The following is a 111,408-nucleotide window of genomic DNA, read 5'->3' on the forward strand; positions in this document are numbered from 1 at the left end:
GCGACAGGGCGAGCAGGGGGAGCGGCGGCACGAGCGACATCCACACCATGAACGCGAACCCGTCGACCGGCTCCTCGGTGGACCGGCTCATCGCCCGCATCGCGACGTTCGCCAGCCCCCAGGCGGCCGCGCCGCCGAGGCAGACCAGGAACGCCGCCACCGGGCTTCCGCCCTCGCCCTGCGCCACGCCGAGCAGCGTGATCCCGGCGAACGCGACGACCATCCCGGCGATCTGGCGGCTCCCGACGCGCTCGCCGAGCAGCAGGCCGGCGAACAGCGCGGTGAAGACCGCCTGCACCTGGAGCACGACCGACGCCAGGCCGGCGGGCATGCCCATGCTCATGCCGATGAACAGCAGGCCGAACTGCCCCACGCCGAGCGGGACGCCGACCAGGACGAGCCAGCGCGCGGCGACCGGAGGGCGGCGGACGAGGAAGACCGCGGGCACCGCGGCGGCCGTGAACCGCAGCGCGGCCATCAGCAGCGGCGGGAAGTCGTCCAGGGCCACCTTGATCGGCACGAAGTTGAAGCCCCACAGCGCGGCGATCAGGGTGGCCAGCAGGACGTGGCGCGATGTCATGCCTCGATCGTGAGGAAACAGTCGCTTTAGGACAAGCGAGAACTTCTTGACACCTCGTTTTAGTATTGCTTCATGCTTGATCTGGAACGGCTGCGCGCCCTGCATTCGGTCGCGACGTACGGCTCGGTCAGCGCCGCCGCGGACGTCCTGCACGTCACCACGTCCGCCGTGTCCCAGCAGCTCGCGAAGCTGGAGCGCGAGACGGGGCAGAAGCTCCTGGAGCGCAACGGCCGCGGCGTCCGCCTCACCGACGCCGCCGAGCTGCTCGTCGCGCACGCCGAGCGGATCCTGTCGCTCGTCGAGCAGGCGCAGGCCGACCTGGAGGCGCACCGCGGCTCCGTCGTCGGCCAGCTCACCGTCGCCTCGTTCCCGACCGCGATCCGCGGGCTGATGCCCGCCGCGCTGCGCTCCCTGCGCGCCGACCACCCCGACCTGCGCGTCCTGCTCCGTGAGGAGGACCCCATGCGCAGCATGCCGCTCGTGCTGCGCGGGGACTTCGACATGGCCGTCGTCCAGGACTGGAACAACGAGCCGCTCCCGCTGACCGAGGGCCTGCACAAGGGCGTCATCTGCGAAGACGTCGCGGACGTGGCGCTGCCCGCGGGCCACGACCTGGCCGGGCGCGACACGATCGACCTCAAGGAGCTCGCCGGGGACCCGTGGATCAGCTCCTCGTCCGACAGCATCTGCTGCGACTGGCTGCTGCGCACGCTGCGCGCCATCGACAGCGAACCCAGGATCGACCACCAGGCCTACGAGTTCGCCACCCAGCTCTCGCTGGTCGCCGCCGGGCTCGGCAACATCATCCTGCCCCGCCTCGGCCGCTGCGACGTCCCGCCGGGTGTCGCGATCGTCCCGCTCTCGGCCCCTCTGTCGCGCCGTGTCTACGCCGTCTGGCGCGAGGAGGCGGCCCGCCGCCCCGCGATCCGCGCCGCCGTGACGGCCCTGCGCGCCGCCATCCCGGCCGGTGGCGGGGAGGAGGTGGCGGCGCGGGTAATCTGACGACGCCATGACTGACACGACGATCGTTCACCTCCTGCGGCACGGCGAGGTGCACAACCCCGAGGGCGTCCTCTACGGACGGCTGCCCGGTTACCGCCTCAGCGAGGACGGCGTCCTCATGGCGAAGGCCGCCTCCCGGTGGTTCGCCGACAGGGACGTCACCGCGCTGTTCTCCTCGCCGATGCAGCGGGCGCTGGAGACGGCCGCGCCGCTGGCCGACTCCCTCGGCCTGCCCGTCACCGTGGACGACCGCCTGATCGAGGCCGGCAACCACTTCGAGGGGCTCACGTTCGGGGTGGGGACCGGCTCGCTGCGCCGCCCCGAGCACTGGCGCCACCTCGTCAATCCGTTCCGGCCGTCCTGGGGCGAGCCGTACAAGCTGCTCGCCGCCCGGATGCGCGCCGTCGTCATCCGGGCCAGGGAGACGGCGCGCGGCCACGAGGCCGTCTGCGTCAGCCACCAGCTGCCGATCTGGATCCTGCGGCTGCACGCCGAGCGCCGCCGGCTCTGGCACCACCCGGCGCGCCGGGAGTGCTCGCTCGCCAGCCTCACGAGCCTGACGTTCGAGGGCAGCCGGCTGGTGGAGGTCGCCTACTGCGAGCCCGCCGCCGGGATCGCGCAGGGCCCCAGTGTCGCGGGCGCCTGACCGCACCGCTAAGTTTGTACTACATCCTGTAGTACTCCGCGCCTGGACCGAACGCATCGTCGTACCGAGGAGGGGCCACGTGAACCCCCGCCGCATCGCGCCTTCGCGCGCGCCTTTCCGCGCCGCGGCCGCCGTCGCGCTCTGCGGCCTGCTCGCGGGCTGCGCCGGCACCGGCGCCGCCGACGGCGGGCCCGACGGCGGCGACAACCGCTTCATCTCCGGCGACGGCAACGTGACCGAGTACAAGGCCGCGCAGCGCAAGAGCCTCGCGGACGTCACCGGGGAGCGCCTCGACGGCGGGTCCGTCAAGCTGGCCGACCTCAGGGGCAAGGTCGTCGTCGTCAACTTCTGGGCGTCGTGGTGCGCGCCCTGCCGGGGCGAGGCGCCGTCCCTCCAGCACGTCTACGACGGGAAGAAGGCGCAGGGGGTGGAGTTCCTCGGCGTCAACTTCAAGGACTCCAAGCCCAACGCGCAGGCGTTCGAGCGCAAGTTCAAGGTCACCTACCCCAGCCTCTTCGACGCCGACGGCCGGGTCACGCTGGCGTTCCGGGAGGTCCCGCCGAGCGCGATCCCGAGCACGCTCGTCCTGGACCGGCAGGGCCGCGTCGCCGCCCGCATCATCGGCGCGACCACGTACACCAAGCTGGACCCCCTGGTCGGCAAGGTCCTCGCGGAGAAGTGAGCTCCCTCGGCGAGACGGTCGTGAGCGGGTCGTTGGTGGCGGCGGCGCCGCTGGCGGCCCTCGCCGGGCTCGTCTCGTTCGCCTCGCCGTGCGTGCTGCCGCTCGTGCCGGGCTACCTGTCCTACGTCACGGGCATGACCGGCGCCGACCTCGCCGAGCAGCGGCGGGGGCGGCTGCTCGCCGGGGTCCTGCTGTTCGTCGGCGGCTTCAGCGTCGTCTTCGTCAGCTACGGCGCGGTCTTCGGCGGGCTCGGACGGTGGCTGCTGGAGTACCAGGACACGATCACCCGCGTCCTCGGCGTCATCACGATCGTGTTCGGCCTCGCGTTCATGGGCCTGGTCCCCGGGCTCCAGCGGACGGTCAAGTCGGGGCGCCTCCCGGCGGCCGGGCTCGCCGGGGCGCCGCTCCTCGGCGTCCTGTTCGGACTGGGCTGGACGCCGTGCATCGGGCCGACCCTCGGCGCGGTGCAGGGCCTGGCGATCACCGAGGCCAGCGCCGGGCGGGGCGCGCTGCTGTCGCTGGCGTACTGCGCGGGACTCGGGCTGCCGTTCGTGGCCACCGCGATCGCCTACCGTAGGGCACTCGGCGCGTTCGGCGCCGTGAAGCGCCACTACCCCCTGGTCATGCGGATCGGCGGGGGGATGCTCGTCCTCATCGGGGTGCTGCTCGTGAGCGGCCTGTGGGGTGACCTGACGATCGAGCTGAGGTCGTGGATCAGCGGCTTCGAACCGGTGATTTGAGATGACTGACACCAACACCGACCACGCCGGCACGGACCACACCGAGGACCGGGCCGAGGGCGAGACCGGCACCGAGGCGCCCGCCGCGCGGCAGGCGCCGGCGGAGGTGCCGCGCCCCTCCGGCATCGGCCCGTTCGGCTGGCTGCGGTGGGGCTGGCGGCAGCTCACCACCATGCGGACCGCGCTGATCCTGCTGTTCCTGGTGGCGCTCGGCGCGGTGCCGGGCTCGATCCTGCCGCAGCGGGGCCAAGCGCCCGAGAAGGTCGCCGCCTATCTGGACGAGCACGAGACGCTCGGGCCCTGGCTCGACCGGTTCTCCATGTTCGACGTGTTCGCGGCCCCCTGGTTCGCGGCCATCTACCTGCTGCTGTTCGTCTCGCTCGCCGGCTGCGTGATCCCGCGCGCCGGCAAGCACTACAGGTCGATGCGGGCGCGCCCTCCGGCGGCCCCCCGCAACCTGGCGAGGCTGCCCCGGTCGGCGACGTACGAGACCGACGCCTCCCCGGAGGACGTCATCGCCGAGGCCCGCACGGCGCTGCGCTCCCGCCGCTTCCGCGTGGACGTGGCCGGCGGGGCGGCGTCCGCAGAGAAGGGCTACCTGGGCGAGACGGGCAACCTGCTCTTCCACCTCGCGCTGCTGGCGCTGCTGTTCGCGCTCGGCCTCGGCAACCTTTTCGGCTACCGGGGCAACGTCCTGCTGACCGAGGGCAAGTCGTTCGCCAACTCGCTCGGGCTCTACGACCAGTTCCAGCCCGGCCGCGCGTTCAGCGGCGGCGAGCTCGCCCCCTTCACGATCACGCTGGACGACTTCAAGGCCGAGTACGAGGCCAAGGGCGCCAAGCGGGGCCAGGCCACCGCGTTCAACGCCAAGATCCACTACCGGTCGAGCCCGGACGCCCGGGCCAAGCCCTACGACCTGCGGATCAACCATCCGCTCAAGGTCGGCGGCGCGAAGGTGTACCTGCTGGGGCACGGGTACGCGCCGGTGTTCACCGTCCGGGACGCCAAGGGGAACGTCGCCTTCCAGGACTCGGTGCCGTTCCTGGAGATGGAGCCGCGGAACCTGACGTCCGAGGGCGTCATCAAGGTCCCCGACGCCGAACCCGACCAGCTCGCCTTCTACGCCATCCTGTGGCCGACCGCGGTGGCGAGCGAGGACGGCAAGCAGATCGTCTCGGCGTTCCCCGCGCCGCTGCGCCCGGTCGTCACGATCACCGCCTTCAAGGGCGACCTCGGCCTGGACTCCGGCAGCCCCCAGTCGGTCTACAAGCTGGAGGGCATCGGCCGGACGATCCAGCCGATCAAGGGCGGGCAGAAGCTGCTGGAGCCCGGGGAGTCCTTCAAGCTGCCCGGCGACGCCGGCACGGTCACCTTCGACGGGCTCAAGGAGTGGACGAGCCTGTCGGTCAACCGCGACCCCGGGCGCATCCCCGCGCTGATCGCCGCCGTCCTCGCGGTGCTCGGCGTGGCGACCTCGTTCATGGTCCGCCGGCGCAGGGTGTGGGTCCGTGCGAGCGCCGGAGAGGGCGGGCGTACGGTGGTGGAGGTCGGCGGTCTCACGCTGGGGAACCCGACCTCGGAGTTCGACGACATCGTGACCGCGCTGCGCGGTCCGCAGGACGGGCCCGCATCCGAGCCCGGCGAGACCCCCTCCGCCGACGGCCCCCCGGGTGCGGCGACCGAATCGAAGGAGTGACGAGGTGAGCAACGCCGACCTCGCGAACCTGAGCGACAAGCTCATGCTGACCACCGTCGTGATGTACATCATCGCGCTGGTGGCCTACGCCGCCGACATGGGCTTCGGCCGCCGCCGCGCGGTGGAGGCCGTCCCGGCCGCCGAGGCCGAACTGAAGAGCGGGGCGAAGGTGCTGGTGGGCGCCGCCGGGGCCGAGTCCGCGGCCGACACCTCGGACCCGGCCGGTGCTGCGGGCTCCGCCGGGGCCGCGGGCGAGGGGTCCGAGCGCTCCCGGGTCGACTGGATCCGGCTCGCCGTCCTGCTGAACGTGCTCGGCTGGGGCGCGCAGCTCGGGGTGCTCATCACCCGCGGGCTCGCCGCGAACCGGTGGCCGTGGGGGAACATGTACGAGTTCCTCACCGCCATCTCGTTCGCCGCCGTCACCGCGTTCATGGTCGTCATGTTCCGCTACAAGGCGCGGTTCCTCGGCGCGTTCGTCATGGCCGCCGCGGTCGTCGCCCTCGGCGTCGCCAACATCTGGCTGTACGACTCGGTGGGCCCGGTCAGCCCGGCGCTGAACTCCTACTGGATCGCCATCCACGTGACCGCCGCGATCATCGCGACCGGCGCGTTCACCGTCGCGGGCGCCGCGACGATCCTGTACCTGCTGAAGGAGCGGGCCGAGTCGCGCGGCGGCGTCGCGGCGGGCGGCGTGCTGTCGCGCGTCCCGTCGGTGGAGGCCCTGGACCGCCTCTCGATGCGGGTCACGATGTTCGCCTTCCCGATCTGGACGGCCGCGATCATCATGGGCGCCATCTGGGCCGACCAGGCATGGGGCCGCTACTGGGGCTGGGACCCCAAGGAGATCTGGTCCTTCGTGACCTGGATCATCTACGCCGCCTACCTGCACGCCCGCGCCACCGCCGGGTGGAAGGGCCGCAAGGCCGCGATCCTCTCGCTGGTCGCGTTCGCGGCGCTGCTGTTCAACTTCTTCGGCGTGAACTACATGTTCTCCGGCCTGCACTCTTACGCCTGACGCGCGCCGCGCCGCCGCGCGTCGCGTGACTCCATGGGATGACGGAGAGTCGGCTTCCGGCTTACCCTTCCTCAGGGACCCGGTCTGGCGGCGGACGCCGCTCGACACCCCCGCGGGTCCGGCTGACAGAGGAGCCCGATGCGCTTCAAAGGCGTCCACCGCAAGCCCCGGGAGACGTTCCGCGGCGGGCGGTTCCGCGCGGACGCGGCCGGCGACGAGATCCCCTACGCGCCGTCCCCGCCCGACTCGGGGGCAGGTGCGGCCGCGCAGCAACCAGCCGCGCGACCGGTTCGGCCGGTTCCGCAAGGCGGGCCGCGACGACGACTACGCGCTCGGGCCCGAACGCCCGGAGACCGGCCCCGTCGACACGGCGGGCGGCCTGCGCGGGATGACGGGCCGGCTCGGGCGGCGGGGGCTCGGCCGGCCGCGCGCCGGCGACTACTCCTGGAGCGACTTCGAGCTGGAGGACGACCGGCCGCGCGTGGAGCCCCACCCGCCGGGCACGCCGCACGCCGCCGACGGCCGCCGCGACTGCGGCGTGCTGGAGGCCGTCCTGCACCGGCAGTGGGACGTCCGGGAGGGGCCGCCGCCGGACGCCGTGATCGGGGCTGTGGAGAGCCTGGCGTCGCTGCCGGAGCCGCTGAAGGAGAAGCTGGCGGGCGGTCTCGACGGCATCTACGTCGGCCCCGGCGGCGTCCCCCAGCTCGACGACATGGGCCACCTGCGCGACCGGCCGCTGCCGTCGGGCCGCGCCACCTGGGACATCTGCGCCGGCGCCTACGGCGACCGCAAGATCGTCGTGGGGGACCGGCCGTCCCCGACGCCGGACGTGATGCTGCACGAGGTCGGGCACGCGCTCGACGACATCGACGGCGGCGACGGCGAGTGGACCTCCGACAGCCCCGCCTTCCGGCAGCTCTACGAGGAGTGCCTGCCGTACCTGGCGAGCGAGTTCCACAAGCAGCCGAACGCGCTCGGGCGCCGCGAGTTCTTCGCCGACGCGTTCGCCGCGATCTCTTCCCGGCAGCGCCCGGCCCTGGTGGATATGCTCGCCGGCAACATCCGCACGGCCCTCGAGGTCATGCTCTTCTTCAACCGCAGGTACGGGATCTAGGACACCGAAGTGACAGGCCGCGCGACGACAGACGGCGAAGGTGATCGACGATGTACGTGATCCGGCTTCCCGACGGCACGCTCCGGGTCCCCCACAGCGTCCTCGCCGACGGCGGCGAGCCCGGGCCCGAGGCGAGCGAGGGACGGATCATCGCGGACGCCTACGTCGAGATCGGCCCGGACGATCCCGACTACGACCGGTTGCTGGGCGAGTCGCTCACCGAGGAGGAGCTGGCGGAGCGGCGGCGCCGCTGGCGGGACGAGGACGCGGACCTGCTCCGCCGTTTCGAGGAATGGAAGGCGGGCGGCGCCGAAGACTGATTGCCGAATGGTGAGCGGGGGGCGGGGCGGGGAGCGCCCCGGCCGCCCGGCGAGGACTGCCTTCGGCCAAAGACTGTTTCGGCGGGCGGTCCGGGCGGCTCAGGACCGGGGCGGGTGGCCCGGGTCAGTGGGCCGAGTGCTCGGCGACGGGCTCCTCGCCGCGCAGCAGCGCGTGCACCTCGGACTCGCGGAAGCGCCGGTGGCCTCCCGGAGTGCGGATGCTGCTGATCCGGCCCGCGGCGGCCCACCGGGTGACCGTCTTCGGGTCGACCCGGAAGAGGGCGGCGACCTCTCCTGGAGTCAGCAGGCGCTCGCTCGTGCTTTCCACGTTTTCTCTCCCCCTTTGTCCCGCCTTCGGCGCGGGTGGACTGTTTAACAGTGTGGCGGGTCAAGACCGATTTCTCCCTTGTTTTCGGAAAAGATCACCGACCGTAGTGCCCCGAACAGCGGCGATCACGGACGGTGATTCCGGCATGGGTCACAGTGATCACCCTGACCCCCGCTGACCTGCCATGTCACGCCGCCGAGGCCCCTCCGGCCACCCCGGAGAAGTAGTCTCCGGGCATGTCCGACCTCGTATCGCTGCCGGAGATCGAACGGGCCGCCGAGCGCATCGCGGGCGTCGCCGTCCGGACGCCGCTCGTCCCGTTCTCCCGCGACCCCGCCCCGTCCGCCTCCGGCGCGCCCGCGCTGCTGGTGAAGGCCGAGTCGCTGCAGCCGATCGGCGCCTTCAAGCTGCGCGGCGCCTACTCCGCCATCTCCTCCCTCGACCCGCAGGAGCGCGAGCGCGGCGTCGTCACGCACTCCAGCGGCAACCACGCGCAGGCCGTCGCCTACGCGGCCCCGCGCGCTCGGCACCAGGGCCGTGCTGGTCATGCCGCACACCACCCCGGGCGTGAAGGTCGACGCGTGCATCGCGCTCGGCGCCGAGGTCGTCTACGTCGAGCCGACCTCCCGGGCCCGCGCCGAGACCGCGGGCAAGCTCGCCGCCGCGCACGGCTTCACCCTGGTCCCGCCCTACGACGACGCGCGGATCATCGCCGGTCAGGGCACCGTCGGGCTGGAGATCGTCCAGGATCGCCCGGACGTGGACGTGGTGCTCGTCCCGGTCGGCGGCGGCGGCCTGATCTCCGGCGTGTCCGCCGCGGTCAGGGCGCTGCGCCCGGAGGCGAGGATCGTCGGCGTCGAGCCGGAGCTCGCCGCGGACGCCCGCGACTCGATGGCGGCGGGGCGTCCGGTCGAGTGGGCGGCGGAGGAGACCGGCCGCACCGTCGCCGACGCGCTGCGCGTCCAGCGGGTCGGCGACCTGCCGTACGCGCACATGCGCGCCCACGTGGACGGCGTCATCACGGTCACCGAGGACGAGATCCGGCAGGCGATGCGCCGCCTCGCCCGCGAGACCCGCCTCGTCGCCGAGCCGGGGGGCGCCGTCGCCACCGCCGCCTTCCTCTACCACCGCGCGGAACTGCCCGAAGGCCGCACCTTCGTGTCGATCCTGTCCGGCGGCAATGTCGACCCTGCCCTGTTCCTGGACGTGCTGGGCCCACCCCGGGGGGAGGACGGTCAGGACCGGGGATAACCTCGAAGGGCCATGCGTTCCGTCATCCTCTACACCCTGGCCCGGGCCGCGATCTTCGCGGTCACCGCGGGGGTGCTCGCGCTGTTCGGGGCCCGCGGGTTCCTGCTCCTGCTGCTGGCGCTGCTGATCAGCGGCGTCGTCAGCTACGTCCTGCTGTCCGCGCAGCGCGACCGGATGTCCGCCGTCGTCACGCGGGGCGTGCGCTCGCAGCGCGAGAAGTTCGAGAAGTCGGTCGCCAAGGAGGACGCCCCGCGCGGCCGCGCGGAGTGACCGAGTGCGGCCGCGCGGAGTGACCGAGTGGGGCCGCGCGGAATGACCGTCGCGGAGTGCCCCCCGCCCCCGCGTGCAGGGCCTTGCGCGGCCTAGGCTGGGGTCATGACCCGCGCTTCACTCGACAAGCAGCCCGCCGACGTGGCGGCGATGTTCGACGGCACCGCCGAGCGGTACGACCTGATGAACTCGCTGATGACCGGCGGCCAGGACCGGCGGTGGCGGCGGGAGGTCGTCCGGGCGCTGGAGGCGCGGCCGGGTGAGCGTGTCCTCGACCTCGCGGCCGGCACGGGGACCTCGTCCGTCCCGTTCGCCGAGGCCGGGGCCGACACGGTCGCGTGCGACTTCTCGCTCGGCATGCTGCGCGTCGGGGTGCGCCGCCAGGCGAACGTCACGGGCCTGCGGTTCGTGGCCGGCGACGCGCTGCGGCTGCCCTTCGCGGACGGCTCCTTCGACGCCGTCACGATCTCCTTCGGGCTCCGCAACGTCGCCGACACCGGGCTGGCGCTGCGCGAGCTGCGCCGGGTCGCCAGGCCCGGCGGGCGGCTGGTGATCTGCGAGGTGAGCCACCCCCCGAACGCGCTGCTGGCGCTCGGCCACAAGGCGCACCTGCGCTACGGGCTGCCGCTGCTGGCGCGGGTCAGCTCCAACCCCGACTCCTACCGCTACCTTGCCGAGTCGACGCTCGCCTGGCCCGACCAGGCGGGGCTGGCACGGCTCATCCAGGACGCGGGATGGGGCGAGGTGCGCTGGCGCGACCTCACGTTCGGCGTGGTGGCCCTGCACCATGCCGTCAACCCGTCCGTCAAGCCTGCTTGACAGACCGCGGCCGGTGGTTCGGACCGGTCCAAACTTGGACCGGCCCAGAAGTACCCACCAGTCGTGATAAAGGAATAGACTCCCCACCGGATCCTTGTGAAGTACTTCACAAGCGAACGAGCGAAGAGGACCATCGTGACCGACTCCACCCGACACGCGGATGTCATCGTCGTCGGGGCGGGCCCCGCCGGATCGTCGACCGCCTATTGGCTCGCGCAGGCCGGCCTGGACGTCTTCCTGCTGGAGAAGGCCACCTTCCCGCGCGACAAGATCTGCGGCGACGGCCTCACCCCGCGGGCCGTCCGGGCGCTCATCGGCATGGGCGTCGACATCAACGACCCCGGCTGGGGACGCAACAAGGGCCTGCGCATCTACGGCGGCGGCGTCAAGGTCGAGCTGCCCTGGCCCGAGCTCGCGTCCTTCCCCGACTTCGGCCTCGTCCGCAAGCGCACCGACCTCGACCAGCTCCTCGCCGAGCACGCCGCCAAGGCCGGCGCTCAGCTCCTGCAGGGCTGCAACGTGACGGGCCCGATCGTCGACGAGCGCACCGACCGCATCACCGGGGTCACCGCCGAGTACGAGGGCGAGGAGCTGGAGTTCCACGCGCCCCTGGTCGTCGCCGCCGACGGCAACTCGACCCGGCTGTCGCTCGCCATGGGGCTGCGGCGCCGCGAGGACCGGCCCATGGGCGTCGCGGTCCGCCGCTACTTCCAGACCCCCCGCCACGACGACGACTACATGGAGGCGTGGCTGGAGCTGTGGGACGGCCAGCGCCTCCTGCCCGGCTACGGCTGGGTGTTCGGCGTCGGCGACGGCACCTCCAACGTCGGCCTCGGCCTGCTCAACACCAGCAAGGCGTTCCAGAGCGTCGACTACCGCGGCATGCTCAAGAGCTGGTGCGCGCAGATGCCGGAGGACTGGCAGTTCGACGAGGAGCACGCGACCTCCAAGATCCGCGGCGCGGCGCTGCCGATGGGCTTCAACCGGCAGCCGCACTACACCCGCGGGATGCTGCTCGTCGGCGACGCCGGCGGCATGATCAACCCGTTCAACGGCGAGGGCATCGACTACGCCCTGGAGTCCGGCCGGCTGGCCGCCGACATCATGGTCCAGGCGCTCGCCCGCCGCACCCCCGCGCAGCGCGAGCGGACCCTCTACGAGTACCCGCGCATCCTCAAGGACGACCACGGCGGCTACTTCACCCTCGCCCGCGTGTTCGTCCAGGCGATCGGCGACCCGCGGGTCATGAAGTTCCTGACCGCGCACGGCCTGCCGCACCCGACGCTGATGCGCTTCACGCTGAAGCTCCTCGCGAACCTCACCGACCCCAAGGGAGGGGACGCGATGGACCGCGTCATCAACGCGATGCAGAAGGTGGCGCCGGCGGCATGAACGCGCGCGTGGAATTCAGGCTTCCGCAGGTGAGCGGACTAAAGTGCAGTACCCGACCCCCTGAGGGGAGCGCTATTGATCACCTTGGCTAGGGTGGCGGGTCGCAGGCGGCCCGTCCCGTACAACGTCGTACGTCCCGAGGAGAGGCTGTAGAGATATGGATCTCTATATTCCGATCATCGTGCTGGGGGTGCTCGCCTTCGCCTTCGCCGCCGGCTCGGTGGCGATGGCCGCGCTCACGGGGCCCAAGCGCTGGAACCGCGCCCGCCTGGACGCCTACGAGTGCGGTATCGAGCCGACCCCGCAGCCGGTCGGCGGCGGGCGCTTCCCGATCAAGTACTACCTGACGGCGATGCTGTTCATCGTCTTCGACATTGAGATCATCTTCCTTTACCCCTGGGCGGTCGCGTTCGACCGGATGGGGCTCTTCGGCCTTGTCGAGATGGTTCTTTTCATCGTCACCGTCCTCGTGGCGTACGCCTACATCTGGCGGCGCGGCGGTCTGGAGTGGGACTGACATGGGTCTAGAGGAGAAACTCCCCAGCGGCTTCCTGCTGACCACGGTCGAGCAGGTCGCGGGGTGGGCGCGCAGCAGTTCGATGTGGCCGGCGACGTTCGGCCTCGCGTGCTGCGCGATCGAGATGATGGCGACGGGCGACCCCCGGCACGACTTCTCCCGGTGGGGGATGGAGCGCGCCTCGGCGACGCCGCGCCAGGCCGACCTGATGATCGTCGCGGGCCGGGTGAGCCAGAAGATGGCGCCGGTGCTGCGGCAGATCTACGACCAGATGACCGAGCCGAAGTGGGTCATCGCGATGGGCGTGTGCGCCTCGTCCGGCGGCATGTTCAACAACTACGCGATCGTGCAGGGCGTGGACCACATCGTCCCGGTGGACATCTACCTGCCCGGCTGCCCGCCGCGGCCGGAGATGCTGCTGGACGCGATCCTCAAGCTGCACGACAAGGTCCAGAACAGCAAGCTCGGGCCGCAGCGCGCCAAGCAGATCGCCGAGCTGGAAGAGGCCAAGCGCCGCCGGCTGCCGCTGCTGGGACAGGGGGCCTGACGTGAGTTCGCAGAACCCTGAGCAGCGGGCCGAGCAGGGCGCCGACAAGCTCCCCGCGCAGACCGAGGAGGAGCGCCGCGAGCAGCCGGTCGCCCGCAAGGGCATGTTCGGCGCGCGGACCACCGGCGACACCTCCGGCTACGGCGGGCTCGTCATCCGGCAGAGCCCGAAGGTGTCCGCGCAGCGCCCCTACGGCGGGCCCGGCGGCGCCGCCGAGGCCGGCGAGTTCGACGAGGTCGCCGACGAGCTGGAGCGCGCCTACCCCCACTTCGGCGACGCCGTCGAGCGGGTCGTCGTCGACCGCGGTGAGATCACGTTCTTCGTGCGGCGCGAGCACCTCCTGGAGGTCGCGCGGACCATGCGGGACGAGCCGTCCCTGCGCTTCGAGATGTGCTCGGGCGTGTCGGGCGTGCACTACCCGAAGGACGAGGGCGCCGAGCTGCACTCGGTCGTGCACCTGCTGTCGATCACGCACAACCGGCGCGTCCGGCTGGAAGTGACCTGCCCGGACGCCGACCCGCACGTCCCGTCGCTGGTGCCGGTCTACCCGACGAGCGACTGGCACGAGCGGGAGACCTACGACTTCTTCGGGATCGTCTACGACGGCCACCCGGCGCTCACGCGCATCGAGATGCCCGACGACTGGGTCGGCCATCCGCAGCGCAAGGACTACCCCCTCGGCGGTATTCCCGTCGAGTACCGCGGAGCGGAGATCCCCCCGCCCGACGAGCGGAGGTCGTACGTATGAGTTCCACGAAGTACACCGAGTACGACGCCTACGCCGCGGAAGAGGCGGCATCGGGGGCGGCGGGGCGTAGCCAAGGGGGTGCGACACAGGGCAAGGTCTTCGACGTCAACGGGCAGGACTGGGACCAGGTCGTCGCCGGTGCGGAGGACCTCGGCGACGAGCGGCTCGTCGTCAACATGGGCCCGCAGCACCCGTCCACGCACGGGGTGCTCCGGCTCATCCTGACGCTCGACGGTGAGACGGTGAACGAGGCCCGGGTGGGCATCGGCTACCTGCACACCGGCATCGAGAAGAACATGGAGTTCCGCACCTGGACGCAGGGCACCACGTTCTGCACCCGGATGGACTACCTCGCGCCGATCTTCAACGAGACGGCGTACTGCCTGAGCGTGGAGAAGCTGCTCGGCATCACCGAGCAGGTCCCGGAGCGGGCCCAGATCATCCGCGTGATGATGATGGAGCTGAACCGGATCTCCTCGCACCTGGTCGCGATCGCCACGTTCGGCCTGGAGCTCGGCGCGACGACGGTGATGCTGAACGGCTTCGTCGAGCGCGAGTACACCCTCGACCTGTTCGAGGAGATCACCGGCCTGCGGATGAACATGGCCTACGTCCGCCCGGGCGGGGTCGCGCAGGACCTGCCGAGCGGCGCGACCAGCAAGATCCGCGACTACCTGGACCGGATGCCGAAGCGGATCCAGGCGATGCGCAAGCTGATGGACTCCAACCCGGTCTACCTGGCGCGCACCCAGAACATCGCGTACCTGGACCTGACCGGCTGCATGGCGCTCGGCATCACCGGCCCGGTGCTGCGCTCGACCGGCCTGCCGTGGGACCTGCGCAAGTCGCAGCCCTACTGCGGCTACGAGACCTACGACTTCGAGGTCGCGACGCAGGACACCTGCGACGTCTACGGCCGCTACCTCGTCCGGATGGACGAGATGGAGGAGTCGCTGAAGATCGTCGAGCAGTGCCTGGACCGGCTCCAGTCGGTCAAGGGCCCGGTGATGATCGAGGACAAGAAGATCGGCTGGCCGGCGCAGCTGGCGATCGGCGCGGACGGCATGGGCAACTCGCCCCGGCACATCGCGCACATCATGGGCACCTCGATGGAGGCCCTCATCCATCACTTCAAGCTGGTGACGGAGGGCTTCCGGGTGCCCGCCGGGCAGGCGTACGCGCCCATCGAGTCGCCGCGCGGCGAGCTCGGCGCCCACGTGGTCAGCGACGGCGGAACCCGCCCGTACCGCGTCCACTTCCGCGAGCCGTCCTTCGTCAACCTTCAGGCGGCCCCGGCGATGGCGGAGGGCGGCATGATCGCCGACGTCATCGCGGCAGTGGCCAGCATCGACCCGGTCATGGGGGGAGTGGACCGATGACATACGGACCTGAGGTCCGCGAACGGCTGGAGCGCGACGCCAAGGAGATCATCGGCCGGTACCCCCGGCCGCGCTCGGCGCTGCTGCCGATGCTGCACCTGGTGCAGTCGGTGGAGGGACACGTCACCGAGGACGGGATCGAGTTCTGCGCGGAGCAGCTCGGCATCACCCCGGCGCAGGTGACGGGAGTCGCGACCTTCTACACGCAGTACAAGCACGCGCCGGTCGGCGAGTACCACGTCGGCGTGTGCATCAACACGCTGTGCGCGGTCATGGGCGGCGACCAGATCTGGAACGAGCTGAGCGAGCACGCCGGGGTCGGGCACGACGAGGCCACCCCGGACGGCAAGGTCAGCCTGGAGCGGATCGAGTGCAACGCGGCCTGCGACTTCGCGCCGGTGATGATGGTCAACTGGGAGTTCTTCGACAACATGACTCCCGAGAAGGCCAAGCAGCTGGTCGACGACCTGCGCTCGGGTAAGCAAGTGCTTCCTTCGCGCGGGCCGGAGGGCCTGGCCACCTGGAAGGAGGCGTCCCGCGTGCTCGCCGGGTTCCCGGACGGGCGCGCCGGCGAGGGCGTCCAGGCCGGGCCCGAGTCGCTGCGCGGCCTGAAGCTGGCGCAGGAGCGCGGCTGGGAGGCGCCCCGCACGGACGTCGACCGCGAGCGTCCGCAGGAGCCGGTGAAGGCCGAGGAGATGGGCTCGCCCCCGCAGGAGCCGGGCAAGCCGGCCGGCGGAGAGGCCAAGCCGGGATCGCAGGAGGGGCGGAACAAGTGACCACGCTGACCCCCATCCTCACCAAGAACTGGGACCGGGCCGACTCGTTCACCCGGGCGGGCTACGAGCGCGACGGCGGCTACGAGGCGCTTCGCGCGGCGTTCCGCATGGAGCCGGACGAGATCGTGCAGGCGGTCAAGGACTCCGGCCTGCGCGGCCGCGGCGGCGCGGGCTTCCCCACCGGGATGAAGTGGGGCTTCCTGCCGCCGAGCAGCCCGAACCCGCGCTACCTCGTCGTCAACGCCGACGAGTCCGAGCCGGGCACGTGCAAGGACATCCCGCTGATGATGGCCAACCCGCACGTGCTCGTCGAGGGCGTGATCATCAGCTCGTACGCGATCAAGTCGAACCTCGCGTTCATCTACGTGCGCGGCGAGGTGCTGCACGTGATCCGCCGCCTGCACCAGGCGGTGGCGGAGGCGTACGAGGCCGGCTACCTCGGCAAGGACATCCTCGGCTCCGGCTACGACCTGGACGTGGTCGTGCACAGCGGCGCCGGGGCCTACATCTGCGGCGAGGAGACGGCGCTGCTGGACTCCCTCGAAGGGTTCCGCGGTCAGCCCAGGCTCAAGCCCCCCTTCCCGGCGGTCGCGGGCCTCTACGGCGGGCCCACCGTCATCAACAACGTCGAGTCGATCGCCTCGGTTCCCTCGATCATCGCCAACGGGCCGGAATGGTTCGCCTCGATGGGCACCGAGAAGTCCCAGGGCTTCGGGATCTTCTCGCTGTCCGGGCACGTCACGCGGCCCGGGCAGTACGAGGCGCCGCTCGGCATCACGCTGCGGGAACTGCTCGACATGGCGGGCGGGATCCGCGAGGGCCACCGGCTGAAGTTCTGGACGCCCGGCGGGTCGTCCACCCCGATCTTCACCGACGAGCACCTCGACGTGCCGCTGGACTTCGAGTCCGTCGGCGCCGCCGGGTCCATGCTCGGCACCCGGGCCCTGCAGATCTTCGACGAGACGACCTGCGTCGTCCGCGCCGTGCTGCGCTGGTCGGAGTTCTACGCGCACGAGTCGTGCGGCAAGTGCACGCCGTGCCGCGAGGGCACCTACTGGTACAAGCAGATGCTCAAGCGGCTGGAGGCGGGCCAGGGCTCCGAGGAGGACCTGGAGACCCTGCTGGACCTGTCCGACAACATCCTGGGCCGATCGTTCTGCGCCCTCGGCGACGGCGCCACGAGCCCGGTCGTCTCGTCCATCAAGCTGTTCCGGGACGAGTACCTCCGGCACTTCGAGCTCGGCGCCTGCCCGTTCGACCCGGCCAAGTCGACCCTCTGGGGAGGTGCCAAGTGACCGTCACCGACGACAAGTCGGCGGTGGAGCGGCCGGTGGAGATGGTCTCCTGCACCATCGACGGCTTCGAGATCGAGGTGCCCAAGGGCACGCTGATCATCCGGGCCGCCGAGCTGCTCGGCATCCAGATCCCCCGGTTCTGCGACCACCCGCTGCTGGACCCGGTCGGGGCCTGCCGGCAGTGCCTGGTGGAGATCCCCGACGCCGGCAACGGCCGGGGCATGCCGAAGCCGCAGGCGTCCTGCACCACCGCGGTGATGCCGGGCATGGTGGTCAAGACCCAGCTCACCTCGCCGGTCGCCGACAAGGCGCAGCACGGCGTGATGGAACTGCTGCTGATCAACCACCCGCTGGACTGCCCGATCTGCGACAAGGGCGGCGAGTGCCCGCTGCAGAACCAGGCGATGTCCAACGGCCGCGGCGAGACCCGGTTCGTGGAGGCCAAGCGGACCTTCCCCAAGCCGATCCCGCTGTCCAGCCAGGTGCTGCTCGACCGGGAGCGCTGCATCCAGTGCGCCCGCTGCACCCGGTTCTCCGACCAGATCGCCGGCGACGCGTTCATCGACCTGTTCGAGCGCGGCGCCAAGGAGCAGGTCGGCGCGGCGGACGGCAAGCCGTTCCAGTCCTACTTCTCCGGCAACACCGTGCAGATCTGCCCGGTGGGCGCGCTGACCGGCGCCGCGTACCGGTTCCGGTCCCGCCCGTTCGACCTGGTCTCGCAGCCGAGCGTCTGCGAGCACTGCGCGTCCGGCTGCGCGCTGCGCACCGACCACCGCCGCGGGAAGATCACGCGGCGGCTGGCCGGGGACGACCCGCAGGTCAACGAGGAGTGGAACTGCGACAAGGGCCGCTGGGCGTTCACCTACGGGACGCGGCCCGAGCGGCTCGCCCAGCCGCTCGTCCGGGGCGAGGACGGCGAGCTGGAGCCCGCGTCCTGGCCCGAGGCGCTCACCATCGCGGCGCGCGGCCTCGCGGCGGCGCGCGGCTCGGCCGGCGTCCTGACCGGCGGCCGCGTCACCCTTGAGGACGCCTACGCCTACGCCAAGTTCGCCCGGATCGCGCTCGGCACCAACGACGTCGACTTCCGGGCCCGGCCGCTGTCGGAGGAGGAGTCGCGGTTCCTCGCCTCGTCCGTCGCGGGCCACCCCATCGAGGTGACCTACGCCGACCTGGAGAAGGCGCCGGTCGTCCTGCTCGCCGGGTTCGAGCCCGAGGAGGAGTCGCCGATCGTCTTCCTGCGGCTCCGCAAGGCGTTCCGCAAGAACCGCCTGAAGGTGTTCGCGGCGGCCCCGTTCGCGACGCGCGGGCTGGCGAAGGTCGGCGGCACGCTGCTGCCGACGCTGCCCGGCGCGGAAGCCGAGGTCCTCGGCTCCCTCATCGGGGATGACGCCAGGTCCGACATCCGCACGCTGCTGGAGACGCCCGGCGCTGTCATCCTCGTCGGCGAGCGGCTCGCCACCAGCCCCGGCGCGCTCACGTCGGCGACCCGGGTGGCGCAGGCCACCGGAGCCCGGCTGGCCTGGGTGCCGCGCCGGGCCGGGGAGCGCGGCGCGATCGAGGCCGGGGCGCTGCCCGGGCTGCTGCCGATCGGCCGTCCGGTCACCGACCCGCAGGCCCGCGCCGACGTCGCCCGTGCCTGGGGCGTCGCCGACCTGCCCGCCGGTCCCGGCGAGGACACGGCCGGCATCATCGCGGAGGCGGCCGCGGGGCGGCGCGGCGCGCTGCTCGTCGGCGGCGTCGACCCCTACGACCTGGCCGACCCCGAGGCGATGCTGCGGGCGCTGGAGGCCACCCCGTTCGTGGTGAGCCTGGAGCAGCGGCCGAGCGCGGTCACCGACCGCGCCGACGTCGTCCTGCCGGTCGCGGCGGTCGCGGAGAAGTCCGGGACGTTCGTCGACTGGGAGGGCCGCGGCCGCCCGTTCGACGTCGTGCTCAAGTCCGCCGGGCGGATGTCCGACCTGCGGGTGCTGGACGCGCTGGCCGACGAGATGGACGTCCACCTGGGCCTGCCGGGCCCCGAGGCCGCCCGCCGCGAGATGGCCGGCCTCGGCGCCTACCGCGGCGAGCGCCCGGACGCGCCGAGCGTCGCGCAGGGACTGGCGCCGCACCCCGAGCGGGGCGAGGCCCTCCTGGCGACCTGGCGGCTGCTGCTCGACCGGGGCCGCCTCCAGGACGGCGAGCCGTTCCTCGCCGGCACCGCCAAGCCCGCCGCCGCCCGGCTGTCGCCCGCGACGGCCGCGGAGATCGGCGCGACCGGCGCGGTGACGGTGTCGGGCCCGCGCGGCGCGGTCACGCTCCCGCTGGAGATCACCCCCGACCTGCCCGACCGGGTGGTGTGGCTGCCGACGAACTCGGCGGGCTGCGCCCTGCACCGGGACGTCGGCGCGGCCGCGGGAGGCGTCGTCAAGATCGCGGGCGCGGTGCCCGCGACCGCGACCGAGAACGCTGGAGGCACCGAATGAGCTCCCTGGCCGCGGCGCCGGCGCCCGACCCGCAGCTGCAGGACTTCGGGTCGGACCCGTGGTGGCTGATCGGCGGCAAGGTCCTCGCCATCTTCGTGTTCCTCGTCGTCACCGTGCTGATGACGATGTGGATCGAGCGGCGCGTCATCGGCCGGATGCAGCTGCGCGTCGGCCCCAACCGCGCCGGGCCCTTCGGCCTGCTGCAGGGCCTCGCCGACGGCGTCAAGCTGGCGCTCAAGGAGGACATCGTCCCCCGCCAGGTCGACAAGATCGTCTTCGTCCTGGCGCCGGTGATGGCGGCGGTGCCCGCGTTCATCTCCTTCGTCATCATCCCGTTCGGCCCGACGGTCTCGATCTTCGGCCACCGGACGGCGCTGCAGGGCACCGACCTTCCGGTCGCGGTGCTGCTCGTCCTCGCGATGTCCTCGATGGCGATCTACGGCATCGTGCTGGCCGGCTGGTCCTCGATGTCGCCGTACTCGCTGCTCGGCGGGCTGCGCTCGTCCGCGCAGATGATCTCCTACGAGATCGCGATGGGCCTGTCGTTCGTGGCCGTGTTCATGTTCGCCGGCTCGATGTCCACCTCGGAGATCGTCGCGGCGCAGCACGACAAGTGGTTCGTGGTGCTGCTCGCGCCGTCGTTCGTCGTCTACGTCATCACGATGATGGGCGAGTCGAACCGCATCCCGTTCGACCTGCCCGAGGGCGAGGGCGAGCTGGTCGGCGGCTTCCACACCGAGTACTCGTCGCTGAAGTTCGCGATGTTCTTCCTCGCGGAGTACATCAACCTCGCGACGCTGTCGGCCCTGGCCACCACCATGTTCCTCGGCGGCTGGCGCGCCCCGGCACCGATCTCCACGGTGTGGGCGGGCGCCAACTCCGGCTGGTGGCCGGTGCTGTGGTTCCTGATCAAGATCTTCCTGTTCATCTTCTTCTTCATCTGGCTGCGCGGCACGCTGCCGCGCGTGCGCTACGACCAGCTGATGAAGCTCGGCTGGAAGGTGCTGATGCCCTTCTCGCTCGGCTGGATCATGCTGGTCGCGACCATCCGCGCGCTGCGCAACGACGGCTACGAGATGCGGCAGCTGTTCATCGCCGCCGCCGTGGTCGCCGCGATCGTGCTGGTCGCCACGGTGATCTGGGAGATGCTCCGCGGCCGCGAGGACGACAAGGAGATCGTCCCGGGGGCGGCGCCGGGGCCGCGCACCGACCCGTCGGCGGGCGGGTTCCCGGTGCCGCCGATGGACGCGCCCCACTACCACGGCCGCGCCCGCGAGCCGGTCCGGCCGGCCACGATCGAAACGCCCTCCGAGGAGGTCACCAGTGGGACTCACTGATTTCCTGAACCCGGTCAAGGGGTTCGGGGTCTCGTTCCACCAGATGTTCATGAAGAGCGAGACCGTCCAGTACCCCGAGGTGAAGAAGCCGACGGCTCCTCGCTTCCACGGGCGGCACCAGCTGAACCGGTGGCCGGACGGCCTGGAGAAGTGCATCGGCTGCGAGCTGTGCGCGTGGGCGTGCCCCGCGGACGCCATCTTCGTCGAGGGCGCCGACAACACGGCCGACGAGCGGTACTCGCCCGGCGAGCGCTTCGGACGCACCTACCAGATCAACTATCTGCGGTGCATCCTGTGCGGCCTGTGCATCGAGGCGTGCCCGACCCGGGCGCTCACGATGACCAACGAGTACGAGCTCGCCGACGACAGCCGCGAGAGCCTCATCTACACCAAGGAGATGCTGCTCGCCCCGCTGCGCGAGGGCATGGAGGCGCCCCCGCACGAGATGCGCCTGGGCGACACCGAGGAGGACTACTACCGCCTCGGCCTCCAGGAGGGCGACGGCCACGTGTCTTCCGAGGGGGGACGACCCCCCACGCCCCCCGGAACGCCTTCGGCTCCGAAGATCCCTTCGGAGGGCGGCGGGCGCGCGAGCGCCGACCAGGCCGTCAAGCGCGAGAAGGCGCGCAAGGGCGGTGAGGGCAAGTGACCGGCTCCGTCGCGAGCGCGCACGTGCTCGCCGCCGAGGTCGCCGACAAGCAGTCCGGCGAGCCGTTCTTCTTCTGGCTGCTGGCGATCGTCTCGGTGCTCGCCGCGCTCGGCATGATCTTCGCACGGAAGGCGGTGCACTCGGCGCTGCTGCTGGCGACCGTGATGCTCTGCCTGGCGGCGCTGTACGCGATCCAGAACGCGCCGTTCCTGGCGTTCGTGCAGGTGATCGTCTACACCGGCGCGGTGCTGATGCTGTTCCTGTTCGTGCTGATGCTCGTCGGGGTCAGTTCCACCGACTCGCTGGTGGAGACGATCCGGGGCCAGCGGTTCTGGGCGGTCATCGCCGCGATCGGCTTCCTCGTCCTGCTGGCCGTCGGGCTCGGCAACGCCGCGCTCGGCGGCTCGGCCGGGCTGACCCAGGCCAACTCCGAGGGCAACATCATCGGGCTGGCCCGGCTGCTGTTCTCCAAGTACGTGTTCGCGTTCGAGGCGACCAGCGCCCTGCTGATCACCGCGGCGCTGGGCGCGATGGTGCTGGCGCACCGGGAGCGCACCGAGCCGAAGCCGACGCAGAAGGACCTGTCGCGGCAGCGGTTCCTGTCCGGCTCCCACCCGGGCCCGCTGCCGGGCCCCGGCACCTACGCCCGGCACAACGCCGTCGACATGCCGGCGCTGCTGCCCGACGGGACGCCCTCCGAGCTGTCGGTCAACCCGGTCATCGCGGCCCGCACCGACACCGCGGAGCGGCACGCCGACCTGTACGGCGGCTCCGAGGAGGAGGCCCTCGAACGGGACGTGGCCGCGGTCAAGGCGGTCACCGAGGACGTCCACGACACCGATGCCGAGGCGCGCTCGGTCAAGTCGGGGACGCCGGCCGCCGGCGGCGGCGCTAGTGAAGGCGAGGCAGGAGAATGAGCCCGGGGCACTACCTGGCGCTCTCGGCGATCCTGTTCACCATCGGAGCGCTCGGCGTCCTCGTGCGCCGCAACGCCATCGTGGTGTTCATGTGCGTCGAGCTGATGCTGAACGCGACGAACCTGGCGTTCGTCTCGTTCTCCCGAATGCACGGCAACCTGGACGGCCAGATCATCGCCTTCTTCGTGATGGTGGTGGCCGCGGCGGAGGTCGTGGTGGGTCTGGCGATCATCATGACCATCTTCCGGACCCGCAGGTCCTCGTCGGTCGACGACGCGAACCTGCTGAAGTACTGAGAGGCCAGGGATGAAAGCGGAAGGCATCCAGGCCGCGTCCTGGCTCCTCGTCGCGCTCCCGCTGGCGGGCGCCGCGATCCTCCTGCTGGGGGGACGGCGCACCGACCGGTGGGGCCACCTGCTCGGCGCCGCGATGTCGGTGGCGTCGTTCGCGGTGGGCGCCGCGATGTTCGCCCAGATGATCGGGTACGACGCCGAGTCCCGGCGCCGCACCCTGCACCTGTGGGACTTCATCGACGTCGGCACGTTCAAGGTCGGCATGGACCTGCTGGTGGACCCGCTGTCCATCACCTTCGTCCTGCTGATCACCGGGGTGGGCTCGCTCATCCACATCTACTCCATCGGCTACATGGCCGAGGACCCCGACCGGCGCCGGTTCTTCGCCTACCTGAACCTGTTCCTGGCGTCGATGCTGGTGCTGGTCCTCGGGGGCAACTTCCTGATCCTGTTCCTGGGCTGGGAGGGCGTCGGCCTCGCCTCCTACCTGCTGATCGGGTTCTGGCAGCACAAGCCGACCGCCGCGACCGCCGCGAAGAAGGCGTTCGTCGTCAACCGCGTCGGCGACATGGGGCTGATCATCGCGATCGCGCTGATCTTCGCCACGTTCGGCAGCATCGACTTCGGCTCGGTGCTCGGCACCGGCGCCGAGCACGTGGGGCTCGCCTCCAAGCTCGGCACCGGCACCGCGACGGCCATCGGGCTGCTGCTCCTGGTCGGCGCGTGCGGCAAGTCGGCGCAGCTGCCGCTGCAGTCCTGGCTGCTGGACGCGATGGAGGGCCCGACCCCCGTGTCGGCCCTCATCCACGCCGCCACGATGGTGACCGCGGGCGTCTACCTGATCGTCCGGTCCGGGCCGATCTTCGAGATGTCGGAGACGGCGCAGCTGGTGGTGACGATCGTCGGCGCGGCCACGCTGCTCGCCGGTGCGATCATCGGTTGCGGCAAGGACGACATCAAGAAGGCCCTCGCCGGGTCGACGATGTCGCAGATCGGCTACATGGTGCTGGCCGCCGGGCTCGGCCCGGCGGGCTACGTGTTCGCCATCGCGCACCTCGTCGCGCACGGCTTCTTCAAGGCGGGCCTGTTCCTCGGCGCCGGCTCCGTCATGCACGGCATGAAGGACGACGTGAACATGCGCCACTACGGCGCGCTGCGCACGGTCATGATGATCACCTACGTGACCTTCGGGCTCGGCTACCTCGCCATCATCGGGTTCCCCGGCCTGTCCGGCTGGTTCACCAAGGACGGCATCATCGAGGCCGCCTACGCCAAGGGCGGCACGTCCGGGATGATCCTCGGCTCCTGCGCGCTGATCGGCGCCGGGATCACCGCGTACTACATGTCGCGGGTCATGTTCATGACGTTCTTCGGCGAGAAGCGCTGGGAGGACGACGTCCACCCGCACGAGTCGCCGGCCGTCATGACCTGGCCGCTGATGCTGCTCGCGGTCGGCTCCGTCTTCGCGGGCGGGTTCCTGATCCTCGGCAGCTTCCCCGGCTTCCTCGAACCGGTCGTCGGGGCGCCCGAGCACGAGCACGAGTTCAAGTGGCTCACCGCGCCGGGCGCCGCCACCTTCGTCCTGATGATCGTCGGCGCCGGGATCGCCTGGATGCAGTACGGCGCCCGCAAGGTGCCGCGCGAGGCGCCCAAGGGCTCGTTCGTCACCGTCGCGGCCCGCAAGGACCTCTACGGCGACGCGCTCAACGAGTCGCTGCTGATGCGTCCCGGCCAGTGGCTGACCCGGCTCGCGGTCTGGTTCGACGGGCGCGGCGTCGACGGCGCCGTCAACGGGACGGCCGCCGGCGTCGGCGGCAGCTCCGGCCGGCTCCGGCGCGTCCAGACCGGCTTCGCCCGCTCCTACGCCCTCTCGATGCTGGGCGGCGCGGCCCTGGTGGTCGCGGCGCTCCTGGTGGTGAACGTGTCATGAGCGACTTTCCCTGGCTGAGCGTCCTCATCGCGCTGCCACTGGTGGGCGCGGTGCTGCTCAGCGCCATTCCCCGCGAGCGGGAGGCGCTGGTCAAGCAGTTCTCGCTCGGCGTCTCCCTGCTCGTCGCGGTCCTCACCGGGGTCATGGCGGCGGGCTTCGACGCGGGCGGCGCGCGGTTCCAGTTCACCGAGAAGTACTGGTGGATCAAGGAGTTCGGGGTCCACTGGGCCCTCGGCGTCGACGGCGTCGCGCTGGTGCTGATCCTGCTGTCGGTGATCCTCGTCCCGCTGGTGATGCTGGCGTCGTGGAGCGAGGCCGACCGGTCCGGCGGCGTGGACGTTCCGGCGAAGCGGTCGGTGAAGACCTACTTCGCGCTGCTGCTCACCATGGAAGCGGCCATGATCGGCGTGTTCGCCGCGACGGACGTGTTCCTGTTCTACGTCTTCTTCGAGGCGATGCTCATCCCGGTGTACTTCATCATCGGGTACTACGGCGGCGCGCAGCGCTCCTACGCCGCGGTGAAGTTCCTGCTGTACTCGCTGTTCGGCGGGCTGCTGATGCTCGTCGCCGTCATCTGGCTGTACCCGCTGTCGAGCCGGTCGGTCGACGAGGGCGGCCTCGGGCACGGCACGTTCATGTTCGACGAGCTGTCGAAGATGAACATCGACCCGACGACGGCCAAGTGGCTGTTCCTCGGCTTCTTCGTCGCGTTCGCGATCAAGGCGCCGATGGTGCCGGTGCACACCTGGCTGCCGGACGCGGCCCAGCAGTCCCCGGCGGGCGCGCTGGTGCTGATCGTCGGCGTCCTGGACAAGGTCGGCACCTACGGGATGCTGCGGTTCTGCCTGGAGCTGTTCCCCGGCGCCGCCAAGTGGGCGACCCCGGTCGTGCTGGGCTTCGCGGTGCTGAGCATCATCTACGGCGCGGTCCTCGCGATCGGCCAGGTCGACATGAAGCGCCTCATCGCCTACACGTCGGTGTCGCACTTCGGGTTCATCGTCCTCGGCATCTTCGCGATGACGTCGCAGGGCCAGTCCGGCGCCGCGCTCTACATGGTGAACCACGGGTTCTCCACCGGCGCGCTGTTCCTCGTCGTCGGCTTCATGATCGTCCGGCGGCGGTCGGCGCGGATCTCCGACTTCGGCGGGGTGCAGAAGGTCGCGCCCGTCCTCGCCGGGATGTTCCTGATCGCCGGCCTGTCCGCGCTGTCGCTGCCCGGCCTGTCCACGTTCGTATCGGAGTTCCTGGTCATCGTCGGGACGTTCAGCCGGTACGAGTGGGCGGGCGCGCTCGCGGTGAGCGGCGTCGTGCTCGCCGCCATCTACGTCCTGTGGATGTACCAGCGGACCATGGGCGGCCCCAAGGCGCCCGCGGTCGAGGGCATGAAGGACCTGTCCGCCCGGGAGAAGTGGGCCCTCGCCCCGATCATCGCGATCATCGTGGCCATGGGCTTCTTCCCGCAGCCGGTGCTGCACGTGATCAACCCGTCGGTGGACCACACGCTGGCGCGGGTCGACCAGCACGACCCGGCGCCGGACATCACCGGTAACGTCGCCGAGAACGGAGCCCGTCCATGAGCACCACCAGTCAGGTGAGCGCGGTCCTCGCGCAGGGGGGTGACATCCCCGCGCCGCACATCGAGTACGGGCAGATCGCCCCGCTGCTCCTGGTGCTCGGCGCCGCCGTCGTGGGCGTGCTCGTCGAGGCGTTCGTCGGCCGGACCGCGCGCTACTACGCGCAGGTGCCGCTCGCGTTCCTCGGCCTCGCGGGCGGGTTCGGCTGGACGATCGCGCTGGCGTGGCGCGACAACCCGCACCACGTCGCCGCCGAGGGCGCCCTCGGCGTGGACGGCCCCACCCTGTTCATCCAGGGCACCATCCTGGTGCTGGCCCTCGTCAGCCTCCTGCTCATCGCCGAGCGGGGCGACAAGGTCGGCGGCCACTTCGCCGCGCAGGCGTCCGCCCTGCCCGGCAGCGAGGCCGAGCAGCGCACCACCGAGGCGGGATTCACCCAGACCGAGGTGTTCCCGCTGATGATGTTCGCCGTCGGCGGCATGATGATGTTCCCGGCGGCCAACGACCTGCTCACCATGTTCGTGGCGCTGGAGGTCATGTCGCTGCCGCTGTACCTGCTGTGCGGGCTCGCCCGCCGGCGGCGCCTCCTCTCGCAGGAGGCGGCGGTCAAGTACTTCCTGCTCGGCGCCTTCTCCTCGGCGTTCTTCCTGTACGGGGCGGCGCTGCTGTACGGGTACGCCGGGTCCGTCCGGCTGTCGGACATCTCCGCGCAGATCGGCAAGGACGCGGGCAGCGAGACCCTGCTCCTCGCGGGCGTCGCGCTGCTGACGGTCGGGCTGCTGTTCAAGCTCGGCGGCGTCCCGTTCCACATGTGGAAGCCGGACGTGTACCAGGGCGCCCCCACCCCGATCACGGCGCTGATGGCGTCCTGCACCGTCGTCGCCGCGTTCGGCGGGATCCTGCGCGTCTACTACGTCGCGTTCGAGACGCTGAAGTGGGACTGGCGGCCCCTCATGTGGGGTGTGGCCATTCTCACCATGGTCGCCGGATCGATCATCGCGATCACCCAGAGCGACATCAAGCGGATGCTGGCCTACTCCTCGATCGCGCACGCGGGCTTCCTGCTCATGGGCGTGATCGCCAGCTCGGCGGACGGCCTGTCCAGCACGATGTTCTACCTGGTCGCCTACGGCTTCACCTCGATCGGCGCGTTCGCCGTCGTGACGATGGTGCGGGACGCGGGCGGCGAGGCCGGCCACCTGTCGCGGTGGGCGGGCCTCGGCAAGCGGTCCCCGGTGGTCGCGGGCGTGTTCGCCTTCTTCCTCCTGGGCTTCGCGGGCATCCCGCTGACGAGCGGTTTCACCGGGAAGTTCGCGGTGTTCAAGGCGGCCGTCGAGGGCGGCGCGACGCCCCTGGTGATCGTCGCCGTGATCTCCTCCGCGGTCGCCGCGTTCTTCTACGTCCGTGTGATCGTCGTCATGTTCTTCAGCGAGCCGGACGCGGAGGGCCCGGTCGTGGTGGCCGGCCCGGCCACCGCGGTCGCGGTCGCGCTCGGAGTGACGGCTACTGTGGTACTCGGCGTGATCCCGCAGCCCGTACTGGACCTCGCGGGGCAGGCCACGACCCACATGTTCGTCCGGTAGGGAGTCTTGGGTGAGCAACCCATTCGCTGAGAAGTCCGGCGGGCCGGCCATCCAGGAGACCGGCCCGTTCGGGCTTCCCGTCGACGCCGCGCTCGCGTCCGACGCCAAGGAGCGCCTCGCCGCCGTCGAGTCCCTTCTGCTCGACTGCGTCCGGGGCGAGGACCCGCTGCTCACCGAGGCCTCGCGGCACCTCGTCGAGGCGGGCGGCAAGCGGTTCCGGGCGATGCTGGTACTGCTGGCCTCCCACTTCGGCGACCCGGCCGCGACCGGCGTCGTCCCCGCGGCCGTGGTCGTCGAGCTCACCCACCTCGGCACCCTCTACCACGACGACGTCATGGACGAGGCCACCGTGCGCCGCGGCCAGCAGTCCGCCAACTCGCGCTGGACGAACACCGTCGCCATCCTCACCGGCGACTACCTGTTCGCCCGCGCGTCCGACCTGCTCGCCGACCTCGGCCCCGAGGCCGTCCGCATCCAGGCCCGCGCGTTCGCCCGCCTCGTCCGCGGCCAGATCCAGGAGACCGTCGGCCCCGGCGAGGACGCCGACCCCCTCAAGCACTACCTCCAGGTCGTCGCCGACAAGACCGCGTCGCTGATCGCCGTCTCCGGCCAGTTCGGCGCCCTGCTCTCGGGCGCCCCCTCCCACGTCGTCGACACGGTCACCTCCGCCTGTGAGAAGATCGGCATCGCCTTCCAGCTGTCCGACGACATCCTCGACATCGACTCCGAGACCGAGGAGTCCGGCAAGACCCCCGGCACCGACCTGCGCGAAGGCATCCGCACCCTCCCGATGCACCACGTCCTCGCCGGCATCGGCTCGGGCCCCGACGACGCGCGCCTCCGCGAGCTCCTCACCCAGGACCTCACCGACGACGCCCTCCACACCGAGGCCCTCGCCCTCCTGCGCGCCCACCCCGCCATGGACCGCGCCCGCGCCGACCTCCGCCGCTGGGCCGAGGACGCCCGCACCGAACTCCTCACCCTCCCCGAGATCCCCGCCCGCGACGCCTTCACCAACCTCTGCGACTATGTAGTTAGCCGTACCGGCTAGCGGTACTTACTGCCTTTCTCTCCTCCTTCGGGCCTTGAAGGCCCTCCATCGTCGAGAAACGCGGCGATCGCTGGCATCGCTTCGACTCGCCTGGCGGCTCGCTTCGCGATCAGGTTCTTGCTGCGCTCGAACCTGCCTTCGGACGCGATCGCGACCAGTCAGGTTGTTGCGTGGTTGCGGTGATTGCTGGGGTCGGCGGTTACGGCCTCTCTCCGTTGGGCCTTGAGGGCCTTCATCGTCGGGTGTTCCGGTGATCGATGCTCTCTGCGGGGTCGGGTTCGCTTGGGCTCGCCTTTGGACGTGGTCGCGGCCATTGGGGTCGTCGTGTGGTCGCGGCGGTGGCCAGGGCTAGTGCGGCCAGGGTTCCGCCCAGCCACATGACGCTCGTCTCGCCGGCGGTGTCGGTCATCTGGCCGCCTGCCAGCGCTCCCAGGGAGATGGCGATGTTGAACACGGCGACCAAGAGCGCCGACGCCGGCTCGGCGGCCTGCGGCGGTACCGCCTGCAGTAGCCAGTTCTGCAGCGTGACCGATACGCCGCCGTAGGCGGCGCCCCACAGGACCAGCAGCACGACCGCCGGAAGCGGCGACCTGCCGACGACCGGGAACAGCAGGACGGCCGGCGCGAGCAGAAGTGAGATCCGCACCAGGGTGCGGCGCGGGTCGCGGGCGGCGGCCGTGCCCGCGACGAAAGTGCCGGCGATGCCCGCCACGCCGTACACCAGCAGCAGCGTGCTGATCAGGTCCGGGTTCACGCCGGACACCCGCTCCAGCACGGGACGCACGTAGGTGTACGCCGCGAAATGCCCGGTGACCAGGAGGAACGTCACCATGAGGCCGGCCCGCGCGCGGGGTGCGCGAAGCACCTGCGGCATGGCGGCCAGACCCGCCGTGCCCGTTCCGGGCAGCGCCGGGAGCAGTACGGCGAGCGCGGCGCAGGCGACCAGCGACAACGCTCCGGCCACGGCGAACGCGGCCCGCCAGCCCGCGAGGTCGCCGATCAGCGTGCCGGCCGGGACCCCCGCGACCGACGCCACCGCGATCCCGGCGAAGACCACCGAAGTGGCGGTCCCGGCGGAACGCTCCGGCACCAGCCGGGCCGCCATTCCGCCGGCGATCGCCCACACGCCGCCGATCGCCACGCCGACCAGGACCCGGGCTGCCAGCAGCGCTGGCAGCCCGGGCGCCGCCGCCGATCCGAGGTTGGCCGCGGCCAGCAGCCCCGCCAGCACAGCCAGCACCGCCCGGCGGTCCAGCCGGGCGGTGGCCGCGGAGACCGCGGGCGCGGACAGCGCGGCGACGAGGCCGGGAACGGTCATCGCCAGCCCGGCCGTGCCCGCGGACACTCCGAGGTCAGGGCCGATCGAGGTCAGCAGGCCGACCGGGAGCATCTCGCTGGTGACGACGAGGAACGTGGCCGCGGCGACCGCGAGCACCGCCGGCCACCCCCGCCGCGGCAGGGGAGTAGAAGGAACCGTCATGGCTTCGACCCTGGCGCGCCGGGCCCCCGGGGAACAACGGCGAAGATCGCATCCTTGTATGAGCTGGACTCATCGATCGCGGACCTGGGGAGCGACGTGGCGGAACTGGAGGCCCGGGAGCTGGAATGCTTCCTCGTCCTCAGCGAGGAGCTGCACTTCGGCCGGACGGCGGAGCGCCTCTACCTCTCCCAGAGCCGCGTCAGTCAGCTGGTGCGCGCCCTGGAGCTGCGGATCGGGGCCCGGTTGGTGGAGCGCACCAGCCGCCGCGTCCGGCTGACCCCGCTCGGCGCGTCCCTCCGGGACGAGCTGCGGCCCGCCTACACCGCGCTCCTCGACGTCGTAGAAGGGGCCAGGAGCAGGGCGCGCGGTGCCGGCGGGGTGCTCCGGGTCGGTTTCGTCGGCTCCCTGGACGAGGATCTGGCGGGCCTGGTCCGCGCGTTCCAGCGCGACCATCCCGGCTGCGAGGTCCACACCGTCGAGATCCCGCTGGCCGACCCGTTCGGGCCGGTGCTGGGCGGGGACGTGGACGCCGCGATCGTCCTGACCCCCGTGCGGGAGTCCGTCCTCGCCGTCGGCCCGGTCTTCTCCGAGGCGCCGCTGAGTCTGGCCGTCCCGGCGCGCCATCCGCTCGCGGACCGTCCGTCGGTCCGCGCCGAGGACCTGGCCGGGCACGCGCTGGTCAGGATCGCAGGCCCGGCGCCGCGGTACTGGCGCGACGCGCAGTCCCCGCGGCTGACGCCCGGCGGGCGCGCGATCCCGCCCGGACCGGCCGTCAGCACGGTCCAGGAGGGCCTCGCGATGGTCGCCGCGGGGCGCGGCGCGATGCCGCTGTGCGGTCCGACCGCCCGCCGCCACGTTCGGGGCGACGTCGTCATCGTCCCGCTCACCGGCCTGCCCGACTCGGCGCTCGCGCTCGTCTGGCACCGGGACCGCGCCACAGCCGTCGTCCGCGCCTTCGCCGGCACCGTCGCCGCGGGCGTCCGCGGCTAGGGCCTGTCTCGAAGTGGCCTCGGCAGTCCGCGCGAACGCGTGACCTGGCCGGTGGAGCGAGGCCGGAGGTGAGCGGAGCCGGGCAGATCGCGAAGCGATGCCGCGTTCGCCCAGGCCAGGTCACGTAGCGAGCCGCCAGGCGAGCGAAGTGGGCCGGGACTTCGAAAACACAGCCGCCAGGCGAGCGAAGTGGGCCGGGACTGTGAAAACACAGCCTAGGCGTTCTGGGGTTCGGGCTCCTCCGTGAGGCCGCGGGTCTTCATGGCGTGCAGGACGAGGTCGATGAGGACCTCCTTGCAGGAGCCGAGGTTGCGGGCGTCGCAGAGCATGACGGGGACCTTGGGGCCCAGGTTGAGGGCCATCTGGATCTCCGCGAGGTCGTAGCGCTGGGCGCCCTCGAAGCAGTTCACGGCGACGATGAACGGGGTGCCGCGGCGCTCGAAGTAGTCCACGGACGGGAAGCAGTCCGACAGGCGGCGGGTGTCGGCGAGGACGACGGCGCCGAGCGCGCCGAGCGACACCTCGTCCCACATGAACCAGAACCGCTCCTGTCCGGGGGTGCCGAACAGGTAGAGGACGTACTCGTTGCGCATCGTGATGCGGCCGAAGTCCATCGCGACCGTGGTGGTCTGCTTGCGCTCCACCCCGGAGATGTCGTCGACGCCGACGCTCTCGTCGGTGAGCAGCTCCTCGGTGCGCAGGGGGCGGGTCTCCGAGACCGTGCCCACCATCGTGGTCTTGCCGACCCCGAAGCCGCCCGCGATCACGATCTTGACCGCGGTGGGGAGCCGGCGGGCGCGCATGTCGCGTCGCCCGCCACCGGCGTTAGAGGGCCCGGAGTCCATCGATCACCGCCTTGTAGAGCCTGATGTCGTGCATGTCCGCCTCCGGTTCGGGTTCCTGCAGGGAGACGAACCCCTTGTCGAGGAGGTCGCCGAGCATCACCCGCACGGTCGCCACGGGCAGGTCGAGATGGCCGGTGATCTCGGCCACCGACATCACCGACTGGCAGAGCCGGATGATGGACAGGTGTTCGGGGCCGAGGCCGATCGCGCCCTCCGGCTCGGCTCCGGCCGCCACCACCAGGGTGATGAGGTCGAACCGGCCGCGGGTCGGCTCGATGCGGCCGCTGGTCATCACGTACGGCCGCACCATCGGTCCCGCGTGCTCGTCCAGGAAGCGGTCGCTGACGGGCGGGCGCGTCGCGGCCTCGTCCACCCAGGGCTCCTGGGTGGGATCCTCGGGGGGCATCATGCCGGGCGCCCCTCCTGCGCGGACTCCGAACGCGACGGGGAGGTGAGGTGGTGGCCCATGGCCGTGACGAGCATCGCCATCTCGTAGGCGGTGAGGCCGACGTCGACCTCCTCGGTGGCCAGGACGGCGAGGCAGGCACCCTTGCCGGCGACCGTGACCAGCAGGAACGCCGACGCCATCTCGACGATCGTCTGCCGGACGGGGCCGCCGCCGAAGCGGGTGCCGGCGCCCTTGGCGAGGCTCTGGATGCCGGCGGCGACGGCGGCGAGGTGCTCGCCGTCGTCCTGCGTCATGCCCTCGGACGACGCCATGAGCAGGCCGTCCGCCGACAGCACGACCGCGCTGCGGGCGTGCGGCAGCCGGTGGACGAGGTCGTCCAGCAGCCAGCCCAGATCGGAGGAGGGACCGGTCTTCTGCGTCACTGATCTGCCTCGCCTTCCGCTGCGTTGTTACCGAGGGCCTCCGCCGCCTCAGAGCGGCCCCGCTGGGTGCCGCGCTGGTAGGAACCCATGATCCGCTGGATCTCCTCGGGGGAGCGGCCCGGGTCCTCCTGCTCGTCCTGCTCGTCGGAGGCGACGGGCTCATCGGTGCGCAGGGGTTCGGCCAGGTTCGCCTGCGGCACTCGGACGGGGAGACCGGACGGTGTGGTGGAGATGTCGGGCACGGGTGGCAGGTCCTCCGGCTCGATGGGGTCGGGACGTGCGCCGTCCGCGGGGTCGTCGTGCCACGCGGGCGTGGGGGCCTCGGGCTCCGGCTCGGGGGCGGTGCCGCCGACGGGCCGGATGGGCAGCGGGTCCGCAGCCGGCGGGGGGACCGCCACGAGGGCGGGTCCGACGGACTGCGGGCCGGTGCCAGACGGGGGGAGCGTCGTCGTGGGGGAGGCGGTGCGGACGTCGGCGACGGACGCGGCGCCGACCGCGGCGGGGCGGCGGACCTCCAGCCCGTTCTGGGTGATGGTGCCGGCCGGGACCTGCGCCGGGCCCTGCTCGACGATCAGGTCCCTGGGGATCACGACGACGGCGGTCGTGCCGCCGTAGGCGGACCGCTTCAGCGAGACCTGGATGTTGTAGCGCTCGGCGAGCTTGCTGACCACGAACAGGCCGAGCTGGACCGAGCTCTGGAGGTTGAAGTCGGGCGGGTCGGCGATCCGCGCGTTGATCTCGGTGAGCTTCTCGTCGGTCATGCCGAGCCCGCGGTCCTCGATGTCGATCGCGAAGCCGCTGGCGACCAGGTGCCCGCCGACCTGCACGATGGTGTCGGGCGGGGAGAACGACACCGCGTTCTCGATCAGCTCGGCGAGCAGGTGGGTGACGTCGCCGACCGAGCGTCCGGCCAGCTCGACCGGGCCGAACGGCAGGACGGTGACGCGGGTGTAGTCCTCGACCTCGCCGACGGCGGCGCGGACGACGTCGACCATCGGCACGGAGTTGCGCCATCCGCGGGCCGGGAGGGCGCCGGACAGCACGATGAGGTTCTCGGCGTTGCGCCGCATGCGGGTCGCGAGGTGGTCGAGCCGGAACAGCTCCTCCAGCTCCTTGGTCTCGATGTCGCGGCGGCGCTCCATCGTGTCCAGCATGGTGAGCTGCCGGTGCACCAGCGTCTGGGTGCGGCGGGCGAGGCTCAGCAGGACGTCCCGGATGCCGCGGCGCAGTTCCGCCTGCTCGACGGCGGTGCGGATCGCGGTCTCCTGGACGGCGTTGAACGCGCGGCCCACCTGCCCGATCTCGTCGTTGCCGAACCGCAGCGGCGGCGCCTCGACCTCGACGTCCACCTTCTCCCCGTGCCCGAGCCGCTCGACGACGCCGGGGAGTCGCTGCTCGGCCAGCTCCCACGCGGCGCCGCGCAGCCGTTCCAGCTGCCGGACGAGGGCGCGCGCCGTGGTGATCGACACGACGATGGAGGCGATGACCGCGAGGAGGCCGAGTCCACCGGCGAGCAGCAGCCGGATGACGACCCAGGTGGCGATGGGTGTGGCGCGCTCCACGAGCCGGTCACCGGCGTCCTGGATGGACTTGCGCATCTGGGCGAGCGCGGGATCGGTCGCGCCGCGCCACTGTTCGGCGGTCATGCGGGGGCCGCGCCCCTTCGTCCGCTGGAGGAGCGCGTCCTCCAGGGCGCCGACGGTGGTGAGGCGCTTGTTGGCGTTCAGCTCGTTCCAGGCCTGCCGGTCGGCGCCCTCCAGGTCGACCAGGGCGCGCTCGTAGTTGAGGCGCCGCGCGCCGACGGCCTTGGCGATGTCGATCTGGTCGATCGGGGTGATCCGGCCGGACGCGAGGACGCCGGCGACGAGCGCGTCCTCCTGGGACAGCAGCTCCCAGGACCGGTTGACGGCGATCTCCGCGCGCAGGTCGGTGGTGAAGCCCTTGTCGTCGAGCGTCGTCGTCCCGTCGTACATGTGGAAGATCGACTCGATGGTGTCGGAGTAGGCGTCGATGATGTGCCGGCGGTCGAAGGCGCCGGCGTCGATCGACCGGCGGTCGCCGTCGAGCCGGCCGAGCAGCCGGACCATCGCGTCGAGCCGCTGGTCCATCTCGTCGTCGGCGGCGCGGCGGACCGAGCCGCTGCGGGCCTTCTCGATGACGATGGCCCGCTCCTTGTCGGTGCGGGCGCGCTGGGCGTCGAGCAGGTCGGGACGCCGCTGGCCGGACGCGAGCATGGTGACGGTGAGGCGGCGCTCGTGCTGCAGCTCGACGAGCAGCGGGTCACTCGGGGCCACGACGCTGTCCAGGGTGCTCACGAAGAGCAGGTTCACGCCTTCGCGCAACGTCACCCAGGCGGCGAAGGCCCACAGCGCGGTCAGCGAGACCAGCAGGGCCGCAATCTTGGTCCGCAGCCGTGAGTTGCGGAAACGCATTATGATCGCCCCAACAATTGTCAAGGTGCCTGCAATGCGAGGTCTTGGGGCCAGGCTGCGAGACACTGGTGGCGGTGAGTGCGGGTAGCGCTATGCCGGGTGATCGGCAAGGCACCGGTGAACCTTACCAACGCCACCAAACCCACTCAAGGTGAATGGTTTCCGGCTCAGGCGTACAAGCAGGTCACCCTCTGACAGGGTGGTGAAATTCACCGCACTGAAACACTCGTGTCACGCCGTGCCAGACGAAGGGCTCCCAGGACCGCCGCCCGCACGATCGTCGTTGGGCGATATAGGTCTTTGTCGTGCCATAGCGGCGGCTTGCCGGAGTCAACGTCCCCCAGACCTTCGGTCAGGGCGCCGGGCGTGCTCCGCAGGGCCGCTCTGAGGTAGGCGTCGCCCCGCCGGACCGCGCGCTCCGCCGCCTCCCGCACCGCCGGGTCGGGCGCGGCATCGCCGGACGGGCGGGCGAGGGTCAGGACGTGCACGGCGTAGGCCGTCTCCTCGGCGGTCCCGCACCAGCGACCCCAGGAACCGTCCGGGCGCTGTTCCCGCAGCACCCACTCGACGGACCGATTCACGGCGTCCGCCGATTCCGGGCCCCCGAACTCGTCCAGCGCCAGCGCGGCGCAAGCGGTCGCGTAGAGCGGCGAGGCGTGCCACCGATCCTCCCAGCGGCCGTCGTTCAACTGCTCGCCGATGAGCCAGGACGCCGCTTTTCGCGCGCTCGCCGCGTAACGGCCGGCCGGTCCCTCGCCGCCGCACTCCAGGTAATGGCCGAACGCCTCAAGCACGTGCGCGTTGGTCGTGACGGACCGTCCGTTCTCACCGGGCCAGCTACAGAAATGCGTGCTCGTTTCGTACTTCCACAGCAGGTCGGGCGGGTGCGGTTCGCCGAGAAGCGACAGCGCGTACAGCACGCCGGAACTGGTGTCGGCGTCCGGGGGCAGGCCGGTGCCGCCCGGCGCGCCGTCCTCGCCGAGCGACGCCCGCATCTGGGCGATCAGCTCCGGCGGGACGGCCGGCGCGAGCCCGGCGCGGGCCAGCCAGCCCAGCACCCACCCGCGCTCGAAGTTGGTCACCGGGACGGCGACGGGAACGGGACCGCCGTGCTGCTCGGCGGCCGCCTCCAGGTAGCGCCGCGCGGCGCGTTCACCGGCTCCGCCGTCGGGGGCGCCGTCGGGGGCGCCGAGCCACGCGGCGGTGGCGGCGGTGGACGCGCCGACGGTCGCGAACCGTCCCGGCCCCGTTCGCCGCGGACGGGCGCACCGGTTCCGGCAACGGCACGGGACGGACCGAACCGGCCCGGCGCGCCGACGCCCCCGCGATCTCCAGGGCGTGCTGGACCTTCAGCGGCACGGCGCCGCCGTTCTCCAGATGGGCCTTGGCAGCGGCGACGAACGCCCCGTCCATTCCTGCGGGCGGGGACAGCCGTCCGCCCGTCCACCAGGCGGCGAGGGCGGGGTCGTCGCGGAGCCGGTCGAGGTGCCCGTTGATCGCCTCGATCAGGGCCGGGGTGATGTGCTCGATGGCCGGCATGTCCGGGAAGCCGGCCGCCGTCGAGCCGTCGAGCCGCCGGGCGAGGGCCCGCAGCGCGCGCCCGGCGCCGCGGACCACTTCGGCGACGTAGAGGCCGGCCGGCCAGCGGCGCCCCTCCGAGGCCAGCGCGGACAGCAGCGCCTCGGTCGCGCTCAGGGTCGGGACGAGCGCGTATCCCGGGTCCGGCGCCCCCCAGCCGCCGTCGGGCCGCTGCGTGTCCAGCAGGAAGCGGATCCTCCCGGAATGCCCGGTCAGCCAGGGGGCCAGGCTCACCAGCCGCCCGGTCTCGTAGACGGACGGGGACGACCGCCCCCACGGGTGGTGCACGAGATCGGCCACCAGCGCGCCGGCGGCCGCGTAGAGATCGTCGGGGTCGGGATCGGCGGCCTCGGCCGCCTCCGGACCCGCCTCCTCGACGGTCACAGCGACCCCCAGTAGTCGCTCAGCCCGTAGAAGCCCGTACTGAAGCCGATCTGCCGTTCGAGATAGGCCACCGCCTCGGGGCAGTCGCCCCGCAGCGGCCGGACGCGGTCGCGGCAGCGCGCCACGATCGCGTCGATCCGCGCCGTGATCTGGGCACGTTCCACCCCGAGCATCTGAGCGTTCAGGTCGCCCCAGGTGACGTCCCGCTCGTAGGTGGCGAGGTCGTTCAGCAGCCGCAGCACCTGCTGCACGTCCCGGCTCGCGGCCTGCAGCTCGCCGATGTGGTCGAGGACGCCCTGGTCGGCGTGCACGATCCAGTGCGAGATGTTGACCCAGGCCGAGCCGTAGTTGTCGGCGTTGTCCAGGTATTCATCGAAGGTGGGCCATGAGGCCTCGTCGACGAACTTCCACGTCAGCTCGCGGGCACCGGCGTGCAGCAGCCGCGCGAGCTGCTCCAGCCAGTCGTCGCGCAGCGCCGCGAAGGCCGGCGACCCTGCGGCCTCGTCCCGGATGTCGGCGAGGAACCGGGTGAGCCCGTCCCCCGGCTCCGGCGGTGCCCCCTCCGCGACGGCGAGGCAGCGCCGGTTGATGTCGTCCACCTCGTCCCGGGTCGTCGCGACGTGGTCCACCAGCCAGTCCAGACCGAAGATCCACAGCGAGGTGCGCGCCGCCATCCGGATCCCGGACGCCGTCAGCCACGGCGACCCGAACGCGTTCGCGCAGGCCACGGCGGTGAACAGGGTCTCGTCGATCGGCTTGGCGTCGAACAGGTCGGGATAGGTCTCGGCGCATCTCGCCAGGTCGCGGGCGCACTTCACGGCCTGCGCCATGACGGCCCCGTCGTGCCGCGCCGCCAGGAGGGCGTCGGGAGCGGCGGGGCCGCCGGGATGTGGAGGCGCCCCTTCCGGCGCCGTCACGCGTCCCGCCCGACCGGGGTCAGCGTCATCTCCATCGACTCCCGCGGCCGCAGCGTCGCGCCGATGCGCGGCATGGCCGGGATCGCGTCGGACAGGGCGGGACGGAACCGGCTCAGGATGCTCGTCAGGATCATCCGCGCCTCGACGTCGAACACGTGGCGGCCGATGCACTGGTGCGGTCCGCCGCCGAACGGGAAGTAGGCGTAGCGGTGCCGCTTGCGGGAGTTCTCCTCCGTGAACCGCTCCGGGTCGAACTCCAGCGGACGGTCCCACACCGACTCCAGCCGGTGCGTGAGGAACGGGCTGATGAGCACCGGATCGCCCGGCTCGATGTGCACGCCGCCGAGGATCGTCGGTGCGGTCGCCATCCGCGGGAACATCCAGCCCACCGGGTACAGGCGCAGCAGTTCCTGGACGACCTGCGACACGTACGGCAGCCTCGGAAGATGGTCGGGGCGGACCGGCTCGTCGCCGACCACGTCCTCGATCTCCCCGACCAGCCTGTCCAGGACGTCCGGGTGGTCGTGCAGCAGCGGCCACAGCCAGGTCAGCGCCAGCGTCGTTGTCTCGGTGCTGGTCGCGAACATCGCGAGCAGGTTGTCGCGGATCCACTTGTCGTCCGGCGGGGCGCCGTCCTCGGTCCGGGCCTGGCAGAGCGCGGTGAAGATGTCGCTGCCGTCGCCCGGGTTCTCCCGGTAGCGCGCCACCAGCTCGAACAGGACCTCGTCCATCACCTGCACGGCGTCCTTGAACGCCCGGTCGCCCGGCATCGGGAGCACGCGCGGCAGGAACGGCAGCAGGAACCGGACCGAGATCGAGGTGGCGATCTGGTCGAACGTCGGGATCAGCTTGTTGGCCTCGACCGGGGAGATCTTGTCGCCGAACAGGACCTTGATCACGGTCTCGTTGACGATCCGGCTCATTTCCGGCAGCACGTCGATCGGCCGTCCCGCGCGGGCGGGCTCCTCCAGCTTGCCGACGGCGTCGTTGATCGCCTCGGCCATCAGCCCGGTGAGCCGGTTGACGTTGCGGGTGGTGAACACCGGCTGCAGCACCCGCTTGCTGTGCTCCCACTCGGCGCCCTCGGACAGGATGCTGTCGCCCATCAGCTCGCGCAGAGGCCGCCAGAACACCCCGTCCCGCTGGAAGATCTCCGACTCGCGCCGCAGGACCTGCTGGATGTGGTCGGGATGGGTGACCAGGTAGGGATGGGACGCACCGAGGTCGAGCCGGATGAGCCGGCCGTCCCCCTCCGTGCTGATCCGTTCCAGCTGGCGAAGCGGGTCGCGGACGAAGCCGGCGACCGTGCGGTAAAGGGGGAAGTTCTTCGCCTTCTGGACTGGGACGGCGCCGACGTCAACGGACATTACCGACTGCCCCTCGATGTTGAGTTGGAGTGCCAGTGCCTGGCCGCCCCGGGGCGCGGTCCCGCCCGGGACGCACGGCGTCCCTCGCGGCGGGATGCCGTGAATGAGTGATACGGGCTTTGTGGGAAGGTTGCGGTGTTATGTAGCTTTCTGTGGGAGTATCACATGATCAATTAACATCGGCAAGGCTTCGCCCGGTAGAAATCTCAACCTTTCCGACGTGACCCTTATCACTTGCCGGTTGTGTTGTCTCGTTGTGCGGTTCGCCCTTACAGGCATGCCGAAGTGGCCCGCGAAAAGGACATTCGCAAGGCGAGAGAGAACACGGAGAGTGACGCTCGCTAAATGGAGCTCTCTTCCGGTTTGTACCGAATTACTTTGCAGCGCGGTCGATCGGGACCAGCGCGGGCCACGCCCCGCGTCCCGCCACACGCACCTCGCCGGTCACTTTCCGTGATCCGCAGCGCACCGCCACGGGGTAGGTGCCGGGCGCGGCGTCCCGCCTCACGACGGCCGCGCCGCCCACGGCCCGTCCGGTGAACGCCTCGGAACCCGCGGCCACCCTGCCCGCGCATCCCGGCACCGAGAGCCGGACCCGCTCACCGGGCCGCGCGGCCCGGGGCTCCACCGAGACCGGCCCGTCCCCGCTCGCCTGCCCCGTCGCCGGAGCCAGCATGCCCGCCGCAACGAGCGCTGTTCCCAACACGGTGACGCTGAGCAGACGCAACGACGACTCCCTCAATCGGATGTGACGTCCGGCACTTTAGCCCCTTAGTACGGTTTCGGGCACCGCTTCCCTGCGTCCGGCCGTCAACCCGTCCCACGTGAGCGTCACCAGGGCGAGCCAGACCAGCAGGAACCCCGCCCACCGGCTCGGCGGCATCTCCTCATGCTGCACGAACAGCCCGATGACGAACTGCAGCACCGGCGCCAGGTACTGGAGCATGCCGATGACGCTCAGCGGCAGCCGCACGGCAGCCGAGTTGAACAGCATCAACGGCACGGCGGTCACGATCCCGGCCCCGGCCAGCAGCACCGCGTGCCCCGCACCGTGGTGCCCGAAGGCCGCCTCGCCCCGTCCTTCCAGCAGCAGCACGAAGCCCAGCGCCGGCAGGAACGTCACGGCCGTCTCGACCGCCAGGCTCTCCGCCGAGGGCATGCCGGCGAACTTCTTCAGCAGGCCGTACACCGCGAACGCGCCCGCCAGCACCAGCGCGATCCAGGGAGGCCGCCCGTAGCCGACGGTCAGCGCGACCACCGCGGCCGCCCCCAACCCGACCGCCGCCCACTGCCACGGCCGCAGCCGCTCCCGGAAGATCACCACACCGAACACCACGCTGATCAGCGGGTTGATGAAGTACCCCAGCGCGGACTCGATCGTGTGCCCGCTGTTGACGGCGTAGATGTACGTCCCCCAGTTGACGCTGATCACCAGCGCCGCCAGCGCCAGCAGCACGCCCCGCCGCCACCCCAGCGTCCGCAGCCACCCCCGGCTCCGCCGCACGGCCAGCACCGCGACCACCGCGACCAGCGACCACATGATCCGGTGCGCCAGGATCTCGCCCGCCCCCGCCGGCTTCAGCAGCGGCCAGTACAGCGGAAACAGCCCCCACATCACATACGCCGCGACCCCGCACACCACACCCCGCTTCACAAACGCAACATACCAGCAGGTAATCAACCAAAAGGAGAACAGTCCTGACGCCCGCCCACCCACCCTGAACAGACGTCCCGCTTGCCGAAGCCCCCCGAACCTCACCTACGAAGAGATCCGACCGACTTCTAGCGGAAGGCCGCCGAACCTCCCGCAACACCAACCAGCAGCCCCTCTCACCACGCCGGCGGGGTGTGGAGTACGGCCTTCGTTGGGCCGTTGGCGTTGGCGGTGGTGGCCTGTAGTGGTCATATGAACGAGGGTGTTTGTTTGGCGGGGCGATCTTGGGGATAGGTTTCCAGGTGTCTGCCAGTGGATGGCGGCAAGATCGTTGCGGGGTGCCGCCGGATCGTCTCGGGAGTCTTCATGGCTGGACATCGGGTTCTTCGCGTCACCGCTTGGGCCGCCGGCCTCGCTGGGGTGGTGCTCACACCCTCCGCTGCCATTGCGGCGTCCCCGGAGTGGGAGAAGGTGCCCACGCCGCCTTTCGAGGGGCTCGGGGTGGTGACTGAGATCGCCGCGGCCGGGCCGTGGGCCGCGTGGGCAGGCGGGGTCGAGGACGCGACGTCGAGTGGGAAGCCCGTCATGATGGCCTGGAATGGTCGGCAGTGGCGGCGCCAAGCGCTGCCGCCGGGCACTGGGCAGGTCGTCGACCTCGCTGCCGCCGGACCGCGGAATGCCTGGGGCATCTACCTCAACGAGAGCGGCTCACCGGCGCTGCATTGGAACGGCGTCGCTTGGCGCAGGGTCGGTTACCCGGCCGGAGTCCGGCCCACCATGCCTTCTCCTCTGCCGACGTATCTGCAGATCGTTTCGGCGGCGCGCGGCGGACCGGCCTGGTCACTCGGGTACGACTCACAGGCGAAGAAGGCCGTTGCCCTGCGCTTCCAGAACGGACGATGGGTGCGCCAGAAGACTCCGGTGCCGATGGTCAGTGCCTCTACCGTCGCCGTCCGGTCGGCGAAGGACATCTGGATCGCCTGCACCTGCGATATTCCGGGGGCCGGTCCGACTGAGGCCATGCTGCATTGGAACGGCGGCGAATGGAGCACGATCCGGTACCCGTCCAAAGAGCAGACCTACATCGCGAAGATCGCGCCGGTTTCGGGCACGAGCGTCTGGGCCTACCGTGCCAGCACCAGCTATGCGACCCCCGAGCTCATGCACTGGGACGGGAAGAGCTGGACGTCGACGACGATCCCCGCGTCCCCATTTGCCTACCACTTTCCGACGCTCGCCGATGACGGCGACCAAGGCGCCTGGGTCTCGGTGAGCACGGTCGACGACGACAAGAGCTACCTGCACTACAGCGGCGGACGCTGGAACGCCGAGAGCGGCGAGGGGCGTCCGGGCACCGCCGTCTGGGTGCGTGACCTGGCGCGAGTGCCGGGAACGCGCTCGGTCTGGTCGGTCGGCCTGCCCAGTTCCCTCGCCGGCCTGCCCTTCATCGAGCGCAGACGCTGACCGCGCGGCCGCCCCAGGTCCTTCAGTATGATCGCGCGATGTCGCTCGCAGCGCGGTGGATCCGGCCGCTGATGGTGGTCACGGCGGTCGGTTTCGCGGGCGCGGCCTACGCGATCCGGGCCGCGCTGGACGGGCCCGTCGAGCAGTACTCGGGCGCCGCACTGTCCGCCGCCATCGTCTACACGATAGTGATCTTCATAAGGCCGCCGCTCTCTTCGCTGGCTGCCGGCGCTGCTGCGATCGCGTATTGCTGGTTCATCGAGTTCGCACAGCTCACGCCTGTACCGGAGGCTCTTTCCCAACGCGGCTGGATCGTGCGCCAGCTGCTGGGAGCCCGGTTCGACCCCGTTGATGTCGCCTGGTATCCCGTCGGCGTTGTCCCTTTGGTCGCCGCGCACTGGTTTTTTCGGGCCCGCGCACGTTCTCAAGCAGAGCCGACGCCCGTCGAGCTTTAGCCGAGCCTTTCGTTTCGGTGAGGTGATTGCGGAAATTCCGTGCCGCCTGGCGCTCGGTCGCTAGACGGTCCTTGCTGCTGCGTTGTCACAGGAGCGCGCGCTCGGACGGTCGCAAGAGAAAGAGCGTTTTAGAGCGCGTGCAAAGGAGACACCCTTATGAGCCCCGTCACTGACCAGCAGCGCGCCCGCAGGGCAGGTATCGCGGCTTTCTGCCTCGGGCTGTTGTGCTTCGCGGGCGGCCTCTCCAGCCTGATCGTCAACGGCGTCAACGGCCTCAACTCGATGAACGTCACCCTCGGCGCCCTCGACATGGTCGTCTGCGGTGTGATCATCTTCAATGCCGGGCATCGGTGACAGCGGAAGCCCGGCCCCAGCCGAAGCGGCTCCTCACCTTGAGGGGTCGCTTCACTCTTGAACGAGCCTTTCAAACCCTCGCGTAGGACGCGCATTCGCGCGTGATCCAGGCCGGATGCCATGCTCATTGCTGGTCCGCGGAGAACACGCGTAGGGGGAGGCAGGTCGATGACCTCGGCGAAGGTGCTCTACGTGGTCGTGTGCGGGGCTGGTGCGGCGTCCGATCTGGAGGCCTTCGTGCGGCTGGCCCAGGGCGCGGGCTGGCATGTCCGGGTGATCGCGACCCCCATGGGGGCCAAGTTCCTGGACTTGGACCGGCTCGCGGCCTCGACCGGCGGGCCGGTGCGGACCGACTTCCGGCAGCCGCACGAGACGTCGAACGGGCTGCCTCCCGCCGACGCGATCGTGGTGGCTCCGGCCACGTTCAACACGATCAACAAGTGGGCGCTGGGCATCACGGACACGGTCGCCGTCGGCATGCTGTGCGAACACCTCGGCATGGGCGTGCCGATACTCGCGGTCCCGCAGGTCAAGGCGGAACTGGCCACCCACGTGGCCTTCGGGCGGAACCTGGACGCCCTCCGCTCGATGGGCGCCCGCATCCTTTTCGACCCGGCCGCCCCTCCACATGCGCGCATGCCGAGTTGGCAGGACATCCTCACAGAGTTGAACGGCATCCTCGACGGCTGAGGTGCCCGTGTCCGCAGGGCGTTGGTCAGTGGTCAGTGGGGGCGTCGATCACGATGGCCTCGCCATCGCGCAGCGTGCGGTGGGCGATGCCCTGGGAGCGGTAGTGGTCGGCGACCGTTCCCAGGATCTCGGTCTCGGGATGCCCGGGGGAGTCGATGTGCGGCACCACGACGTAGTCGAGGAGGGCCAGGCCGTCGAAGCGGGCCTGCGCGCCATATGCGCTGTGCACAGCCTGGGGATTGTCGCATCGCTCCAGCCCATGTAGGTCTGGGGCCAGGACGCAGGCGCCGGCGCTGTAGCCCGCATAGACGACGGCGTCCTGTTGCAGGAGCTCGGTTATGGCGCGGTCGGCGCCACTCTTCGCCAGAGCGTGACGGAGGACGAACACGTTGCCTCCGCGGACCCAGAGCAGACGGAATCCGCGGAGCGCGGCCGCGACGCCGCTTGGGTCCTGGTCGAAGTACGTCCGCAGATCGACTTCGACAGGTCGGAGGCCGAGGGCGGTGAGCGCCTGGATCTCGTGCTCGACCGCGGCTCGGCGCTCGGTGACGGGCAGGGCGTCGACGGCGTTTGCGATCACTGCCGTTCGGGCCCCGGTGGGACTCACCAGCAGTCGCAGCATCCGTTCCGGATGCTGTCCGGTCCGCCAGGAGGACAGATACATGCGCACTCGAGAACCCTAGGACGCCCATGCCCAGGCGAGAGACTCCAGCGTCCTGCGCGTCTTCTCTCTTAGGGGGAGATGCCTGGCCGAGGTTGGGTGAGAATGTCCAGCCGGACCTCTGGAGGGATGATGGCGGAAGACTTGCCGGCATGGGTCCGGCTCTCCGATTCGGATCAGGATGGGGCCTGGAGTGCCTTCGAGGAGTTGACGTCGTTTCGTCCCTCTGGTCGGCCGGATCCGCGGAGGGGCATCCTGGAGCCTTCCCCGTCGGTGACGTGGGACCTTGCCCGGGAACGTCCTACTTTCTCAGAGTGGCTCTGGCACTTCGCCGTAGATCCTGGCGACGGCACCCTTGCTGCCGCTTCTGGCCGCACCGCCTGAGCAGGCCGGAGGACTACGAGTCCTGGGTCGTCCCCGTCTTTCCTGACGACGACTACTACATCTTCCTGTCGCAGGATCTCTCATTCGGGACGTTCGGACATCCGTGGGAGGCCAGCCTCTGCGCCTACGGCGAACGACTCTTGGAGGCTGTCGAGCGCGCAACACTGGCGTCTTGAGCAGCGTCCTCCGTCGCAATGGGCTCTGAGGCGCTGGCGGCGAGGTCAGCCCAGTTGCTTGAAGGTGGCTGCGGCCTGAGCCCAGAGGGTGTGGTCGCCCAGGGGGCACTCGGGGAAGGCGCCTTGGAATAGGTGGGTGAGGAACTTCGCCATTCCGCGCTGGTAGTCAAGGGGGAACGGCCTGCCCCACGACTGCGCCATCCCGTCCCAGTCGACGGCCCTGCCACCGCTCTCCGGCGACGGCATCATGCGCCGCAAGGCGTCCACGTCGGTTGCCGTGCTCATCGGCTTCTTTCTCTGAAGACGACAGAGCGTCGCCTGGACTGTGACCCTGCGGTGGGTGCTTTCGCACCCTATAGCGAGGTACCCGGTACCCGGCGGGTCACGACAGCGGGTCAGGGATGCTGGTGAGTCACTGGAGTCTGGATTGAGGCTCCTTGGCAGTGTGGGTATTGGACAGGTCGTGTGTGGCGGTTTGTGTTCTTTTGGGGACGCTGAGTCGTCGAGGTTGGGCAAATCCTCGGGGTGAACCGACCACATGCGGTTGGTGGTGCACTAGTCTTTGCGACCTAGGCGCTTTGAAAGGTTGCACTCTGCCTTCTGGCAGAGAAGTGGAAGGTGTAGGGCATGCCGGACAGTCCGACTGTTCACCAGCGACGCCTTCGGGTAGAGCTCCGCAGGGCCCGTGAGGCCGCCGAGCTGACGCAGGAGCAGGCGGCGAAGGCCCTGGAATGGTCGCTTTCGAAAATCATCCGCATTGAAGGCGGGATGGTCAGGGTCGCGGTGAGCGACGTCCGCGTCATGTTGCAGCAGTATGGGGTGCCGTCGGAGCGGTACGACGAGTTTCTGGGGCTGGCGCGCGCGGCCCGTGAAACGGCCTGGTGGAGCGCTTATCGCAGGGTCCTCAGCCCGCAGATGGCGGAGCTCATCGGCTTCGAGTCGGCCGCCGGCGCCTGCCGCGAGTTCGATCCCCTGCTCGTTCCGGGCCTGCTGCAGATCAGCGCCTATGCCAAGGAAATCCTCTCGAACCTGCGCGGCGAGGACGCTCCCGAGCAGATCAGCGAACTGGTCGAGGTGCGCCTGCGCAGGCAGGAGATTTTCGAGGGGGACGCTCCCCCCAGGTTCTACTTCGTCATCGACGAGGCGGCGATCCGTCGGCTGGTCGGAGGCGCCGCGGTGATGCGCGCCCAGTTGTCGCACCTGCTGGAGATGGCGAAGCGGCCCAACGTGACCATCGAGATCGTTCCGCTCGACCGGGGGGCCCATCCTGGGCTGAGCGGACCGTTCAAGCTCCTTGAGTTCGTTGAAGCCGAAGACGACGACGTGCTGTATCTGGAAGGCGCGCAGGGTGAACTGATCGGGCGCGACTATCGCGAGGACATCGTCCGCTATCGCGAGAAGTTCGAGGTGCTGCGCCGTATTTCGCTTGGTCCGGAAGGCTCGGCCGTGCTGCTCAACACGGTCGCGGAATCGCTCTGAGGCCCCTCGACGCCGACAGCGGCGCGGGGCGAGTGATCCACCTATGGCTTGATCTTCGGTGAACACTTACACTCTCACATTGACAGAGCACGACACAGGACTGTGGTGTGCCTGGGATCGTGCGCCGAAGGGCATGGCCGAGCGTGAGGACGTTCGCCCGAACAGAAGGTCGCCGTTCGCATCCTGATTGGCCTGCGAGGACGCCTCCAAGGTTGTGCCCCGAAATTCTGACAGCCGCGCCGTGAAGGCCGGCGGTTGGAAGGGGCCAGTGTGGACAGGACGAAACGATCGCGGGTGGTCTGGAGAAAGAGCAGTCGCAGCGGTGGAGGCAACTGCGTCGAGATCGCTTGTGACGGGGGATCCGTTCTGATGCGGGATTCCACGGATCGCCTGAGCGCCGTCCTGACGATTTCGAGCGTGGAGTGGCTGCTTCTGCGGCGCTCCATACGCAGACGGTACGGAGACGGGGCGGACTGATGGTCATGCGGCGGGCGCCGGGAGGGGGAGCTCTCGTGGCGGCAGCCGGTCGTGGTGGATGTAGCCGCTGTACGGCTTCTCTTTGATCACTACTTCCAGCCGGGAGAAGTCCGTGGGCTTCAGGGCGCAGAAGCCGCTGCCCACGACGTCCTTGTACAGGGTGTCGGACACCACCAGGGCGAGGTCGCGGTCCTGGTGCTCGGTGAGGTGGTCGCGCAGCGGCGCGGAGTCCAGTAACCGGGCGACCACGACGGGGGCGTCGCCGGCCGGGCCGAGCGGCCCGTCGATCACGGTGCCGTGGTGGAGGGCGAGCCGCATGCGCAGGCGGGTGGCCCGCTCCCTGTTGAGCTCGGCGAGCGCGCATTCGAGGTCGGACGTGAAGGCCCCCACGACGTGGGGGATGTCGACGTCGGCGGGCATGACGACGAGTTCCCCGTCGCCGCCGGGCTGGCGGTACCAGTCGTTGGTGCGCAGGCCGGTCCGTCTCGCACAGCCGTTGAGCAGCCTGCGGAGGTCCTTCTGGGCGGCGAGTTGCCGCTGCGCGTCCAGGTGACTGTACTTCTCCAGGTCCACGGCGAGGAGCAGGCGGTACACGAGCCGCGTTCCACCGGTGGACCAGGGTCGTCGAAGCATCATCTGCCGTCCTCGAAACCGCCGTCGGTTCGATTCTGCCCGATGCGTGATGCTCTGTGCAGAGAAACATAGGTCGGTTAGCAACATGGCACTTTGCCGGTAGCTTCCTGTCCGGACCGCCTCTCCGGGCACTCGACCGCTGACCTGCGTTGATGTGGATGCCGTGCAGCATGGTGATCTGGCTACTGGCGTAAAGTAACCTCTCGGTCTGCCAGGTGGCAGTCTGCCGACCGCTTTGGGCGACCAAGGCGCGCGTGACGGCCGCGCACGAGACGTACGCGATGCGCGCGTGGGGTCGGTGGGACGTGGCGGCGGCGCTCAGGCCGCTCGCGCCGGACGGGGCCGCCACGGCGAGGGCGTGGCGGCCTCGAACGGACCGTCGTCCAGCGGGAGAGGCTCCTGCGAGGCTCTCCCGGTGAGGGTCAGTACGGCAGGAGGCGGCCCGAAGGGGTCCGCAGGTCGGGCGGGCTCGGTTGACGTGGGGGCCTGGGGCGCTTGATGAGCTGCTGCCGTGCCATGGTGATCATCTCCCCCCGCCGGGCTGCCTTTAAAACCCGAGGATCGAGCCGTTACCTCGTATGACGCGGCCGGGCCGGACGAGGTTCGCTGAGCTTATGTCACCGACACTGCCCGTTCGACCGGTTTTCGGGGAGTCCTGATCGACGGCGCGCGTCCGGGGGACCGCGGAACGTGCCCGGGGGTCAGGAGACGATGTCGCGTGTCCGGAAGCGGCGGAAGGCCAGGGCGAACAGGACGGCGGCGTAGGAGACGGAGATCGCGGCGCCCTTGGCCATGCCCGCCCACTGGATCTCGGGTTGCAGGGCGTCCATCCAGGAGTACATCCAGTGCGTCGGGAGGAAGTCGCGCCAGGAGCCGAGCGCGGTGACGGCGTCCAGGATGTTGCTGACGATGACCAGGCCCACCGCGCCGCCGACGGCGCCGAGGGGGGAGTCGGTCGTCACCGAGAGCAGGAAGGCCAGGGCGGCGACGACGAGCTGCGCGACGAGGGAGTAGCCGATGATGATCGCCATGCGGCCGAGCGCGGTGCTCACCGGGACGGTGCCGCCGGTCGGGAGCTCGACGTCGCCCCAGCCGAACCCGGCCGTCCCCGCGACGAGCGACATCAGCGGCAGGCTGACGACGGCGACGACCGCGTAGGAGAGGGCGACGATCAGCTTCTGGCGCAGCAGCCGGGCGCGCGGCACGGGCGCGGCGAGCAGGTAGCGCAGGGACGACCAGCCCGCCTCGCTCGCCACCGTGTCACCGCAGAACAGCGCGACCGCGACGACCAGCAGGAACCCCGTCGAGACGAACAGGGCGAAGAGGGCGAAGTTCAGCGCGGACGACGTGGCGACGTCGACCAGGCTGGGAACGCCGTCCGGCCCCGGATCGCCGCCGATCTTGAACGCCGCGACGAGCACCCAGGGCAGCACGAGCAGGAACGCGAAGGCGACCAGCGTGCGGCGGCGCCGAAACTGCCGGACGGCCTCGACCCGCAGCGGAAGGGTGCGCCGGACGTGGTAGGCGGTCATGAGCCCTCCCCGATGATCTCCAGGAACGCGTCCTCCAGGCGGCGGCCGGACCCGGTGATCTCGGCGACCGGGCCGGCGGCGACGCGGCGGCCGCCCGCCATGACGACGGCGTGCGTGCAGGTCTGCTCGACCTCGGCGAGCAGGTGGCTGGAGACGATGACCGTCCGCCCGGCGGCCGCGTACCGGACGAGCACCTCACGCATCTCGCGGATCTGGGGCGGGTCGAGGCCGTTGGTGGGTTCGTCCAGGACGAGGAGGTCGGGCAGCCCGAGCATGGCCTGCGCTATGGCGAGACGCTGCCGCATCCCCTGCGAGTAGGTGCGGACGGCCCGGTCCAGGGCCGACCCCAGGTTGGCTATCTGGAGCGCCTCGTCCAGGTGGGCCTCGTCCAAGGGACGTCCTGTGGCGCGCCAGTAGAGGTCCAGGTTGTCGCGACCGGACAGGTGGGGCAGGAACCCAGGCCCCTCTACGAAGGAGCCAAGACGGGAAAGTACAGGGGCGCCCGGGTACACGCGATGCCCGAAGATGCGGATCGAGCCGGAGTCCGGATGAATCAGGCCCATCAGCATGCGCAGCGTCGTCGTCTTCCCTGCACCGTTCGGACCCAGGAGCCCCAGCACCTGACCCTTCTCCACCCGGAACGACAGGTCCGAGACGGCGAGGTGCCCGTTCTTGTACGCCTTTGTTAGCCCCGTTATCTCCAGGGGCACGTCGCTGTCCGTTTCGGCGCCGCGCCTGAGTCGCCCAGGGAGAAGGATGGCGAGCGCCAATGCGACGGCGCCGGCAGGCAGAGCCCACACCCAGGCGGGCAGAGGCGCCGGCGCGGCCTTCAACGCCGGGACGGACGGGACGGTCAGCGGCGACACCACCTGCACCTTGTACGACGACGGCTTGGCGGGTGTCGCGAATCCCATGTCGGTGGTGGCGATGACCAGCCGAAGCCGGTGCCCGCGGTCGAAGCGGTAGTCCATCGCCGGGAGCGTCACCTCGACCTCCCCGCCGGACACCCGGAAGGGCGCCGCCAGCCGCCTCGCCGGGGCGGCCGGCCCGCCCGGCGAGACGTCGTAGAGCTTCGCGAACAGCGGCCCGTCGCCGCTGACCTTGAGCCGGACGGTCGCGGCGCCCGTCAGCCGCAGCGGGCGGCCCAGCGGACGCGTGTCGAAAGTGGCGGTCTGCCCTGGCATGTCCGAAGGAAGTTGCCCGCCCAGGGAGCCGCCCAGCGACCCGCCCAGGGAACCGAGCGCCCCGAGACCCGGCAGCGCGGAGATCGACGTGGGCGATCCGCCCGCCGGATTGAAGATCGTCTGCTCGCTCCCGGTCAGCGGCAGCGCCGACGTGTCCCCGGAAAGCCCCGGATACCGCCGCGTCGACGCCTCGTCCACGACGACCGCCTGGGTCGAGGAGTCGAGGCCGCCCGCCCGCGTCACGGTGAACCCGTCCGAGGAAGGCGCCGACGACCGCATGAGCCGGGCGTCGAAGAAGTCGCGCACGAGCCCCTCGACCCGCGCGGTCTCGGGGTCGCCGCCGTCGTGCCCGCCCTGGAACCACACCACCGACACCGGGGCGCCGTTTCGCGCGATCGCCTGGGCGTTGGCGTCGGCCTGGTCGAGCGGGAACAGCGAGTCGGTCTGCCCCTGGACGAGCAGCGTCGGCACCCTGATCCGGTCGGCGACGGATGCGGGGCTCGACCGATGCAGCATCGCGATCGCCGATTCGGTGGGGCGGCCCTTCTCCGCCACCTCCTGGTACATCTCGCACACGGAGGGCAGGAAACGCCCGCACGCCGACCGGGTCGCGCTGCCCGTGAAGAACAGCCCCGCCCACAGCTTCTTGAAGACGCCGTCCGTGGGCTTCGCGCCGGAGGCGGCATCGGGGAAGAGCGCGCCGGCCAGGCTGTTCCAGGTGATCTGCGGGGCGATGGCGTCCACCCGCCGGTCGTAGGCGGCGGTCATCAGCGCGATCGCGCCGCCGTAGGACTGTCCCGCCATCCCGACGCGCGGGTCGCCGGGCCCGTCGAGCCGGACCTCCGGCCGCCGCGCCAGCCAGTCGATCAGCTGCCGGGTGTCCTTCACCTCGTAGTCGGGGGAGTTGAGGGCGATCTCGCCGGTCGAGCGCCCGAATCCGCGCGCCGACCAGGCCAGCACCGCGTAGCCGTCGCGGGCGAGGTCGCGGGCCTCGGCCGCGACGTCCCGCTTGTCGCCGCCGAAGCCGTGCCCGAGCAGGACCGCCGGGCCCTTCGACCGTCCGACCGGCTTGTAGAACGTCGTGTCGAGCGTGACGCGCTGGTCGTTCTTGGGCCCGTCGACGACGGTGATGCGCTGTTCGGACGTCCGGACGCGGGCCTCTCCGCCCGCCGCCGCGCCCCAGGCCGCGGCCCCGCCCGCGAGCACTACGGCGACCGCCGCCGACGCCCAGCGTGCGGGCCGTCCCGTCCTGTCCCACCGCGCCCTGAAAGCGCCCGCCCGCCCCATGACCAGAACCCTATGCGCGCCTCGTGCCCGCCCGCTCCGCCTCGAAGCCGATCCCGCCTGCTCCCGCCGGGGTACGCGGCCCCGTGTCGCTACGTCCCGCGGTGGACGGGGGTGGCGAGGGCGGCGCTGAACATCGCGGTGAGGCGGTCGGTGAGGTCGGCGGGGTCGGCGGCGCGCAGGTCGCCGAGGCCGACCAGGCGCCGCACCGGACCGCCGCCCATGATGATCGTGGACGCGAGCAGCGCCCGGGCCCGCGCGTCGGGCCCGTCCAGCTGCGCCACCATCGGCTCGACGATCACGTCCTCCAGGTAGCGGAGCAGGATCTCCTTGACCTCGGGGTGGCCGGCCGACCGGTCGAGCATCCGGGACATGGCGGTGACCGAGCGCTGGTCGACCTGCCGGACGAAGTGCTCGGCGAGCCGGCGCGGCAGCCCCTCGGGGGCGCCCGCGATGACGCCGCGGATCACCGACTCCCCGGCCAGCACCTCGCCGAACAGCGCCGCCTTGGAGCCGAAGTAGCGGTGGACCAGCGCCGTGTTCGCCTCGGCGCGCCCGGCGATCATGCGGACGGTGACGCCGTCGTAGCCGTGCTCGCCGAACAGGTCGCGGGCGGCGTCCAGGATGCGGCGCCGGGTCGCCTCCCGGTCGCGCTTGCGCCGCCGCGCCACCGCGGCCTCGGTCTGTTCCTCGAACCGCATTCCGCCAGCCCCCGGTCAACGTTACAGTCCGTGTCTATTATGTACCGAGTTGCAAGTAAACAAGCGTCTACATAAGGTATATGCAAAACACAGGTAATTCATCTGAGTTGTGGGGGCAATGTGGCTCAGGCGAGCGTGGCGTCGCACGGCCCGGCGGCGCCAGAGCAAGCGAGACCGCACTACACGCACCGACAGATCCTGGAGATCCTCGCCGGTCTGATGATGGCGATGCTGACGTCGATGATCTCGACGTCGGTGGTCGCCACCGCGCTGCCGACGATCGTCGGTGACCTCGGCGGCCAGGACAAGCTCTCCTGGGTCGCGAGCGCGTCGCTGCTGACCATGACGGCGTCCACGCCGCTGTGGGGCAAGCTGTCGGACATCGCCGGCCGCAAGCTCATGTTCCAGACCGCCCTGATCATCTTCGTGGCGGCCTCGGTGGGCGCGGGGCTGTCGCAGAACATCGGCCAGCTCATCGCGGCCCGCGCGTTCCAGGGCCTCGGCGTCGGCGGCCTGTCGGCGCTGGCCCAGGTCATCCTCGGCGACGTCGTGGAGCCCCGGCAGCGCGGCCGCTACGCCGGGTTCATGGGCGCGGTGTTCGGCGTCTCGACCGTCGCCGGCCCGCTGCTCGGCGGGTTCATCGTGGACGCCGACAGCCTCGGCTGGCGCTGGTGCTTCTACGTGTGCGTGCCGCTCGCGGTCGTCGCGTTCCTCGTCATCCAGAAGGTGCTCAAGCTGCCGAAGGTGCGCCGCGACACCCGCATCGACGTCTTCGGCGCGTTCACCATCACCGGCAGCGCCGCCGTGCTGATGCTGGTGCTGTCCATGGGCGGGGCGGAGTTCGAGTGGAACTCCCAGTGGACCTACATCCTGCTCGGCGCCGCCGCGGTGCTGCTCGTCCTGGCGATCGTCGCCGAGCGCATCGCGCGCGACCCGATCCTGCCGCCCCGGCTGTTCCGCAACCCCACGTTCCTGCTGACCTCGTTCGTCTCCGTCTGCGTCGGCATGGCGATGTTCGGCGTGATGATCTACATGCCGCAGTACCTGCAGATCGTCAAGGGGATGAGCCCGACGGCGTCCGGCCTGATGACGCTGCCGCTGGTCGTCGGGATGCTCGTCACCTCCACCGGCTCGGGCCAGTTCGTCACCCGGACGGGCCGCTACAAGATCTTCCCGGTGGTCGGGCTGCTGTGCGTCGCCGGCGGGCTGTACCTGCTGTCGCTGCTGCACACCGACTCGCCCAAGATCATCGTTGGTGCGGACCTCGCCGTCCTCGGCGTCGGGATGGGCCTCAGCCTGCAGATCCTCATCCTCGCCGCGCAGAACGCCGCCGCTCCCGCCGACCTCGCCTCCACCACGTCCGGCGTCTCCTTCTTCCGCAACCTCGGCGGCGCGATGGGCGTGGCCGCGTTCGGCGCGATCCTCACCAACCGGGTCGCGGACGAGATCATCAGCGGCTTCCGCTCGGCGGGCATCCCCGTGCCGGCCGGCGGCGGCGCGACCAACCTCGGCTCCCCGGAGGAGATCAGCAAGCTCGACCCGCAGGTCAGGGGCATCATCCAGGACGCCTTCACCGACTCGCTGCAGACCGTCTTCCTCGTCGGCATCCCCGTCGCCCTGGTGGGCTTCCTCGCGATGCTGGCGCTGAAGGAGCTCCCGCTGCGCGGCTCGGCGCACCGCGGCAAGGGCGCGCCGCCACCCGCGCCCGCGACCGACGTCCCCGCGGAGAGCGGCGTCGTGCGCCCGCCGTCCGCGGGGGTGCGGACGGGCGCGGTCGGTGCGGTCGGCGCGGGCAGGCACGCGCGCGGCAACGGCCATCTGGACGACGGCCGCTACGCCACCGTCGCCGCGCCGCCGGCCCCGCCCGCCCACACGGCGGAGACCCCGGCCGCCGCTGAGCTGGCGGCCCAGGCGAAGCTCCTCGCCCAGCAGATCGAGCAGAACGCCCACGGCGGCGGCGTCCAGGTGCGCGGCGTCGTCCGGACGCGCGACGGGGAGCCCGTCCCGTCCGCCGCCCTCACCCTCATCGGCGTGGACGGCCACCAGCTCGCCCGCGCCATCACCGGCGAGGACGGGCGGTACGCGCTGCCGACGCCCGGCCCCGGCAGCTACGTGCTGATCGCCGCGACCGGCGGGCACGAGCCGCAGGCCGCGACGCTCGTCGTCGGGGACCGGCCGGTCGAGTTCGACCTGCTGCTGGCCGGCAGCGGCGGCCTCGTCGGCACGGTCCGCAGCGCCGACGGCACCCCCATCGTGAACGCGATGGTCGTCGTCACCGACGTGCGCGGCGACGTCGTCGGCACGGGCCGCACCGACGCCGACGGCCGCTACACGTTCAAGGACATCGTGGCCGGCGGCTACACGCTCGCCGTCAGCGCCGCCGCGCACCGCCCGGTCGCGATGCCGGTGGAGGTGACCGGGAACGGCCAGACGCGGCTGGACGTCGAGATGCCGCCCGGCGCCCGGATCCGCGGAACGGTCCGCAACGAGTCGGGCGAGGCGGTCGGGGACGCGCGCGTCACGCTCGTCGACGCCGCCGGCAACGTCGTCGCGATGGTCATCACCGGCCCGGACGGCGAGTACGCCTTCACCGACCTCACCGGCGGCCAGTACACGGTGATCGCGTCCGGATATCCTCCGGTCGCAACGGGTCTGTCGCTTTCCGGCGGCGGGCTGGACGACCACGACCTCAAGCTCGGCTACCCGGACGAGTGACGGACGCGAGCGAGCCGGGCCGCCCGCACGACGGCGGCCACGAGACACGGAACCTGGAGTGCGGGTCGTTGATGGATGCGAACCGAGGTCTGCGCGGGACGGTGCGGACGAAGGACGGCTGGGCGGTGCGGCACGCCATCGTCACGGTCACGAACCTGGCGGGCGACCAGGTCGCGCGGGAGCAGACCGGGGAGGACGGCGTGCTCGCCGCCGGTCCGCTGCCCCCCGGCACCTACACGGTGATCGTGACGGCCATGGGGTTCCAGCCGGCCGCCTCGACGATGATCGTGTCCAGCGCGGGCACCGCCGACATCGGGAAGATGATCCTCGGCCGGGCGGGCGGCACCGAGCTCCCGCCGCCCGGCGTCTGGACGATCGACCCGGCGCACTCCAACATCGGCGCCGTCGCGCAGCACCTCGGCCTGTCGAGCGTCCGCGGCCGGTTCGCCGCCTTCGAGGGACGCATCGAGATCGCCGAGCCGGTCGAGGAGTCCCGCGTCACGGCGCGCATCGAGGCGGCGTCCATCGAGACCGGCAACAAGACGCGCGACGACCACCTGCGCTCGGCCGACTTCCTGAACGCCGACGTCCACCCCGTCCTCACCTACGAGGGCGACGGGCTGACCGGCGCCGGCCCCGACCGCTGGACGGTGCACGGCCGTCTCACCCTCAACGGCATCACCCAGCCGGTCGACCTCGACATGATCTATCTCGGCATGGGCTCCGACCCCTGGGGCGGCCTCCGCGCCGCGTTCCGCGCGACCGCCGAGCTCCCCCGTACCGACTTCGGCATCCGCTTCAACCAGATCCTGGAAGCGGGCATCTCCCTGGTCGGCGAAAGCCTGAAGGTCGAACTGGAGATCCAGGCAGTCCAGGGAGAAGACCTCCCAGCGACCTGACGACCCGCTCCCTGGGCCACTACCGCGGCCACACGACGGTTGCGATCGCGTCCGAAGGCAGATTCGAGCGAAGCAAGAATCTGATCGCGCAGCGAGCCGCAAGGCGAGCCGGAGCGATGCCAGCGATCGCCCGCTTTTTCGACGATGGAGGGCCGCCAGGCCCGAAGGAGGAGAGAAAGCAATTAATACCGGAGCTGGCGGACCAGGGCGTTCGCTGAGGGGCGGTCGGGGGAGCCGGTGACGATGACTTTTCCGTCGGTGATGGCCATGTCGACGCGGGGCAGGGTGACCAGGCGGTCGCGGACGACGAAGGCGAGGTCGCGGCCGACCGTCGCGCGGGTCAGTTGGGCGAACGCGCGGCGGTCGGCGGGGCGCAGCGTCACCGCCACGTCGTAGCCGCCCGGCTTCACCCGCGACTTCTGGACGCGCAGGTCGGCGACCTTGTGGATCGCGATCCCCTGGGTGAGCCGGTAGCAGGTCGCCCCGGTGGCGGCCTGCCCGGTGATGCCCTGCGTCCCGGCGGGGCACTGGCCCGGCAGCACCTGCGCGACGGGGTAGATGTGCAGCGGCGCGGCCAGCGCGACGGGCCGCGTCCGCATCGAGGACGCGATCATCCCGCCGGTCACCGCGACGGCCGCGATCAGCAGGCCCAGCGTGAGCACCATGACCAGCAGCGCCGACCGGTGCTGGTCGGCGGCCCTCGCGGGCGCGGCCTCCCGGTACGCGCGGCCCTGCCGCCGCGCCGCCCGGCTCCGCTTCATCTCCGCGGCCTCCCGCTGCCGCTGGGCCGCTCGCGCCCGGCGCCGCTCGGCCTCCGTGCCGGGCGGCCGCGTGGCCGCGGGCAGGACCGCCGTCGTGGCCTCGGGGCGCCGGCCGCCGTCGCGCAGGCTCTCCTGGCCCAGCGCCTCCGCGGGGTCGCGTCCCGGCTCGGGCCCGGCCTTCATGGGACGGGTCCGTCCGGGCGCGGTCTCGCCGGGCGGGACGGGGACGGGGGGCCGGGGCGGCGCCGCCGGTTGTGGCGCTGTCGTCGCGGTGGAGTCTTCGGGGATGAGCGGGGTGGGCGGGGGCGGCGACTTCAGGGCCGGTCCGGGGGTCGCCGGTTCGGCGGACGGGGCGGGAGGCGCCGGGGCGGGTGCGGGCTCCTCGTCCCGCTGACGGCCTTTGTTACGGCGCGGTACGACCCGCATCGCCACCTCCCGGTCCATGATCTCCTCAGTCTGTCAGGCGGGGACGCCGCCGCGCACGACGTCCCGCCCGGAAGACCACCGCGGATCGCCGGACTCCCGGCACGTGAGAACCGTGCCCCGTTCGCGGGGCCTCCAAGCGCGCGCAGGCCCGGCCCCCGGTGACGCGGGGCCGGGCCTGCGGAGACGCCGGGAAAACCGCCGTCAGTCGATGCGCCAGGTGTCGCCGCTGCCGAGCAGGGCCGCGAGGTCGCCCTCGCCCTGCGCCTGGACGGCGTCGTCGAGCTGGGCCCGCATCAGCTCGTCGTAGGACGGGCGGTCGACGTCGCGGAAGATGCCGATCGGGGTGTGCTCGAACGCCGGCTGGTCCAGCCGCGACAGCGCGAACGCCTGCGACGGGTCCGGGTTGTGGGCGTCGTGCACGGCGATCTCGGCCGGGTCCACGTCGGCGACGTTCACGACCTCGAACGACCCGGACGGGGCGCGGCGCAGCGCCTTGGCACGGTCGGCCCCGAACACGATGGGCTCGCCGTGCTCCAGCCGGACGGTGACGTCGTCGCGCACCGCCGCGTCCTTCAGCGGGTCGAACGCGCCGTCGTTGAAGATGTTGCAGTTCTGGTAGATCTCGACGAGCGCGGTGCCGCGGTGCTGCGCGGCGGCCCGCAGCACCGACTGCAGGTGCTTGCGGTCGGAGTCGATGGTGCGGGCGACGAACGTGCCCTCCGCGCCGATCGCGAGCGACAGCGGGTTGAAGGGGGCGTCGAGCGAGCCCATCGGCGTCGACTTGGTGATCTTGCCGAGCTCCGAGGTCGGCGAGTACTGGCCCTTCGTCAGCCCGTAGATCCGGTTGTTGAACAGCAGGATCTTGAGGTTGACGTTGCGGCGCAGCGCGTGGATCAGGTGGTTGCCGCCGATGGACAGCGAGTCGCCGTCCCCGGTCACCACCCACACCGACAGGTCGGGGCGGGACGTGGCGAGGCCCGTCGCGATCGCGGGAGCGCGGCCGTGGATCGAGTGGAACCCGTAGGTGTTCATGTAGTACGGGAACCGCGACGAGCAGCCGATGCCGGAGACGAACGTGATGTTCTCGCGGCGCAGCCCGAGCTCGGGAAGGAACGACTGGACGGCCGCGAGGATCGCGTAGTCACCGCACCCGGGGCACCAGCGCACCTCCTGGTCGGTCTTGAAGTCCTTCATCGTCTGCTTCCCGTCCGCCTTGGGGACGAGGGAGAGCAGGCCGCGGCCGTCGGCGACGCCGTTGCCGGCGCCGTTGCCGTTGCCGTGCGCGGCGCCGTTGGCTCCGTTGTCACTCACTGTCGATCACATCCTGGATGACGCCCTGGAGCTCCTCGGCCTTGAACGGCAGGCCGCGGACCTGGTTGTAGCCGATCACGTCGATGAGCAGCCGGCCGCGCAGCAGCAGCGCGAGCTGGCCGAGGTTGATCTCAGGGACGATCACCTTGTCGTAGGAGCGCAGCACCTCGGGCAGGTTCGCCGGGAACGGGTTGAGGTGCCGCAGGTGGGCCTGCGCGATGGGGCGCCCGGACGCCCGGACCCGCCGGACGGCCGCGGAGATGGCCCCGTACGTCCCTCCCCAGCCCATCACCAGGACGCGGGCCGCGCCGGACGGGTCGTCCACGGCGAGCGGCTCGATGTCGTTCGCGATCCCGTCGACCTTGGCCTGGCGCAGCCGGACCATGCGGTCGTGGTTGGCGGGGTCGTAGGAGATGTTGCCGGTGACGTCGGCCTTCTCCAGGCCGCCGATCCGGTGCTCCAGCCCGGCCGTGCCGGGGACCGCCCACGGGCGGGCGAGGGTGGCCGGGTCGCGCTCGAACGGCTGGAACCCCTCCTGCGACGGCTCGGCGAAGTTCGGCTCGATCTTCGGCAGCGTCGCCACGTCCGGCAGCCGCCACGGCTCGGAGCCGTTGGCGAGGTAGCCGTCCGACAGCAGGATCACCGGCGTGCGGTACTTCACCGCGATCCGCGCCGCCTCGATCGTCGCGTCGAAGCAGTCCGACGGGGACTGCGGCGCGATCACCGGGACGGGCGCCTCGCCGTTGCGGCCGAACATGGCCTGCAGCAGGTCGGCCTGCTCGGTCTTGGTCGGCAGCCCGGTGGACGGGCCGGCCCGCTGCACGTCGATGACCAGCAGCGGGAGTTCGGTCGAGACGCCGAGCCCGATCGTCTCGCTCTTCAGCGCGATGCCGGGCCCCGACGTGGTGGTGACGCCGAGCGACCCGCCGAACGAGGCGCCGAGCGCCGCGCCGACCGCGGCGATCTCGTCCTCGGCCTGGAAGGTGCGGACGCCGAACCGCTTGTGCTTGGAGATCTCGTGCAGGATGTCGGACGCCGGCGTGATCGGGTAGGAGCCGAGGAAGATCGGCAGCCCGCTCTGCACGCCCGCCGCGACCAGCCCGTACGCCAGCGCGAGGTTCCCGGTGATGTTGCGGTAGAGCCCCGGCTCGTGCTCGGCCGGCTTGATCTCGTACTGCACCGAGAACGCCTCGGTGGTCTCGCCGTAGGACCAGCCCGCCTGGAAGGCCGCGATGTTGGCCTTCATGATCTCGGGCTTGCTGGCGAACTTGCGCTCCAGGAAGGCCAGTGTCCCCTCGGTGGGACGGTGGTACAGCCACGACAGGAGGCCGAGCGCGAACATGTTCTTCGCGCGCTCGGCGTCCTTCTTGGAGATGTCGAAGTCTTCGAGTGCCTTCACCGTCATGGAGGTCAGCGGCAGGGCGTGGACCCGGAACTCCGACAGCGAGCCGTCCTCGACGGGGCTGGCCGCGTAGCCGACCTTGGCGAGGTTGCGCTTGCTGAACTCGTCGGTGTTGACGATGAGGTCGGCGCCGTGCGGAAGATCCCCGAGGTTCGCCTTGAGGGCGGCGGGGTTCATCGCGACCAGGACGTTCGGCGCGTCGCCCGGCGTCAGGATGTCGTGGTCGGCGAAGTGCAACTGGAAACTGGACACGCCGGGGAGGGTCCCGGCGGGGGCGCGGATTTCGGCCGGGAAGTTCGGCAACGTGGAGAGGTCGTTGCCGAACGCCGCGGTCTCCTGGGTGAAGCGGTCGCCGGTCAGCTGCATGCCGTCGCCGGAGTCTCCGGCGAAGCGGATGATGACGCGGTCGAGCTGCTGGACCTGTTTGGTCACAGAGGAAGACCTCCTCGACGCGCAGCATCCGTCCTGGGGGAGGCACCCAGGATCGTGATGCTACTAAGGCTTACCTTCATGGTATGTCCGGGACGGGATGGGTTGGCGGTGACGGGCCGCACACAGGGATGACCGCGCAAGGAGAGCGCGCTGTCCTCGTCCGGTGCCGGTGGCCGCGCGTCATGGAGGCGTGCGACGGGCGGCGAACGCTCCGCAGGTCCTATCGGGCGATACGACCTGGACGGGTCCCCGGGTTCATCCCGAACACAGGCAGCTGCGCTGGCGGCACAGGTCGACATGCAGACGCCGGACCAGCAACCGCGCGGGACTCGTCGAGGAGCATCCGCTCCCCAGAGGCGTGGAGTTCACGACCCGAAGTGTAGACAGCCGGAATCCCGTTCGATCGCACCGCCCCTGAACGTGGGGTTCACGGTGTCCCTGGTGTCTGGGATGTGGCGATTTCCGGCCGCTCCGAGCGCTTGACGGACGGCTCGCCCGACACGGTCGGGCCCGGCGTGCCCTGAGCCGCCTTCATCACCGCCTTGCGCTCGCGGTCGACGCGGGCGAGGAGTTTCGGCACGTCGGCGACGTCGACGGCCTCGCCGACGACGCGCGCCTTCGCCTCGTAGGGGTAGGAGCCGGGGTTGTCGAGCGCGGCGCGCATCCAGTGCCGCCACAGCTTGCTGGTCACGGTGCAGCGCAGGACGAGCGACCGGTTGGCCGGGACCGGTCCCGACCCCGTGCACGTCCCGAGCGGCTCGCCCTTGGACGAGATCGCCGCCCGCAGCGCCGCGCGCGCGCCGTCCGGCACCGTCGCGGGTTCGGTGAGCGTGGCGGGCATGTTCACCGTGCATCCGCTGGTGTTCTGCTCGCAGTTGCTGAACGCCAGCTTCCCCGGAGTGAAGCGCAGGCCGGGATCGGCCGCCCCGCCGAGCCGGGCCACCCGCGGACGCAACTCGGCGAACAGCGGCGCCGGGGTCGCCACGGGCGCGACGGTGAAGCGCTGCGCCGCCCGCCCGTCCGGCCGCACCGCCAGCAGCCGGTACGGGGCCTCCGCCGTGAGCACGTACTCCGCGCCGGACGCCTTGACCTTGAAGGCGCGGACGCCGTTCACGTTCTCCGTGGGCGGATTCGCCGGGGCCTTTCTCAGCGCCTTGGCGATCGCCTTGGGGCCGAGGACGTCCGGGACGTCGAAACCGGGCATCGACGCCGGCGCCTTGGCCCAGCGTCCCGCGTAGTACTCCGGATGCGCGACGCCGCTCGCGTAGGTCTGCCAGAACGCCGTCCCGGCCCTGACGTAGGTGACGCCGCTGATCGCGACGACCTCCGCCGTCAGCATGCCCGCGGCGAGGGTGCCGCTCGCCGCGCCCGCCGGCGTCACGCGCAACCGGGCCTGGACGGGCCGGCCGTTGATCGTCAGGGTGCCGTCGTAGCGCAGGCCCGTCCCGGAGGTGAGGGCCTGGCCCGCCGCGACCGTCCACGCCGGGGGCGGGGCCGCCGCGGCCGCCTTCGGCTCCTTCTTCGGGGGCTCCTCGCCACCGGTGAGCGCCACGGCCGCCACCGCGCCGACCACGAGCACGACGGCCGCCGCCCCGGCGACGGCCACCACGCGCCGGCTCCGAGGCCCGCGCTGCCGTCCCGGGGCGCCCGGCGGGACCGGACCACTCGGCGAGAACGCCGCTCCCGGCTCGCCCTGGAAACCCGCGCCGGGCGGAGCGGCGGAGTCGGGCCCCGGGGGGACGAAGGAGGGCGTGCCACGCGGATCGGTGGGGGTCGCGCCCGGGTCGGCCGCGTGAGCCGCGTCAGGACCGGCGGGGGAGTCCGCCCCGGGCGGGGCTTGGCCGCCGGCGACGCGGACGTCCCCGGGGTGGGGACCCTGCGGGACGGGGGCGCCCTGCTGCGGGCGGCCGTCCGGGGACGGGGGGCGGGAAGAGGCCGTCGGTGACGGCTCGTCCTGTTCAGCGCTCACTCGGGGCTCACTCTGCTCACTTCCGGGGCCAGGTACCGGCCCGACCGTCAGACACAAAGCAAGGGATCATGGAGGCGTCCCCCGGTGGGTGCCGACGGGCTCGAAAACGTTCCGGGGGGAAGGGCGGCCGCCGGGCCCTGGAGGGGCCGTCCACCAAGAGCATAAGGGTGCCCGGCGGCGCCCCTCCCCGGAAAGGAGGGGCGCCGCCGGGCACCCTTGCGGTCGCGGATCAGCGCGCGAGGCGCCTCACCTGCGGCGTCATTCGCTGTCGAGGCCGCTCTGCAGGCCGGACACCTCTTCGGAGGTGGCGCCGATCACCTTGTACTCCGCGTGCTTGTAGAAGGTGCCGCCGGTGGCCTTGGCCCAGCTCGTCCACGCGCTGCTGACGACCCGGCAGCTCGTCCACTGGGAGAGGCTGCTGGTGAGCGTGACGTGCGCGGTGCAGTTGCCGAGGTCACGGCCGGTCAGCGTGCCGGCGGTGAGCCGGAACCGGACGTCGATCGTGACGGGCTTCTCCACGTCGTACGGCGGCCGGATCTTGGCCTCGACCGTGCAGCCGGAGTTGCCGTTGCAGTTGCCCTTCTTCCACTCGTCGACCGTCGGCTTCGACGTGGCGTTGAAGGAGTCCTTCAGCTCGCCCATGCTGGTGCGCATGTCCGAGATGAGGGAGGAGGCGTCGCCGGAGTCCTTCGGGGTGACGTCCAGCGTGACCCGCGGCGTGGTCGCCTCGTAGCGGATCAGCTCGGCGTCGTCGTCGTCGGTGATGTAGAGCGTGGAGGAGAAGGTGCTGAACTTGAGCGCCTTCTTGCCCATCCACGTCGTCTCGATCGGCTTGACCCGCGACAGCCGGGCCGAGCGGATCTTGCTCGCCAGCGCCGTCGGCGACAGCTGCTCCTTGAAGTCGAGGTCGAGCTCGTCGGCGCTCAGCCGGCCCCACTGCTCACCCGAGGTGAGGTAGTAGGGGGTCTCGGTGGAGGAGATCTGCCGCGTCCAGTAGGACTTGTCGCCCTTCACGAAGAGCTTGCCGTCGGCCGACAGCACGGTGACCTGGTCGGTGTTCCAGGTGACGGGCCCCATCGCGCGGCCGCCCTTGGTGACGTTCAGCTCGCCGCGCAGCGTCTCGCTGCCGCCGAAGGTGCCCTTCAGCGTGACCGCCTTGGCCGCGTCCATGTTGGTCGCGGCCGCGGTCAGCTTCTCCTCGGGGGACTTGCCGCCGCCCTTGGCCACCACGAACACGACGACCGCGATGATCACAAGGAGCAGGACGCCGCCGCCGACGAGGCCGATCACCAGGCCGCCGCCACCGCCGCGCCTCGGCGGCGGCATCGGCGGGCCCATCGGGCCGCCGGGGGGCGGGGGGAAGAAGGGGGGTGGTGTTCCGGGGCCTCCGAAGCCGCCGGGCGGGGGCGGCCCGCCCGGGCCGCCGGGTCCGCCGGGACCGGGCCCGCCCGGGCCCGCTGGCGGCGGCGGAGGCGGCCAGGAGGCCCCACCCGGGGATTCCCAGCCCGGGGGAGGCGGGGGGTTGCTCATCCGGTCACGTCCTTCCAGGTCAAAACCGACCCATGCGAACCTAGTGTGCAGCAAGAGCATGACATTGTGATCCTCCAGGGTGGAGGTAGGACGTCACACTCCTCGCCGCTGCTTCGCGAGATACTGGATGTGACGCACGCGAGGAGGATCTGGTGCATAACTATTTCGACACATATGTCGTTCTGGTCGTGTTGCTCCTCGTGGGCGCCGGGATCGTCGGGGGAGCGCTCGCGGCGAACCGGCTGCTGCGCCCCCATCGTCCCACGGTCGAGAAACTGACGACGTACGAGTGCGGCGTCGACCCGGTCGGCGAGGGCTGGGCCCACTCCTACGTGCGCTATTACGTCTTCGCCTACCTCTACGTGGTGTTCGCCGTGGACGCGGTGTTCCTCTTCCCCTGGGCGACCGTCTTCTCCGCCCCCGGCTACGGGGCGACGACGCTCGGCGAGATGTTCGTCTTCCTGGCGTTCCTGGCCGCGGGGCTCGCATACGCGGGCAAGAAGGGCGTCCTGTCCTGGGTCTGACCCCCCGGGCGCTGTAACAATGGCGTCGTGGGCACCATCGATCTTCCCCCGCCGAGCGTCGGGCCGCTGTCGCGGCTCGCGCCCAAGCCGATCAGGTTCGTGCTCAACTGGGGCCGCCGCTACTCGCTCTGGGTCTTCAACTTCGGCCTGGCCTGCTGCGCCATCGAGTTCATCGCGACGTCCATGAGCCGGCACGACTTCATCCGGCTCGGCGTCATCCCGTTCGCGCCCGGCCCGCGCCAGGCCGACCTGATGGTCGTCTCCGGCACCGTCAGCGACAAGATGGCCCCCGCGGTGCGCCGCCTCTACGAGCAGATGCCCGAACCCAAGTACGTCATCTCCTTCGGCGCCTGCTCCAACTGCGGCGGCCCCTACTGGGACTCCTACTGCGTGACCAAGGGCGTCGACCAGATCATCCCGGTGGACGTCTACGTGCCCGGCTGCCCGCCCCGCCCGGAGGCGCTGCTGCAGGGCATCGTCCACCTCCAGGAGAAGATCGCGGCCGAGTCGCTCGGCGACCGCTACGGCGGGAACGGCGGAGCGGAGCCCGTCACCCCGCCCCCGGCGCCGCGTCCGTTCCCGGCCACCGTCCTGCGCCGCCCGCTCCAGCCGCCGCCCGCGCCCGACCGGCACGAGACCTTCGAGCACTGGAACAGCCTGGAGGACGGCGGCGGGGAGGCCGGGGCCCCGAAGGGCGAGGCCCCGGGAGACGCGGCGGCGGAGAACGAGACGCTGCCCGTCCAGCACCTCGGCGAAACGGGGGCCGCGGCCGAGGGCGCACCGGAGCGCGAGGCGCCACCCGTCAAGCCGACCGACACGACCCAGCCTGTCCGGCATCTCCATGAGGCCGAGGCCGCGGGGACGCCGGCGCCCGCCCCCGAGCAGCCCGTCGATCCGACCGACATCACCCAGCCCGTCCGGCACCTCGCCGAGCCCGAGCCCGAGCCCGAGTCCGAGCCGGGACCGACGGACACCACGCAGCCCGTGCACATGGTCGAAGACCACTACGTCACCGCGCCCGTCCCGATAGTGGAGGACGACGACGCGGACCCGTCGCACGATCCCTCGATCATCCCGGGGCTGGTGGACGACGACCACGACGACCAGATCGGACGTGACCGATGAGTCCCCACTCCCCGGGAGCGGAACTCGCGGACGCCTGGACGGGACGCTTCGGCGACGAGGTCACCACCGAGGAGACCTTCGGCGGGCTGGCCGTCGGGGTGTCGCCCGAACTCTGGGTGGAGGCGCTCACCTTCGCCCGCGACGAGCTGGCCTGCGGCTTCTTCGACTGGCTGACCGGCGTGGACGAGCTGGAGGAGGGCTTCGCGGTCGTCGTGCACGTGTACTCGCTGGAGCGCCGCCACCATCTGCTGGTCCGTACGCGCGTGACGAAGCGGGCGCCCGTGCTGGCGACGGCGACGAGCGTCTACCGGGGCGCCGGGTGGCACGAGCGGGAGACGTCGGAGATGTTCGGCATCCTGTTCGAGGGCCACCCGAACCTCGTCCCGCTGCTCCTGCCGGACGGGTTCGAGGGCCACCCGCTGCGCAAGGACTTCGTGCTCGCCGCCCGCGTCGCCAAGCCGTGGCCGGGCGCCAAGGAACCGGGCGAGTCGGGGCACGGCGCGCCGAGCCGCCGCCGCGTCCGTCCCCCGGGGGTCCCGGAGGGCTGGGGGCCCCATGCTTGAGGTCGTGGTCAAGCTGGTGCTGGTCGCGGGCGCGTTCGCGGTGCTTCCGCTGCTGGTGGGGCAGGCCGAGCACAAGGTGATGGCGCACATGCAGGGCCGCCTCGGCCCCATGTACGCGGGCGGGTTCCACGGCTGGGCGCAGCTCGTCGCCGACGGCGTCAAGTTCGCGCAGAAGGAGGACGTGGTCCCGCGCGACGCCGACCGGTGGGTGTTCAAGCTGGCGCCGGGCGTGGCGATCGTCCCGTACCTGCTGGTCCTGCTGGTGATCCCGGTCGGGCCCGGCGGGCAGGTCGCGCTCGACCTCGGCCCGGGGGTGTTCTTCGCGCTCGCCGTGATGGGCGTCGGCGTGATCGGCGCGATCATGGCGGGCTGGGCGAGCGCGAACAAGTACTCGCTGCTCGGCGGGATGCGGGTCGCGGCCCAGCTGATGTCCTACGAGCTGCCGATGGTGTTCGCGGCGTCGTCGGTGGCGATGGCGGCGGGGACGCTGTCGCTGCAGGGCGTCGTGGAGGAGTGGCGCTGGTGGTGGCTGCCGTGGCAGGCGGTCGGCGGCGTGGTCTTCTTCGTCGCGGGCCTGGCGGAGCTGCGGCGCCCGCCGTTCGACATGCCGGTCGCCGACTCGGAGATCATCTTCGGCCCGTACACGGAGTACGGCGGGCTGCGGTTCGCGCTGTTCATCCTCGCCGAGTACGCGGGGATCGTCGTGCTGTGCGCGCTGACGGCCGTGCTGTTCCTCGGCGGGTGGAAGGGCCCGTTCCTGAACACCGAGCTGGGCTGGCTCTGGACGCTGCTGAAGGTCGCCGTGCTGGCGTTCTGCGTGATCTGGCTGCGGGTCAGCTACCCGCGCATGCGCGAGGACCAGCTGCAGAAGCTCGCCTGGGCGTGGCTCGTCCCGCTGTCACTGGCCCAGCTCGCGCTGACCGGCGTCCTCAGGGTCGCCCTCTGAGCGCCGGCGGCGCCCGGACGTCACCTGAGGAAGATCGTGAAGTCGGCCAGCTGGGGGAGGACGTCCGGCGGGACGTCGGCGTCCACGGCCATCTCCTCGACGGAGACGAACCCGCCCGTCTCCCCGCGGCGGCGGACGATCCGGTCGGCGATCTCCGGGGTCATGCCGGGCAGCGCCTCCAGGATCTCGCGGGGCACGTGGTTGACGTCCACCAGCCCGCCGTCGTCGTAGGCGCGCGGCGAGTCGGGGCGGCCGATGCGCAGCTCGCGGGCGAGCGCCGGGTCCTCGGCGGCGAGCGCGCGGGCCTGCTCGCGCAGCGACCGCCGGTACTTGGCGACCTCGATCGCGTGCTCGTTGAGCGCGTGGCCGGGGTTCTCGCGGGGGAAGACGGACGACCGGACGGCGAACGCGTGCCCCGTCCCGGCGATCCACAGCAGGAGCATCATGAACGAGCCGAAGACGAGGAAGAACGGGTTGCCGGACTGGAGCATCATGAGCACGGCCGCCGTGCCGGCGCCGTAGCCCGCGGCGGTGCCCCCGAGCGCCAGGGACCGCCGCCGGACGGCCGCGTACAGGAACGAGAGCGGCGTCCCGAAGCCGAGAGTGACGAAGGGCACGAAAGCCCACAGGACGCCGCGGGCGGTCTGCGGAGTGATCGCCGGGACGGGCGACGGCAGAGGCGGCTGCGGGGGCATGGGCGGACCCGGGTACGGGGGACGCCAACCGGCCGCCGCGGGCGGACGCCGCGGAGGCGGCGCCGGGTACCGGAACGGGGGACGAGGCTGGTCGGACGTCGGCCGAGCGGCATGCTCGGGCTCGGGATCGTAGGGGCGCTCCGCGTGATGACCCACATGCCCTCCCCGGCCGCAACCCTGCTCTCTGGCACACGACCTATACCTCGTTGGACGAACGCGGAACCCGCCGCGTTCCCCCCGCGCCGATCGTGCGCAATCATGGGGCGCGTGGGACGGCTACCAGGAGGCGGGCTGGCCAAGGGGCTGGCGGTCACGTTGCGGACGATGACGCGGCGGTCCATAACGCGCCAGTACCCCGAAGTGCAACCGGATCTGGCGCCGCGCAGCAGGGGCGTCATCGCGCTGTTCGAGGAGAACTGCACGGTGTGCATGCTGTGCGCCCGTGAGTGTCCCGACTGGTGCATCTACATCGATTCGCACAAGGAGACGCTCCCGGCCGAGGGCGGCGGACGCCCCCGGACGCGCAACGTCCTCGACCGGTTCGCGATCGACTTCGCGCTGTGCATGTACTGCGGCATCTGCATCGAGGTGTGCCCGTTCGACGCGCTGTTCTGGTCGCCGGAGTTCGAGTACGCCGAGTACGACATCGCCGAGCTGACGCACGAGAAGGAACGCCTGCGGGAGTGGATGTGGACCGTCCCTCCGCCGCAGGCGCACGACCCGGCCGCCGAGCCGCCCAAGGAGGTGGCCGCTGCGGAGAAGGCCGCCGCGCGGGCCGCCCGGTCTCCCGGCACGGGTTCGCCCCGGACGGGTCCGCCCGGCGAGCCGGGGGAGCGCGGATGAGCGGCCAGGAGATCGTGTTCACGCTGCTCGGCGTGGTGGCGGTCGGCTCCGCGATCCTCGTCGTCACGACGCGGCAGCTCGTCCACGCGGCGCTGTGGCTGGTGGTGTCGTTCGGCGCGCTCGCGGGCGGCTACCTCGTCCTCACCGCGGAGTTCGTCGCCTGGGTGCAGGTCCTCATCTACGTCGGCGCCGTCGTGGTGCTGCTGCTGTTCGGGGTCATGCTGACGCGGGCGCCGATCGGGGAGTCCGCCGACCTGGACTCGGGGAACCGGTGGGCCGCGCTGGCCGTCGCCGCCGCCACGGCCGCCGTCCTGGTCACGGTGATGGTCATGGGGTTCGGCGACGCGCGGACTCCGCTGCGCGCGGGCGGCGGATCGGCGGAAGAGCTCGGCGGCGCCGTGTTCCGGACGTGGGTGCTGCCCTTCGAGGTCCTGTCGGTGCTGCTGCTCGCCTCGCTGGTCGGCGCGATCGTCCTGTCGCGGTCGGACATCCGGGCCCGCCCGGCCGCGGCGGCCAAGCCGAACGCGAAGCCCGAAGCCAAGCCGAACGCCAAGCCGGACGCGAAGCCGGACGGGAAGGGCGACGCCTGATGCATCTCGCCTACCCGACGGTGGTCGCCGCCCTGCTGTTCTCCGTCGGGGTGTACGGGGTGCTGGCGCGCCGCAACGCGATCCTCGTCCTGATGTCGGTCGAGCTGATGCTGAACGCGGTGAACCTCAACCTCGTCACGTTCGACGTCTGGTACCGGGACCGGCTCCACGGCGGCCAGGTCCTCACGCTGTTCACCATCGTGATCGCCGCGGCGGAGATCGGGCTCGGCCTCGCGATCGTGCTGCTGGTGTTCCGCAACCGGCAGATGATCGACGTCGACCGGCTGCGCGCCCTCGCCGAGGAGGCGCCGGACGCGGCGCCCCGTCCGGCCGAAGGCGGAACCGCGGACCGGGAAGCCGGCGCCGAACCGGCACCCGAGCCCGAGGAGGCGTCGCCGTGATCTGGCTCGCGTCGTTCGTCGCGCTGCCGCCGTTCCTCGCAGCGTTCGCCGGGATGCTGTCCGGCCCGTCCCTGACGCGGCTGCTGCGCGGCGCCCCCGCGGGCTCGCCGCCCGGCGCCGGCTCGCCGCTGCGCAACGGCCCGGCGCTGATCGCGTGCGCGCCGGTCGCGGTGTCGCTCGTCCTGTCGGCGATCGTCGCGGTCGCCGTCTGGCGGGACCCGGGGACGCGCACCGGCGCGCTCACGCTGGTCGACACCGGGTCGGTGCCGATCAGCGTCGGGCTCCAGGTGGACGGCCTGGCCGCGGTCGTCGGCCTCATGGTGTGCTGCGTGGCGCTCGCCGTCCAGGTGTTCTCGGTCGCGTACATGTCCGGGGACCGGCGGTACTCCTCCTACGCCGCGTTCATCTCGCTGTTCACGTCCGCGATGCTGCTGGTCGTCTACTCCGGCGACCTGATCGTCCTGTACGTGGGCTGGGAGGTCATGGGCATCTGCTCGTACTTCCTGATCGGGCACCACTGGGAGGAGCGGTCCAGCTCGCGGGCGGCGGTCAAGGCGTTCCTCGTCACGCGGCTCGGCGACGTCGGCTTCCTCCTCGGCGTGATCGTGCTCGGCGTCGGCGCCGGGACGTTCCAGATCGACCGGATCGTCCGGACGGCCGGCGACCTCCCGCAGTCCACCGCGACGGCGGCCGCGCTGCTGCTCCTCGCCGGCGTCGCGGGCAAGAGCGCCCAGTTCCCGCTGCACACCTGGCTCCCGGACGCGATGGCGGGCCCCACCCCGATCAGCGCCCTCATCCACGCGGCGACGATGGTCGCGGCGGGGATCTACGTCGTGGCGCGCCTGTACGGGGTGTTCCTCGCCGCCCCGACCGCGCTCGCCGTGCTCGGCGTCGTCGCCGTGGTGTCCATGGTCGGTTCGGCGTGCGCGGCCCTCGCCCAGGACGACCTGAAACGCGTCCTGGCGTACTCCACGATCAGCCAGCTCGCCGTCATGGCCGCGGGGCTCGCGGTGGGCGCGGAATCGGCGGCGGTCTTCCACCTGCTCACGCACGCGGCGTTCAAGGCGCTGCTGTTCCTGGCCGCCGGGTGCGTCATCGTGACCGCAGGGTCGAACATGCTCGCCCACTACGGCGGCCTCCGGCGCGGCATGCCCCTCACCTTCTGGTCGATGACCGTGGGTTTCGCCGCCCTCGCCGGTGTCCCGCCGTTCAGCGGATGGTTCAGCAAGGACGCCGTCATAGAGGCCGCCCAGCACGCCGCCCTGCATGGCGGCGAGGTCACATCGGGCGGGATCGCGTGGCTGGTCTATGTCGGATTGCTCGTCACGGTCGTCTTGACGGCCGCCTATGCGATGCGTGCGTGGTTGATGACGTTCTTCGGTGAGCGGCGCGGAACCTACGAAGTCCGCGATCCGGCACGGATCCTGACGTGGACCGTGGTGGCGCTGGCCGTCCCCGCCGCGATCCTCGGATTCTTCGGCCTCGGGGCTCCGGAGCTGCGGCCCCAACTCGGGGCCTCGCTGCTCAGCGTCCTGCTGCTCGCCGTGGGCGCGGGTGGGGCGTTCCTTGCCTGGAACCGCGACCCGGCGTTGGATCCCGCGCGCGCGCTCGGGCCCGTCCGGACTGTCTTCGCGCGGGCCTTCTTCGTGGACGAACTCTATGCGGTGGTCATCGTCCGGCCCGTCCAGGCTCTGGCGCGTCACGTCGTCCAGTTCGACCAGCGCCGCGTGGACGCCACCGTCCTCGGCACCGGACGGGCCGCGGCCCGGCTCGGCGGCCTGGTCAGATTCGTCCAGAACGGGAACCCGCAGACCTACCTCACCGGCCTGCTCGCCGGTGTCGCCCTCATCGCGGCCGCGGTGGTGATCTTCCAGTGATCTTCGTGCTGATGATGGCGATCCCGCTGCTCGGGGCGCTGGCGATGCTCGTCCCGGCGAACCGGTTCCTGCGCACCGGCTTCGCCGTCCGCGCCTTCGGGACGGCCGTGTCCGCCGCGACCCTCCTCGTCGCGATCTCGGCCATGACGGCGTTCGACTTCGGCGACACGTCCCGCATGCAGCTGGAGGTCGACCGGGCCTGGGCGCCCGCCGTCGGCCTGCGGTTCCACCTCGGCGTCGACGGGATCTCGCTGCCGCTCGTCGTGCTGACCGCCCTCCTGACGTTCCTGTGCTTCCTCTACACGCTGCGGCACCCACCGGAAGGCGGCCGGATCCGGCTGCTGACCGCGCTGCTGCTCGTCCTGGAGGTCGGGATGCTCGGCACCTTCGTCGCGCTCGACCTCGTGCTGTTCTTCGTGTTCTTCGAGACCGTCCTGGTCCCCATGTACGTGGTGATCATGCTGTGGGGCGGGACGGGACGCCGCGCCGCCGCCACGAAGTTCATCCTCTACACGCTCCTCGGCTCCGGGCTCCTGCTCGCCGGGATGCTGCTCGTCGGCGCCGAGGCCGGCACGCTCGACATGACCGACCTCGCCGCCCGGCACGGGTCCGGCCTCTCGCACGGCCTCCAGGTCACGGCGTTCGCCCTGATGGGGATCGGGTTCGCGGTCAAGGCGCCGATGTGGCCGCTGCACACCTGGCTGCCGGACGCGCACACCGAGGCCCCCACCGTCGGGTCCGTCCTGCTGGCCGGGGTGCTGCTCAAGATGGGCACCTACGGCCTCGTCCGCGTCGCGCTCCCGCTCGCCCCGGACGGCGCGCGGGTCTGGGCGCCGTGGCTCGGCCTCCTCGCCGTCATCGGGATCGTCTACGGCGCGCTCGCCTGCCTCGCCCAGCGCGACCTCAAACGGATGATCGCCTACTCGTCCGTCGGGCACATGGGGTTCGTCCTGCTCGGCATCGCGACCCTCACGCCCGTCGGCGTCAACGCCGCCCTGTTCGGCAACATCGCGCACGGCCTGATCACCGGCCTGCTGTTCTTCCTCGCCGGCGCGGTCAAGGAACGCTGGGACACCGCCGACATGAACGCCCTCGGCGGCGGCATGCTCAGCACGTCCCCGCGGCTGGCCTCCATCCTGACCTTCGCGGCCGTGGCGTCCCTCGGGCTCCCCGGCCTCGCCGGGTTCTGGGGCGAGGTGCTCGCGCTGATCGGCGCGTACCGGCCGCACGCCGACCTGCCCCGCGAGACGTTCGTGACGTTCATGGCCGTCGCCGCGCTCGGCACCGTCCTCACCGCCGCCTACTTCCTGCGGATGCTCGCCAGGCTCACCCACGGGCCGTCCGACGGCGTCGCCGTCCCCCGCGGACCGGTCGCACGGGTCTCCCTCCAGGAGTACGCCGCCTGGGTGCCGCTGATCGCGCTGACGCTGCTGGTCGGCCTCTGGCCGAAGACCCTGCTGGACGTGACCACGGGTCCGGTCCGCGCGCTGTTCGGAGGCGGCTGATGATCCAGGACATCGACTACGCGGCGGTCGCGCCGCCCCTGATCCTCGCCGTCGCCGCGATCGTGCTGCTGCTCGCCGACGCCTTCGACGCGCCCCGCCGCGTCCTGTCCCGGCTGTCCGGCGGGTCGCTCGCCGCCGCGCTCGCCGCCGTGGCCGCGCTCGCCGCCGGGGACCGCCGCGCCACCTTCTGCCTGCCGGACGGCCTGCGCTCCGGCGGCCCCGCCTCCTGCTCCTACGTCGCCGACGACTTCACCCTGCTGTTCCAGGGGATCATCCTCGGCGCCGCCGTCATCGTCGTGCTGCTGTCCCTCCAGGAGATCACCGACTCGAAGATCCCGGTGGGGGAGTACCACTTCCTGCTGCTCGCCGCCGTCATCGGCGCCCTCACCCTGGTCGCGGCCCGCGACCTCATCCTCCTGGTCGTCGCCCTGGAGACCCTCTCCCTGCCGGTGTTCGCGCTGTCCGCGCTGCGCCGCTACGACGGGACGTCCTCCGAGGCCGCGCTGAAACTGTTCCTCGTCTCCGTCGTGTCCACCGCGGTCATGCTGTTCGGCATCAGCCTCGTGTACGGCGCGACCGGTGCCATGCACCTGGACCGGATCGCGCCCGCCCTCGCCCGGCTTCCCGCCGACCTCGACCCCGTCGCCGCGCTGGGCTCCGTGCTCGTCCTCGCCGGGTTCGCGTTCAAGGTCGCCGCCGTCCCGTTCCACTTCTGGGCCCCGGACGTCTACCAGGGCTCCCCGCTGCCCGTCGCCGCGTTCCTCGCCGTCGTCTCCAAGGCCGCCGGGTTCGCCGGGCTCGCGATCGTCCTCGCCCTGGGCCTGCCCGCCTACGGGCACGTGTGGGGCCCCGTCGTCGCCGTCCTGGCCGCGCTCACCATGACCCTCGGGAACCTCGCCGCGCTCCGCCAGCGGACCGCGATCCGCCTACTCGCCTGGTCGTCGGTGGCCCAGTCCGGCTACATGCTCGCGCCCCTCGCGGTCGGCTCGCACCGCCTCCCGGAGGCCGTCGCCGCCACCACCGCCTACGTCGCCCTCTACGCCGTCATGAACATCGGCGCGTTCGCCGTCGTGATCGGCTTCCACCGCCGCGGCACCACGAAACGCTGGGACACCCTCGACGACTACCGCGGCCTCGCCCACCGCAGCCCCGCCGTCGCCACCGCCCTCGCCTTCTTCCTCATCTGCCTCGCCGGCCTGCCCCCCGGCGTCATGGGGCTGTTCGCGAAGGTCGTCGTGTTCCGTGCCACACTCGCCGGCGGCGTCACCTGGCTCGCCGTCGTCATGGCGATCAACACGGTGATCGGCCTCTACTACTACCTCGCGTGGGCGGTCCGCCTCTTCACCCCGTCCGCCACCAGCGAGGACTACGACGCGGCGCCCGGCCTCGGCGTCCGCGTCGCCATCACCGCGGCGGCCGCCGGCGCGGTCGTGCTGTCGGCCGCGCCGCAGATCGTCCTGCGGACGATCGCGCTGGCCACCTGACTGGGGAAACGTTTGGGAACGTTCCCCCAGGTCAAACCGTTGATGTTCATGCCGGAGTCGACGGGGAGGCAACGCAGGTGCAGTTCAACGGCGTCAAGACGGCAGCATTGATCGCTGCGCTGTCGGCACTGATGCTGGTCGCCGGCTGGACGTTCGGCGGCGGGGCCGGTCTGACGATCGCGCTGGTCATCGCCCTCGGAACCAACGGCGTCGCGTACTTCTTCAGCGACCGGATCGCGCTGCGCTCGATGCGCGCCCACCCGGTCGGCGAGGTCGAGGCGCCGCTGCTCTACCGGCTCGTCCGGGAGCTGTCGACCTCGGCCCGCCAGCCCATGCCGCGCCTGTACGTCTCCGAGACCCGCCAGCCCAACGCGTTCGCGACCGGCCGCAACCCGCGCAACGCCGCCGTCTGCTGCACCCGCGGCATCCTCCAGATGCTGGACGAGCGCGAACTGCGCGCCGTCCTCGGCCACGAGCTGTCCCACGTCTACAACCGCGACATCCTCATCTCGTCCGTCGCCGCCGCGATCGCCACCGTCATCACCTACCTGTCCCACCTGGCGATCTTCCTGCCGATCGGGCGCTCCGAGGACGACGACGGCCCCGGCATCCTCGGAGCCCTCCTCATGCTGATCCTCGGCCCGGTCGCGGCCGCGGTCGTCCAGATGGCCATCAGCCGGACCCGCGAGTACTCCGCCGATGCCGCCGGCGCCCGCCTCACCGGCGACCCGCTGGCCCTGGCCTCCGCCCTCCGCAAGATCGACGCAGGCACCCGCGCGCTCCCCCTGCCGCAGGACCCCGAGCTCGCCACCACCAGCTCCCTGATGATCGCCAACCCGTTCCAGGGCGCCGGCATCGGCAAGCTGTTCTCCACCCACCCCCCGACCGCCGACCGCATCGCCCGCCTGGAACGCATGGCCGGCCGCCGCTAGATTCGACCGAACCACTCCGGACGCCGCCGCGTCATAACACACAAGAGCGCGCCGGCCACTTCTGCGGGGGATGGGGCCGGCGCGCTCCCCTCGTCCTACCGGTAGTTGATGAACTGCAGCGCGACCTCGAGGTCCTTGCCCTTCAGCAAAGCGATGATCTGCTGGAGGTCGTCCTTCTTCTTCGAGCTGACGCGCAGCTCGTCCCCCTGGATCTGGGCCTTCACACCCTTCGGCCCCTCATCCCGGATGATCTTGCCGATCTTCTTCGCGTCCTCCTGGGCGATGCCCTCCTTCAGGCCCACGCCCAGCTTGTACACCTTGCCCGACAGCTTCGGCTCACCCGCGTCGATCGCCTTCAACGAGATCCCCCGCTTGACGAGCTTGTCCTTCAGCACGTCCAGCACGGCGTTCGCCCGCTCCTCGGTGTTCGCCTGGATCTCGATCGACTCCCCGGACCACTTGATCCCCGCGTCCACGTTCCGGAAGTCGAACCGGGTCGCCACCTCCTTGGCGGCCTGGTTCACCGCGTTGTCGACCTCCTGCCGGTCGAGCTTCGACACGATGTCAAACGACGAGTCGGCCATCGCCCACACATCCCCTCAGCAGCAGCATCACGATCTACAGAGCGTATCGACTCCCCACGCCCCGCACGCCCCGCCTCGATGTCACACCCACCCCGACGGTCCGCTATCCTTTCCAGCGAAACACCACGGCGGGTTGCCCGAGTGGCCAATGGGAGCGGACTGTAAATCCGTCGGCTTAGCCTACGCAGGTTCGAACCCTGCACCCGCCACACCACACAGAACAGCCCCTGACCAGCATCAACGCGGTCAGGGGCTGTTCTCGTCGCTTCCCGGTGAGTCCCGACTCCTACCGGCGATTGCCGGGTGTTCACGGGACAGTGACGGGACAAGCTTTGCGGCCGTGGCCTCCCTAGTCGTCCTTGAGAGCGTCCTCAATGCGGCCATTCCACATCTGCTCATGACCGTCGATGCACCCGGCGTAGACCCGTAGCAGGACATCGACGCCATGGCCGGCGCGGCGGGCGACCTCGGGCGCCGGGACGCCGGCGTTCAGGGCGAGCGTGACGCCGCTATGGCGGAGGTCGTAGGGCCGTCCAGCCAGAGGAGAGGCCACCTGTCCGGGTGTGAGCGCCAAGTCGCGGGCGACCTGCCAGACGCGCCCGTACACGCTCTCCGAGAGCGGCCCACCGCGCCCACCGGAGAACAGCCGGCCATCCGGCGCCGTCCCGTGCTCGGCCAGGTGATGACGCAGCAGCCGGACGAGCTCGGGCGGAATCGGCACGGGCCGAGCGACCTTCTTCGCCCGGTGCTTCAACTGCCGTTCCTCGTGGCTCGTCCCGGTGTCCGTCCACTCCGACCCGACGCGGGGCGAGTTGCCGCTGAGCAAGAGCTGGCCCCATCCCTCGTCGGGCAGGTTGATGCAGTCGCTCTTACGCAGGACTTTGGCCTCACCGGGCCGCATGTAGGCGTAGTACAGGCAGCCGTAGAACGCGGTGAGCTCGGGCCGCTTGTCCTCGATCGCGGCCAGGAGCGCCCGGACCTGGCGGGGCCGCGCCACCACGTTGCGGTTGACCTCCTCGGCGATGGCCGGGGCCTTCCAGGCCACGCGGTCGATGGGGTTCGCCGGCAAGATGTCGAGCTCTACGGCGTAGTTCAACGTGCCGTAGAAGATCGCTCGCTTCCGGGCGACGGTCTTCGCCGCGGCGGGCGTGCCGTCCATCTTGAGCGCGATCGTGTCTAGCGCCGAGCGGATGAGTTGGGACCGCTGGTCTTTCTCGTTGAGCGTGACGACCTTCAACGAGTTGTCCTGTAGCCACTTGAGCGCAGCGGCCTCCTTGCCGGTGAGCTTGGTCGTCTCTCGGCGGACCTTGTGGAAGGCCCAGCCGTACAGTGCGGCGCGTAGAACCTTGTCGTCAGGCTTCCCGCGCTTCGAGGCCACCAAGACCGGCGTGACGGTCGCGAGGGCATCGGCGATGCCCGTCCGGGACTTGGCCGCGGCGTGCGGCCACTTGAGATCCACGAACCGGCACGCGAGGTCGAACCACGTGACCGCGAGTTGGGCCCGGACCATGGACTCCGGAAGACCCGTCTCCGTGTCGAATCCCTCGCCTCTCCTTGCGGCCTGCATGAGCTTGGACCGGTAGCTGTCGGCCAACGCCCGTTCGGTGAACCATTTCGAGGATTCCCTGCCGTTGACCGTCCAACGGACGCCGTGACCGCGCTTGCGATTCTTCCTGGCCAGCCCCCAAAAGCTGACGTCGTGGGAATAGGCCACTTCAGACCGCCCCCGCGACCTCGGTGCGCGTCGAGAGCCACGCGTCGAGGTCGTCACGGTGGACGCGAATGCGTCCGTTCGGCAGCTTGATGCACTTGGGGGCGGTGCCGAGCGTTCGCCAGGTGTCGAAGGTGCTCCGGGACACACGAAGCTCGTCGAGCACTTCGGCGAGCGTGAGCAGGTTGGACGGCGCGGCGAGATTCCGAGCGGCCATGCTGGGCCCTTCTGGACGTGATCGGTTGGACGGTGCCGGCGGCGGGCTTGGTGGCTTGTGCGCCGGGCGACGGAGCGTGAGGCGAGTCGAGGGCCGAGGGGGTGCGCGGGGACGGGGGACACGGGGACAGAAGGCGACACAAGGACTTGCGTCGGCTTCTGTCACCCTGTCCCGGCGTCCCGGTCGCGAGATCTGCGCCGGGAGCGGTAACGGCCCGTAACGGCGTCCGAGGCGAGTCACCGGAAGTCCTCCGACAGGTCGGGGTGGGTCTCGTAGCCCGGTGAGGTGGGCCGTCCTCCCGTCCGTGTGCCGGGTACCTGGCGAATCCAGCCGTGGGTTTGCAGCACACGCAGGACCGGTTCCAGGTCGGCGACCTTCCGGGCGCGATTCTTGAGCGGGCCGCGCATGAGGTCGCGGGCAGTGAATCGGGCGGTTTCGGTGCGGCGTGCCCAGTCCAGAACGGTGCGGGCATGGTTGACGGCAGGGTCGGCGCCGATGGCGTCATAAGCCGCTTGGGCGTGCGCGGTGAAGTACTCGCCGAGCTGGCAGGCTTCCCGGAACGTGGCGAGGTCGATCGGGCGCCCGTACCCGTCGCGCAAGTGCTTCGCCAGATGAAGAAGGGCGGCAATGCGCACGACGGCGCCGACCAGCTTGCCACCCCAATCGGTCATGTGGGCCAGGTCGCCGCTACCCGGGCGAAAGCGCGGCTCGGTTGCCTCCAACAGGTCGATGACGGCCTCTTGTGCTTCGCCGGTGAACGTCAGGGCGACAGGTTCGCCGTCCGGGTCGCCGAACCTGCGCAGCGACAGGACGAGATCGGTAAGCGTCCGCTCGTAGGCGTGGGCGGCGTGCGCGGGGATTGGGGCGGGACGGGCGTTGCGGTGGCCGAGCATGGATTCCGGCATGGTGATCAGCAGGCGTCCGAGCAAGCCCTGTTCACGGAATTCGGGGGTGTCACCGAGCCCGGCCAGCACGCCGGGTTGCAGGCACACGCCGATGGTCAGGGCGGCGGCGTCGATGCGCTCGGACGAGCGGCCCACGCGCTCGATGCGCATTTCCTCGCCGGCGTGCCCGGACAGGAAGACGCCGATGTCCGGGGAACCGGAGTAGCGGCCACCGGCGATCGAGAACAGCTTGCCGCCCTCGGGCGCCATGACGGCGTATCGGCCGTTCTGTTCGGCCAGTCGTGAGGTGACCTTCTCAACGGTCGAGTCGTTCCCGCCGAAGAGCGCGGGCTCGGCGGGCACCGTGGCGTTGTCGAGAGCCATCCGCGCGGCGGACGCGTCGGCGCGCCGGTCGAGACTGTCCGGGTGGTCGGTGGCGGCTTTCTCCGAACGCTCGGCCTCGGCCTCAGCGACCTTGCGGGCAATGGTCGCCTCGGCGATGAGCGGCGCGGCCAGGTCGGTGAGGATGCCCTCGGCGGCCCGGATGGGGCCGGTCATGGCCTTGTAGACCTCGGACTTCCGGTTCCCGGGCGGCAGGACCATGACCAAGAACAGGTTCACCGGCTCCGACCATGCCCCCGCGCTCACCGTCACGTTGCCGGCGGCGGCCACGGCGAGCGCGGCCAGGGCGAGACACCCGGCCAGATCTACCGGCGTCTGGGTGACGTCGGCGACGCCAGCGGCGTACTCGGCGGCCCAGTCCGGAAGGCACCAAATGGGGAACGTCGGCAGGTCGGGCGCGGTCGAGAGCGGCGTTGGGTCGGGCCAGCCGCGCCGGTCGGCGCCGGTCACGGCGGCGACCTCGGCGGCCACTTGCGCGCGCAGCTCGGCGGCGTCGCCCTCGGCGACGGTGGCGAGCTGGACGAGCCGGGTACCGGTCTCGGCGACGGTGCGGGCGTATGCCAGGTCCCGCACCATGTGAGCCCAGTAGACGGCGTTCGCCGCGGTCGGGACACGGCTGATCAGCGTGTGGAGGTACGGGCCACCGCCGAGCTTGGCCAGTTGGCGGGCGCCGATGTGCGCACCGACCGAGAGCGGGTCGGCGGGCGCGCCACGGTCGGCCAGCGCGCACACCGCGTCCCAGATCTGAGCGTGCGCGGGCCGGTAGAAGTCGGCGCCGTCCAGCAGCGGCCGGACCTCGGCGAGCGCGGTCGGCGAGAGCATCACCCCGCCGAGGACGTATTGCTCGGCGTCGATGCTGTGCGGTGTCGCGTCGAGGTCGGCGCCGGCGGGCGCGCTGTCGACCACACGCAACGATGCGGGCTTGGTCATGCGGCGTCCTCGGTGAAGATGATCAGGCCCTCGGGGGTCAGGACGAACTCGTGTCCGTGCTCGCAGAGCCACAGGTCGCCCGGAGTCTCGGGGGCGAGCGCGGCCCAGCAGGTGACGACGGTGCGGCAGTGCGGGCAGTCGGGGCCGTCCAGCACGGGCCAGTGGGTGACGGGGATGAACCAGTCGGTGGGGCAGGCGCGGCAGCGCCAGACGTTGACCTCGTCGCCCTCGGCGAAAGTGGCGGGCCCAATCCATGCCACGTCGGCGGAGCGGCGGCAGGTGGGGCAGTCGGGGGCGGCCAGCACGGGCCATTGCTCGACCGGCGGGAACGGGACTTGGTTCGGTGTCATCATGGAGTGACCTCCTTCTAGGGACCTGGCGGTTCCGTGATCGGTTGGAGGTGCGGCCCTCGGCGGCGTGCTTGGTGGCTTGTGCGCCGAGGGCCGCTTTGCCTCCTGGTGCGGGCGGTGTTGCACCTGGCGTTGCGGGCGGGCGGGGGTTTGGGGGTTGGTTGCCTGTTCGGCGGGGGTGCAACGCGGGTGTTGCGCCCCTGTGTTGCAGGGGTGTTGCACCTCCCGCGTTGCACCCGTTGCACCATGATCAACTTCGCGCGGCGCGCTGCCTGCGCGCAGCCGTGCGGGTGCGCGTGCGCGCGGGTCAGGCGGCGTCGGAGACGGCGAGCAGCAGGTGACGTTGGGCGTCGTCGTCGTAGCCGAGCACGCCCTGTTCGCGTAGGCGGCGGATCTGGTTCTGTGCCCACTGGCGGGACAGGCCGGCGCCGGTCCACACCTCGGACAGGTCGGCGGTGGTGAAGTCCTCGCGGCCCTCGGCGGCCCATGCGGCGATGCGCTCACGCAGCGCCTGGCGCGCCTCGGCGGCGGTCATGGTCGGCTCGGGCCGGGTGAACTCCCATTCCTCGTCGTCGGGGTCGTCCTCGATCGGATCGTCCATGCCGGCGGTCATGGTCGGGTCGGGGTCCTCGGTGGTCAGCTCGTCGGCAGCCGACCAACCCTCGTCCGCGTCGCCTTCGGCGTCGTCGCGGGCGTCGTCCGTGGGGCCGGGCTCGCCGACCGGGCGAGCGCCCGTGGTGCCGGTGGCGTTGCCGGTGATGGCGGCGGTGAACTCGTCCACCGTCTTGCCGGTGGCGGGCCACTCGGCAGCGTGGGCGGCTATGGCGGCGGTGTCGGGCTTCCCGCTGGCGTCGAGCCATGCGAAGGTGCGCAGCGGCATCGCGATGCGCTCGATGGGGATGCCGGGGGCGTCGAGGTAGGCCATACCGGGCTGGGACGATCCCCACAGTTCCGGGCGGGCCCCGGCGTCCTCCTGAGCCTCGGACAGGCCGAACGCGGCGTCATGGGAGTTGGCGACTCCGAAGCACATGTTGGCCAGCTGGCCGCGGGCGATGGTGGGCATCTGCGTCCAGTCCGAACGCTGCAAGCTCATGACGATGGTTCCGCCGGCGGACCGGACGGCCTTGAGCAGTCGGAGGAAGGTCTCCATGCCCTTGTCGCCGAGGGCGTCGCCGATGTCGGGGAACTCCTCCAGCCACAGCACCCAGTAGGCCAGCCCGCATCCGGGCTCCCAGTTGACGTATCCGCGCGCCGAGAGCCAGTCGGTACGGGGCTTGAGCTGCGCTTCGATGTCGCTGATCAGGGACCGCACACCCTGTTTGGTGGTTTCGAAGCGGTGCAGGGCGGGGCGGAGCGGTCCGAGGGTCTGCTCTCCCTTGGTGATGTCGGCGGCGAACACCGCCACGTCCGTGCGGGTGATGATCTCGGCGAGGTAGTCCCAGGCACCGCCGATGGACTTGCCGGAGCCGGTCTTGCCCATGAACTGGCGGTGGCTTCCGGGGATGGTGTCGGCGACGTCGTCGCCGTCCTGCCAGACGCCGGGGCGGACCGGTTCGGCGATCGAGCCGCCGGGCCGGGACGGTCCGGGCCAGGGGATCGGGGCGCGCATGATGCGCGGGTCGGACAAGGTGACCTTGGCGCGGTCGGCGCGGTCGGTGTCGGCGGCCACCGACAGGGTGCCGGGTGGCAGGCCCATGGCGCCCTCGATGTGCTCGGTCTTCTTCTGCACGTCGCCCACGGTCTTCTGTCCGGCGGGCAGCGCCATGGCGGCCTCGATCTTGCGTTCACCGGCCTTGACGGTGGCCATGCGGGCGCCGTCCAGGCCGGTGCTGTCCTTGCCTTGGTCGAACAGGAACGCCAGCGGATCGGTAACGCCGGACAGGCCGGTCTTGGCGCGGATCACGGTCCGGATGTTCCAGCCGGTGCAGACGGTCACGCCACCGGCCAGGAAGAACCAGGTCACCACCGGCTGACCGATCCCGGCGACCGAGCATGAGGTGACCCACATCCCGGTCGTGAACGTGGTGACGGTGGCGGAGCCTCGGCCGAGGATGCCGCGGGTGTGGGAGACCAGCCACGTCACCCCGGACAGGACTCCCGTCCCGAGGGTGAGGCCGATGGCCGACCATGCGACGCCGGGACCGGTGCCCCACAGGGTGTGGGCGGCGTGCCCGATTCCGGCGACGACCGGCCAGATCAGCCACGGCGGGGCGAGCGTGGCGAGTTTGGAGGCTTGGGCGGCCTTGAACCGGTCCCACGAGGCGTCGTCCACGGTGGCCAGTTGCGTGCTCTTGAGCGTGTTCTTGGCAGCCATCAGGCGTCGTCCTTGAAGTCGAACTTGGGCTTGCGCTTGGGCGGGTTGAGGATGTCGGCGAACTCGGTGCGGAACTGGTTGTGGAACTTCACCGTTTCCACCGCCGCGCCCTTGGCGTGCTCGGACGCGCGCCGCAGGCGGTTGCGCACCCGGCGGGCGCGAATCTTGACGTCCACGCCGAACAAGGCCGGGTGCCCCTTCTGGGAGGCCACCAGGGCGCCGTAGACCTCATCGGCGGCCATCTCGAACTCCATGGACAGGTCCCGGCAGATCGACCGGGACGCCTGGCTGTAAGCGGTGATCGACTTGGCCCCGGTGAACTCGATGTTCCCCAACTCCGTGACGCGCCTGCCGGTACTCAACGGCTTTCCTCCTTGGTCTCGATATCGGTCCTGGGGTCGTCCAGGGGGTGGTCGTCGGGGTCGTCGATGACCTCGGCGTCGATGGCGCCGGCGCGTCCGGCGCGGTATTCGTCGGCGATCAGGTGGCCCAGGCGTGTCGCCGAGGCCGGGGGCGTGCCGAGGGCGGCCGAGGCGAGCGCGGCCACCGCACCGGCCAGCAGTCGGGCCACAGCCCACAGACCGCGCAGGACGGCGCACAGTGCGTCCAGCGCGGCGCCGGGACGGGCGCGGTTCGGGCGGGGCGGGTAGTCCAGCGTCATCGCCGCGGCCTCCACTCCAGCAGGGGCCGAAGGTGCGGCAACCGCTTGACGGTCACCAGCACCCCGAGGGCGAACACGAACACCAGCACCCCCGCGGCGGTCGCGGTGCCGGTCGGCAGGTGCGCCAGGTGCAGGGCGAACAGGTACACCGCGCCACCGGTCGAACCGGCCAGCATGAACCGATCAGCGAACGCCAGCCGGTAGCCCGGACGCGTCCGACGGGTACGCCGGACCGGGCGGGGGTTGGGCGCGGGGGTACGGGTGGTCATGACAGGACCTCCTTGCCTGCCGTCGCGGTCACCGGGGTACGGGCGGCGGAGTCGAGGGACGCGAGGTACTCGCGGACCTGGGATGCCTTGGTCTGACCGCACCGAAGCGTGGACTTGATCCGGCGGATCGAGGGCACCTGTCCGGCGGCGATCTCTTCGGAGAACACCGCCACGGCGCGCACCTCGGCGGGGTCGCCGCTCGGACGGGTACGCCGCGCCGGGCGCACCTCAGCGGACATGGGTACACGCGCGCCGGACGTGGCGGGTACGGCCGGAGACGACGCCTCGGGTACGGCCGTGGACGCGCCCTCGGCGAGTGCGGGCACGGGTACGGGGGCCGACTCGGGTACGGGCTGGGGCGGATCGGCGTCATCACCGACGCGGTATGCCGCCTCGGCCACGTCGCCGGACTCGGGCTCGGCCTCGGCCGACTGGCGGCCGCGCCGGATCATGCCCATGAGCAACTCGACAACCAGAATGAGCGTGATGGCCGGCCACGCGCCGACGACGGCGCCGACCGGGCCATGGGCCAGCCCGTGCAGCACGTTCACCGCGACCGTTGCCGCGATGCCCAGAGCGAGCGCCACGCGCGCCAGCATCGGCGCGCGGTCACCGCGCCGGGCGGCGTCCAGCAGGACCATGGACGCGGTGAACACGAGCCCGTCCACCGTCAACGGCGTCAGGTAGGCGGTCACCCCGGACTCGCCGTTGTCGCGGACGACTTCCAGCGCGTGCCGGAACGAGACCACCGCGGCGATACCGCCGATGCCCACCACCGTGGCGGCGGTGCTGGCACGAATCACCCGATCACCCGTCCGAGGCTGCGCACTGCGCGCCTGTGCGGAACTCACCGCGCCACCCCCGCCGAGTCGAGGGCGGACATGATCGGAGCCATGCGGGCGGTCACCAGTTCGGCCAGCCGCCGCACCGATGCCTTGGCATCGGCCACGGTGAGCGCCTCGGGCGCGTCCTGGGGGACGTACAGCTCACCGGCACCGATCTCGAACAGCAACAAGGAACTGGTCAGCATCGCCGGACGGCGGGCCAGGGCTTCATCGGCCGGGGTGTGGTAGCCGCGGTTCCAGCGGTCGCCACGGTCCCAGTCGGCGAACCCCCGCACCTCGGCGAGCGCGGCCGGGCGGGGAACGGCGACCTGGACACGAGCGATCAGCGCGGCGCCTTCCTCGCTGCCGGTGAAGGTCACCGCCTGGACGCGCTCGGCCGTCCAGTCCAGGTAGGGCGGTGCCATGATCGGGGACGTGGCCACCTGCCACGCCGCAGCGGCGAACTCGCCCGGGTCGGTCGTCACCGCGCCGTCCCCGTCGCCGAACAGCCTCGGGTACTGCCGCAGATACACGCCGTACCGGGACACGCCGTCCGAGGCGCGGTCACGGTCGTCGGCGTCGTTGAAGACGAACGTCATGCCGGTCACTTCTTCTTGCCAGACTGTGCGGCGTCGTAGGCGTCCCGGACGCTCTTGGGCTCGCCGTTCGGCCACGTCGAGGACTTGTCCTTGGTCGGCTTGTCGGACATCGTTGAAGCTCCTTCCTTGGAAGGAACCCAGGGGCGTTCGCTCTTGGCCGTTCGGGCGCTCCTGGGTCCCCATTGATCGGACGGGGTCAGGCGACCTCGTCGAGGTCGAGGGCGAACAGCGCGGCCAGTTCCGTGGCGGTGAAGCCCGCCCACACGCCGTGCTCCGGGCGGATTCGCGCCGCCAGCTCGAAGCAGGCACCGCGCAGCGGGCAGGACTCGCAGACCTCGGCGGCCACGACCTCACGTGCCGCACGCTCGTCCGGCGACTCCTGGCCGTCCGGGCCGGTGTGCAAGTCAGGGTCGAAACGGCACTGTGCGCCCTCGATCGGCTCGCCGCGCAGGTCCATGGCGGACAGCGCCGAAACGGCGGTCAGGGGTCGGGACACGAGGCAGCTCCTTGATTCGGTGATCGGCTGGAAGCGCGGCCCCGGCGGCGTGCTTGGTGGCGTGTGCGCCGGGGCCGGCTGCGAGTGGCGGACGGGCACTTGATCAGCCCAGGGCGTTGGCGAAGCGGGACACGGCGTCGAAGAAGCCGGTCACGAAGCCCGCGGCCTTCTCGGGGTTCTGGAAGACGAAGACCGCCAGAACCAGCGCGGTGACCCACTGGCCGATCTTGCTCGACTTGTCCGGGAACATCCGACGCCTCCTCAGCGTTGTAACGCCAAACGTTTGGCGTTTGCTCAACTCCGATTGTGGCCATGCGCGGCCGGATGTCAAGTAACGCCAGTCGTTTGGCGTATGCAGTAGGGTCTAGTTAGGTAGCCCTAAGCGGGCTAGGAAGGAGCAGGTCAATGCAGCAGTCGGAGCGTCACGGGTTCCGCGACATCGCCGCGAAAATTCGTCAGGAAATCATGGACGGCCGGTACGCCACCGGGTCCGTCCTGCCGGCCGAGCCGGAGCTTGCCGACCGGTACGGGGCTTCCCGTAGCTTGGTGAACAGGGCAATGCAGGTACTCGCGGCCGAGGGTCTCGTCCGGCCTCGGCAGGGACGGGGCACGATGGTCACCTGGCTGCCGCCGATGCTCCACTCGCCGGCGCGCTACGACCGGGCCACCCGCGAGAACAACGGCGCCCGCGGCGCGTTCGACGCCGAGGTTCGGGCCCGTGGTCTGGAGCCGCAGCACGAGATCACCACCGAGCGCGCCGAGCCGCCGGCGGCCGTCGCCGAGGCGCTCGGCCTTCCGGCCGGTGAGGTGAACTGCCTTGTCCGGCGTCGGCGACTGCTCGCCAGCGGCATTCCCGTGCGGCTCAACGCCAGTTGGTTCCCGCTCGACATCGCCGAGGGAACCGTCCTGGAGGAGGACGGCCCGGTGATCGTCGGCGGCGTCAAGAGCGCGCTTGCCGAACTCGGCTACGCGCAGACCCGGGCGCGCGAGCAGATCATCCCGAGCCGTCTGCCCACCGAGGCCGAGGCGCACGCGCTGGAGATCAGCCCTGAGCGCACGGTCGTCGAGATCACGCATGTCGGCATGACGGCCGAGGGCCGCGCCGTCGAGGTCACGGTCTCAGTCGCCCCCGCCCACTACGTGACGGCTCAGTACGAGTTCCCGCTTGCCTGACAACCGGAAGAGACCACATCCGATGATCACGCGCCTAGTCGAAGACCACGCCCAAGCCCTTGCCGGCAAGGGCGAGCTACCCGCGTTCGTCTACGACCTCGCCGCGCTGCGTGAGGACGCGGCCGAGGTCAAGGCCGCGCTCTCGGAGCCCGGTGCGCCGGAGATCTTCTATGCCGCGAAGGCCAACCCGGACGCGCCGATCCTCCAGGCTCTCGCCCCGTACGTCGATGGCGTCGAGGTCGCGTCCGGCGGCGAGTTGGCGCACGTGCGCGAGGCATTGCCGGACGCTCGGTTGGCGTTCGGCGGCCCCGGCAAGACCGACGACGAACTACGGCTTGCCCTCGACCTCGGTGTCGAGCGCATCCACGTCGAAAGCCCCTATGAGCTGTCCCGCCTGGCCGACATCGCTCGGGCGTCCGGCCGCGAGGTCGATGTCCTGCTACGGGTCAACCTCGCCGGCGACCGCAGCGGCGTCGCGCTCGCCATGAGCGGCCCGTTCGGCATGGACCCGGAACTTATCGAGTCGTGCACCGGCATCCTGGAGAACTCTCCGCAGGTGCGCCTCCGCGGCATTCACGCGCACTTGGCGTCCGGCCTGGACGCCTCCGCCATGGTCGCCCAGTCCGCCGAGATCCTCGCGTGGGGCCGCGCGTGGCTCGACAGGATCGGCCACACCGGACCGCGTGAGTTCAACCTCGGCGGCGGCATGGCCGTCGACTACTCCACACCCGAGACCCGATTCGACTGGAAGCAGTACGGCGCCGACGTCGCCGCGCTCGCCGAGCCGGGCGAAACGCTGCGCATCGAACCGGGCCGCTCCATCAGCGTCTACGCCGGGTGGTACCTCACCGAGGTCCTGGACGTGAAGAAGGCACACGGCCAGTGGTACGCCGTCCTACGCGGCGGCACCATGCACATCCGCACACCCGTCACCAAGCAACACAACCACCCGCACGACATCCTCACCCGCAACGGCGACGGCCCTGCAGCCGCCGGTGAGCCCGTGACTCTCGTCGGCCAACTCTGCACTCCGAAAGACGTATTCGCACGCGAAGTCCCCACAGACCGCATCGCCGTCGGCGATCTAGTCGCCTTCTCCATGTCCGGCGCCTACGCCTGGAACATCTCCCACCACGACTTCCTAATGCACCCTAAGCCAGCCTTTTCCTACCTCGACAACTAGCCTTGAGGCGCCACGCAAAGTCCGTCCGTTGTTGTAAATTCGGGCGGACTTTGCTGTGCTCACTCCTGAGTAGCTTAGGATGCTGAATTCAGGCCGTGCTCCCTTTGCGTGATGCCGCGTGGGTAGGAGGATCGAGTTCTACTCGATAAACCCGAACTCCTTTACGGGCCTCATGCTGATTTAGTTTGGTCATAATGCCAACGCGATCTCCGGCGTTTGCTGCATTGACTTGTCGATCGTTAATACGCAGAGAGGTGACCGACTCTTCGACGAAGTCGACTGGCAGTTCATAGGCAATGCGGTCGCCTACGTGTAGTGGTCCACTCTGGAGGCGTAGTCCAAGTGCAGATGCCTTCGCCCAGTAGCCATCTACGTAACCAATCGGTTTGTAGTGCGCTGGTAGGGGGCACATGCGACCGGAGGTAACGAACAACTCGGCGACATCCTCATGCCGCCAATCATTGCTAATGAAGCCCCGGACAAGTCGGAACAGGTCCCATGTCGTCAGCAGTGTTAGGTCTTGCTCTTTGGCGGTCGTGAGAACGTCCGACTGAAAAACGTGCTCGTGTTCCCGGTCGAGCGCAGGAAGGTTTCGCTGGTGATTCACTATGGCCAAACCGTGAATGTCTGTGCGACCCCACTCTTTCATTCGCGGTGCAATGTACTTAGCAACCTGTAGAGCGTTGACTTCTTTGGGCTTACCAGTGATGCCCTTGACTTCGACAAGCACCGGCATAGGTGCGTCCATAATCCGCAAATCCTCTCGGCGAGGACCAGTTTCACCAGCGGCCTCGGCCTCGGCGTCGACGTCACGGACATCGTGGAACCCTATTGTCTGAAGGGCATGAATCACAGCCTGGACCAAATCATCGCCGGTTGCAGTGACAAGGTCGTGCAGGAAACCGTACCGTTGGCGCTCATTTTCAATCTTCTCTTCAAGCTGGCGTACGCGGGTACGAGAATCCTCCTGTATTGCCGTGATCTCGCTCTTGAGGGAGGCTATCCGAGGGAGGTCATATTCTGGACGACGGGTCCAGCGACTGCCTTCGGCGTGAGGAAACAGCCGTGGTGACATCTCTGGGAGAATTCGTTCAACGAGTTCAACCACTAGTTCCCTTCTTCGGCTTAGCTGAGGGAAAATGAAAATCAGGTTAAGATTGCCTTCCTGCTCCTCTGTGAAAAGTCCGGCGACGGGATCGCCGTACTTGTTTGTGGCGAGTGTCGACCAATTTTCCTCGTAGCCTCTTCCAGGCTTGACGACGCATTCAAAGTGGCCATCGTCGAAGTAGCCATCGATCCCGAGTCTTCGTGCAACACCGTTATCGGCGACGTCCATCTCCTGTCCCGTGTCCTTGTGAACAGCGAGTCGTCGTAGTGCAGGCAAAAGGCACCAGTTATCAGCTAGATAGGGCCTTGCGCGCAGGGAATCGAGATCGCCAGAGTAATCGTGGCGTTCGCCCACCATATATTTCGGGTCAAAAGGTGCGGCTGCGAAAATGACAAAGACGCCGCCGTGGCGGTAGATGCGGTTCATTGAACCTTGTGCATGCAGCATCGCCATTGGGCGCTCGTCGATCAAACCATACTTCGCTGGCGCCCAGACTGTAGTCACCCCAGGTGAGGGGTGCGCAAAAGATTCCTTCGTGCCTTCCGCTGGAGTTTGGCCTGAAAGGTTTGCGACGATGATTTCTTGCTCCGTGTGCCCCGGAAGGTCTGGGACCGGTTTCAACGCAACATAGCTTGCGGATCTGTTGACAAGGAAGCGTTTGCCGAACGTCCCCAATACAGCAGCGTAACCGCGGAGCTGTAAAGCTTCGACAATGTCTGGATCGTCATCAATTACAAGGATCTTGGGACTGGTGTACTTGGGTTTGGAGGCGATCTCTGAAAGTGTGGGCCGCCTATTTGATCTCCATATCGAAGGCAAGGTTGATCCCTTCGGTAGTCAGCTACGACCGATCAGTCACCGGGTATCGTGCAACTCGTTCGGTCGCTTGAGCGGGACCCTGACGGAACGAATGTGGCCAGGCGTAGCCCAGGTAGGAGCCTAGCCGCAGGTCACCTGCGAGATGGCCATAACTCCGTGTTCTCTCTGTAAATCCGTCGGCTTAGCCTACGCAGGTTCGAACCCTGCACCCGCCACACCACACAGAACGGCCCCTGACCAGCTTGAACGCTGTCAGGGGCCGTTCTCGTTGCTTCTCGGTAGCTCCCCACTCCTACCGGCCATTGCCGGGTGTTCACGGAACAGTCACGGAACATGGCCGGGGCGTCCGAGCGCTCTCTAGTCGACGTCCTCGACCGCGTTGTCGCCCGGACCCGTGTGAGGAGGCACCTTCGGCTTCCACTGCGAGCAGTAGGTGTGGAGCGAGTCGAAACGCCCCGTGTAGGCCGCGTACAGCGTGGCGTTCCGCACGCGGAGGATGTTCTCGTCCTGCTGGCGCAGTGCCTGGACGGTGAGGTTGTGGCTGCCCACGTACAGGCCGGACGACGTGCCCTTACTGATCTGCATGAACTTCTCGTGCATCCACGAGATGTTGTTCACCGGCCCGCAGTACCTGACGCCGCCCTCGATGTAGGAGCTGTACGCGAGCTTGTTGACCGCCGCGTAGATCAGCTCCGCCCCACCGTCCTCATAGGCGATGTCCCCGGTGAGCACTCGGACTGTACAGCCGCGCTTCCCAGCATCGATGAGCGCGTTGGCCACCGCCATCCGGGCGACCCTGACGTTCGCCACGTTGATGACGTCGTCGCTGGCACTGCGCGAGCACCTCGCCGCCTTCACGTCCGCCACGACCGGATCGTTGGACGCACTCCTGCGCGCTTTCCCGGCGGCCTCCCTCCGAGGGAACGTGTAGACCTGATACTTCCCGCCGGACGGCTTGTACACGTGACTCGACCCGTAGTTGTCGAGCCGCCCCGACCTGTTCGCGAGACGGTACATGTCGTCGAAATATCTGCTGTAGAACCTGTACAGCCCGGCGTCCCGCACCGTGATGGCACTTTCGTACGAGGTCCACTCGTGCAGATTGGCGGACGCCACGTAGACGACGTTCCGCGCGACGCCTCCCCCCTTCTTCGCGACCTTGTCGATCGTCATGAACTTGTTGTGCATGCGCGAGTAGTTGTCGCCGACCTTCCGGTTGGCGGCGCATCCGCGAGTGGATATGTAGCGCCCGCTCTGCTTCGGGAACCCGCCGGCGCCGTCCGTGACCCGCTGCCCGCACGTCCGCACCGCATCGGGCGAGTCGGCGAACGCCGCCGTCAGCTCCCGGTACTGCGGCATGCCGATCTCGCTGCCGTTGATGACGACCCTGACCTTGACGCCCCGCCCCTTCGCCCTGCTGAGAGAGGTCACGATCTTGCTCTGGCTGAAGTAGTACAGCGGGAGCCGGATCGTCGCCCCGCTCGGCGCGGCGTCGATGAGGGCCTTGGCGTGATCGGAGATCACCGTGTTGTCGTCCTCGGTGAACTTCACATAGTCGTCCACCTGATCGAGGGCGATGGGAATCGCCTCATTCGGCGGATCGGCGTGCACCGGACCGGCCGGGAGCGCGGCACTCGCGAAAGCGAGCGCACTGAGAGCGACGGGCACCTTGAGGGGGAGCTTGCTGGACATCTTCAGCCTTCCGGTAGGGATCTGAGCCTCGCTGTTGGACGCCTTCCGACCGATGTCACATCCGCTGTCTTGGCGATGAGGCTAAAAACCCTCCGAACCCTCAACTAGGGCCCTAGGACCCTAGGACCGCAGAGCGGGGACCCCAACCCGAACACCTCACGCCCAAACACCAGCGCTGCCACTGAGCCATCTGGCACAGGACGGCCAGAACGCCTCCGCGCAGTTCACCGGTGTCGATGACCTCGCCGGTCCCCTCCGGTCGTCCTGGCGGGCATCGCACTCCTGGCTAGTCGCCGTCCTCGAGAGCGTCCTCGATACGGCCGTTCCACATGTGCTCGTGGCCGTCGGTGCACCCGGCGTAGACCCTTAGCAGGACGCCGACGCCGTGACCGGCGCGTGGTGAGGTGGCCTCGCTCTGGGGCACACAGGGCCGAGGTGCGGTTGGTCCTTGGACGAGGGCTTGCGGACGCCCTGCGTGGCGGTGCCCGCCGGGGGAAGTTCTCCTCCGCGAGCTCGGTGCGGAGGGTCTCGTACGTGCTGAGGATGAGCATCCCGCCCAGCATGCGGATCACGTCTGGGAGCAGCTCGTCGGCCAGCTTCGCAGCCGTCGGGCTCTCGGAGCCATCCTGGGCAGGGACAGGAGGACCTCAGCTTGTCTGCGGCAGCGGGGGACGGGCCGGGAAGGTTTCGAGTCATGGGATCTCCTTTGAGGAACGCGATACCCAAGGCCTTCGCGCCGTTCCGAAGTGGCCACGTCGCGGTCCGAGTGCCTCATCGGTCTTGTCGTCCTACTCTCGGCGGCTCGGGACGACGGTCGCCGGGGCCGTGCGGGCGGCCGTGGTCGAGGTGTGCCGGCGTGCTGCCTGGCAGGACGGGAGTTTCGCGAGGGTCGGTCTTGTGACGCCACAATGTGGCCATGGATGCAGGAGTCGCCGCTCTTCTTGGTGCCGCTGTTGGCTCTTTCAGCACTCTGGGTGCAGCTGTCGTGAACGGTAGGACACAAGCGCGAACACAACACGCCCAATGGCGCCGTCAGTATCGACGCGATGCCTATGCCGCCTACCTCGGTGCTCTCCATGACCGCGATATGGCCATGGACGCGATACTCAAGGCCCTGCAGGCGGCTTCTCCCGACCTGGCTGAGTTGGATCGGACGGTGCAGCACTTCATCACTCGGGCCCGTGATGTCCACCGCGCCGCAGAAGTCGTCATCATTGAAGGCCCTCCATCCATCGTGGAGGCGATCGACCGCATCGCCGAGGCTTCCAGCGGCCTATCCGAGGTCATGCAGCAGATGGTGAAGGCTGCTCGCGCAGCAGATACCAGCGAGAGGATGGAGCACTCCGCTACCGCCTCAGTGAGAGAGCGACGGCTCTACCGGGCTGTCAGTGAGTTTCGTGTCCAAGCTCGCGGCGTCCTTGGCAATGCCGACTGACAGGTCATGCAGGTTGCTCGGGGGGCGGGCTGGGTGGGCGTGGGGCTCTCTTCGACCCTGCGCTGTTGAGGATGGCGGCCGGATTCTGGAAGGCAGGGCGTCCTTCGGTGTCACTGGGAGCCTCCCTATCCTCCTGTGGCGAGATCGCAGGTCAGGGCTGCTGGGGATGGTTCGCGGTGCTTCCTGTTCGGTACAGTGCGCTTCTGGCGGGCCTTGGAAAGGTGGGCGGTCCATGAAGAGCAGGAGCCCTCAGGAGAAGAAGCGACTCAGCTATGCCAAGGATCGTCGCAATGCCTACGCAGAGAATGACAAGAGTTCCAGGAACGCCGTTCGGCTGAACAAGCGGTTTCCTAATCGTGCCAACCGCCATCGCCTTCATCAGCTTCTTCAGGAGGCGGCGGGCAGTCCCGACGTGGGGAAGGCGGTTGAGGTCGAGGAGCGTCCGGGGCGTCGGAGGCCGAAGACGTGGCGCAAGGAGCCCGGTCTGCCGTTGGGGGACTGGGTCGAGAGCAGGTTGCAGCGGCGTCTCCGGTCGGAAGGTGACGGTCAGGCCGATGAGCGACGTCTGGCCCGGGTTCGGCGGCGTGGCCGGCGGGGCCGGCTCCGCACTCTCCCCACCGCACGTGTCGCGGTCGGGGGCACGGTTGAGCGGCGCTGGTAGCGCGCATTGCTCCTGCGAGGGAGAGGTGCCCGGGCTCTGTTCGGCACGAGATCATGAGCGGGTGACGGGTCTATCCGTGCCCTGCGGGAGGTGGCGGTGAGCTCAGGATGGACGCTGGTGGGCGACCCGGACGAGTTCGTCGGGGGCGAGGAGTTCCTGCTGGGACGGGCTGCGACCAATCTTCCCTTGCTGATCGCGCTGTCCGCCGTCCGCCGTCCGGGTGGCGGGGCGCCTCCATTGTTCGGCTGGTGGACGGGCCCCGAGGGGATGGTCGGGGGCGCGTTCGTTCGTCCGTCCTTTGGTCCGCTGCTTCTCGGTGACATGCCGGTGGAAGCCGCCGCAGCGCTGCCCGGGTATCTGGACGATGCGCCGCACGCGTGGGAGGGACGCAGCGATGTCGTCGAGGCGTTCGCGTCGGAGTGCCCTGGGCAGCCGGTCGGCCACCGATCGCGGCTGCACCGGCTGGAGACGCTCCAGCCGTACTCGACGCCGGACGGTTTCGCGAGGCCGGCGACGTCGGCGGACCACGATCTGCTGGACCGCTGGTACGAGGCCGTCACCCGGGGACATGGCTCGCCCGGCGCGGTGGCGGGCCGGCTCGCTTCCGGCGACCTGCACCTTTGGGAGACCGGTGGCCGCGTGGTGGCGGTGGCCGGACACGGGCCCCGGTTCGGCTCGGCGGTGCGCCTCGACCCGATCTACACCGCGTACGAGCATCGGGGGTACGGCTACGCGACCGCCTTGGTGGCCGCCGTCACCCGTTCGTTGCTGACCAACGGCGCGACCGAGGTCGTGCACGTCACGACCCCTGCGAACCCCGCCGCCCATCAACGTCTCGGCTTCCAACCCGTCGCCGACTACGTGACCTACTCCCGCGCCGCCTGACGCAAACGGCAGAGTGGCCGAGGACAGCGCTTTTGCTAACGGTTTGCGTTCGTGGGTGGTCCGAGCTGCGGGAATCAATCCTGTAGCCGAAGCACAAACGAAGGGACGAAGTGCACCAATGGCAGAGCAAGGTTTCAACTAACGCGCAACCAGGTCGTCGCAGCCCTGATCGCCGGGGCGATCGTTGGGGAGCCGCACTCCGCGAGGAAGAGGCGCAGGGGTCGACCACGCAGAGCGTACGAGACCACGGTGCCGCCGAAGACGACGCTGGTCGTCACCCCGGGCTTCGAGATGCGCAAGATCTACGGGAACTCGCACTGCACCTGGAGTAACTGCGAAACCGGGAGGTGTAAGAGCTTCGTGCTGACCGCGCCCCACGGCCGCTACACGGCGTTCAAATAGCCGGCCGCTGGCGCCGCAGAAGTGACTACTTTTATGTTATTTCGGGATTCACGTAAAGGCGGTCTCGTGTCTGTCGACGCTTTTGTCTGGCCTCCTTCGCATGTGCCTTCTCGCACGGGATGGCCGCGGTTCGGTCCCTGACTCCGCCATCCCCGGCTACGGCTGGGCAGCAAGCGTGCGATGCAGGTCGCTGAGGAAAACGCGCCTGAGTGCTCTCGGTGGTCAGCGGCACACCTTCCTGGCTCCGCGGATGCGCGCGACGCCGCTGACTCCGCGCGCTGATCCCGATGCGATGGCTGCCGTGCTCACCGAATGCTCTCAGCCACTTGCGCTAGGGCGTGGTGCACGGACGGTACGTCCTGCGGGCTCGGTCCCGCAGTCAACTGAAAAACAAGAGAAAAGAGAGAACCATGGGAGACGCCAAGATCACCCGGCGACAGGTCATCGGAGCAGCGGCTGTCGGGGCTGTGCTCGCAGTGACGGGTGGCAAGGACAAGGACGAAGAGAAGAAGAGCCCCCAGCAGGAGGCTCCTCGCTCTGGCGACTCCACCACGGAGCAGCCGAAGCGCTGATCGCGAAGAATTCAGCCGGGCCCCCCTCCACGAGGGGGCCCGGCCCTACTTTTGCGATGCCTCTTCCTGCTGCGGTTCGTCTCCAGGCAGGGGCCGGGGTTAGAGGCCGAGGGCGTGGCGGAGGTCGGGGGCCGACCGCAGGACGATCAGGGCGCCGATGGTGATGAAGGCGATCGGGACCAGCCATCGGCCGTGCTGGTCGAGGAGGTCGATGACCTTCTTGTGCGAGCCGAGCCAGGACGCGGCCAGGCACCACAGGGCCACGCCGGCGGCGAAGACCGCGACGGTGACGAGGGTGGACTCCGGGCCGATGGCGCGGAAGACCGGGGTGTAGGCCGAGATGTTGTCGGCGCCGTTGGCGATCGTCACGCCGGCGATCGGAAGCAGGCCCGAGGCCACCGCGGGCGGGCCGTCGTGGCCGCGGGAACGGACGGCCGCGACGAGACCGCGGACCCCCAGTGCCAGCGGGATGAGGCCGAGCAGGCCGATCCACGCGTCCGGGACGATCGTCAGGCCCAGCGCGGCGACCACCGAGACGAGGACCAGGGCGGCGATGCCCGTGTACTGGCCGGCCCAGATCTGCCAGGTCCTGGGGGAGCCGGTCGCGCGTCCGGAAAGGAAGAGCACCGTCAGGACGATGAGGTCGTCGACGTTCGTCGCCGCGAACATGCCGCACGCGGCCGAGATCGTGCCTGCGATTCCGTCCACCCGGCGGAACCTACCGGAGGGGAGCGGAGGCCGGGGAGGGCCCCGGCCTCCACCGTCAGCCCCTGCGCGCCGGGAGGATGCGCTTCACCGCGAGGCCCGCGGAGACCAGGGTGAAGAGCGCGAGGCCGAGCCAGAGGGCCTGCATGCCGAGCCAGGGGGACGCGGCGGCGGCGCCGCCGAAGCCGGCGGCCACCCCGCCGATCGGGGGATTGTTGTACATGGATCACCATTTCCTTTCTTTGCGCCAGGCGGCCTGCCAGAACGCACGCGCCTGGACGATCTGGAGGAAGACGTCGAAGACCATCTCGACGACGATGGTGGCGGCGATCGCCATCTGCGCCGGGCCGCGCCGGCGGACGGTCACCACCCGCTCCACCATGAAGATCACTGTGATGCCGGCCCACAGCGGGCTGATCTGGATGCCGCCGAGCCAGATCACCGAGTAGGTGAGCGAGAGCAGGTAGGCGGTGATCACCAGGATGCCGACGAGGGAGAGCAGTTGCCGTCCCCAGTAGGGGCGGGTGACGGGCGTCCAGCCGTAGTCGACGAGGTTCTCCAGCGCGCCGCGCTTCCAGCGGAGCCTCTGCTGGGCCAGTTCGCGCCACGTCGGCATCACCTCGGTGGTGAGCGTGCACTCCTTGGGGCAGAGGATGCGGAAGCCGAGGTGGAGGATCGCGAGGGTCAGCTCGTTGTCCTCGGTCAGGACGCGGACGTCGTAGACGTGCGGCAGGCCTGGGAGGCGCCGGTCCCGGCGTGCGGCGATCACTTCCTGGAGCGTGGCGGCCCGGAAGATCGTGGCGGTGCCGGTGAGGACGAGGGCCTTGCCCTGCAGCCGCCGGACGTCGCGGGCGTAGCGCGCGTACTCGTTGCGCTGGAACATGCCGACGGCGCCGCCGCCCGGCTTGCCGGTGAAGGTGCCGCCGACGGCGGCGTACCGGCCGGTGGCGAGGTGGTCGACGCCGTGCCGGATGAACCCGGGGTCGAGCGCCGAGTCGGCGTCCATCACCATGATCGCGTCGTCCGGGCCGAAGATCGGCAGTAGCCGGTCCAGGACCTGGTTCAGCGCGCCCGCCTTCTTGTGCCTGTTGCCGCGGGTGCCGACGATCTCGACGCCGCACAGCTGCGCGAACGCGGCGGTGGCGTCGGTGCAGTTGTCGGCGATCACGATGATGTGGTCCGGGGGGCGCTCCTGGCGGCGCAGCGAGGCGATCGTCTCGGTGATCTGCTTGGCCTCGTTGTGCGCCGGGATCAGGACGGTCACGCGCATCGCGTCCGCGCGCACGGCCGGCAGGTCGCGCTTCCCGTCGCGCTTCCCGTCGCGCTTCTGCGGCACGGGCGGTGCCGGCACGGGCGGTGCCGGCACGGGCGGTTGCCGGACGCGGGCGGACGGGCGCGGGCGCGGGGGCGGGGGCTGGGACGGGGCCGAGGGGCGCCGCACTGGCGGGGGCATGAGCGCGGCCGCCGTCCGGTCGGGGACGGTGACGGTCGGGGACGGGGAGCGGTGGGGGGCCGGGCCTCCCCACGCCGCCGAGGACGCCAGGTGTCCTGAGCCGGGTGCCCGCCGGACCGGGGACGTTCCGCCGAGGGGTGCCGGGTGGGCCGTGCGGGGGAGACGGTGCCGGCCCTGGCGGGGGCCGGGTCCGTCGGGGGTTCCGGAGGCGGAGCGCATGTCAGCGGGTCCCTTCGGTGCGCACGAGGTGGCCGAAGGCGATGACGTTGTCGACGTAGTGGCCGGTGGCGCGGTCGAACCGCCCGCCGCAGGTGATCAGGCGGATCGCCGCGTAGCCGGGGTCGGAGTAGACGCGGCGGGTGGGGAAGCGGGCCTTGCCGAACCTCTCGACGGAGTCGACCCGGAAGACGGCGGTGCGGCCGTCGGCGCGCAGGACGCTCGCCCGGTCGCCGGGGCGCAGCTCTCCGAGCCGGTAGAACACGGCCGGGCCGCGCGCCGAGTCCACATGTCCGATGATCACGGCCGCGCCCCGGCTGCCGGGCGCGGCGCCGAGGCGGTACCAGCCGGCCTCCTGCGCGCGGCTCAGCGGGGGCGTCTCGACGGTCCGGTCCGGGTTCTTGGCCAGTTTCATGAGCGATGTCCGGACGTCGATCCGCGGCACTTCGAGGCGGAGCGGCGCCGCGGGCTTCAGGGCCGCCGCGGTGGCGGGTTCGGCCGGACGGGACGCGTCGGGCGACGGCATCGGCGGAGCGGCGGTCGCCGGGTCCGCGCGGAAGGCATGGAAGGCCAGGAACGCGGCCACGAGCAGGGCGGACGCACCCACGGCGACGGCGGCGAGGACACGCGCGCGTTGACTGCGAGGGGTCACGGGGGGTCGCTCTCCTTCGCGGCTCGGTGGTGGGGGCGCCACGGATCGCGGCGATGTTCGAACGGTAATGGGCCAGAGTTAACGATTGGGGCTTGAGGACGGTGAAGTCGCAGATGAACGGCCTGTGACAGTTGAGGTGACTTGTTCCATGTGGGAGTCATTGGTCCTGTCAAGCAGCCCGTTCGCGCGGGACGTCGCAGACCAGGGGGCCGCTTGAGAGCTCCGGCATGCGCTTCTTGACCTGCGAAGACGTTGATTCGGACGGGGGCGGCCGGTCGCCGGTGCGGGCGGGCCGGCGCCGTCGGGATGACCATGGAGCGGATACAAAGATCGCTGTCCGAAAGTGGCCCATCTCTCAGCCGAAAAATGATCTTCGCAGGTCACAGGACTGAAGGCGTGGCCTACTCGTCGTGCCCGAAAACGTGCGTGCGGCTCGGGCCATGCTCGGCGGCGGGCCGAGCATGACCGTCCCACTGGCGACCACTTCAGGACGCGGGGCGGGGGAATCGGTCTAGCGGCCCGCGGAGGGCTGTTCAGCGGGTAGACCTGCATCCGTGCAGGTGAGTTATGTGAGTGTGGCGACGCCGGGACGGGATAACGAGGACTTCGTGGCGGCCGGGCCCGGATGGGTGGTGCTGCTGGACGGCGCGACGGCGCCGCAGGGGGTGGACAGCGGGTGCCGCCACGATCCGGCGTGGCTGGTGCGCAGGCTCGGCGGTCGGATCGCGGCGCTGCTGGCGCTGGAGGACGGCAAGCCGCTGCCCGACCTGGTCGCCGAGGCGATCAAGGTGACCGGGGAGGCGCACACCGACACGTGCGACCTGGAGAATCCGGACAGCCCGTCCGCGACCGTGTCGCTGCTGCGCCGCCGCGGCGCGGCCGTGGAGTGGTACGTCCTCGCCGACTCGCCGATCGTGGTGGACGTCGGCGAGATCAGGGTCTTCCGGGACGACCGGGTCGACCATCTGCCGAGCTACACCCTGGAGGGCGTCCGGCGGTCGCGCAACAGTCCCGGCGGGTTCTGGGTGGCGAGCACCAGGCCGGAGGCCGCGTACGAGGGGCTGACCGGTGAGGTGCCGGTCGAGGGGCTGCGGCGGGCGGCGGTGCTGAGCGACGGCGCGTCCAGGCTCGTGGAGCGGTTCGGCCGGATGGAGTGGGGCGGCCTGCTCCGGCTCCTCGAGGAGGAGGGGCCGCGGGAACTGGTCAGGAGGACCAGGGCCGCGGAGGCGGAGGCGCCCGCGGCCCGCGGGAAGAGGTACGACGACGCCACCGCCGTCTTCGTCCGCTTCGATCCCTGACCGCGGCCCGACCCGCCGTTCACGCGTCGGGGCCGCCCTCCGTCAGCGCGTCGGGGCCTTGATGTGCGGCCACCAGGCGTCCAGGTCCTCCGGCAGGTGCATGCCGTCCAGGCGGAGGGTGGCGGGCATGAGGGGGAAGCGCCGTCCGGCGGGGAACGTGCGCTCGTAGGACGGCGGGTCGATCACGACGACGCGGGTGCCGTTCACGACCGGGATGTCGGCCGGGACGCCCTCGTTCCAGATCGGTTCGCCGTGCGCGTCGACGAGGTTCCACGGGCTGGAGATGATCGGGCGCCCGGGCGGGGTGTCGGCGTTGAGGAAGCAGGCGATGATCTCGGGGGCGGGACGGTCGCCGGTCAGCCCGCCGGGACGCCCGATGAGCGCGCCCCCGAGCAGGACGTGCAGCTGGAAGTTGTCGCCGATCCCGCCGATGGTGACCGTCCAGCCCTTGCGGCTCGCGCGGTCGAGGACGAGGAGGCGCTCGCCGTCCAGGACGCGCAGCAGCGCCTGGTAGTGCTCCATCTGCCCGAGGTACTGGGCGGCCTGCCCGGCGGCGAAGGCGAGGAAGTCGCGCTCGGCGAGGCCCGCCCGCACCGAGGGGCCCATCTGCAGGACGGTGCAGCCCGCCATCGTGAACTGCGGCAGCGCGAACCACGACATCATCGCGGTCACGGCGCCGTCCCCGAGGTGCGGCGCGACGGTGTCGAAGACCTGCTGGGACGGCTGCTCCTCCTGCATGTCCGGGGGCGGCTTGCCGCCGGCGGCCTGGTCCCACGCGTTCGCGAACGCCAGCGCGGCGGCGGTGACCTCGGAGAGGCGGTGGACGAGGGGCCCGCCGACGGGGGCGGGGTCGGCGCCGTTCTCGACCCAGGCGCCGGAGACGATGGCGAGCCAGCCGCCGAGGTTCGGGGGCGCCTCGGCGATGCCCTCCGCGAGGCGGGGCATCGCGGCGTTCATCTCGGCGGGCGAGGCCGTCTGGAACACCTGCATGAGCTGCGGGAGGAGGTCGCCGAAGGAGCGGTCCTCGACCACCGCGGCCCGGACGATCTGATCGACGAGATGCTGGAGCGACATAATCGATCACCCTGGCATATCGGGTGCGCCGGGAGGGAACCCGCGGCACGATCCTGGAATCTGATTCTAGAATGAAGTCCATGGAGCCACAGGATCTCGCCGACGTGCTCAGGGCCGTCCGCAGCTTCGTCCGCGACCAGGTCGTCCCGTGCGAGGAGGAGATCGAGGAGACCGACGCGATCCCGGAGCGGCTGCGGCGCACGTCCCGCGACATGGGCCTGTTCGGGTATGCGCTGCCCGAGGAGTACGGCGGGCTCGGCCTCTCGCTGAGCGAGGAGGTGCGGCTGGTCTTCGAGCTCGGCTACGCCAGCCCCGCGTTCCGCTCGATGTTCGGCACCAGCAACGGCATCGCCGGGCAGGTCCTGGTGAACGCCGGGACGGCGGCGCAGAAGGACGCCTGGCTGCCGAGGCTCGCGTCCGGCGAGGTCGTCGGGGCGTTCGCGCTCACCGAGTCCGAGGCCGGGTCCGACCCGAGCGCGCTGACCACGACCGCGGGCCCGCGACGGCGACGACTACGTCATCGACGGCGCCAAGCGGTTCATCACCAACGCGCCCGAGGCCGACGTCTTCATGGTCTTCGCCAGGACGGGCGGCCCCGGCTCGCGCGGCATCTCCACCTTCCTCGTAGAGAAGGGCACGGACGGCCTGCGCGTCGGCCCGTCCGACGAGAAGATGGGCCAGCGCGGAGCCCACACGGCCGAGGTCTTCTTCGACGGCGTGCGCGTCCCCGCCGACGCCATGGTCGGGACGGAGGGGACGGGCTTCCGTACCGCGATGGCTTCGCTCGCCCATGGACGGGTAAGCATCGCCGCCGTCTGCGTGGGTCTCGCCCAAAGGATCCTGGACGAGACAGTCGCGTACGCGAAGGAACGCAGCCAGGGCGGCAGGACGATCGGCGAATACCAGCTCGTCCAAGGGCTCATCGCCGACTCGCAGACCGAGCTGTACGCGGGACGCTCGATGGTCCTGGAAGCGGCTCGCGCCTACGACGCGGGCGAGGACACCAAGCTCGGCCCGTCCTGCGCCAAGTACTACTGCTCGGAGATGGTCGGACGGGTCGCCGACCGCGCCGTCCAGGTCTACGGGGGCATGGGCTACATGCGCGGCGTCGCCGTCGAGCGCTTCTACCGCGACGTCCGTCTGTTCCGCATCTACGAGGGGACGAGCCAGATCCAGCAGCTCGTCATCGCCCGCGACCTGCTGCGCTGACCAGCGCGGACACCGGCACGGGAATCCGGTTCGCACCACGCGCCCTGGCCGTGTATGGTTTCACTGCGCGAACGACGCAGGCCCCTTTAGCTCAGTCGGCAGAGCGTCTCCATGGTAAGGAGAAGGTCTACGGTTCGATTCCGTAAAGGGGCTCACGGCACACCGGCCGCCATCCGCATTCCGGAGGGCGGCCTTCGTCGTACCGGGGCACGGCCGCCGCCGTCCCCGCGACGGCGACCGCCCTGATTCGCTCCATAACTGGGCCTGTGGTACCGTCCCACCGGTTCCAGCAGGACGTTTCGCAGCTCACCGGCCCACCCGGTAGTCTGGAGACGGTCCCGCGGAGCCCGCGGAACCGGTTCCCCGATCTTCGTCCGGGTTCTCGTGTTCCCAGGGCTCGGTGCGCATCCGGTATCCTGGCAATCCGGTCCACACCGACCATCTCGGCGGGGTAGCTCAGTCAGGCAGAGCAAGCGGCTCATAATCGCTGTGTCGCCGGTTCAAGTCCGGCCCTCGCTACTACCCAGGTCTCTCACCCCTCGACGGGGGTGAGAAGGCTGGGTCGAATCGCCGGCCGTCCCCCGGGGACGGCCGAGGTCCGAAAGTCCCTGTCCCTAGCTCAGAAAGGCACTCCATCGTGGCTGCCACCGACGTCCGGCCGAAGATCACGCTGGCCTGCCAGGAGTGCAAGCACCGCAACTACATCACGCGGAAGAACCGGCGCAACGACCCGGACCGCCTGGAGATCAAGAAGTACTGCCCCAACTGCCGGACGCACCGTCCGCACCGGGAGACCCGCTGACCGAGGTCCCGGACGGAGAAGTACTGCCCTGACCGCAGGGCCAGGACCCACCGTCCACATCGGGACACCCGTCGGCCACGGACCCACGGTCCATGCCCGGGAGCCCGGCCACGGTGCGAGTCCGCCCCGCAGCGCAGACTTCTTCGCACGCTTGCCACTGACACGCATCAGCCCGTTCTCGCAGTGATACCAGCGAGGGCGGGCTGAACGTCGTCCTGGTGCCGCCCGGCCGGCGGCCCGGCATCGGCCCGCAGCGGACCATCACACCGAGTCAGGTCCCGAGGACCGGTCGGCGGTTCAGGCGCCAACCGGTCCCCAGGCGGGTTCACCCGGTCACTTCCCAGGCAGTCTCACCTGGTCCATGCTCAGGCGGGGCTCACGGACGATTGGTCTCGTCCGTGAGCATGAACTCCTCGATCTCCCGCAGCTCCGGCTCGGTCACCGTGATCAGGTCGGCCTCGGCGAGCCACCGGACCCAGGAGAACGTGATCCCGGGCTCGCTGACCCACTCCTCGTCGGTGAGCTCGCCCCTGACGCGGAGCAGGGTGCGCCCGACCAGCTTCTGCAGATCGGCCCTGGAGACCCATCGCATCTTGCTGAACGAGCCCTTGTCGGGGTTGAGGCACCCCTCCGCTTCGGCGACGTACACCTGCCAGAAGTGGCCCATTCCGTACGGACCGTCTCCTCGCTTGCAGGGGTTGTCACGCCACACCTCGTCGTCGAACAGTGGCGTCAGTGATGTGACCGTCAGGCCCGTCTCCTCGCGGACTTCCCCGTGAGCCGCTTCGACGTAGCTCTTGAAGTCGTCCTTGACGTGCCCGCCCACACCGGACGCACCGCGGCCGTCGGAGATGTTGCCGATCAGGATGCCCAACCGGGGATCGACGATGATGACAGCGACGGAATGACCGTCGCACCTCTTCTTATTCGGGGCAGCGTTCATCGCTGCTTCACTCCCTCTGGTTCTTGTTTGTCGGATTTTTGGCGCGGCACTATGCCGCACTTTGGACTGTCCAGGATCGGCCGCTCATCGCAATGGACGGGGAGCCTGACGGCCGGCCTTTTCGGCGCGGTGCGCGGGCTGATCAGAGCGGTGCGCACACCGGTCACCGCCCGGCGGTAACTCGTCCCCAACAGGGGTTGCGGCCGGCCCGCATCGCCGGACGATCAAGACCGTGCCCGAGATCCGGGTGCCCTTGCGACGTCTCGGACGGCGCAAGGAGGTTCAACGGAGAAAAAAGATGACAGAACCGATTTGCTCCTCCGGTTCGGAGGAGCGCGGCAGGGCCCTGCCCACCTCAGGGGCGGCCGAGCCGGCCTTGGTCGAGTCCAGCTCCACCCTGGGCCACCGTGCGCAGGCCGAGTTCGCCGAGGGCTTCCAGCTCCTCGACCCCGTCGACGTGCCGTTGGTCGCGGTGATGGGAAGCGCTCGGACCAAGGTCGGCACGAAGGAGTACCAGCGCGGCGTCGAGGTCGGCGCGGCGCTGGTCGCGCAGAGGTTCGGCGTGATGACGGGCGGTGGCGGCGGCGCGATGGCCGCCGCCAACGAAGGAGCGCACAAGGCCGGCGGCGTGTCGGTGGGGCTGAACATCAAGCTCCCCTTCGAGCAGCGGCCCAACCGGTGGCACCGCATCGCGCGCCTGTTCCGGTACTTCTTCGTCCGCAAGGTGATGTTCGTGAAGTACTCGTGCGCGTTCGTCGTGCTGCCGGGCGGTTTCGGCAGCCTCGACGAGCTGTTCGAGATGCTGGTCCTCATCCAGACCAGGAAGGTGCCCGGCCGGCCGGTCGTGCTGGTCGGCACGGAGTTCTGGGGAGGCCTCATCACCTGGATCAAGGAGACCCTGCTCGCCGAGGGCATGATCTCCGAGGAGGACCTCGACCTGTTCCACGTCGTCGACACGGCGGAGCAGGTCGCGGCCCTGATGCCCAAGCACGCCGTCTCCTAGGAGACGGCGTGAAGTAGGGGTCCCGCTCTCCAGGCGGGATCCCTGAGCGTCACGGGACTCCCGGTCGGACAGCGCCTCGCTGCCCGCCCGGGAGTTTCACGTATGTGCCGACACTTTCGCCACCGCCCCCCGGTGGGAGCCCCGAATCCGGCCGTCCGTCGCTCTTCCCTAGGCCGCTCATTCCACAGGCCGTCCAGATAGTCGCGGCCTGTCCGTTCTGGCGGTGAGACCCGCGCGGACGGTGTGAATGCCGTTCTGTTACCGTCCGTCCGGAGAGGCGGAACCAGCGCGCTCAGAAGGCGCCCGGACGCCCCGGCCGGCGGAGCGGTGCGGCCGGCGGGTCCGCGGGGCCCTGGTCCATCTGGAGGGAACGGACTGCATGGCACTCAACCGTGATTTCATCGGGCGGAGCTTCCCGCCCAGCGAGCCCTACGAGGTCAGCCGGGTGAAGATCCGCGAGTTCGCGGACGCGATCGGTGACCGCAACCCGATCTACCGCGACCGCGAGGCGGCCAAGGCGGCCGGGTACCCCGACGTCATCGCGCCGCCCACCTTCCCGATCGTGGTCTCCCTCGGCAACCCCGGCCTCGCCGACCCCGACCTCGGCCTCAACTACGCGATGGTCGTGCACGGCGAGCAGCGCTTCGAGTACACCCGCCCCCTGCGCGCCGGGGACGTCATCACCTGCACCTCGACGATCACCGAGATCAGGTCGATCGGCAACAACGAGAAGATGGTCGTGGAGACCGAGATCGCGACCGTCGAGGGCGAGCCGGTCTGCAAGTCCTACAACACGATCGTGGAGCGGGGTGCCTGATGACCGCCAAGGTGAACTACGCCGACGTCGAGGTCGGCACCGAGATCCCCAAGCAGACCTACGCCGTCGACCGCGCCAACCTCGTCATGTACGCGGGCGCGTCCGGCGACTTCAACCCGATCCACTGGCGCGAGGGCGTCGCCAGGGCCGTCGGCCTCCCGGACGTGATCGCGCACGGCATGTACACGATGGCGCAGGGCGGCCGGTTCGTCACCGACTGGGCCGGCGACCCGGGCGCCGTCGTGGACTACGGGGTACGGTTCTCCTCTCCGGTCGTGGTCCCGGACGAGGGCGGCGCGACCCTGGAGATCAGCGGCAAGGTGGAGGAGAAGCTCGACGACAACAAGGTCGTCGTGGCGCTCACCGCCAGGTCCAACGACCAGAAGGTCCTCACGCGCGCCAAGGCGGTCGTCAGGCTCGCCTGAGCGCGGCGGCACACCGGCCGGGGCCGCCCCGGCCGGTGCGCACGTCACCGGACGGGGCGGCGTGAGGCGGGGCGGGCCGGCCCGGCGGCGCGGGGCACGGCAGGAGAGGGAGACGACGTGGCGGTGTTCGCCGAGGACGTGAACCTGGCCGGTTACACCACGCTGCGGCTGGGCGGCCCCGCGCGGCGCTTCGTCGAGGCGACGACGGAGACGGAGCTGGTCGCCGCCGTCCGCAAGGCCGACGACGAGGGCGAACCGGTCCTGGTACTCGGGGGCGGCAGCAACCTCGTGGTGTCCGACGACGGGTTCCCCGGGACCGTCGTGCACATCGGGACGCGCGGCACCGAACGCGTCGCCGCCGAGGGCGGCAGGGTGCGCCTGCGCGTCCAGGCGGGGGAGGACTGGGACCCGTTCGTCGCCCGCTGCGTCGCCGACGGCCTCGCCGGCGTCGAGTGCCTGTCCGGCATCCCCGGCCGCGTCGGCGCCACGCCGATCCAGAACGTCGGCGCCTACGGGCAGGACGTCAGCGAGACGATCGTGGAGGTCCGCGCCTACGACCGGGAGGCCCGCGCCTGCGTCACCCTCGACCGCGACGCCTGCCGGTTCACCTACCGGCACAGCGCCTTCAAGGGCAACGACCGGTACGTCGTCCTCGACGTGACGTACGCCTTGTACGAGGCGGAGGAGTCGCAGCCCATCGCCTACGCCGAGCTCGCGCGGAGGCTGGGCGTCCAGCCGGGGGACCGGGTCACGCTGAAGGAGGCCCGCGACGCCGTCCTCGAACTGCGGCGGGGCAAGGGCATGGTCCTGGACGCGGCCGACCCCGACACCCGCAGCGCCGGATCCTTCTTCACCAACCCCATCCTCGACCCAGAGCAGCTCGCCGAGCTCGAACGCCGCGTCGCCGAACGCCTCGGCCCGGACGCGACGTTCCCCCGCTACCCGGACGCAGGCGGCCGGATGAAGACGTCCGCCGCCTGGCTCATCGACCGCGCCGGGTTCGCCAAGGGGCACGCGCGCGGACCGGCCCGCATCTCCACCAAGCACACCCTCGCGCTCACCAACCCGGGCGGCGCCAGCACCGCCGACCTGCTCGCGCTGGCCCGCGAGGTCCGCGGCGGCGTCAAGGACGCGTTCGGCGTCGAGCTGGTCAACGAGCCCGTCATGGTCGGTGTGACCCTCTGACCGCGGGGCCGCCCCGGCCTCGTTGGTAGGGTGGACGGCGTCGAGGGGGAGTAGTCCCAATCGCGTGGTCGACATACTGGCGCCGCCGACGGCGCCCGGTCACGCGGGCCCGGTTCACATCGCGGCGGACGAGACCTTCGGCCTGGCAGTCATGCCGGGCCGAGGTCGTGCGCGCGAGCCCCCGCCCTTCGCCCGGCAGCACGAGCGAAAGGGAACCGGTGACCGCCTTCCTCATCAGCCTGGCTGTGATCTTCGTGGCCGAGCTGGGCGACAAGAGCCAGCTCATGGCCATGACGTTCGCCACCCGCTTCCGGGCGCTTCCGGTGCTGATCGGCATCACGGCCGCGACCGCGATCGTCCACCTGGCCAGCGTCGCCCTCGGCGCGGCCCTCGGGGCCGCGCTCCCCACCGGCCCGATCTCGATCATCGCCGGCGTCGCGTTCCTCGGCTTCGCGCTGTGGACGCTGCGCGGCGACAAGCTGGACGACGACGAGCGGGACAAGGCGCGGCGCGCCACCGGATCGGCGATCCTCGCCGTCGGCGGGGCGTTCTTCCTCGCCGAGCTGGGCGACAAGACGATGCTCGCCACCGTCACCCTCGCCGCCGACCACGGCGGCCTCGCCGGGCTGACCGGCGTGTGGCTCGGCTCGACGGTCGGGATGGTCGCCGCCGACGCGCTCGCCATCGTCGTCGGCCAGATGCTCGGCCGCCGGCTGCCCGAGCGGGTCATCAAGTACGGCGCCGCCGCCGGGTTCGCCGTCTTCGGCGTGCTGCTGCTGATCGAGGGCATCACCGCGTGACGCGGCGGGAACACTCCCTCCAGGGCCCCTGAGCGACGGTGAGGCTCCACCGCGGCAGGGGCCGGACGGGAGTTACCACCGTGGCCCTACCCGCCTCCCTCCCCCCGCCGCGGCAGGCGCTCGGCGCGCGGCTCCAGCTGAGCGACGAGGCCGCCGCCCGCATCCGCGAACTGATCATGGACGGGCGCATCCGGCCCGGCGACCATCTGCGGCTGGAACGGCTGGCCCTGGAGTTCGGCATCAGCGTCACACCCGTCAGGGAGGCGCTGAAGTCGCTGCGCAGCGAGGGCTTCGTCGTCCTGGAGCCGCGGCGCGGGTTCGTCGTCGCGCCGCTGTCGCAGCGCGACGTCCAGGACCTGTTCTGGGTGCAGGCGGGCATCGCCGCCGAGCTGGCCGTGCGCGCCGCGTCCCGGATCGGCCCCGCCGCCCTGGGGCGGCTGGACGGCCTCCAGCAGGCGTTGGCACGTGACAAGGCCGCGCGCCGCCCCGACCTGATGGAGGGGCGCAACCACCACTTCCACCGGGAGATCAACCTGGCCGCGGACTCGCCGAAGCTCGCCTGGTCGCTCGGCACGGCCGCCCGGTACGTGCCGCGCGGCCTGTACGGGCGGCTGGCCGACTGGCCGGACGTCGCCGTCCGCGACCACGGGCGGATCCTGGCGGCGCTCCGGGACGGGGACGCCCGCACGGCCGGCGAGGAGATGCGCGCCCACATCGTCCGGGCCGGGGAACTGCTGGTATGCCACCTCGAACGCCGGGGCCTGTGGCGCCCGGCCACGCGATCGCCGCAGTGACGGTTCGCGCGGCCGGTCGCGCGGCCGGTCACGCGGCCCCGTCGCCGAGCCAGGCGTCGACGCCCGCCAGCAGCCGGCGCCGCACGTCGTCCGGCGCCGCCGAGGCCCGGATCGACTGCCGGGCCAGCTCCGCCAGCTCGGCGTCGGTGAACGCGTGGGCGGTGCGGGCCAGCTCGTACTGGCGCGCCAGACGCGAGCCGAACAGCAGCGGGTCGTCGGCGCCGAGCGCGATCGACGCGCCCGCCTCGAACAGCCGCCGCAGCGGGACGTCCGACGCCGTCGCCGCCACGCCGAGACCCACGTTCGACGCCGGGCAGACCTCCAGCGTGACCCCGCGGTCCACGATGCGCTCCAGGAGCCGCGGATCCTCCACGGCGCGGACTCCGTGCCCGATCCGGTCGGCCTCCAGCGTCTCCAGGCACTCGCGGACGCTCGCCGGGCCGAGCAGCTCGCCGCCGTGCGGGTCCGACAGCAGGCCGCCGCGTTTGGCGATCCGGAACGCGCCCTCGAAGTCGTAGGCGCGGCCCCGCCGCTCGTCGTTGGACAGGCCGAACCCGACGACGCCCCTGCCGGTGTAGCGCACGGCGAGGCGGGCGAGGGTCTTGGCGTCCAGGGGGTGCCGGGTCCGGTTCGCCGCGATCACCACGCCGATCCCGACGCCGGTCGCCTCCGACGCGTCGCGCGCGGCGTCCAGCACCAGCTCCACGGTCGGGGTCAGCCCGCCGAAGCGCGCCGCGTACCCGCTCGGATCGACCTGGATCTCCAGCCAGCCCGATCCCTCCGCGGCCTCGTCCTCGGCGGTCTCGCGCAGCAGCCGGCGCAGGTCGTCCGGCGTCTGCAGGACCGAGCGGGCGATGTCGTACAGGCGCTGGAAACGGAACCAGCCGCGCTCGTCGGTGGCGTGCAGCCGGGGCGGCCAGTCCTCGACGAGGGCGTCCGGCAGATGGACGCCGTGCAGGTCGGCGAGCTCCACTAGCGTGGAGTGCCGCATCGACCCGGTGAAGTGAAGGTGCAGATGCGCCTTGGGGAGCAGGGCCACGTCCGGGCGGGCGGGACCGCGCGCGGGCACGGGCTCCCGGGGGTCCGGCATGGAACGGTCCTCGGCCGGACGGGCTGAAACGGTACGGGCCTCCATGAGCCAATGTTGCCGGATCATCGTCCTCCTCGAACGCCCGCCCCGGCAGGATCACCACACCGGACTACCTCGCATGACACGCGGCGGCCATCACGCCCCATGGGCATCCCCGAAAAAAGTTTGGAATCCCGTGCAACCCTCCACCGGCACCGTGCGTATACGAGGGGCGCCAGAGAGAGACAGGCACTCCTGAGCAACACCCCCCGAGCAAGACCCCCGTCAGAAGGGATTCACGATGATCACGCTGAAGGCCGCCTTGATCGCAGCGTCCGCCGTCGGAACCGTGGCCGTGGGCGGCGGCGCGACGTGGGCCATGACCGGCTCCCACCACGAGGCCGGCCTCCAGTCGAGCGGCTCCAAGGCCCCCGCCGTGGAGCGCAAGCTGCAGGACGCCGCGCCCAAGGGCCTCCCGACGTGCATCCCGGCGAAGCTTCCCGCCAAGCCCGAGCTGCCCAAGGTCCCCGCCGACGGGGTGAAGAAGCAGGTCGAGCAGCACCTCAAGCAGAACCCGGCGACCAAGAACCTGCCGCAGGGCCAGCTGCCGAAGACGGGCGTCCCCGGCAAGGACCTGCCGCAGACCGGCATCCCGGGCGCCGATCTCCCCGGCGCGAAGCTCCCGGACGGCACGACCCTCCCCGCCAAGCCCGACGTTCCGGCGAAGCCCGGCGTTCCCGCCAAGCCCGGCGTCCCGGCGGACCTGCCGACCTGCGTGCCGTCCACCGGCGACCTGCCCGGCGGCGCCCCCGCCGCCAAGCCGAACGCGAAGGTGCCCGGCGCGCCCGCCAAGCCCGCCCTGCCCGCGCTGCCCAAGCTCGACTGCAGCACGCTGAAGCCCGCCGTGAAGGTCGGCAGCACCGTCGAGAAGACCGTCATGACCGCCAAGGGCCTGCGCTACGTGTCGGCCGTCCCCGGCTCCGCCGACCTGCGCAAG

General features: G+C 70.7%; 113 protein-coding genes, 3 tRNA genes and 2 pseudogenes (2 of these 118 running past the window's edge). 69 read left to right on the forward strand and 49 right to left on the reverse strand.

The features are described from left to right. Positions 1-580, reverse strand: partial view of an EamA family transporter gene (locus BJY14_RS24720; protein ID WP_179845807.1) — the 5' portion only. It extends 353 nt beyond the left edge of the window; only the first 580 of its 933 coding nucleotides appear in the window; its start codon is at positions 578-580; the stop codon falls past the left edge of the window. A 72-nt stretch (positions 581-652) separates the two neighbouring features. Between BJY14_RS24720 and BJY14_RS24725 the strand changes: the two genes are divergently transcribed. From BJY14_RS24725 to BJY14_RS24760, 8 genes are all read left to right on the forward strand, one after another. Then, positions 653-1,582, forward strand: coding sequence for a LysR family transcriptional regulator (locus tag BJY14_RS24725; RefSeq protein WP_179845808.1), 930 nt, complete (start codon positions 653-655; stop codon positions 1,580-1,582). A gap of 7 nt (positions 1,583-1,589) precedes the next feature. Then, positions 1,590-2,228: a histidine phosphatase family protein gene (locus BJY14_RS24730; RefSeq protein ID WP_179845809.1), complete on the forward strand. Its 639-nt coding sequence runs from the start codon at positions 1,590-1,592 to the stop codon at positions 2,226-2,228. A 79-nt stretch (positions 2,229-2,307) separates the two neighbouring features. Then, positions 2,308-2,910 (forward strand): redoxin domain-containing protein, encoded by a 603-nt coding sequence (locus BJY14_RS24735; protein ID WP_312879389.1) that lies wholly within the window; start codon positions 2,308-2,310, stop codon positions 2,908-2,910. Between the two features lie 20 nt (positions 2,911-2,930). Beyond that, the gene (locus BJY14_RS24740; RefSeq protein WP_258944561.1) at positions 2,931-3,650 is read left to right on the forward strand and encodes a cytochrome c biogenesis CcdA family protein; all 720 of its coding nucleotides are present in this window, start codon (positions 2,931-2,933) and stop codon (positions 3,648-3,650) included. A 1-nt stretch (position 3,651) separates the two neighbouring features. After that, on the forward strand, positions 3,652-5,346 hold the full coding sequence (gene resB / locus BJY14_RS24745) for a cytochrome c biogenesis protein ResB (RefSeq protein ID WP_179845811.1): 1,695 nt from the start codon (positions 3,652-3,654) through the stop codon (positions 5,344-5,346). Between the two features lie 4 nt (positions 5,347-5,350). Then, positions 5,351-6,361: a c-type cytochrome biogenesis protein CcsB gene (ccsB, locus tag BJY14_RS24750; protein ID WP_179845812.1), complete on the forward strand. Its 1,011-nt coding sequence runs from the start codon at positions 5,351-5,353 to the stop codon at positions 6,359-6,361. 256 nt (positions 6,362-6,617) lie between these two features. After that, the gene (locus BJY14_RS24755) at positions 6,618-7,475 is read left to right on the forward strand and encodes a hypothetical protein (RefSeq protein WP_312879390.1); all 858 of its coding nucleotides are present in this window, start codon (positions 6,618-6,620) and stop codon (positions 7,473-7,475) included. A 50-nt stretch (positions 7,476-7,525) separates the two neighbouring features. Further along, positions 7,526-7,795, forward strand: coding sequence for a hypothetical protein (locus BJY14_RS24760; RefSeq protein WP_179845813.1), 270 nt, complete (start codon positions 7,526-7,528; stop codon positions 7,793-7,795). A gap of 124 nt (positions 7,796-7,919) precedes the next feature. Here the strand turns inward: BJY14_RS24760 and BJY14_RS24765 are convergent, their stop codons facing one another. Together BJY14_RS24765 and BJY14_RS47790 are read right to left on the reverse strand one after the other, a co-directional pair. Continuing rightward, positions 7,920-8,123, reverse strand: coding sequence for a BldC family transcriptional regulator (locus BJY14_RS24765; protein ID WP_141580358.1), 204 nt, complete (start codon positions 8,121-8,123; stop codon positions 7,920-7,922). Between the two features lie 187 nt (positions 8,124-8,310). Further along, positions 8,311-8,529: a hypothetical protein gene (locus BJY14_RS47790; RefSeq protein WP_376770015.1), complete on the reverse strand. Its 219-nt coding sequence runs from the start codon at positions 8,527-8,529 to the stop codon at positions 8,311-8,313. On the opposite strand from BJY14_RS47790, the pseudogene BJY14_RS47795 reads away from it, so the two are divergent. From BJY14_RS47795 to BJY14_RS24860, 20 genes and pseudogenes are all read left to right on the forward strand, one after another. Then, positions 8,486-8,581 (forward strand): annotated as a pseudogene (locus tag BJY14_RS47795) (threonine/serine dehydratase); the annotation flags it as partial. The gene BJY14_RS47790 and the pseudogene BJY14_RS47795 overlap by 44 nt on opposite strands. 88 nt (positions 8,582-8,669) lie before the next feature. Beyond that, positions 8,670-9,374, forward strand: coding sequence for a threonine ammonia-lyase (locus tag BJY14_RS24770; protein WP_312879391.1), 705 nt, complete (start codon positions 8,670-8,672; stop codon positions 9,372-9,374). A 12-nt stretch (positions 9,375-9,386) separates the two neighbouring features. Next, a complete protein-coding gene (locus BJY14_RS24775; protein WP_179845814.1) occupies positions 9,387-9,644 on the forward strand; it encodes a DUF4229 domain-containing protein in 258 nt (85 codons plus the stop codon). A gap of 105 nt (positions 9,645-9,749) precedes the next feature. Continuing rightward, positions 9,750-10,463, forward strand: coding sequence for a demethylmenaquinone methyltransferase (locus BJY14_RS24780; RefSeq protein WP_179845815.1), 714 nt, complete (start codon positions 9,750-9,752; stop codon positions 10,461-10,463). Between the two features lie 135 nt (positions 10,464-10,598). Next, complete coding sequence (locus tag BJY14_RS24785; RefSeq protein WP_179845816.1) at positions 10,599-11,855, forward strand: geranylgeranyl reductase family protein; 1,257 nt, start codon at positions 10,599-10,601, stop codon at positions 11,853-11,855. 157 nt (positions 11,856-12,012) lie between these two features. Next, positions 12,013-12,372: an NADH-quinone oxidoreductase subunit A gene (locus BJY14_RS24790; protein WP_141580369.1), complete on the forward strand. Its 360-nt coding sequence runs from the start codon at positions 12,013-12,015 to the stop codon at positions 12,370-12,372. 1 nt (position 12,373) lies between these two features. Beyond that, positions 12,374-12,919 carry a NuoB/complex I 20 kDa subunit family protein gene (locus BJY14_RS24795; protein ID WP_179845817.1) on the forward strand — a complete coding sequence of 182 codons (546 nt, stop codon included), beginning with the start codon at positions 12,374-12,376 and terminating at the stop codon, positions 12,917-12,919. Between the two features lies 1 nt (position 12,920). Beyond that, a complete protein-coding gene (locus tag BJY14_RS24800) occupies positions 12,921-13,667 on the forward strand; it encodes an NADH-quinone oxidoreductase subunit C (protein WP_179845818.1) in 747 nt (248 codons plus the stop codon). Next, entirely contained in the window at positions 13,664-15,046 is a 1,383-nt protein-coding gene (locus BJY14_RS24805) for an NADH-quinone oxidoreductase subunit D (protein ID WP_179845819.1), read from the forward strand. Before BJY14_RS24800 ends, BJY14_RS24805 begins: the two co-directional genes overlap by 4 nt. Continuing rightward, positions 15,043-15,822, forward strand: a complete 780-nt coding sequence (nuoE, locus tag BJY14_RS24810; RefSeq protein WP_179845820.1) for an NADH-quinone oxidoreductase subunit NuoE — start codon at positions 15,043-15,045, stop codon at positions 15,820-15,822. The genes BJY14_RS24805 and nuoE overlap by 4 nt, the downstream gene beginning before the upstream one ends. Further along, positions 15,819-17,117, forward strand: a complete 1,299-nt coding sequence (nuoF, locus tag BJY14_RS24815; RefSeq protein ID WP_179845821.1) for an NADH-quinone oxidoreductase subunit NuoF — start codon at positions 15,819-15,821, stop codon at positions 17,115-17,117. Before nuoE ends, nuoF begins: the two co-directional genes overlap by 4 nt. Further along, positions 17,114-19,579: an NADH-quinone oxidoreductase subunit G gene (locus BJY14_RS24820; protein ID WP_179845822.1), complete on the forward strand. Its 2,466-nt coding sequence runs from the start codon at positions 17,114-17,116 to the stop codon at positions 19,577-19,579. The genes nuoF and BJY14_RS24820 overlap by 4 nt, the downstream gene beginning before the upstream one ends. Continuing rightward, the gene (gene nuoH / locus BJY14_RS24825) at positions 19,576-20,916 is read left to right on the forward strand and encodes an NADH-quinone oxidoreductase subunit NuoH (RefSeq protein ID WP_179845823.1); all 1,341 of its coding nucleotides are present in this window, start codon (positions 19,576-19,578) and stop codon (positions 20,914-20,916) included. The genes BJY14_RS24820 and nuoH overlap by 4 nt, the downstream gene beginning before the upstream one ends. After that, positions 20,903-21,565 carry an NADH-quinone oxidoreductase subunit NuoI gene (gene nuoI, locus BJY14_RS24830; RefSeq protein ID WP_179845824.1) on the forward strand — a complete coding sequence of 221 codons (663 nt, stop codon included), beginning with the start codon at positions 20,903-20,905 and terminating at the stop codon, positions 21,563-21,565. The genes nuoH and nuoI overlap by 14 nt, the downstream gene beginning before the upstream one ends. After that, positions 21,562-22,482, forward strand: a complete 921-nt coding sequence (locus tag BJY14_RS24835) for an NADH-quinone oxidoreductase subunit J (protein WP_179845825.1) — start codon at positions 21,562-21,564, stop codon at positions 22,480-22,482. The genes nuoI and BJY14_RS24835 overlap by 4 nt, the downstream gene beginning before the upstream one ends. Further along, on the forward strand, positions 22,479-22,778 hold the full coding sequence (gene nuoK, locus BJY14_RS24840; RefSeq protein ID WP_021593191.1) for an NADH-quinone oxidoreductase subunit NuoK: 300 nt from the start codon (positions 22,479-22,481) through the stop codon (positions 22,776-22,778). The genes BJY14_RS24835 and nuoK (BJY14_RS24840) overlap by 4 nt, the downstream gene beginning before the upstream one ends. A gap of 10 nt (positions 22,779-22,788) precedes the next feature. Continuing rightward, entirely contained in the window at positions 22,789-24,705 is a 1,917-nt protein-coding gene (gene nuoL / locus BJY14_RS24845) for an NADH-quinone oxidoreductase subunit L (RefSeq protein ID WP_179845826.1), read from the forward strand. After that, positions 24,702-26,282, forward strand: a complete 1,581-nt coding sequence (locus BJY14_RS24850; protein WP_179845827.1) for an NADH-quinone oxidoreductase subunit M — start codon at positions 24,702-24,704, stop codon at positions 26,280-26,282. The genes nuoL and BJY14_RS24850 overlap by 4 nt, the downstream gene beginning before the upstream one ends. Further along, on the forward strand, positions 26,279-27,862 hold the full coding sequence (nuoN, locus tag BJY14_RS24855) for an NADH-quinone oxidoreductase subunit NuoN (RefSeq protein WP_179845828.1): 1,584 nt from the start codon (positions 26,279-26,281) through the stop codon (positions 27,860-27,862). The genes BJY14_RS24850 and nuoN overlap by 4 nt, the downstream gene beginning before the upstream one ends. A gap of 49 nt (positions 27,863-27,911) precedes the next feature. Then, the gene (locus BJY14_RS24860) at positions 27,912-28,913 is read left to right on the forward strand and encodes a polyprenyl synthetase family protein (protein WP_179849604.1); all 1,002 of its coding nucleotides are present in this window, start codon (positions 27,912-27,914) and stop codon (positions 28,911-28,913) included. Positions 28,914-29,145: 232 nt separating this feature from the next. On the opposite strand, the gene BJY14_RS24865 is transcribed toward BJY14_RS24860, so the two are convergent. Further along, positions 29,146-30,393, reverse strand: coding sequence for an MFS transporter (locus BJY14_RS24865; RefSeq protein ID WP_179845829.1), 1,248 nt, complete (start codon positions 30,391-30,393; stop codon positions 29,146-29,148). Positions 30,394-30,447: 54 nt separating this feature from the next. Between BJY14_RS24865 and BJY14_RS24870 the strand changes: the two genes are divergently transcribed. Then, entirely contained in the window at positions 30,448-31,383 is a 936-nt protein-coding gene (locus BJY14_RS24870; RefSeq protein WP_246396078.1) for a LysR family transcriptional regulator, read from the forward strand. A 215-nt stretch (positions 31,384-31,598) separates the two neighbouring features. On the opposite strand, the gene BJY14_RS24875 is transcribed toward BJY14_RS24870, so the two are convergent. The 10 genes from BJY14_RS24875 to rarD form a co-directional block, all read right to left on the reverse strand. After that, positions 31,599-32,228, reverse strand: coding sequence for a GTP-binding protein (locus tag BJY14_RS24875; RefSeq protein WP_218905581.1), 630 nt, complete (start codon positions 32,226-32,228; stop codon positions 31,599-31,601). Continuing rightward, positions 32,209-32,637 carry a DUF742 domain-containing protein gene (locus tag BJY14_RS24880; protein ID WP_179845831.1) on the reverse strand — a complete coding sequence of 143 codons (429 nt, stop codon included), beginning with the start codon at positions 32,635-32,637 and terminating at the stop codon, positions 32,209-32,211. Before BJY14_RS24880 ends, BJY14_RS24875 begins: the two co-directional genes overlap by 20 nt. Next, the gene (locus BJY14_RS24885) at positions 32,634-33,059 is read right to left on the reverse strand and encodes a roadblock/LC7 domain-containing protein (RefSeq protein ID WP_179845832.1); all 426 of its coding nucleotides are present in this window, start codon (positions 33,057-33,059) and stop codon (positions 32,634-32,636) included. Before BJY14_RS24885 ends, BJY14_RS24880 begins: the two co-directional genes overlap by 4 nt. Continuing rightward, complete coding sequence (locus tag BJY14_RS24890) at positions 33,056-35,491, reverse strand: nitrate- and nitrite sensing domain-containing protein (RefSeq protein WP_179845833.1); 2,436 nt, start codon at positions 35,489-35,491, stop codon at positions 33,056-33,058. Before BJY14_RS24890 ends, BJY14_RS24885 begins: the two co-directional genes overlap by 4 nt. 209 nt (positions 35,492-35,700) lie before the next feature. Then, positions 35,701-36,573 (reverse strand): prenyltransferase/squalene oxidase repeat-containing protein, encoded by an 873-nt coding sequence (locus tag BJY14_RS45565; protein ID WP_312879392.1) that lies wholly within the window; start codon positions 36,571-36,573, stop codon positions 35,701-35,703. 70 nt (positions 36,574-36,643) lie between these two features. Continuing rightward, positions 36,644-37,453, reverse strand: coding sequence for a hypothetical protein (locus tag BJY14_RS45570; RefSeq protein ID WP_246396080.1), 810 nt, complete (start codon positions 37,451-37,453; stop codon positions 36,644-36,646). After that, a complete protein-coding gene (locus BJY14_RS24900; RefSeq protein WP_312879393.1) occupies positions 37,450-38,370 on the reverse strand; it encodes a terpene synthase family protein in 921 nt (306 codons plus the stop codon). The genes BJY14_RS45570 and BJY14_RS24900 overlap by 4 nt, the downstream gene beginning before the upstream one ends. Next, the gene (locus tag BJY14_RS24905; RefSeq protein ID WP_179845834.1) at positions 38,367-39,737 is read right to left on the reverse strand and encodes a cytochrome P450; all 1,371 of its coding nucleotides are present in this window, start codon (positions 39,735-39,737) and stop codon (positions 38,367-38,369) included. The genes BJY14_RS24900 and BJY14_RS24905 overlap by 4 nt, the downstream gene beginning before the upstream one ends. Before the next feature lie 373 nt (positions 39,738-40,110). Next, positions 40,111-40,464, reverse strand: a complete 354-nt coding sequence (locus BJY14_RS24910; protein ID WP_179845835.1) for a hypothetical protein — start codon at positions 40,462-40,464, stop codon at positions 40,111-40,113. Between the two features lie 36 nt (positions 40,465-40,500). Next, positions 40,501-41,391 carry an EamA family transporter RarD gene (gene rarD, locus BJY14_RS24915; protein ID WP_312879394.1) on the reverse strand — a complete coding sequence of 297 codons (891 nt, stop codon included), beginning with the start codon at positions 41,389-41,391 and terminating at the stop codon, positions 40,501-40,503. 312 nt (positions 41,392-41,703) lie between these two features. On the opposite strand from rarD, the gene BJY14_RS24920 reads away from it, so the two are divergent. The 4 genes from BJY14_RS24920 (at position 41,704) to BJY14_RS24935 (ending at position 44,354) form a co-directional block, all read left to right on the forward strand. Next, positions 41,704-42,855 (forward strand): hypothetical protein, encoded by a 1,152-nt coding sequence (locus tag BJY14_RS24920; protein WP_179845836.1) that lies wholly within the window; start codon positions 41,704-41,706, stop codon positions 42,853-42,855. A 38-nt stretch (positions 42,856-42,893) separates the two neighbouring features. Then, positions 42,894-43,310 carry a DUF2809 domain-containing protein gene (locus BJY14_RS24925; RefSeq protein WP_179845837.1) on the forward strand — a complete coding sequence of 139 codons (417 nt, stop codon included), beginning with the start codon at positions 42,894-42,896 and terminating at the stop codon, positions 43,308-43,310. Between the two features lie 156 nt (positions 43,311-43,466). Then, positions 43,467-43,664, forward strand: a complete 198-nt coding sequence (locus BJY14_RS24930; protein WP_179845838.1) for a hypothetical protein — start codon at positions 43,467-43,469, stop codon at positions 43,662-43,664. Between the two features lie 168 nt (positions 43,665-43,832). Then, entirely contained in the window at positions 43,833-44,354 is a 522-nt protein-coding gene (locus BJY14_RS24935) for a flavoprotein (protein ID WP_179845839.1), read from the forward strand. Positions 44,355-44,379: 25 nt separating this feature from the next. Here BJY14_RS24935 and BJY14_RS24940 read toward each other — a convergent pair whose 3' ends face one another. Beyond that, entirely contained in the window at positions 44,380-45,018 is a 639-nt protein-coding gene (locus BJY14_RS24940) for a Type 1 glutamine amidotransferase-like domain-containing protein (protein WP_246397134.1), read from the reverse strand. Between the two features lie 129 nt (positions 45,019-45,147). On the opposite strand from BJY14_RS24940, the gene BJY14_RS47800 reads away from it, so the two are divergent. Together BJY14_RS47800 and BJY14_RS47805 are read left to right on the forward strand one after the other, a co-directional pair. Then, positions 45,148-45,399, forward strand: a complete 252-nt coding sequence (locus BJY14_RS47800; protein ID WP_376770052.1) for a DUF2716 domain-containing protein — start codon at positions 45,148-45,150, stop codon at positions 45,397-45,399. Beyond that, positions 45,330-45,575, forward strand: a complete 246-nt coding sequence (locus tag BJY14_RS47805; protein WP_218905583.1) for a DUF2716 domain-containing protein — start codon at positions 45,330-45,332, stop codon at positions 45,573-45,575. Before BJY14_RS47800 ends, BJY14_RS47805 begins: the two co-directional genes overlap by 70 nt. A gap of 45 nt (positions 45,576-45,620) precedes the next feature. Here the strand turns inward: BJY14_RS47805 and BJY14_RS24950 are convergent, their stop codons facing one another. Further along, a complete protein-coding gene (locus BJY14_RS24950) occupies positions 45,621-45,860 on the reverse strand; it encodes a hypothetical protein (RefSeq protein WP_179845841.1) in 240 nt (79 codons plus the stop codon). 342 nt (positions 45,861-46,202) lie between these two features. Between BJY14_RS24950 and BJY14_RS24955 the strand changes: the two genes are divergently transcribed. Further along, entirely contained in the window at positions 46,203-47,054 is an 852-nt protein-coding gene (locus tag BJY14_RS24955) for a helix-turn-helix domain-containing protein (protein ID WP_179845842.1), read from the forward strand. A gap of 294 nt (positions 47,055-47,348) precedes the next feature. Then, positions 47,349-47,531 carry a DUF397 domain-containing protein gene (locus tag BJY14_RS24960; protein WP_312879799.1) on the forward strand — a complete coding sequence of 61 codons (183 nt, stop codon included), beginning with the start codon at positions 47,349-47,351 and terminating at the stop codon, positions 47,529-47,531. A 3-nt stretch (positions 47,532-47,534) separates the two neighbouring features. Here the strand turns inward: BJY14_RS24960 and BJY14_RS24965 are convergent, their stop codons facing one another. The 4 genes from BJY14_RS24965 to BJY14_RS24980 form a co-directional block, all read right to left on the reverse strand. Next, positions 47,535-48,167 (reverse strand): nucleotidyl cyclase domain-containing protein, encoded by a 633-nt coding sequence (locus BJY14_RS24965; protein WP_179845844.1) that lies wholly within the window; start codon positions 48,165-48,167, stop codon positions 47,535-47,537. A 698-nt stretch (positions 48,168-48,865) separates the two neighbouring features. Then, positions 48,866-49,696 (reverse strand): ABC transporter permease, encoded by an 831-nt coding sequence (locus BJY14_RS24970; RefSeq protein ID WP_179845845.1) that lies wholly within the window; start codon positions 49,694-49,696, stop codon positions 48,866-48,868. Continuing rightward, on the reverse strand, positions 49,693-52,167 hold the full coding sequence (locus tag BJY14_RS24975) for an alpha/beta fold hydrolase (RefSeq protein WP_179845846.1): 2,475 nt from the start codon (positions 52,165-52,167) through the stop codon (positions 49,693-49,695). Before BJY14_RS24975 ends, BJY14_RS24970 begins: the two co-directional genes overlap by 4 nt. Before the next feature lie 89 nt (positions 52,168-52,256). Further along, positions 52,257-52,865 (reverse strand): TetR/AcrR family transcriptional regulator, encoded by a 609-nt coding sequence (locus tag BJY14_RS24980; protein WP_179845847.1) that lies wholly within the window; start codon positions 52,863-52,865, stop codon positions 52,257-52,259. A gap of 120 nt (positions 52,866-52,985) precedes the next feature. Between BJY14_RS24980 and BJY14_RS47355 the strand changes: the two genes are divergently transcribed. After that, positions 52,986-55,580, forward strand: a complete 2,595-nt coding sequence (locus BJY14_RS47355) for an MFS transporter (protein ID WP_179845848.1) — start codon at positions 52,986-52,988, stop codon at positions 55,578-55,580. 71 nt (positions 55,581-55,651) lie between these two features. Continuing rightward, positions 55,652-56,479, forward strand: a complete 828-nt coding sequence (locus tag BJY14_RS24990; RefSeq protein ID WP_179845849.1) for a YceI family protein — start codon at positions 55,652-55,654, stop codon at positions 56,477-56,479. A 182-nt stretch (positions 56,480-56,661) separates the two neighbouring features. On the opposite strand, the gene BJY14_RS24995 is transcribed toward BJY14_RS24990, so the two are convergent. The 5 genes from BJY14_RS24995 to BJY14_RS25015 all read right to left on the reverse strand — a co-directional run bounded on the left by BJY14_RS24995 (position 56,662) and on the right by BJY14_RS25015 (position 64,106). Beyond that, on the reverse strand, positions 56,662-57,684 hold the full coding sequence (locus BJY14_RS24995) for a SecDF P1 head subdomain-containing protein (RefSeq protein WP_179845850.1): 1,023 nt from the start codon (positions 57,682-57,684) through the stop codon (positions 56,662-56,664). Between the two features lie 183 nt (positions 57,685-57,867). After that, on the reverse strand, positions 57,868-58,977 hold the full coding sequence (locus BJY14_RS25000) for a 2-oxoacid:ferredoxin oxidoreductase subunit beta (RefSeq protein WP_376770016.1): 1,110 nt from the start codon (positions 58,975-58,977) through the stop codon (positions 57,868-57,870). Then, positions 58,970-60,811, reverse strand: a complete 1,842-nt coding sequence (locus BJY14_RS25005) for a 2-oxoacid:acceptor oxidoreductase subunit alpha (RefSeq protein WP_179845851.1) — start codon at positions 60,809-60,811, stop codon at positions 58,970-58,972. Before BJY14_RS25005 ends, BJY14_RS25000 begins: the two co-directional genes overlap by 8 nt. A gap of 427 nt (positions 60,812-61,238) precedes the next feature. After that, positions 61,239-62,780, reverse strand: coding sequence for a hypothetical protein (locus BJY14_RS25010; protein WP_179845852.1), 1,542 nt, complete (start codon positions 62,778-62,780; stop codon positions 61,239-61,241). Between the two features lie 258 nt (positions 62,781-63,038). Beyond that, a complete protein-coding gene (locus BJY14_RS25015; RefSeq protein WP_246396082.1) occupies positions 63,039-64,106 on the reverse strand; it encodes a hypothetical protein in 1,068 nt (355 codons plus the stop codon). Between the two features lie 356 nt (positions 64,107-64,462). Here BJY14_RS25015 and BJY14_RS25020 point away from each other — a divergent pair, with 356 nt between their 5' ends. Genes BJY14_RS25020 through BJY14_RS25035 form a run of 4 tightly spaced genes read left to right on the forward strand, consistent with a single transcriptional unit; the run spans position 64,463 to position 67,468 of the window. Then, the gene (locus BJY14_RS25020) at positions 64,463-64,834 is read left to right on the forward strand and encodes an NADH-quinone oxidoreductase subunit A (RefSeq protein WP_179845854.1); all 372 of its coding nucleotides are present in this window, start codon (positions 64,463-64,465) and stop codon (positions 64,832-64,834) included. A gap of 27 nt (positions 64,835-64,861) precedes the next feature. After that, positions 64,862-65,959 (forward strand): NADH-quinone oxidoreductase subunit B, encoded by a 1,098-nt coding sequence (locus BJY14_RS47970; RefSeq protein ID WP_179845855.1) that lies wholly within the window; start codon positions 64,862-64,864, stop codon positions 65,957-65,959. After that, the gene (locus BJY14_RS25030; protein WP_179845856.1) at positions 65,956-66,522 is read left to right on the forward strand and encodes an NADH-quinone oxidoreductase subunit C; all 567 of its coding nucleotides are present in this window, start codon (positions 65,956-65,958) and stop codon (positions 66,520-66,522) included. The genes BJY14_RS47970 and BJY14_RS25030 overlap by 4 nt, the downstream gene beginning before the upstream one ends. Beyond that, a complete protein-coding gene (locus tag BJY14_RS25035) occupies positions 66,515-67,468 on the forward strand; it encodes a complex I subunit 1/NuoH family protein (protein ID WP_179845857.1) in 954 nt (317 codons plus the stop codon). The genes BJY14_RS25030 and BJY14_RS25035 overlap by 8 nt, the downstream gene beginning before the upstream one ends. Before the next feature lie 20 nt (positions 67,469-67,488). Here the strand turns inward: BJY14_RS25035 and BJY14_RS25040 are convergent, their stop codons facing one another. Continuing rightward, a complete protein-coding gene (locus tag BJY14_RS25040; RefSeq protein ID WP_179845858.1) occupies positions 67,489-68,163 on the reverse strand; it encodes a ComEA family DNA-binding protein in 675 nt (224 codons plus the stop codon). Between the two features lie 267 nt (positions 68,164-68,430). Between BJY14_RS25040 and BJY14_RS25045 the strand changes: the two genes are divergently transcribed. From BJY14_RS25045 to htpX, 7 genes are all read left to right on the forward strand, one after another. Beyond that, the gene (locus BJY14_RS25045) at positions 68,431-69,006 is read left to right on the forward strand and encodes a NuoI/complex I 23 kDa subunit family protein (protein ID WP_179845859.1); all 576 of its coding nucleotides are present in this window, start codon (positions 68,431-68,433) and stop codon (positions 69,004-69,006) included. Further along, positions 69,003-69,596: an NADH-quinone oxidoreductase subunit J family protein gene (locus tag BJY14_RS25050; protein WP_179845860.1), complete on the forward strand. Its 594-nt coding sequence runs from the start codon at positions 69,003-69,005 to the stop codon at positions 69,594-69,596. The genes BJY14_RS25045 and BJY14_RS25050 overlap by 4 nt, the downstream gene beginning before the upstream one ends. Continuing rightward, the gene (gene nuoK, locus BJY14_RS25055) at positions 69,596-69,997 is read left to right on the forward strand and encodes an NADH-quinone oxidoreductase subunit NuoK (protein WP_179845861.1); all 402 of its coding nucleotides are present in this window, start codon (positions 69,596-69,598) and stop codon (positions 69,995-69,997) included. Before BJY14_RS25050 ends, nuoK (BJY14_RS25055) begins: the two co-directional genes overlap by 1 nt. Beyond that, entirely contained in the window at positions 69,994-71,874 is a 1,881-nt protein-coding gene (locus tag BJY14_RS25060; protein WP_179845862.1) for an NADH-quinone oxidoreductase subunit 5 family protein, read from the forward strand. Before nuoK (BJY14_RS25055) ends, BJY14_RS25060 begins: the two co-directional genes overlap by 4 nt. Beyond that, positions 71,871-73,379 carry a complex I subunit 4 family protein gene (locus BJY14_RS25065; protein ID WP_312879395.1) on the forward strand — a complete coding sequence of 503 codons (1,509 nt, stop codon included), beginning with the start codon at positions 71,871-71,873 and terminating at the stop codon, positions 73,377-73,379. The genes BJY14_RS25060 and BJY14_RS25065 overlap by 4 nt, the downstream gene beginning before the upstream one ends. Continuing rightward, entirely contained in the window at positions 73,379-74,863 is a 1,485-nt protein-coding gene (locus BJY14_RS25070; protein ID WP_179845863.1) for an NADH-quinone oxidoreductase subunit N, read from the forward strand. Before BJY14_RS25065 ends, BJY14_RS25070 begins: the two co-directional genes overlap by 1 nt. A 77-nt stretch (positions 74,864-74,940) precedes the next feature. Further along, positions 74,941-75,795: a zinc metalloprotease HtpX gene (gene htpX / locus BJY14_RS25075; RefSeq protein WP_179845864.1), complete on the forward strand. Its 855-nt coding sequence runs from the start codon at positions 74,941-74,943 to the stop codon at positions 75,793-75,795. A gap of 95 nt (positions 75,796-75,890) precedes the next feature. Here the strand turns inward: htpX and BJY14_RS25080 are convergent, their stop codons facing one another. Continuing rightward, positions 75,891-76,379: a YajQ family cyclic di-GMP-binding protein gene (locus BJY14_RS25080; protein WP_179845865.1), complete on the reverse strand. Its 489-nt coding sequence runs from the start codon at positions 76,377-76,379 to the stop codon at positions 75,891-75,893. A gap of 127 nt (positions 76,380-76,506) precedes the next feature. Here BJY14_RS25080 and BJY14_RS25085 point away from each other — a divergent pair. After that, positions 76,507-76,588 (forward strand) — tRNA-Tyr (locus BJY14_RS25085). Positions 76,589-76,728: 140 nt separating this feature from the next. On the opposite strand, the gene BJY14_RS25090 is transcribed toward BJY14_RS25085, so the two are convergent. The 12 genes from BJY14_RS25090 to BJY14_RS25145 form a co-directional block, all read right to left on the reverse strand. Continuing rightward, positions 76,729-78,093, reverse strand: a complete 1,365-nt coding sequence (locus tag BJY14_RS25090; protein WP_179845866.1) for a tyrosine-type recombinase/integrase — start codon at positions 78,091-78,093, stop codon at positions 76,729-76,731. 1 nt (position 78,094) lies between these two features. Further along, on the reverse strand, positions 78,095-78,307 hold the full coding sequence (locus tag BJY14_RS25095; protein WP_179845867.1) for a helix-turn-helix transcriptional regulator: 213 nt from the start codon (positions 78,305-78,307) through the stop codon (positions 78,095-78,097). A 236-nt stretch (positions 78,308-78,543) separates the two neighbouring features. Next, positions 78,544-80,523: a DUF3987 domain-containing protein gene (locus BJY14_RS25100; protein ID WP_179845868.1), complete on the reverse strand. Its 1,980-nt coding sequence runs from the start codon at positions 80,521-80,523 to the stop codon at positions 78,544-78,546. Continuing rightward, positions 80,520-80,876, reverse strand: a complete 357-nt coding sequence (locus BJY14_RS25105; protein ID WP_179845869.1) for a hypothetical protein — start codon at positions 80,874-80,876, stop codon at positions 80,520-80,522. Before BJY14_RS25105 ends, BJY14_RS25100 begins: the two co-directional genes overlap by 4 nt. Before the next feature lie 304 nt (positions 80,877-81,180). Further along, positions 81,181-83,187, reverse strand: coding sequence for a hypothetical protein (locus tag BJY14_RS25110; protein WP_179845870.1), 2,007 nt, complete (start codon positions 83,185-83,187; stop codon positions 81,181-81,183). Continuing rightward, on the reverse strand, positions 83,187-83,549 hold the full coding sequence (locus BJY14_RS25115) for a TraA-like protein (RefSeq protein WP_179845871.1): 363 nt from the start codon (positions 83,547-83,549) through the stop codon (positions 83,187-83,189). The genes BJY14_RS25110 and BJY14_RS25115 overlap by 1 nt, the downstream gene beginning before the upstream one ends. Continuing rightward, complete coding sequence (locus tag BJY14_RS25120; protein ID WP_179845872.1) at positions 83,546-83,848, reverse strand: hypothetical protein; 303 nt, start codon at positions 83,846-83,848, stop codon at positions 83,546-83,548. The genes BJY14_RS25115 and BJY14_RS25120 overlap by 4 nt, the downstream gene beginning before the upstream one ends. Beyond that, the gene (locus BJY14_RS25125; RefSeq protein ID WP_179845873.1) at positions 83,845-84,117 is read right to left on the reverse strand and encodes a hypothetical protein; all 273 of its coding nucleotides are present in this window, start codon (positions 84,115-84,117) and stop codon (positions 83,845-83,847) included. Before BJY14_RS25125 ends, BJY14_RS25120 begins: the two co-directional genes overlap by 4 nt. After that, on the reverse strand, positions 84,114-84,920 hold the full coding sequence (locus tag BJY14_RS25130; protein WP_179845874.1) for a DUF2637 domain-containing protein: 807 nt from the start codon (positions 84,918-84,920) through the stop codon (positions 84,114-84,116). Before BJY14_RS25130 ends, BJY14_RS25125 begins: the two co-directional genes overlap by 4 nt. Positions 84,921-84,964: 44 nt before the next feature. Beyond that, a complete protein-coding gene (locus BJY14_RS25135) occupies positions 84,965-85,540 on the reverse strand; it encodes a hypothetical protein (RefSeq protein WP_179845875.1) in 576 nt (191 codons plus the stop codon). Between the two features lie 196 nt (positions 85,541-85,736). After that, positions 85,737-86,036, reverse strand: a complete 300-nt coding sequence (locus BJY14_RS25140) for a WhiB family transcriptional regulator (protein ID WP_179845876.1) — start codon at positions 86,034-86,036, stop codon at positions 85,737-85,739. Positions 86,037-86,139: 103 nt separating this feature from the next. Continuing rightward, positions 86,140-86,286 (reverse strand): hypothetical protein, encoded by a 147-nt coding sequence (locus tag BJY14_RS25145; RefSeq protein WP_179845877.1) that lies wholly within the window; start codon positions 86,284-86,286, stop codon positions 86,140-86,142. A 155-nt stretch (positions 86,287-86,441) separates the two neighbouring features. On the opposite strand from BJY14_RS25145, the gene BJY14_RS25150 reads away from it, so the two are divergent. Together BJY14_RS25150 and BJY14_RS25155 are read left to right on the forward strand one after the other, a co-directional pair. Further along, entirely contained in the window at positions 86,442-87,209 is a 768-nt protein-coding gene (locus BJY14_RS25150; RefSeq protein WP_179845878.1) for a GntR family transcriptional regulator, read from the forward strand. Then, positions 87,202-88,392: a type III PLP-dependent enzyme gene (locus BJY14_RS25155; RefSeq protein ID WP_246396084.1), complete on the forward strand. Its 1,191-nt coding sequence runs from the start codon at positions 87,202-87,204 to the stop codon at positions 88,390-88,392. Before BJY14_RS25150 ends, BJY14_RS25155 begins: the two co-directional genes overlap by 8 nt. A gap of 88 nt (positions 88,393-88,480) precedes the next feature. Here the strand turns inward: BJY14_RS25155 and BJY14_RS25160 are convergent, their stop codons facing one another. Beyond that, a complete protein-coding gene (locus tag BJY14_RS25160) occupies positions 88,481-90,175 on the reverse strand; it encodes a hypothetical protein (RefSeq protein WP_179845879.1) in 1,695 nt (564 codons plus the stop codon). 501 nt (positions 90,176-90,676) lie between these two features. After that, positions 90,677-92,011 carry a phospholipase D-like domain-containing protein gene (locus tag BJY14_RS25165; protein WP_179845880.1) on the reverse strand — a complete coding sequence of 445 codons (1,335 nt, stop codon included), beginning with the start codon at positions 92,009-92,011 and terminating at the stop codon, positions 90,677-90,679. A 916-nt stretch (positions 92,012-92,927) separates the two neighbouring features. On the opposite strand from BJY14_RS25165, the gene BJY14_RS25170 reads away from it, so the two are divergent. From BJY14_RS25170 to BJY14_RS47815, 3 genes are all read left to right on the forward strand, one after another. After that, positions 92,928-93,446, forward strand: coding sequence for a proline dehydrogenase (locus tag BJY14_RS25170; RefSeq protein ID WP_179845881.1), 519 nt, complete (start codon positions 92,928-92,930; stop codon positions 93,444-93,446). A gap of 757 nt (positions 93,447-94,203) precedes the next feature. Next, positions 94,204-94,992, forward strand: a complete 789-nt coding sequence (locus BJY14_RS25175; RefSeq protein ID WP_179845882.1) for a GNAT family N-acetyltransferase — start codon at positions 94,204-94,206, stop codon at positions 94,990-94,992. 812 nt (positions 94,993-95,804) lie between these two features. Beyond that, on the forward strand, positions 95,805-95,966 hold the full coding sequence (locus tag BJY14_RS47815; protein ID WP_179845883.1) for a twin-arginine translocation signal domain-containing protein: 162 nt from the start codon (positions 95,805-95,807) through the stop codon (positions 95,964-95,966). 99 nt (positions 95,967-96,065) lie between these two features. Here the strand turns inward: BJY14_RS47815 and BJY14_RS25185 are convergent, their stop codons facing one another. The 4 genes from BJY14_RS25185 to BJY14_RS25200 form a co-directional block, all read right to left on the reverse strand. Then, entirely contained in the window at positions 96,066-96,674 is a 609-nt protein-coding gene (locus BJY14_RS25185; RefSeq protein ID WP_312879396.1) for a cadmium resistance transporter, read from the reverse strand. Positions 96,675-96,729: 55 nt separating this feature from the next. Continuing rightward, entirely contained in the window at positions 96,730-96,894 is a 165-nt protein-coding gene (locus BJY14_RS25190) for a hypothetical protein (protein WP_179845884.1), read from the reverse strand. Between the two features lie 3 nt (positions 96,895-96,897). Further along, entirely contained in the window at positions 96,898-98,007 is a 1,110-nt protein-coding gene (locus tag BJY14_RS25195) for a glycosyltransferase family 2 protein (protein WP_218905585.1), read from the reverse strand. 337 nt (positions 98,008-98,344) lie between these two features. Continuing rightward, positions 98,345-98,992 (reverse strand): class F sortase, encoded by a 648-nt coding sequence (locus BJY14_RS25200; RefSeq protein ID WP_312879397.1) that lies wholly within the window; start codon positions 98,990-98,992, stop codon positions 98,345-98,347. A 569-nt stretch (positions 98,993-99,561) separates the two neighbouring features. Between BJY14_RS25200 and BJY14_RS25205 the strand changes: the two genes are divergently transcribed. Next, positions 99,562-100,290 carry a protein phosphatase 2C domain-containing protein gene (locus BJY14_RS25205; protein WP_312879398.1) on the forward strand — a complete coding sequence of 243 codons (729 nt, stop codon included), beginning with the start codon at positions 99,562-99,564 and terminating at the stop codon, positions 100,288-100,290. Between the two features lie 42 nt (positions 100,291-100,332). Here BJY14_RS25205 and BJY14_RS25210 read toward each other — a convergent pair whose 3' ends face one another. Beyond that, positions 100,333-101,364, reverse strand: coding sequence for a hypothetical protein (locus tag BJY14_RS25210; protein WP_179845886.1), 1,032 nt, complete (start codon positions 101,362-101,364; stop codon positions 100,333-100,335). Positions 101,365-101,444: 80 nt separating this feature from the next. Between BJY14_RS25210 and BJY14_RS45595 the strand changes: the two are divergent. Further along, positions 101,445-101,729, forward strand: a pseudogene (locus BJY14_RS45595) (acyl-CoA dehydrogenase family protein); the annotation flags it as partial. Here BJY14_RS45595 and BJY14_RS45600 read toward each other — a convergent pair. Then, on the reverse strand, positions 101,666-101,812 hold the full coding sequence (locus BJY14_RS45600) for a hypothetical protein (protein WP_246396085.1): 147 nt from the start codon (positions 101,810-101,812) through the stop codon (positions 101,666-101,668). The pseudogene BJY14_RS45595 and the gene BJY14_RS45600 overlap by 64 nt on opposite strands. 92 nt (positions 101,813-101,904) lie before the next feature. On the opposite strand from BJY14_RS45600, the gene BJY14_RS45610 reads away from it, so the two are divergent. From BJY14_RS45610 to rpmG, 4 genes are all read left to right on the forward strand, one after another. Beyond that, positions 101,905-102,573, forward strand: coding sequence for an acyl-CoA dehydrogenase family protein (locus tag BJY14_RS45610; RefSeq protein ID WP_312879800.1), 669 nt, complete (start codon positions 101,905-101,907; stop codon positions 102,571-102,573). A gap of 80 nt (positions 102,574-102,653) precedes the next feature. Further along, a tRNA-Thr gene (locus BJY14_RS25220) sits at positions 102,654-102,726 on the forward strand. Positions 102,727-103,018: 292 nt separating this feature from the next. Next, positions 103,019-103,092: transfer RNA gene (locus BJY14_RS25225), tRNA-Met, on the forward strand. Between the two features lie 118 nt (positions 103,093-103,210). Next, positions 103,211-103,375, forward strand: a complete 165-nt coding sequence (gene rpmG / locus BJY14_RS25230) for a 50S ribosomal protein L33 (RefSeq protein ID WP_026404241.1) — start codon at positions 103,211-103,213, stop codon at positions 103,373-103,375. 376 nt (positions 103,376-103,751) lie between these two features. Here rpmG and BJY14_RS25235 read toward each other — a convergent pair whose 3' ends face one another. Further along, positions 103,752-104,318: an NUDIX hydrolase gene (locus tag BJY14_RS25235; RefSeq protein WP_281382131.1), complete on the reverse strand. Its 567-nt coding sequence runs from the start codon at positions 104,316-104,318 to the stop codon at positions 103,752-103,754. 298 nt (positions 104,319-104,616) lie between these two features. Between BJY14_RS25235 and BJY14_RS25240 the strand changes: the two genes are divergently transcribed. From BJY14_RS25240 to BJY14_RS25265, 6 genes are all read left to right on the forward strand, one after another. Continuing rightward, positions 104,617-105,321, forward strand: a complete 705-nt coding sequence (locus BJY14_RS25240; protein WP_179845888.1) for an LOG family protein — start codon at positions 104,617-104,619, stop codon at positions 105,319-105,321. A gap of 379 nt (positions 105,322-105,700) precedes the next feature. Then, on the forward strand, positions 105,701-106,138 hold the full coding sequence (locus BJY14_RS25245) for a MaoC family dehydratase N-terminal domain-containing protein (RefSeq protein WP_179845889.1): 438 nt from the start codon (positions 105,701-105,703) through the stop codon (positions 106,136-106,138). Beyond that, positions 106,138-106,563: a MaoC family dehydratase gene (locus tag BJY14_RS25250; RefSeq protein ID WP_179845890.1), complete on the forward strand. Its 426-nt coding sequence runs from the start codon at positions 106,138-106,140 to the stop codon at positions 106,561-106,563. The genes BJY14_RS25245 and BJY14_RS25250 overlap by 1 nt, the downstream gene beginning before the upstream one ends. Positions 106,564-106,680: 117 nt before the next feature. Then, entirely contained in the window at positions 106,681-107,748 is a 1,068-nt protein-coding gene (locus BJY14_RS25255) for a UDP-N-acetylmuramate dehydrogenase (RefSeq protein ID WP_179845891.1), read from the forward strand. A 218-nt stretch (positions 107,749-107,966) separates the two neighbouring features. After that, complete coding sequence (locus tag BJY14_RS25260) at positions 107,967-108,548, forward strand: TMEM165/GDT1 family protein (protein ID WP_179845892.1); 582 nt, start codon at positions 107,967-107,969, stop codon at positions 108,546-108,548. 80 nt (positions 108,549-108,628) lie between these two features. After that, positions 108,629-109,342, forward strand: a complete 714-nt coding sequence (locus BJY14_RS25265; protein WP_218905586.1) for a GntR family transcriptional regulator — start codon at positions 108,629-108,631, stop codon at positions 109,340-109,342. Between the two features lie 28 nt (positions 109,343-109,370). Here BJY14_RS25265 and BJY14_RS25270 read toward each other — a convergent pair whose 3' ends face one another. Then, the gene (locus BJY14_RS25270; protein ID WP_179845893.1) at positions 109,371-110,432 is read right to left on the reverse strand and encodes an adenosine deaminase; all 1,062 of its coding nucleotides are present in this window, start codon (positions 110,430-110,432) and stop codon (positions 109,371-109,373) included. 280 nt (positions 110,433-110,712) lie between these two features. On the opposite strand from BJY14_RS25270, the gene BJY14_RS25275 reads away from it, so the two are divergent. Beyond that, a protein-coding gene (locus tag BJY14_RS25275) for a hypothetical protein (protein ID WP_179845894.1) crosses the window boundary here: on the forward strand, positions 110,713-111,408 show its 5' portion. Its footprint extends 291 nt past the window's final position; only the first 696 of its 987 coding nucleotides appear in the window; its start codon is at positions 110,713-110,715; its stop codon lies off the right edge, out of view.

This window comes from Actinomadura luteofluorescens (genome assembly GCF_013409365.1).
Taxonomy (GTDB): Bacteria; Actinomycetota; Actinomycetes; order Streptosporangiales; family Streptosporangiaceae; genus Spirillospora; species Spirillospora luteofluorescens.

What these genes read in the sequence shown, in the direction of transcription:
- BJY14_RS24965 (WP_179845844.1), bottom strand. Translation starts at nt 48,167, where the DNA reads ATGATGCTTCGACGACCCTGGTCCACCGGTGGAACGCGGCTCGTGTAC.
- BJY14_RS24795 (WP_179845817.1), top strand. Translation starts at nt 12,374, where the DNA reads ATGGGTCTAGAGGAGAAACTCCCCAGCGGCTTCCTGCTGACCACGGTC.
- BJY14_RS24925 (WP_179845837.1), top strand. Translation starts at nt 42,894, where the DNA reads ATGTCGCTCGCAGCGCGGTGGATCCGGCCGCTGATGGTGGTCACGGCG.
- BJY14_RS25110 (WP_179845870.1), bottom strand. Translation starts at nt 83,187, where the DNA reads ATGGCTGCCAAGAACACGCTCAAGAGCACGCAACTGGCCACCGTGGAC.
- BJY14_RS25210 (WP_179845886.1), bottom strand. Translation starts at nt 101,364, where the DNA reads ATGTCGCTCCAGCATCTCGTCGATCAGATCGTCCGGGCCGCGGTGGTC.
- BJY14_RS25170 (WP_179845881.1), top strand. Translation starts at nt 92,928, where the DNA reads ATGGATGCAGGAGTCGCCGCTCTTCTTGGTGCCGCTGTTGGCTCTTTC.
- BJY14_RS47815 (WP_179845883.1), top strand. Translation starts at nt 95,805, where the DNA reads ATGGGAGACGCCAAGATCACCCGGCGACAGGTCATCGGAGCAGCGGCT.
- nuoK (WP_179845861.1), top strand. Translation starts at nt 69,596, where the DNA reads ATGCATCTCGCCTACCCGACGGTGGTCGCCGCCCTGCTGTTCTCCGTC.
- BJY14_RS25035 (WP_179845857.1), top strand. Translation starts at nt 66,515, where the DNA reads ATGCTTGAGGTCGTGGTCAAGCTGGTGCTGGTCGCGGGCGCGTTCGCG.
- BJY14_RS25125 (WP_179845873.1), bottom strand. Translation starts at nt 84,117, where the DNA reads ATGACCACCCGTACCCCCGCGCCCAACCCCCGCCCGGTCCGGCGTACC.
- BJY14_RS24995 (WP_179845850.1), bottom strand. Translation starts at nt 57,684, where the DNA reads ATGGACCGGGAGGTGGCGATGCGGGTCGTACCGCGCCGTAACAAAGGC.
- nuoH (WP_179845823.1), top strand. Translation starts at nt 19,576, where the DNA reads ATGAGCTCCCTGGCCGCGGCGCCGGCGCCCGACCCGCAGCTGCAGGAC.
- BJY14_RS24980 (WP_179845847.1), bottom strand. Translation starts at nt 52,865, where the DNA reads ATGCGGTTCGAGGAACAGACCGAGGCCGCGGTGGCGCGGCGGCGCAAG.
- BJY14_RS25240 (WP_179845888.1), top strand. Translation starts at nt 104,617, where the DNA reads ATGACAGAACCGATTTGCTCCTCCGGTTCGGAGGAGCGCGGCAGGGCC.
- resB (WP_179845811.1), top strand. Translation starts at nt 3,652, where the DNA reads ATGACTGACACCAACACCGACCACGCCGGCACGGACCACACCGAGGAC.
- BJY14_RS25030 (WP_179845856.1), top strand. Translation starts at nt 65,956, where the DNA reads ATGAGTCCCCACTCCCCGGGAGCGGAACTCGCGGACGCCTGGACGGGA.
- BJY14_RS25120 (WP_179845872.1), bottom strand. Translation starts at nt 83,848, where the DNA reads ATGACGCTGGACTACCCGCCCCGCCCGAACCGCGCCCGTCCCGGCGCC.
- BJY14_RS24880 (WP_179845831.1), bottom strand. Translation starts at nt 32,637, where the DNA reads ATGATGCCCCCCGAGGATCCCACCCAGGAGCCCTGGGTGGACGAGGCC.
- BJY14_RS25080 (WP_179845865.1), bottom strand. Translation starts at nt 76,379, where the DNA reads ATGGCCGACTCGTCGTTTGACATCGTGTCGAAGCTCGACCGGCAGGAG.
- nuoK (WP_021593191.1), top strand. Translation starts at nt 22,479, where the DNA reads ATGAGCCCGGGGCACTACCTGGCGCTCTCGGCGATCCTGTTCACCATC.
- BJY14_RS24955 (WP_179845842.1), top strand. Translation starts at nt 46,203, where the DNA reads ATGCCGGACAGTCCGACTGTTCACCAGCGACGCCTTCGGGTAGAGCTC.
- BJY14_RS25095 (WP_179845867.1), bottom strand. Translation starts at nt 78,307, where the DNA reads ATGGCCGCTCGGAATCTCGCCGCGCCGTCCAACCTGCTCACGCTCGCC.
- BJY14_RS25015 (WP_246396082.1), bottom strand. Translation starts at nt 64,106, where the DNA reads ATGCCGCCGCCGAGGCGCGGCGGTGGCGGCGGCCTGGTGATCGGCCTC.
- nuoL (WP_179845826.1), top strand. Translation starts at nt 22,789, where the DNA reads ATGAAAGCGGAAGGCATCCAGGCCGCGTCCTGGCTCCTCGTCGCGCTC.
- BJY14_RS24905 (WP_179845834.1), bottom strand. Translation starts at nt 39,737, where the DNA reads ATGTCCGTTGACGTCGGCGCCGTCCCAGTCCAGAAGGCGAAGAACTTC.
- BJY14_RS24865 (WP_179845829.1), bottom strand. Translation starts at nt 30,393, where the DNA reads ATGACGGTTCCTTCTACTCCCCTGCCGCGGCGGGGGTGGCCGGCGGTG.
- BJY14_RS25190 (WP_179845884.1), bottom strand. Translation starts at nt 96,894, where the DNA reads ATGTACAACAATCCCCCGATCGGCGGGGTGGCCGCCGGCTTCGGCGGC.
- BJY14_RS25100 (WP_179845868.1), bottom strand. Translation starts at nt 80,523, where the DNA reads ATGACCAAGCCCGCATCGTTGCGTGTGGTCGACAGCGCGCCCGCCGGC.
- BJY14_RS24990 (WP_179845849.1), top strand. Translation starts at nt 55,652, where the DNA reads ATGGATGCGAACCGAGGTCTGCGCGGGACGGTGCGGACGAAGGACGGC.
- BJY14_RS24935 (WP_179845839.1), top strand. Translation starts at nt 43,833, where the DNA reads ATGACCTCGGCGAAGGTGCTCTACGTGGTCGTGTGCGGGGCTGGTGCG.
- nuoE (WP_179845820.1), top strand. Translation starts at nt 15,043, where the DNA reads ATGACATACGGACCTGAGGTCCGCGAACGGCTGGAGCGCGACGCCAAG.
- BJY14_RS24780 (WP_179845815.1), top strand. Translation starts at nt 9,750, where the DNA reads ATGACCCGCGCTTCACTCGACAAGCAGCCCGCCGACGTGGCGGCGATG.
- BJY14_RS24775 (WP_179845814.1), top strand. Translation starts at nt 9,387, where the DNA reads ATGCGTTCCGTCATCCTCTACACCCTGGCCCGGGCCGCGATCTTCGCG.
- BJY14_RS24725 (WP_179845808.1), top strand. Translation starts at nt 653, where the DNA reads ATGCTTGATCTGGAACGGCTGCGCGCCCTGCATTCGGTCGCGACGTAC.
- BJY14_RS24760 (WP_179845813.1), top strand. Translation starts at nt 7,526, where the DNA reads ATGTACGTGATCCGGCTTCCCGACGGCACGCTCCGGGTCCCCCACAGC.
- BJY14_RS24970 (WP_179845845.1), bottom strand. Translation starts at nt 49,696, where the DNA reads ATGACCGCCTACCACGTCCGGCGCACCCTTCCGCTGCGGGTCGAGGCC.
- BJY14_RS47800 (WP_376770052.1), top strand. Translation starts at nt 45,148, where the DNA reads ATGGCGGAAGACTTGCCGGCATGGGTCCGGCTCTCCGATTCGGATCAG.
- BJY14_RS25050 (WP_179845860.1), top strand. Translation starts at nt 69,003, where the DNA reads ATGAGCGGCCAGGAGATCGTGTTCACGCTGCTCGGCGTGGTGGCGGTC.
- BJY14_RS25070 (WP_179845863.1), top strand. Translation starts at nt 73,379, where the DNA reads ATGATCCAGGACATCGACTACGCGGCGGTCGCGCCGCCCCTGATCCTC.
- BJY14_RS24890 (WP_179845833.1), bottom strand. Translation starts at nt 35,491, where the DNA reads ATGCGTTTCCGCAACTCACGGCTGCGGACCAAGATTGCGGCCCTGCTG.
- BJY14_RS24930 (WP_179845838.1), top strand. Translation starts at nt 43,467, where the DNA reads ATGAGCCCCGTCACTGACCAGCAGCGCGCCCGCAGGGCAGGTATCGCG.
- BJY14_RS25145 (WP_179845877.1), bottom strand. Translation starts at nt 86,286, where the DNA reads ATGTTCCCGGACAAGTCGAGCAAGATCGGCCAGTGGGTCACCGCGCTG.
- BJY14_RS24850 (WP_179845827.1), top strand. Translation starts at nt 24,702, where the DNA reads ATGAGCGACTTTCCCTGGCTGAGCGTCCTCATCGCGCTGCCACTGGTG.
- BJY14_RS24940 (WP_246397134.1), bottom strand. Translation starts at nt 45,018, where the DNA reads ATGTATCTGTCCTCCTGGCGGACCGGACAGCATCCGGAACGGATGCTG.
- BJY14_RS24975 (WP_179845846.1), bottom strand. Translation starts at nt 52,167, where the DNA reads ATGGGGCGGGCGGGCGCTTTCAGGGCGCGGTGGGACAGGACGGGACGG.
- BJY14_RS24730 (WP_179845809.1), top strand. Translation starts at nt 1,590, where the DNA reads ATGACTGACACGACGATCGTTCACCTCCTGCGGCACGGCGAGGTGCAC.
- BJY14_RS24770 (WP_312879391.1), top strand. Translation starts at nt 8,670, where the DNA reads ATGCCGCACACCACCCCGGGCGTGAAGGTCGACGCGTGCATCGCGCTC.
- BJY14_RS25135 (WP_179845875.1), bottom strand. Translation starts at nt 85,540, where the DNA reads ATGACGTTCGTCTTCAACGACGCCGACGACCGTGACCGCGCCTCGGAC.
- BJY14_RS25165 (WP_179845880.1), bottom strand. Translation starts at nt 92,011, where the DNA reads ATGTCCAGCAAGCTCCCCCTCAAGGTGCCCGTCGCTCTCAGTGCGCTC.
- BJY14_RS25245 (WP_179845889.1), top strand. Translation starts at nt 105,701, where the DNA reads ATGGCACTCAACCGTGATTTCATCGGGCGGAGCTTCCCGCCCAGCGAG.
- BJY14_RS24790 (WP_141580369.1), top strand. Translation starts at nt 12,013, where the DNA reads ATGGATCTCTATATTCCGATCATCGTGCTGGGGGTGCTCGCCTTCGCC.
- BJY14_RS25040 (WP_179845858.1), bottom strand. Translation starts at nt 68,163, where the DNA reads ATGCCCCCGCAGCCGCCTCTGCCGTCGCCCGTCCCGGCGATCACTCCG.
- nuoN (WP_179845828.1), top strand. Translation starts at nt 26,279, where the DNA reads ATGAGCACCACCAGTCAGGTGAGCGCGGTCCTCGCGCAGGGGGGTGAC.
- BJY14_RS25270 (WP_179845893.1), bottom strand. Translation starts at nt 110,432, where the DNA reads ATGCCGGACCCCCGGGAGCCCGTGCCCGCGCGCGGTCCCGCCCGCCCG.
- BJY14_RS25235 (WP_281382131.1), bottom strand. Translation starts at nt 104,318, where the DNA reads ATGAACGCTGCCCCGAATAAGAAGAGGTGCGACGGTCATTCCGTCGCT.
- BJY14_RS25150 (WP_179845878.1), top strand. Translation starts at nt 86,442, where the DNA reads ATGCAGCAGTCGGAGCGTCACGGGTTCCGCGACATCGCCGCGAAAATT.
- BJY14_RS24805 (WP_179845819.1), top strand. Translation starts at nt 13,664, where the DNA reads ATGAGTTCCACGAAGTACACCGAGTACGACGCCTACGCCGCGGAAGAG.
- BJY14_RS24950 (WP_179845841.1), bottom strand. Translation starts at nt 45,860, where the DNA reads ATGAGCACGGCAACCGACGTGGACGCCTTGCGGCGCATGATGCCGTCG.
- BJY14_RS24875 (WP_218905581.1), bottom strand. Translation starts at nt 32,228, where the DNA reads ATGGACTCCGGGCCCTCTAACGCCGGTGGCGGGCGACGCGACATGCGC.
- BJY14_RS25105 (WP_179845869.1), bottom strand. Translation starts at nt 80,876, where the DNA reads ATGATGACACCGAACCAAGTCCCGTTCCCGCCGGTCGAGCAATGGCCC.
- BJY14_RS25250 (WP_179845890.1), top strand. Translation starts at nt 106,138, where the DNA reads ATGACCGCCAAGGTGAACTACGCCGACGTCGAGGTCGGCACCGAGATC.